The 110,821-nt window shown below is 61.6% G+C and carries 110 protein-coding genes and 1 pseudogene (2 of these 111 cut by a window edge); 64 read left to right on the top strand and 47 right to left on the bottom strand.

The features are described 5' to 3' along the window. The 5 genes from AB8A27_RS00810 to lgt form a co-directional block, all read right to left on the bottom strand. Positions 1 to 299: the 5' portion of a ribose-phosphate pyrophosphokinase gene (locus AB8A27_RS00810; RefSeq protein ID WP_441240259.1), read on the bottom strand. It extends 655 nt beyond the left edge of the window; only the first 299 of its 954 coding nucleotides appear in the window; its start codon is at positions 297 to 299; its stop codon lies off the left edge, out of view. 166 nt (positions 300 to 465) lie between these two features. Continuing rightward, positions 466 to 1,074 (bottom strand): hypothetical protein, encoded by a 609-nt coding sequence (locus AB8A27_RS00805; protein ID WP_441240258.1) that lies wholly within the window; start codon positions 1,072 to 1,074, stop codon positions 466 to 468. A 197-nt stretch (positions 1,075 to 1,271) separates the two neighbouring features. Then, positions 1,272 to 2,039: a peptidoglycan editing factor PgeF gene (gene pgeF / locus AB8A27_RS00800; protein WP_441240257.1), complete on the bottom strand. Its 768-nt coding sequence runs from the start codon at positions 2,037 to 2,039 to the stop codon at positions 1,272 to 1,274. After that, positions 2,036 to 3,160, bottom strand: a complete 1,125-nt coding sequence (locus AB8A27_RS00795) for a class I SAM-dependent methyltransferase (RefSeq protein ID WP_441240256.1) — start codon at positions 3,158 to 3,160, stop codon at positions 2,036 to 2,038. Before AB8A27_RS00795 ends, pgeF begins: the two co-directional genes overlap by 4 nt. 1 nt (position 3,161) lies before the next feature. Continuing rightward, positions 3,162 to 4,013 carry a prolipoprotein diacylglyceryl transferase gene (lgt, locus tag AB8A27_RS00790; RefSeq protein ID WP_441240255.1) on the bottom strand — a complete coding sequence of 284 codons (852 nt, stop codon included), beginning with the start codon at positions 4,011 to 4,013 and terminating at the stop codon, positions 3,162 to 3,164. Between the two features lie 186 nt (positions 4,014 to 4,199). Here lgt and AB8A27_RS00785 point away from each other — a divergent pair, with 186 nt between their 5' ends. The 4 genes from AB8A27_RS00785 to ychF all read left to right on the top strand — a co-directional run bounded on the left by AB8A27_RS00785 (position 4,200) and on the right by ychF (position 7,135). Continuing rightward, positions 4,200 to 4,451, top strand: a complete 252-nt coding sequence (locus tag AB8A27_RS00785; protein ID WP_089261793.1) for an accessory factor UbiK family protein — start codon at positions 4,200 to 4,202, stop codon at positions 4,449 to 4,451. A gap of 239 nt (positions 4,452 to 4,690) precedes the next feature. Beyond that, entirely contained in the window at positions 4,691 to 5,383 is a 693-nt protein-coding gene (locus AB8A27_RS00780) for a 50S ribosomal protein L25/general stress protein Ctc (protein ID WP_092139004.1), read from the top strand. A gap of 21 nt (positions 5,384 to 5,404) precedes the next feature. Further along, positions 5,405 to 6,028: an aminoacyl-tRNA hydrolase gene (gene pth, locus AB8A27_RS00775; protein WP_115033951.1), complete on the top strand. Its 624-nt coding sequence runs from the start codon at positions 5,405 to 5,407 to the stop codon at positions 6,026 to 6,028. Between the two features lie 9 nt (positions 6,029 to 6,037). After that, positions 6,038 to 7,135, top strand: a complete 1,098-nt coding sequence (gene ychF / locus AB8A27_RS00770; RefSeq protein ID WP_441240254.1) for a redox-regulated ATPase YchF — start codon at positions 6,038 to 6,040, stop codon at positions 7,133 to 7,135. 48 nt (positions 7,136 to 7,183) lie between these two features. Here the strand turns inward: ychF and AB8A27_RS00765 are convergent, their stop codons facing one another. After that, a complete protein-coding gene (locus AB8A27_RS00765) occupies positions 7,184 to 7,495 on the bottom strand; it encodes a DUF4282 domain-containing protein (protein ID WP_092138998.1) in 312 nt (103 codons plus the stop codon). 178 nt (positions 7,496 to 7,673) lie between these two features. Here AB8A27_RS00765 and AB8A27_RS00760 point away from each other — a divergent pair, with 178 nt between their 5' ends. The 3 genes from AB8A27_RS00760 to AB8A27_RS00750 all read left to right on the top strand — a co-directional run bounded on the left by AB8A27_RS00760 (position 7,674) and on the right by AB8A27_RS00750 (position 8,893). Continuing rightward, positions 7,674 to 8,132, top strand: a complete 459-nt coding sequence (locus AB8A27_RS00760; RefSeq protein WP_441240253.1) for a MaoC family dehydratase — start codon at positions 7,674 to 7,676, stop codon at positions 8,130 to 8,132. A gap of 9 nt (positions 8,133 to 8,141) precedes the next feature. Further along, positions 8,142 to 8,624 carry a MaoC family dehydratase gene (locus AB8A27_RS00755; RefSeq protein WP_441240252.1) on the top strand — a complete coding sequence of 161 codons (483 nt, stop codon included), beginning with the start codon at positions 8,142 to 8,144 and terminating at the stop codon, positions 8,622 to 8,624. Positions 8,625 to 8,749: 125 nt separating this feature from the next. Then, complete coding sequence (locus tag AB8A27_RS00750; RefSeq protein ID WP_170849743.1) at positions 8,750 to 8,893, top strand: hypothetical protein; 144 nt, start codon at positions 8,750 to 8,752, stop codon at positions 8,891 to 8,893. Positions 8,894 to 9,248: 355 nt separating this feature from the next. On the opposite strand, the gene AB8A27_RS00745 is transcribed toward AB8A27_RS00750, so the two are convergent. The 4 genes from AB8A27_RS00745 to AB8A27_RS00730 form a co-directional block, all read right to left on the bottom strand. Then, positions 9,249 to 9,689, bottom strand: a complete 441-nt coding sequence (locus AB8A27_RS00745) for a hypothetical protein (protein WP_092138991.1) — start codon at positions 9,687 to 9,689, stop codon at positions 9,249 to 9,251. A gap of 170 nt (positions 9,690 to 9,859) precedes the next feature. Then, positions 9,860 to 10,756 (bottom strand): hypothetical protein, encoded by an 897-nt coding sequence (locus tag AB8A27_RS00740; protein ID WP_441240251.1) that lies wholly within the window; start codon positions 10,754 to 10,756, stop codon positions 9,860 to 9,862. Positions 10,757 to 10,877: 121 nt separating this feature from the next. Further along, a complete protein-coding gene (locus AB8A27_RS00735) occupies positions 10,878 to 11,309 on the bottom strand; it encodes a nuclear transport factor 2 family protein (RefSeq protein ID WP_371421185.1) in 432 nt (143 codons plus the stop codon). Positions 11,310 to 11,502: 193 nt separating this feature from the next. Further along, positions 11,503 to 11,778: a hypothetical protein gene (locus AB8A27_RS00730; RefSeq protein ID WP_441240250.1), complete on the bottom strand. Its 276-nt coding sequence runs from the start codon at positions 11,776 to 11,778 to the stop codon at positions 11,503 to 11,505. A 146-nt stretch (positions 11,779 to 11,924) separates the two neighbouring features. Here AB8A27_RS00730 and AB8A27_RS00725 point away from each other — a divergent pair, with 146 nt between their 5' ends. Then, a complete protein-coding gene (locus AB8A27_RS00725) occupies positions 11,925 to 12,104 on the top strand; it encodes a hypothetical protein (RefSeq protein WP_089261775.1) in 180 nt (59 codons plus the stop codon). Between the two features lie 88 nt (positions 12,105 to 12,192). Here AB8A27_RS00725 and AB8A27_RS00720 read toward each other — a convergent pair whose 3' ends face one another. Further along, a complete protein-coding gene (locus AB8A27_RS00720; RefSeq protein WP_441240249.1) occupies positions 12,193 to 13,512 on the bottom strand; it encodes a dicarboxylate/amino acid:cation symporter in 1,320 nt (439 codons plus the stop codon). 198 nt (positions 13,513 to 13,710) lie between these two features. Here AB8A27_RS00720 and AB8A27_RS00715 point away from each other — a divergent pair, with 198 nt between their 5' ends. Next, complete coding sequence (locus AB8A27_RS00715; protein ID WP_441240248.1) at positions 13,711 to 14,733, top strand: S1C family serine protease; 1,023 nt, start codon at positions 13,711 to 13,713, stop codon at positions 14,731 to 14,733. 7 nt (positions 14,734 to 14,740) lie between these two features. On the opposite strand, the gene AB8A27_RS00710 is transcribed toward AB8A27_RS00715, so the two are convergent. After that, the gene (locus AB8A27_RS00710; protein ID WP_441240247.1) at positions 14,741 to 15,445 is read right to left on the bottom strand and encodes a GrlR family regulatory protein; all 705 of its coding nucleotides are present in this window, start codon (positions 15,443 to 15,445) and stop codon (positions 14,741 to 14,743) included. A 212-nt stretch (positions 15,446 to 15,657) separates the two neighbouring features. On the opposite strand from AB8A27_RS00710, the gene AB8A27_RS00705 reads away from it, so the two are divergent. The 4 genes and pseudogenes from AB8A27_RS00705 (at position 15,658) to AB8A27_RS00690 (ending at position 18,470) form a co-directional block, all read left to right on the top strand. After that, complete coding sequence (locus AB8A27_RS00705) at positions 15,658 to 16,467, top strand: ABC transporter substrate-binding protein (protein ID WP_441240246.1); 810 nt, start codon at positions 15,658 to 15,660, stop codon at positions 16,465 to 16,467. A 528-nt stretch (positions 16,468 to 16,995) separates the two neighbouring features. Next, a pseudogene (locus AB8A27_RS00700) lies at positions 16,996 to 17,241 on the top strand (transposase); the annotation flags it as partial. A gap of 53 nt (positions 17,242 to 17,294) precedes the next feature. After that, on the top strand, positions 17,295 to 17,762 hold the full coding sequence (locus tag AB8A27_RS00695; RefSeq protein ID WP_441240245.1) for a hypothetical protein: 468 nt from the start codon (positions 17,295 to 17,297) through the stop codon (positions 17,760 to 17,762). A 102-nt stretch (positions 17,763 to 17,864) separates the two neighbouring features. Further along, positions 17,865 to 18,470: a hypothetical protein gene (locus AB8A27_RS00690; RefSeq protein WP_441240244.1), complete on the top strand. Its 606-nt coding sequence runs from the start codon at positions 17,865 to 17,867 to the stop codon at positions 18,468 to 18,470. Positions 18,471 to 18,730: 260 nt separating this feature from the next. On the opposite strand, the gene uvrB is transcribed toward AB8A27_RS00690, so the two are convergent. The 3 genes from uvrB to AB8A27_RS00675 all read right to left on the bottom strand — a co-directional run bounded on the left by uvrB (position 18,731) and on the right by AB8A27_RS00675 (position 23,246). Continuing rightward, positions 18,731 to 21,640: an excinuclease ABC subunit UvrB gene (gene uvrB, locus AB8A27_RS00685; RefSeq protein WP_441240243.1), complete on the bottom strand. Its 2,910-nt coding sequence runs from the start codon at positions 21,638 to 21,640 to the stop codon at positions 18,731 to 18,733. A gap of 40 nt (positions 21,641 to 21,680) precedes the next feature. Further along, the gene (locus AB8A27_RS00680) at positions 21,681 to 22,073 is read right to left on the bottom strand and encodes an EF-hand domain-containing protein (RefSeq protein ID WP_441240242.1); all 393 of its coding nucleotides are present in this window, start codon (positions 22,071 to 22,073) and stop codon (positions 21,681 to 21,683) included. Positions 22,074 to 22,181: 108 nt separating this feature from the next. Further along, a complete protein-coding gene (locus AB8A27_RS00675) occupies positions 22,182 to 23,246 on the bottom strand; it encodes a hypothetical protein (protein WP_441240241.1) in 1,065 nt (354 codons plus the stop codon). 339 nt (positions 23,247 to 23,585) lie between these two features. Here AB8A27_RS00675 and AB8A27_RS00670 point away from each other — a divergent pair, with 339 nt between their 5' ends. Then, a complete protein-coding gene (locus AB8A27_RS00670; protein ID WP_441240240.1) occupies positions 23,586 to 24,848 on the top strand; it encodes a hypothetical protein in 1,263 nt (420 codons plus the stop codon). A gap of 55 nt (positions 24,849 to 24,903) precedes the next feature. Here the strand turns inward: AB8A27_RS00670 and AB8A27_RS00665 are convergent, their stop codons facing one another. Continuing rightward, positions 24,904 to 25,668: an anti-sigma factor gene (locus AB8A27_RS00665; protein ID WP_441240239.1), complete on the bottom strand. Its 765-nt coding sequence runs from the start codon at positions 25,666 to 25,668 to the stop codon at positions 24,904 to 24,906. Beyond that, complete coding sequence (locus AB8A27_RS00660; protein ID WP_441240238.1) at positions 25,665 to 26,243, bottom strand: sigma-70 family RNA polymerase sigma factor; 579 nt, start codon at positions 26,241 to 26,243, stop codon at positions 25,665 to 25,667. The genes AB8A27_RS00665 and AB8A27_RS00660 overlap by 4 nt, the downstream gene beginning before the upstream one ends. 383 nt (positions 26,244 to 26,626) lie before the next feature. Here AB8A27_RS00660 and AB8A27_RS00655 point away from each other — a divergent pair, with 383 nt between their 5' ends. From AB8A27_RS00655 to AB8A27_RS00645, 3 genes are all read left to right on the top strand, one after another. Further along, the gene (locus tag AB8A27_RS00655) at positions 26,627 to 27,337 is read left to right on the top strand and encodes a glutathione S-transferase N-terminal domain-containing protein (protein WP_441244791.1); all 711 of its coding nucleotides are present in this window, start codon (positions 26,627 to 26,629) and stop codon (positions 27,335 to 27,337) included. A 22-nt stretch (positions 27,338 to 27,359) separates the two neighbouring features. Then, on the top strand, positions 27,360 to 28,055 hold the full coding sequence (locus AB8A27_RS00650) for a glutathione S-transferase family protein (protein ID WP_441240237.1): 696 nt from the start codon (positions 27,360 to 27,362) through the stop codon (positions 28,053 to 28,055). A 170-nt stretch (positions 28,056 to 28,225) separates the two neighbouring features. Then, on the top strand, positions 28,226 to 29,698 hold the full coding sequence (locus tag AB8A27_RS00645) for a sensor domain-containing diguanylate cyclase (protein ID WP_441240236.1): 1,473 nt from the start codon (positions 28,226 to 28,228) through the stop codon (positions 29,696 to 29,698). A 52-nt stretch (positions 29,699 to 29,750) separates the two neighbouring features. Here AB8A27_RS00645 and AB8A27_RS00640 read toward each other — a convergent pair whose 3' ends face one another. Continuing rightward, complete coding sequence (locus tag AB8A27_RS00640) at positions 29,751 to 29,957, bottom strand: cysteine-rich CWC family protein (protein ID WP_441240235.1); 207 nt, start codon at positions 29,955 to 29,957, stop codon at positions 29,751 to 29,753. A gap of 122 nt (positions 29,958 to 30,079) precedes the next feature. On the opposite strand from AB8A27_RS00640, the gene AB8A27_RS00635 reads away from it, so the two are divergent. Both AB8A27_RS00635 and AB8A27_RS00630 read left to right on the top strand, forming a co-directional pair. Next, a complete protein-coding gene (locus AB8A27_RS00635; RefSeq protein ID WP_441240234.1) occupies positions 30,080 to 31,588 on the top strand; it encodes a DUF1800 domain-containing protein in 1,509 nt (502 codons plus the stop codon). Next, positions 31,585 to 32,811: a DUF1501 domain-containing protein gene (locus AB8A27_RS00630; protein WP_441240233.1), complete on the top strand. Its 1,227-nt coding sequence runs from the start codon at positions 31,585 to 31,587 to the stop codon at positions 32,809 to 32,811. The genes AB8A27_RS00635 and AB8A27_RS00630 overlap by 4 nt, the downstream gene beginning before the upstream one ends. 131 nt (positions 32,812 to 32,942) lie before the next feature. Here the strand turns inward: AB8A27_RS00630 and AB8A27_RS00625 are convergent, their stop codons facing one another. The 3 genes from AB8A27_RS00625 to AB8A27_RS00615 form a co-directional block, all read right to left on the bottom strand. Then, positions 32,943 to 33,887 (bottom strand): aldo/keto reductase, encoded by a 945-nt coding sequence (locus tag AB8A27_RS00625; protein WP_441240232.1) that lies wholly within the window; start codon positions 33,885 to 33,887, stop codon positions 32,943 to 32,945. Positions 33,888 to 33,984: 97 nt separating this feature from the next. After that, positions 33,985 to 34,833 carry a lysophospholipid acyltransferase family protein gene (locus AB8A27_RS00620; protein ID WP_441240231.1) on the bottom strand — a complete coding sequence of 283 codons (849 nt, stop codon included), beginning with the start codon at positions 34,831 to 34,833 and terminating at the stop codon, positions 33,985 to 33,987. A 190-nt stretch (positions 34,834 to 35,023) separates the two neighbouring features. Then, a complete protein-coding gene (locus AB8A27_RS00615) occupies positions 35,024 to 35,620 on the bottom strand; it encodes a PAS-domain containing protein (RefSeq protein WP_441240230.1) in 597 nt (198 codons plus the stop codon). Between the two features lie 210 nt (positions 35,621 to 35,830). Between AB8A27_RS00615 and AB8A27_RS00610 the strand changes: the two genes are divergently transcribed. Further along, complete coding sequence (locus AB8A27_RS00610; protein ID WP_441240229.1) at positions 35,831 to 36,184, top strand: DMT family protein; 354 nt, start codon at positions 35,831 to 35,833, stop codon at positions 36,182 to 36,184. 14 nt (positions 36,185 to 36,198) lie between these two features. Here the strand turns inward: AB8A27_RS00610 and AB8A27_RS00605 are convergent, their stop codons facing one another. The 3 genes from AB8A27_RS00605 to AB8A27_RS00595 form a co-directional block, all read right to left on the bottom strand. Next, positions 36,199 to 37,362 carry a PQQ-dependent sugar dehydrogenase gene (locus AB8A27_RS00605; RefSeq protein ID WP_441240228.1) on the bottom strand — a complete coding sequence of 388 codons (1,164 nt, stop codon included), beginning with the start codon at positions 37,360 to 37,362 and terminating at the stop codon, positions 36,199 to 36,201. Positions 37,363 to 37,757: 395 nt separating this feature from the next. Then, positions 37,758 to 38,411 (bottom strand): glutathione S-transferase family protein, encoded by a 654-nt coding sequence (locus tag AB8A27_RS00600; protein WP_441240227.1) that lies wholly within the window; start codon positions 38,409 to 38,411, stop codon positions 37,758 to 37,760. A gap of 181 nt (positions 38,412 to 38,592) precedes the next feature. Continuing rightward, positions 38,593 to 39,843 carry a glycosyltransferase family 87 protein gene (locus AB8A27_RS00595; RefSeq protein ID WP_441240226.1) on the bottom strand — a complete coding sequence of 417 codons (1,251 nt, stop codon included), beginning with the start codon at positions 39,841 to 39,843 and terminating at the stop codon, positions 38,593 to 38,595. Between the two features lie 217 nt (positions 39,844 to 40,060). Between AB8A27_RS00595 and AB8A27_RS00590 the strand changes: the two genes are divergently transcribed. From AB8A27_RS00590 to AB8A27_RS00550, 9 genes are all read left to right on the top strand, one after another. Continuing rightward, positions 40,061 to 41,263 (top strand): pyridoxal phosphate-dependent aminotransferase, encoded by a 1,203-nt coding sequence (locus AB8A27_RS00590; protein WP_092141553.1) that lies wholly within the window; start codon positions 40,061 to 40,063, stop codon positions 41,261 to 41,263. A gap of 118 nt (positions 41,264 to 41,381) precedes the next feature. Then, positions 41,382 to 41,909, top strand: a complete 528-nt coding sequence (locus AB8A27_RS00585) for a DUF992 domain-containing protein (RefSeq protein ID WP_092138935.1) — start codon at positions 41,382 to 41,384, stop codon at positions 41,907 to 41,909. Between the two features lie 204 nt (positions 41,910 to 42,113). Next, the gene (locus AB8A27_RS00580; protein WP_175500268.1) at positions 42,114 to 42,590 is read left to right on the top strand and encodes a DUF992 domain-containing protein; all 477 of its coding nucleotides are present in this window, start codon (positions 42,114 to 42,116) and stop codon (positions 42,588 to 42,590) included. Between the two features lie 193 nt (positions 42,591 to 42,783). Further along, positions 42,784 to 44,847 carry an elongation factor G gene (locus tag AB8A27_RS00575; RefSeq protein ID WP_441240225.1) on the top strand — a complete coding sequence of 688 codons (2,064 nt, stop codon included), beginning with the start codon at positions 42,784 to 42,786 and terminating at the stop codon, positions 44,845 to 44,847. A gap of 11 nt (positions 44,848 to 44,858) precedes the next feature. Further along, on the top strand, positions 44,859 to 45,365 hold the full coding sequence (locus AB8A27_RS00570) for a hypothetical protein (protein WP_441240224.1): 507 nt from the start codon (positions 44,859 to 44,861) through the stop codon (positions 45,363 to 45,365). Positions 45,366 to 45,514: 149 nt separating this feature from the next. Next, positions 45,515 to 45,802, top strand: a complete 288-nt coding sequence (locus tag AB8A27_RS00565) for a helix-turn-helix domain-containing protein (protein ID WP_441240223.1) — start codon at positions 45,515 to 45,517, stop codon at positions 45,800 to 45,802. Between the two features lie 55 nt (positions 45,803 to 45,857). Further along, positions 45,858 to 47,603, top strand: a complete 1,746-nt coding sequence (locus tag AB8A27_RS00560) for a SulP family inorganic anion transporter (protein WP_441240222.1) — start codon at positions 45,858 to 45,860, stop codon at positions 47,601 to 47,603. Positions 47,604 to 47,771: 168 nt separating this feature from the next. Next, entirely contained in the window at positions 47,772 to 48,617 is an 846-nt protein-coding gene (locus AB8A27_RS00555) for a shikimate dehydrogenase (protein WP_441240221.1), read from the top strand. 72 nt (positions 48,618 to 48,689) lie between these two features. Further along, positions 48,690 to 49,319, top strand: a complete 630-nt coding sequence (locus tag AB8A27_RS00550; protein WP_441240220.1) for a hypothetical protein — start codon at positions 48,690 to 48,692, stop codon at positions 49,317 to 49,319. 169 nt (positions 49,320 to 49,488) lie between these two features. On the opposite strand, the gene AB8A27_RS00545 is transcribed toward AB8A27_RS00550, so the two are convergent. Next, positions 49,489 to 50,628, bottom strand: coding sequence for an alpha-hydroxy acid oxidase (locus AB8A27_RS00545; protein ID WP_441240219.1), 1,140 nt, complete (start codon positions 50,626 to 50,628; stop codon positions 49,489 to 49,491). 123 nt (positions 50,629 to 50,751) lie between these two features. On the opposite strand from AB8A27_RS00545, the gene AB8A27_RS00540 reads away from it, so the two are divergent. From AB8A27_RS00540 to AB8A27_RS00490, 11 genes are all read left to right on the top strand, one after another. Beyond that, entirely contained in the window at positions 50,752 to 50,961 is a 210-nt protein-coding gene (locus AB8A27_RS00540; RefSeq protein WP_441240218.1) for a hypothetical protein, read from the top strand. 244 nt (positions 50,962 to 51,205) lie between these two features. After that, complete coding sequence (glmM, locus tag AB8A27_RS00535) at positions 51,206 to 52,552, top strand: phosphoglucosamine mutase (RefSeq protein WP_092138918.1); 1,347 nt, start codon at positions 51,206 to 51,208, stop codon at positions 52,550 to 52,552. 464 nt (positions 52,553 to 53,016) lie between these two features. Next, positions 53,017 to 53,889: an outer membrane protein gene (locus tag AB8A27_RS00530; RefSeq protein WP_441240217.1), complete on the top strand. Its 873-nt coding sequence runs from the start codon at positions 53,017 to 53,019 to the stop codon at positions 53,887 to 53,889. 153 nt (positions 53,890 to 54,042) lie between these two features. Then, complete coding sequence (locus tag AB8A27_RS00525) at positions 54,043 to 54,885, top strand: outer membrane protein (RefSeq protein WP_441240216.1); 843 nt, start codon at positions 54,043 to 54,045, stop codon at positions 54,883 to 54,885. A 94-nt stretch (positions 54,886 to 54,979) separates the two neighbouring features. Beyond that, complete coding sequence (locus AB8A27_RS00520; RefSeq protein ID WP_441240215.1) at positions 54,980 to 55,561, top strand: glutathione S-transferase family protein; 582 nt, start codon at positions 54,980 to 54,982, stop codon at positions 55,559 to 55,561. Between the two features lie 56 nt (positions 55,562 to 55,617). After that, positions 55,618 to 56,031, top strand: a complete 414-nt coding sequence (locus tag AB8A27_RS00515) for a GNAT family N-acetyltransferase (RefSeq protein WP_441244790.1) — start codon at positions 55,618 to 55,620, stop codon at positions 56,029 to 56,031. A gap of 140 nt (positions 56,032 to 56,171) precedes the next feature. Beyond that, positions 56,172 to 57,344, top strand: coding sequence for a phosphoserine transaminase (locus AB8A27_RS00510; protein ID WP_441240214.1), 1,173 nt, complete (start codon positions 56,172 to 56,174; stop codon positions 57,342 to 57,344). Positions 57,345 to 57,604: 260 nt separating this feature from the next. Beyond that, complete coding sequence (gene serA / locus AB8A27_RS00505) at positions 57,605 to 59,194, top strand: phosphoglycerate dehydrogenase (RefSeq protein WP_441240213.1); 1,590 nt, start codon at positions 57,605 to 57,607, stop codon at positions 59,192 to 59,194. A 197-nt stretch (positions 59,195 to 59,391) separates the two neighbouring features. Next, positions 59,392 to 61,071, top strand: a complete 1,680-nt coding sequence (locus tag AB8A27_RS00500) for a methyl-accepting chemotaxis protein (RefSeq protein WP_441240212.1) — start codon at positions 59,392 to 59,394, stop codon at positions 61,069 to 61,071. A 301-nt stretch (positions 61,072 to 61,372) separates the two neighbouring features. After that, positions 61,373 to 63,061: a cache domain-containing protein gene (locus AB8A27_RS00495; RefSeq protein ID WP_441240211.1), complete on the top strand. Its 1,689-nt coding sequence runs from the start codon at positions 61,373 to 61,375 to the stop codon at positions 63,059 to 63,061. Between the two features lie 262 nt (positions 63,062 to 63,323). Further along, complete coding sequence (locus AB8A27_RS00490; RefSeq protein ID WP_441244789.1) at positions 63,324 to 64,955, top strand: methyl-accepting chemotaxis protein; 1,632 nt, start codon at positions 63,324 to 63,326, stop codon at positions 64,953 to 64,955. A gap of 101 nt (positions 64,956 to 65,056) precedes the next feature. On the opposite strand, the gene AB8A27_RS00485 is transcribed toward AB8A27_RS00490, so the two are convergent. The 3 genes from AB8A27_RS00485 to AB8A27_RS00475 all read right to left on the bottom strand — a co-directional run bounded on the left by AB8A27_RS00485 (position 65,057) and on the right by AB8A27_RS00475 (position 68,154). Continuing rightward, the gene (locus AB8A27_RS00485; protein WP_441240210.1) at positions 65,057 to 66,412 is read right to left on the bottom strand and encodes an esterase-like activity of phytase family protein; all 1,356 of its coding nucleotides are present in this window, start codon (positions 66,410 to 66,412) and stop codon (positions 65,057 to 65,059) included. 303 nt (positions 66,413 to 66,715) lie between these two features. Next, positions 66,716 to 67,006, bottom strand: coding sequence for a GIY-YIG nuclease family protein (locus AB8A27_RS00480; protein WP_441240209.1), 291 nt, complete (start codon positions 67,004 to 67,006; stop codon positions 66,716 to 66,718). Between the two features lie 161 nt (positions 67,007 to 67,167). Continuing rightward, positions 67,168 to 68,154 carry a Bug family tripartite tricarboxylate transporter substrate binding protein gene (locus tag AB8A27_RS00475; RefSeq protein ID WP_441240208.1) on the bottom strand — a complete coding sequence of 329 codons (987 nt, stop codon included), beginning with the start codon at positions 68,152 to 68,154 and terminating at the stop codon, positions 67,168 to 67,170. 406 nt (positions 68,155 to 68,560) lie between these two features. On the opposite strand from AB8A27_RS00475, the gene mbfA reads away from it, so the two are divergent. Both mbfA and AB8A27_RS00465 read left to right on the top strand, forming a co-directional pair. After that, the gene (gene mbfA / locus AB8A27_RS00470) at positions 68,561 to 69,532 is read left to right on the top strand and encodes an iron exporter MbfA (protein ID WP_115033921.1); all 972 of its coding nucleotides are present in this window, start codon (positions 68,561 to 68,563) and stop codon (positions 69,530 to 69,532) included. Positions 69,533 to 69,686: 154 nt separating this feature from the next. Continuing rightward, positions 69,687 to 69,980: an antibiotic biosynthesis monooxygenase gene (locus AB8A27_RS00465; protein ID WP_089263582.1), complete on the top strand. Its 294-nt coding sequence runs from the start codon at positions 69,687 to 69,689 to the stop codon at positions 69,978 to 69,980. A 62-nt stretch (positions 69,981 to 70,042) separates the two neighbouring features. Here the strand turns inward: AB8A27_RS00465 and AB8A27_RS00460 are convergent, their stop codons facing one another. Together AB8A27_RS00460 and AB8A27_RS00455 are read right to left on the bottom strand one after the other, a co-directional pair. Continuing rightward, a complete protein-coding gene (locus AB8A27_RS00460; protein ID WP_441240207.1) occupies positions 70,043 to 70,846 on the bottom strand; it encodes a sugar phosphate isomerase/epimerase family protein in 804 nt (267 codons plus the stop codon). Between the two features lie 48 nt (positions 70,847 to 70,894). Further along, a complete protein-coding gene (locus tag AB8A27_RS00455; RefSeq protein WP_441240206.1) occupies positions 70,895 to 71,809 on the bottom strand; it encodes a DMT family transporter in 915 nt (304 codons plus the stop codon). Positions 71,810 to 72,116: 307 nt separating this feature from the next. Between AB8A27_RS00455 and AB8A27_RS00450 the strand changes: the two genes are divergently transcribed. From AB8A27_RS00450 to AB8A27_RS00435, 4 genes are all read left to right on the top strand, one after another. Then, complete coding sequence (locus tag AB8A27_RS00450; protein WP_441240205.1) at positions 72,117 to 73,826, top strand: methyl-accepting chemotaxis protein; 1,710 nt, start codon at positions 72,117 to 72,119, stop codon at positions 73,824 to 73,826. A gap of 217 nt (positions 73,827 to 74,043) precedes the next feature. Next, the gene (locus AB8A27_RS00445) at positions 74,044 to 76,377 is read left to right on the top strand and encodes a TonB-dependent siderophore receptor (protein WP_441240204.1); all 2,334 of its coding nucleotides are present in this window, start codon (positions 74,044 to 74,046) and stop codon (positions 76,375 to 76,377) included. Positions 76,378 to 76,530: 153 nt separating this feature from the next. Then, the gene (locus AB8A27_RS00440) at positions 76,531 to 77,676 is read left to right on the top strand and encodes a PepSY-associated TM helix domain-containing protein (protein WP_441244788.1); all 1,146 of its coding nucleotides are present in this window, start codon (positions 76,531 to 76,533) and stop codon (positions 77,674 to 77,676) included. Beyond that, positions 77,673 to 77,861 carry a hypothetical protein gene (locus AB8A27_RS00435; protein ID WP_441240203.1) on the top strand — a complete coding sequence of 63 codons (189 nt, stop codon included), beginning with the start codon at positions 77,673 to 77,675 and terminating at the stop codon, positions 77,859 to 77,861. The genes AB8A27_RS00440 and AB8A27_RS00435 overlap by 4 nt, the downstream gene beginning before the upstream one ends. 162 nt (positions 77,862 to 78,023) lie before the next feature. On the opposite strand, the gene AB8A27_RS00430 is transcribed toward AB8A27_RS00435, so the two are convergent. From AB8A27_RS00430 to AB8A27_RS00420, 3 genes are all read right to left on the bottom strand, one after another. After that, positions 78,024 to 78,326: a DUF3551 domain-containing protein gene (locus AB8A27_RS00430; protein WP_441240202.1), complete on the bottom strand. Its 303-nt coding sequence runs from the start codon at positions 78,324 to 78,326 to the stop codon at positions 78,024 to 78,026. 123 nt (positions 78,327 to 78,449) lie between these two features. Next, the gene (ybaK, locus tag AB8A27_RS00425; RefSeq protein WP_441240201.1) at positions 78,450 to 78,923 is read right to left on the bottom strand and encodes a Cys-tRNA(Pro) deacylase; all 474 of its coding nucleotides are present in this window, start codon (positions 78,921 to 78,923) and stop codon (positions 78,450 to 78,452) included. Between the two features lie 42 nt (positions 78,924 to 78,965). Next, positions 78,966 to 79,490, bottom strand: a complete 525-nt coding sequence (locus AB8A27_RS00420; RefSeq protein WP_441240200.1) for a carboxymuconolactone decarboxylase family protein — start codon at positions 79,488 to 79,490, stop codon at positions 78,966 to 78,968. A 202-nt stretch (positions 79,491 to 79,692) separates the two neighbouring features. On the opposite strand from AB8A27_RS00420, the gene AB8A27_RS00415 reads away from it, so the two are divergent. Continuing rightward, positions 79,693 to 80,814 carry an HPP family protein gene (locus AB8A27_RS00415; protein WP_441240199.1) on the top strand — a complete coding sequence of 374 codons (1,122 nt, stop codon included), beginning with the start codon at positions 79,693 to 79,695 and terminating at the stop codon, positions 80,812 to 80,814. Positions 80,815 to 80,928: 114 nt separating this feature from the next. Further along, on the top strand, positions 80,929 to 82,485 hold the full coding sequence (locus AB8A27_RS00410) for a serine hydrolase domain-containing protein (RefSeq protein WP_441240198.1): 1,557 nt from the start codon (positions 80,929 to 80,931) through the stop codon (positions 82,483 to 82,485). A gap of 50 nt (positions 82,486 to 82,535) precedes the next feature. Here AB8A27_RS00410 and AB8A27_RS00405 read toward each other — a convergent pair whose 3' ends face one another. Beyond that, a complete protein-coding gene (locus AB8A27_RS00405; protein ID WP_441240197.1) occupies positions 82,536 to 83,783 on the bottom strand; it encodes a cupin domain-containing protein in 1,248 nt (415 codons plus the stop codon). Between the two features lie 108 nt (positions 83,784 to 83,891). Further along, positions 83,892 to 84,677, bottom strand: coding sequence for an alpha/beta fold hydrolase (locus AB8A27_RS00400; RefSeq protein WP_441240196.1), 786 nt, complete (start codon positions 84,675 to 84,677; stop codon positions 83,892 to 83,894). A 263-nt stretch (positions 84,678 to 84,940) separates the two neighbouring features. Here AB8A27_RS00400 and AB8A27_RS00395 point away from each other — a divergent pair, with 263 nt between their 5' ends. After that, positions 84,941 to 85,852 carry a PhzF family phenazine biosynthesis protein gene (locus tag AB8A27_RS00395; protein ID WP_441240195.1) on the top strand — a complete coding sequence of 304 codons (912 nt, stop codon included), beginning with the start codon at positions 84,941 to 84,943 and terminating at the stop codon, positions 85,850 to 85,852. A gap of 7 nt (positions 85,853 to 85,859) precedes the next feature. On the opposite strand, the gene AB8A27_RS00390 is transcribed toward AB8A27_RS00395, so the two are convergent. Then, positions 85,860 to 86,561, bottom strand: a complete 702-nt coding sequence (locus AB8A27_RS00390) for a class I SAM-dependent methyltransferase (RefSeq protein WP_441240194.1) — start codon at positions 86,559 to 86,561, stop codon at positions 85,860 to 85,862. 222 nt (positions 86,562 to 86,783) lie between these two features. On the opposite strand from AB8A27_RS00390, the gene AB8A27_RS00385 reads away from it, so the two are divergent. From AB8A27_RS00385 to AB8A27_RS00375, 3 genes are all read left to right on the top strand, one after another. Then, on the top strand, positions 86,784 to 86,993 hold the full coding sequence (locus AB8A27_RS00385) for a cold-shock protein (protein WP_092138872.1): 210 nt from the start codon (positions 86,784 to 86,786) through the stop codon (positions 86,991 to 86,993). Positions 86,994 to 87,157: 164 nt separating this feature from the next. Continuing rightward, complete coding sequence (locus tag AB8A27_RS00380) at positions 87,158 to 87,349, top strand: hypothetical protein (protein WP_441244787.1); 192 nt, start codon at positions 87,158 to 87,160, stop codon at positions 87,347 to 87,349. Between the two features lie 574 nt (positions 87,350 to 87,923). Continuing rightward, complete coding sequence (locus tag AB8A27_RS00375) at positions 87,924 to 90,485, top strand: autotransporter family protein (protein ID WP_441240193.1); 2,562 nt, start codon at positions 87,924 to 87,926, stop codon at positions 90,483 to 90,485. 44 nt (positions 90,486 to 90,529) lie between these two features. Here the strand turns inward: AB8A27_RS00375 and AB8A27_RS00370 are convergent, their stop codons facing one another. Both AB8A27_RS00370 and AB8A27_RS00365 read right to left on the bottom strand, forming a co-directional pair. Next, positions 90,530 to 92,434 (bottom strand): CHASE2 domain-containing protein, encoded by a 1,905-nt coding sequence (locus AB8A27_RS00370; protein ID WP_441240192.1) that lies wholly within the window; start codon positions 92,432 to 92,434, stop codon positions 90,530 to 90,532. 36 nt (positions 92,435 to 92,470) lie between these two features. Then, a complete protein-coding gene (locus tag AB8A27_RS00365) occupies positions 92,471 to 92,992 on the bottom strand; it encodes a FecR domain-containing protein (RefSeq protein WP_441240191.1) in 522 nt (173 codons plus the stop codon). Between the two features lie 475 nt (positions 92,993 to 93,467). On the opposite strand from AB8A27_RS00365, the gene AB8A27_RS00360 reads away from it, so the two are divergent. Beyond that, positions 93,468 to 94,760, top strand: a complete 1,293-nt coding sequence (locus AB8A27_RS00360) for an adenylosuccinate synthase (protein WP_441240190.1) — start codon at positions 93,468 to 93,470, stop codon at positions 94,758 to 94,760. 53 nt (positions 94,761 to 94,813) lie between these two features. Further along, a complete protein-coding gene (locus tag AB8A27_RS00355; RefSeq protein ID WP_441240189.1) occupies positions 94,814 to 96,412 on the top strand; it encodes a hypothetical protein in 1,599 nt (532 codons plus the stop codon). Positions 96,413 to 96,530: 118 nt separating this feature from the next. Here AB8A27_RS00355 and AB8A27_RS00350 read toward each other — a convergent pair whose 3' ends face one another. Continuing rightward, positions 96,531 to 98,393 (bottom strand): tannase/feruloyl esterase family alpha/beta hydrolase, encoded by a 1,863-nt coding sequence (locus AB8A27_RS00350; RefSeq protein WP_441240188.1) that lies wholly within the window; start codon positions 98,391 to 98,393, stop codon positions 96,531 to 96,533. A gap of 196 nt (positions 98,394 to 98,589) precedes the next feature. Here AB8A27_RS00350 and AB8A27_RS00345 point away from each other — a divergent pair, with 196 nt between their 5' ends. Continuing rightward, positions 98,590 to 99,594, top strand: a complete 1,005-nt coding sequence (locus AB8A27_RS00345; RefSeq protein ID WP_441240187.1) for a VOC family protein — start codon at positions 98,590 to 98,592, stop codon at positions 99,592 to 99,594. 163 nt (positions 99,595 to 99,757) lie between these two features. On the opposite strand, the gene AB8A27_RS00340 is transcribed toward AB8A27_RS00345, so the two are convergent. The 4 genes from AB8A27_RS00340 to AB8A27_RS00325 form a co-directional block, all read right to left on the bottom strand. Beyond that, positions 99,758 to 99,946, bottom strand: coding sequence for a hypothetical protein (locus tag AB8A27_RS00340; protein ID WP_092138853.1), 189 nt, complete (start codon positions 99,944 to 99,946; stop codon positions 99,758 to 99,760). Positions 99,947 to 100,068: 122 nt separating this feature from the next. Then, positions 100,069 to 100,287 (bottom strand): hypothetical protein, encoded by a 219-nt coding sequence (locus AB8A27_RS00335; RefSeq protein WP_092138851.1) that lies wholly within the window; start codon positions 100,285 to 100,287, stop codon positions 100,069 to 100,071. A 120-nt stretch (positions 100,288 to 100,407) separates the two neighbouring features. Then, a complete protein-coding gene (locus AB8A27_RS00330; protein WP_441240186.1) occupies positions 100,408 to 100,650 on the bottom strand; it encodes a hypothetical protein in 243 nt (80 codons plus the stop codon). A 31-nt stretch (positions 100,651 to 100,681) separates the two neighbouring features. After that, on the bottom strand, positions 100,682 to 101,119 hold the full coding sequence (locus tag AB8A27_RS00325) for a hypothetical protein (protein WP_115033904.1): 438 nt from the start codon (positions 101,117 to 101,119) through the stop codon (positions 100,682 to 100,684). Between the two features lie 146 nt (positions 101,120 to 101,265). Between AB8A27_RS00325 and AB8A27_RS00320 the strand changes: the two genes are divergently transcribed. Then, entirely contained in the window at positions 101,266 to 101,706 is a 441-nt protein-coding gene (locus tag AB8A27_RS00320) for an arsenate reductase/protein-tyrosine-phosphatase family protein (protein WP_441240185.1), read from the top strand. A gap of 23 nt (positions 101,707 to 101,729) precedes the next feature. Here AB8A27_RS00320 and AB8A27_RS00315 read toward each other — a convergent pair whose 3' ends face one another. After that, complete coding sequence (locus AB8A27_RS00315) at positions 101,730 to 101,963, bottom strand: hypothetical protein (RefSeq protein WP_441240184.1); 234 nt, start codon at positions 101,961 to 101,963, stop codon at positions 101,730 to 101,732. Positions 101,964 to 102,363: 400 nt separating this feature from the next. Here AB8A27_RS00315 and AB8A27_RS00310 point away from each other — a divergent pair, with 400 nt between their 5' ends. From AB8A27_RS00310 to AB8A27_RS00285, 6 genes are all read left to right on the top strand, one after another. Then, positions 102,364 to 103,308 (top strand): helix-turn-helix transcriptional regulator, encoded by a 945-nt coding sequence (locus AB8A27_RS00310; RefSeq protein ID WP_441244786.1) that lies wholly within the window; start codon positions 102,364 to 102,366, stop codon positions 103,306 to 103,308. A gap of 101 nt (positions 103,309 to 103,409) precedes the next feature. Next, positions 103,410 to 103,739, top strand: coding sequence for a hypothetical protein (locus AB8A27_RS00305; protein ID WP_441240183.1), 330 nt, complete (start codon positions 103,410 to 103,412; stop codon positions 103,737 to 103,739). A 122-nt stretch (positions 103,740 to 103,861) separates the two neighbouring features. After that, entirely contained in the window at positions 103,862 to 105,067 is a 1,206-nt protein-coding gene (locus AB8A27_RS00300) for an NAD(P)/FAD-dependent oxidoreductase (RefSeq protein ID WP_441240182.1), read from the top strand. 142 nt (positions 105,068 to 105,209) lie between these two features. Continuing rightward, positions 105,210 to 106,127 carry an MBL fold metallo-hydrolase gene (locus AB8A27_RS00295; protein ID WP_441244785.1) on the top strand — a complete coding sequence of 306 codons (918 nt, stop codon included), beginning with the start codon at positions 105,210 to 105,212 and terminating at the stop codon, positions 106,125 to 106,127. A gap of 219 nt (positions 106,128 to 106,346) precedes the next feature. Next, entirely contained in the window at positions 106,347 to 106,532 is a 186-nt protein-coding gene (locus AB8A27_RS00290) for a hypothetical protein (protein WP_441240181.1), read from the top strand. Between the two features lie 193 nt (positions 106,533 to 106,725). Beyond that, entirely contained in the window at positions 106,726 to 107,046 is a 321-nt protein-coding gene (locus tag AB8A27_RS00285) for a hypothetical protein (protein ID WP_441240180.1), read from the top strand. A gap of 402 nt (positions 107,047 to 107,448) precedes the next feature. Here AB8A27_RS00285 and AB8A27_RS00280 read toward each other — a convergent pair whose 3' ends face one another. From AB8A27_RS00280 to AB8A27_RS00270, 3 genes are all read right to left on the bottom strand, one after another. Next, a complete protein-coding gene (locus tag AB8A27_RS00280) occupies positions 107,449 to 107,631 on the bottom strand; it encodes a hypothetical protein (protein ID WP_441240179.1) in 183 nt (60 codons plus the stop codon). 129 nt (positions 107,632 to 107,760) lie between these two features. Then, positions 107,761 to 107,952 carry a hypothetical protein gene (locus AB8A27_RS00275; protein WP_441240178.1) on the bottom strand — a complete coding sequence of 64 codons (192 nt, stop codon included), beginning with the start codon at positions 107,950 to 107,952 and terminating at the stop codon, positions 107,761 to 107,763. 115 nt (positions 107,953 to 108,067) lie between these two features. Further along, positions 108,068 to 108,196, bottom strand: a complete 129-nt coding sequence (locus AB8A27_RS00270; RefSeq protein ID WP_441240177.1) for a hypothetical protein — start codon at positions 108,194 to 108,196, stop codon at positions 108,068 to 108,070. A gap of 255 nt (positions 108,197 to 108,451) precedes the next feature. Here AB8A27_RS00270 and AB8A27_RS00265 point away from each other — a divergent pair, with 255 nt between their 5' ends. Together AB8A27_RS00265 and AB8A27_RS00260 are read left to right on the top strand one after the other, a co-directional pair. Further along, positions 108,452 to 110,728, top strand: a complete 2,277-nt coding sequence (locus AB8A27_RS00265) for a glycosyltransferase family 4 protein (RefSeq protein WP_441240176.1) — start codon at positions 108,452 to 108,454, stop codon at positions 110,726 to 110,728. A gap of 68 nt (positions 110,729 to 110,796) precedes the next feature. Continuing rightward, on the top strand, positions 110,797 to 110,821 hold the start of the coding sequence (locus AB8A27_RS00260) for a glycoside hydrolase family 130 protein (protein ID WP_441240175.1). The gene runs 1,244 nt beyond the window's last position; 25 of the gene's 1,269 nt are visible here — the first part of the coding sequence; it begins with the start codon at positions 110,797 to 110,799; the stop codon falls past the right edge of the window.

Below are 110,821 nucleotides of genomic sequence, written 5' to 3'. Positions count from 1 at the left end.
CGAGCGTAGCCGAAATAGGGGATCACCGCGGTGATCCGGCGCGCGGAAGCGCGGCGCAGCGCATCGGTGATGATCAGCAATTCCATCAGATGGTCGTTGGTCGGGAACGACGTGGATTGAAGAATGAAGACGTCGGAGCCGCGGACGTTTTCCTGAATCTCGACGAAGATTTCCATGTCGGCGAAGCGCCGGACACTGGCCTTGGTCAGCGGGATATTCAGCGCGGTTGCGATTTCCTGTGCGAGGACAGGATTGGAATTACCGGCGACCAGTTTGATCGAACCGTTCTTGGCCGACATCGACGCGTCTCCCCGCGGCTTGGTGGATACAACGTTCAGCATATCGGATTACCCACAAGAACTCGTCTAGCTGAGCGAGGTGATATCAAGGACGGCCATCCGCTGGCAACCCGTGGGCCGCTGTTTTCCTGCGTAAAAACGGGCCTCTACTTAATGTGAACTGAAGTCAGCGCGTCTCGGCAAATGCGGTGGCTCGCACAGGCAATTCATCGGTGCTGGCGATGGCGGGTCCGTCGCCACGCGGCGCGGACGGCTGCTCGCCGGGCGTGGTGCCATTGATCATGCCATTGAGGCCGGTGAGCCCCGCCTGCGCGATCCGCCGCAAGACAAGGTCATCGGCAGTGGCCCAGGCATCGCGGCCGCCTTTGCCGGCCTGTTCCTCGCCCGACAGGCGTAAAGCGCGATTCTGGTCGCGGTCATAGACATCCCACACCCAGGCGATCGAGGTCTGGCCGCCGCGAACCTGGGCCGCGAGATAGCTGCGGACCCGGAAAGCCGCGCTGTCCTTGCGCGACACAACCGCAAGGTTGCGCAGGCGCGCTTCACTATCCAGCAGGTTGACCATGCGGTCGAATACCTGCGGCGGGGGCCCGTCGATGGACTCGAATGCGACCGTAGGGCCGGTGGGGGTGGAGAGGCTGGCCTGCGCATTCATGGCGCCGCCTGAATTGGGGACATTGGCGCAGCCGGCAAGCCCGAACGCTACGGTCAGCAACAGCGCAGCCTGGATCAGGCGCGGTCTGGCTCGATCGGTCGTAAGGGCAGAAAATCGCATAGGGCGTCCCGACTACCGTCCGTTGGCCGCAAGCGGCACCGGACAGGTCGAGCGATATCGTTAAAATGCGTTAAGGTCTAGGGCAGCGCGGCCACAGGTCTTTCCAGGGTGACCGAAATGGTCACCGCTCCCCGACAATTCACGTTCAGTTTGAGGCAGTTCGGCCGCGTTAAGGATAACGGCGCGTCAACGGCGGGTTACCGCTCGAGCACGATGGCGTGGATCTGGCGGCCATAATCCGGCTCCTTCCGATGCACCGACCGGCGATAGCTGAACAGGTTGTCGTCGGGATAGGTGTCGATGCCGGTGTCATCGATGAGGGCAATGCCGGCCTGCTCCAGCCGCATCCGGATGAATCCGCCGAGGTCGAACATGGCATGACCGGCGCGGGTCGAGGGAATGAAAAACCGGGCGAAGCCAGCGTCGGCCTGTGTGAAGCGCTCGACGAATTCTGCGCCGACCTCATAGCTTGGCTGGCGGATCAGCGGACCGATGGCGACCACAATGTCGGAACGATCCGCGCCGAGCTTTTCCATCTCCGCGATCGTGGCTTCGAGCACACCGGTGAAGGCGCCCTTCCAGCCGGCATGGGCGGCACCGATGACGCGGGCCTTGGGATCTGCAAACAGCACCGGTCCGCAATCGGCCGTCGTGACGCCGAGCGCCAGGCCCTCTACCTTCGTGACCATGGCATCGGCGCGCGGGCGCGATGCGCCGTCCCACGGCACGGTGGCGACGGCGACGTCAGGCGAATGGACCTGATAGGCGGTGAGGAAGTGCAGGGAATCGACGCCCATCTCTGCCGCCATACGCCGGCGGTTCTCCGCCACATGCGCGGGATCGTCGTTCGATCCGAGTCCGCCATTGAGGCCGGCATAGATGCCTTCGGAGACGCCGCCGTCGCGTGTGAAGAACGCGTGGCGCAGGCCCGGAATGGCTGACAACAGAGACGATGTGAAAGTCATGGTTTCGGGGCCTCGATGCCGGTGTCGTCGCTCAGCGCTACCAGCGTGTCGATATTGGGATCGGAGATGCCGACGACCTTGAACATCGAGCCCATGCCGCCGCGGCCGCTGTCAATCAGGCGTTTCAGCGCGCCGGAAACGGTTTCCGATACTTCCGGCGTGGCCTTGGCCATAAGGGTAAGCGCGCGTGTCTCGATGCCGAGGCGCTTGAGGAACTCGCCCTGCGTCACCGGTCCATGGACGCGTGCGCCGATATCCTCTGCCGCGCGGCTGAGCGCCTGGAAATCCACATGCGCGGTGATATCGGCCTGGCCGGGATTCTTCAGCGGATCGGCATAGCTGTGCTGCGCGATAGCCTGCAGGGTGTCGCCGGCATCGCTGCGCACATGGCCGTAATCGATGATCAGAGCCGCGCCGCCTTCGTCGCGGACGCGGCTGGCAATCTTCATCATCTCGGTATCGGGACGCCATTCGAACACGGCGCCGACCGGTGCTGCACGCACCAGTGGCGGCAGCAGCACGTCGAAGCGCGGCAACGGATCGATGGACGCGCTGAAGATCAGCTGTCCAGTGCTGTCGATATCCACCATGCGCTCGTGCCAGCCGTTTTCGCGTTTCACGGCCTGATGGATCGGCAGCACGTCGAAATATTCATTGGCGAGGATGATCGACGGCCCCGCGGGCACGGTCTCGATACTGTCGTGCCAGGTGATGTTACGGGCGCCGGACAGCGTCGCCTTCTGCTTCTCGCGCAGCACCGGATTGATTTCGATAAGATGCACGTTGAGCGCCTGATACAGCGGCGGCAGCACGCGCAGGGCACGGAGCGCGTCGGCCATCATGGTGCCGCGGCCGGGGCCAAGTTCGACCAGGTGCAGGAAGGGCGGTGCGCCGATCGCGCGCCAGACCGAGGCCGACCACAGGCCGAGCAGCTCGCCGAACATCTGGCTGACTTCGGGCGACGTGGTGAAGTCGCCCTCGCGGCCGAGCGGATCGCGGGAAATGTAGTAGCCGTGTTGCGGATGGGTCAGGCACAGCTGCATGTAGCGCCACACCGGCATCGGTCCGGTGGACTTGATCAGGCGCTTGATTTCATCCTGTAGCGGCGATTGGTCGGTCACATCAGGCCTTCTTGCCCGGACTCAATTCGAGCGATGCCTGCGGCTTTCGCCAGGCGCGCACCATCAAAACGAGTCCCACAAATATCATCGGCACGGAGAGCAGCATGCCCATGGTGAGCCCACCCCACAGAAATCCGAGTTGCGGGTCCGGCTCGCGGAAGAATTCGCCGATAATGCGCGCGACCGCATAAAAAAAGATGAAGGCGCCGAGGATCAGGCCAGGCCGCTTCAGCGCACCAGCCCGGATCATCAGGGCCAGAATGAGAAACAGCCCGATGCCTTCGAGGCCAGCTTCATAGAGCTGGCTGGGATGGCGTGGCAGCGGCCCGCCATTGGGGAACACCATCGCCCATGGCACGCTGGCGTCGGCGTGGCGGCCCCACAATTCGCTGTTGATGAAATTGGCGAGGCGTCCGAGCAGCAGCCCGATCGGGCCGACGGCGCAGGTGATGTCGCCGAGCGACAGGACTGACAATCCGCGCTTCCAGCAGAACAGAAACACGGCAAAGACGCAGCCCATGAAGCCGCCATGGAACGACATGCCGCCCTTCCAGAGTTCGAAAATCTCGGCGGGATGGGCAATGAAGAAATCCAGATTGTAGAACAGCACATAGCCGGTGCGGCCGCCGACAATGATGCCGATCGTCACCCACAGGATGAAGTCGTCGAAATCCAGTAGCGAGATCGGCGACGGGCCGCCCCACAGCTTCGTGCTTTTGATCAGTGCACGGGCATAGATCCAGCCCAGCACGATGCCGCCGATATAGGCCAGCGCGTACCAGCGAATGACAATCGGGCCAATCGCGATGGCGACCGGATCGAAAACGGGGAAGGCGATGGTCAGGAATGGCATGTGGTGGGCTTACGGCTCCCGATGCCGCCAGTAAAGCATTGGCTTGTGACGAATTAAGGGACTTCCGCAGTTGTGAACGCGAAACGCAGGCGATACTTGAACTGCGCGGCCGGGATCGCCATTGTCGATCCCGGGGATCGCCAATTGCGATCCAGCGTGTTTGTTCATCCGACCGGAGTTCTTGCCATGACCCAGACCAACAATCGGTTCTTCGACGAGATCGGCCGCCTGATGAACGATGCCGCCGGCGCGGCCCAGGGCGTCAAGCGCGAGGTCGACACGGTTGTGCGTAACCAGGCCGAGAAGATCCTGCGCGACCTCGATATCGTGAAGCGTGAGGAGTTCGAGGCGGTCAAGGACATGGCGCGGCTTGCCCGCGAGGAGAACGAGGCGCTGAAGGCCCGGATTGCGGCGCTGGAAGCCAAGCTGGGCGGATAAGCGGAGTTCCTGCGAGCGGCTAGGCGGCTGCCGGTTAACACCCGGCCTGCATATGACGGTGAAACGGCTCCTGGGCGGTCCGGCAGGCGCAGAAAAAGCCTGTCATTTCCTTGTCTTTTTGGCGTTTCGGCGGTAGAAGCCGCTCACGTCCGCAGCCCCCGCACCCCTGGAGGCTTGCTGCAACGTGAAAACGGGCCGCATTGCGGCCTTTAACTTTTTAGAAAACAAGGACTTACACGATGGCGACCGTCAAGGAATTGAAGGCGACCGCACGTCCGGTGAGCGGCAAGGGGGCCGCACGGGCAGAGCGTCGCGCCGGCCGGGTTCCGGCTGTGATCTATGGTGACAACAAGCCCCCAGTGGCGATTTCGCTGGATGACAAGGAACTCCGCCTGCGCATCCAGGCTGGCCGGTTCCTCACCACGATCTGTGACATCGAACTCGAAGGCAAGAAGCACCGCGTGATTCCGCGCGACTTCCACCTCGATCCGGTCAAGGACTTCCCGCTTCACGTCGATTTCCTGCGCCTCGGTGAAGGTGCGACCATCCGCGTCAGCGTTCCGCTGCACGTGAACGGTGGTGAATCCGCTCCGGGCGTGAAGCGTGGCGGCACGATCAACATCGTGACCCACACGATCGAACTCGAAGCCGAAGCCGACAGCATTCCTCAGTATCTGGAAGCCGACGTCAGCCAGCTCGATATCGGTTCGTCGCTGCACATCACCGACATCAAGCTGCCGAAGGGCGTGAAGACGCTGGCCCGCGATGCCGACCTGACCTTGGTCACCATCGTGCCGCCGTCGGGCTACGGTGAAGAAGCCGCGACCCCCGCAGCTGCTGCCGCGGCTGCTCCGGCTGCTGCTGGTGCCAAGGCTCCCGCTGCCGGCGCGAAGGCTCCGGCTGCCGCCGCCGCTCCGGCGAAGAAGAAGTAATTCGGCGCGGAGCTCCGCGTCATGCTTCTCTTTGTTGGACTCGGAAACCCTGGCGCCAAATACCAGGGCAACCGGCACAATATCGGGTTCATGGTTCTCGACGATATCGCGCGGCGTCACGGTTTTGGACCGTGGCGCCGTCGCTTTCAGGGCGAGACCTCGGAAGGCACGCTGGCTGGCGAGCGCGTCATCCTGCTGAAGCCGATGACCTTCATGAACGAGTCCGGCCGCTCCGTACAGGAAGCGTCCGCCTATTTGAAGATTTCACTCGGCGACATCGCCGCGTTTCACGACGAACTCGAACTGCCATTCGCGAAAGTGCGCGTGAAGGTCGGCGGCGGCATTGCCGGACATAACGGTTTGCGCTCGATCTCCGCGCATGTCGGCAACGACTATCGGCGCGTTCGTCTTGGTATCGGACATCCCGGTGCCAAGGAGCTGGTGCATAATCACGTGCTGAGCGATTTCGCCAAGGCCGAACGACCTCAGCTCGAAGCGTTCAACGATGCGGTGTCCGACCATGTCGGTCTGCTGGTCGGTGGTCAGGACTCGTCGTTCCAGAACAAGGTGCATCTGGCGATGCAGGCCAAAGGTTTCACGTCGAAAGACGACAACGGCTCCGCTGAGAAGCCGTCGAAGAATTAGGACAGGGTCATGGGATTCAAATGCGGGATCGTCGGACTGCCGAATGTCGGCAAATCGACGTTGTTCAATGCGCTCACGGAAACCGCTGCTGCGCAGGCTGCGAACTATCCGTTCTGCACCATCGAACCGAATGTCGGTGAAGTCGCTGTGCCAGACAAGCGGCTCGACAAGCTCTCCGAGATCGGCAAATCGCAGCAGATCATTCCGACGCGCCTGACCTTTGTGGACATCGCGGGCCTGGTGAAGGGCGCCTCGAAGGGCGAAGGTCTTGGAAACCAGTTCCTCGCCACTATTCGCGAAGTCGATGCTGTCGCCCATGTGGTGCGTTGCTTCGTCGATGACGACATCACCCATGTCGAAGGCAAGATCGATCCGCTCGCCGATATCGAGATCATCGAGACCGAGCTGATGCTCGCCGATCTGGATTCTTGCGAAAAGCGCATCGACAACCTGACCAAGAAGGCCAAGGGCAACGACAAGGATGCCAAGGAGCAGCTCGATCTGGTCCAGCGCGCCCTGGTGCTGTTGCGTGACGGCAAGCCGACGCGTGGCCTCGAGCGCAAGCCGGAAGAGGAGCGTGCGTTCCGCATGCTCGGCCTGTTGACGTCCAAGCCTGTTCTTTATGTCTGCAACGTCGAAGAAGGCGCGGCCAGCGAAGGCAACGAATATTCGAAGCGGGTTGCGGAGCATGCCGCGAAAGAAGGCGCCGTCGCGGTCGCGATCTCAGCCAAGATCGAATCCGAAATCGCTACGCTGTCTCGCGAAGAGCGCACCGAATTTCTCGAGACGCTCGGTCTTGAAGAAGCCGGTCTCGATAAGCTGATCCGTGCCGGCTATGCGCTGCTGCACCTCATCACTTATTTCACCGTCGGCCCCAAGGAAGCGCGCGCCTGGACCATCACGCAGGGCACCAAGGCACCGCAGGCCGCGGCCGTCATTCATACGGATTTCGAGAAGGGCTTCATCCGCGCGGAAACCATCGGCTATGACGACTATGTCAGGCTTGGCGGGGAAGCTGGCGCACGCGATGGCGGCAAGCTGCGGCTGGAAGGCAAGGAATATGTCGTCGCCGACGGTGACGTGCTGCATTTCCGCTTTAATACCTAAGTGTCTTGGCCCCGCTCCTCACATGATCGAGGAGCGGGGCTCAAGCGCTTAATACTGCTGGTGCTGACCCAGCGTCTGCCCCTGATCCCTTATCGCGCCGAGATGTTCGTTGATGCGAAACACGATCAGAACGAACTCAGCCGCAATGCGCGCGAAAATGATGCCGACGATCACGCTGGCGAGGCTCGACATCACGAGGATGAAGCCGCCGAACGGGCTTATGGCCATTGCGGCGAGACCGGAGAAGATCCCGGAGATGCCGAACAGAATGATCAGTGCGATCACCAGCCAGTAGAACGTCTTGATGATTGTGGGTGTGATGAAACGGTCCCACTGAAACAAATCCCGAAATTCGAACATCGGTGAAATCCCCCGCCCGGTAGATGTATGACAAATTCAATCGCATCGATAAACGGCTTCAAATATCCCGGCCCGACCACGTTGACGGGCAGGATCGCGGGAAAGCCATGCAAGCGACCGGGTTGAGATTGCTGCAAATAACGGCCACAATCAGGCTTCCTCGACGGCATCCCCCATTATGACCCTGACATTTGAAGATTTTAAGCCCGGCCATTTCGGCACATTTGGGCCGCGTCACATCACCCGCGACGAGATTGTTGCATATGCGCGGGAATATGACCCGCAGCCGATGCATCTTGATGAGGATGCGGCGAATGCCTCGATGCTGAAGGGACTTGCCGGTTCCGGCTGGCACATGTGTTCGTTGATGATGCGCATGATCTATGACGGGTTTCTGCACAAGAGCGCATCGATGGGATCGCCAGGGGTCGAGCAGATGCGATGGCTCGCGCCATTTCGCCCTGGCGACGATCTGACGCTGGATGTCCAAGTGGTCGAAGCGCGCGCATCACAAAGCCGACCGACTTTGGGCATTGTGAAATTCAAGTTCAGCATGCTCAACGCCAAGGGGCAGACGATTTCCGAGATGATCACGCCCATCATGATCGGGCGGCGTGAAGCCGCCGCCGGGAATTAGGGTCGCAGCATGCGCTATCTGGAAGACATCCAAATCGGTCATCGCCGCGAACTCGGTTCGTTCACGTTCACGGCCGAGTCGATCAAGACGTTTGCCGAACAATTCGATCCACAGCCATTCCATCTCGATGAAGAGGCCGGTCGCAAGTCACTGTTCGGCGGTCTCGCAGCGTCGGGCTGGCACGTCGCGTCGGTCTGCATGAAGTTGCTGGTGGCCGACGGCCAGCGCGCAAAGGCGGAAGCAGAGGCGCGTGGCGAAGAGCCTCCAGTCGGTGGCCCATCGCCCGGTTTTCGCGATCTGCGCTGGATCCAGCCTGTTCTTGCGGGCGACACCCTGACCTATAGCAGCGAGGTTGTGTCCGTGCGGGCGACGGCGACGCGTCCGGGCTGGGGCATCTTGCAGTCGAAGAACGTTGCCGTTAATCAGCGCGGCGAGGAGGTCTACAGCTTCCTCGGTTCGGTCTTCCTGCCGCAACGGGGCGACGCGGCTTAACCATTTCAAATTTTATCGAGGGAACCCTGGCTCTGTTAAGGGGTTCTGAACCTTGTGAGCGTGATCTGCGACACACGGGTATGACGACTGAGACGACACTTCGCAGGACGATTTTGGGGACGACAATGGCTGACCGCACCGGATTGAAATTTGTGGGCTTCATCTTTGCAAGCGTGACGCTTGCGGTGATGCTGGCCACTTGCATGGTGGTCAAGGGCTATGCCGATGGCGCCTATACGCTCGAGAGCAGCGCGGTCGTCAGCGAGTAATTTTTACGATTTGCTAACCAGACCCGCGCCGAACTGCGCGGGTTTTTTCGTGAGTGGGGTCGATGATGATGACCTCAGCGACTCCAGGCCCAGGCGAGCAGCGCCACAGCCACCAATAGCAATCCGACAAAACGCAAGATAATAGTCCCCATCCTGGGCGCGTTGCTGCGCGCCGGAATGGGATCGGTTTTGTTCGGCCGAATGGTCTCCACGGATTGATTCCCCCAAAAGCAGTTCACGGATGCTGCGTAGCCGTTGGTCGGGAACAAAACGAATAAAGTTCAATTGAACGGGGTCACGAAAAAGCCGCCGCCCTTTCGGGCGGCGGCTTGTGATTCGGGCGATCCAGTGCGGATCAGTCGTGACGCAGACCGTCAGCGGTACGCTTCCACTGAGCGACATTGTCGGCGATCAGGCGGGTCGACTTCATTGCGGCCTGGCTGAGCTGGGCGTAGCCAGAGATCTCGCGCTGAACGCGCTGGCCTTCGGCGTGGAGCAGGTCGCGGAGACTCTCCAGTTCGGAAACCAGTTTCTCGATCTCACCGAGCGAGGTGCCGGCGACACGCTGGATCAGCGAGTTGACGCTGTTGACGGTCGCTTCGGTGGTTGTTTCCAGCGGCGCATCGGTGCTGCTGCTGGTCTCGCTTGAATTGTTCACCATGCCAGGCACCGGACGACGGAGGTAAGCGATATCGTTGCGCACGAAGTCGCGGATGCCCGCTTCGACTTCAGACACAGCGGCGAGGTTGCTGTCGTCATCTTTGGCTTCTGTCTGTTCTGAACGAATGGCACTCATCAGCTCTTCCTTGTTTGCGTGAAGTGAACTTCACAGTGAGCGAGCGCGGTCCCCCGCATGACAAATTTACGTGTACATCTGCGCAGTGGATTTTGACGAGATCGCGGCGAATATGCGGCGGGGCGCCGATCTTTGCCGGCAATCATCTGGCAAAGTGTATTAAAACTTACTTACCAACTATGCTTGAAGCCGGCCGAGAACGTTTTGTTGGTCACGCCCTGAACAGTCTCGCTGATCGATCCGGAGACGTTGACGCCGCCAAACAGCTTCTGCTCGGCACCGAACTTGCGCAGCCATTTGTCGTCGGTGGTTGCGAGCGATTGTCCGGCGATGAAGCTGGTGCCGGTATCGGTGATGTTGAAGCGTGCGAGCTGGTCGGTCTCATAGCTGCGCGTCGGGCGACCGTTGTAGCCAATGGCCGGAATATTGCCTTGCTGAATCACGTTGTAGCCGCTCTGCAGCGTCAGTGAATACTGATCGCCGGCAATGGGTACCGATTTGCTGAGCGAAGTGCCGAGTTTGGTTTGATCTGCACCCGGATCGACGCGCGCTTCGATCGCCGTCTTGTCCCAGATCGAACCCACACCGGGAGCAGTCGCTGCCGCCCAGGCGGTGCCGCCTGATTGGGCCTGCGCCGTGCCGTCGCCGAATTGATTGCGATAGGCGTCAGCTGCGCTGCGCGGCGCGGTCTGCCGCGCCACATTGATGTCGGCGCCGACGCGGGTATCCCAGAATGGCGTGACCGACTGCTTGACCGAGAGTGCGGACGCGCCGTTGCTCTCATTGTTGGTCCAGCTCGACGACGGGCTGCCGACGATCAGTGACGAGCGCTTTTCGCGGAGTGATGCCTTCGCCGTCGGCGAATCGTCGGTATTCAAGAGGCTCCAGTCGGGTTCCGGGGTGTCAGCAGGAGGAGTGGCGGCCGTGTCGACCTGCTCTATTTCGCCGGGAGGCGGCGCAACGTCGACGAGACCGCGCCACGGATTCTGCGCGTGAGCCGGAAAGGCAAACGCGGTTCCACCGAATGCTGCGATGAGCGCCCAATATGCCGGTTTGATTGAAGCCATCGTGCCACTGCCCAGCAAGATCGCGGATCGATTGGCACATAATACCATCAGGCCCGGCGGAATTGTGGCGTCGCAACATTTCGCTGGGGATGAACGTGGCGATGGGCAATCGCCGCGCTGATCAGGCGATCTTCGGCAGATGGATGGGGCGGCCCAATGCCTGTTCGACGAGGTCGAACGTATCCACGACCACGCGCATACTGGTCAGGCGCCCGGCCTTGAACTGGGCGAATTGCGCCAGCCGCAGGCTGATGGGGCGGTTCGAATCCAGCGCGGTCAGCGAGAAGCGCATCATGGCGGAGCCAGACTCATCGCCGAGGATCATCGACTCCCGCTCGAAGCGATGCACCCGTACATTGTCGGCGATCTGCTTGCAGACATCGAGCACCGCGGCTTTGCCGTGGCGCGCACCGAGAAACGGAAACATATCGATCGGCCCGTAGACCGCCCACTCGATATTGTCGTCGATGATGTCAGCGAGGTGGTCGAGCTGGCGTTCGTTGATGGCGCGATGCAACGCGCGTGAGAAACGCCAGAGGCTATGCTCTGTCATTGGGATAATCCTGAAATGGCTGAAAACTCTTGCGCGCCGGGGCAACGTCGCCGGGGCGGTCCGCACAAATTGCTTGGTGCGTTGAGTAATATAATTTCGCTAAAATTCAACCGATTATTTTGCAATGCACAAATGTTCGTGGTGAGGATCTGCTCACCAAAACGTTAAGCTGCATTATGGCGCCGGCATAACCTTACCGGTAGGATTGATCGCGCTCTTGCAGGGACAGCCGCTCGACGGCGATATCGGTGTTACGGGCGGCCATGATGCCAAACAGCAGGGCCCCGCCGACGGCGCCGAGAAGTGCGCCAATGGGCATGAAGGTGAAAAACACCAGCATGGCGCTGTAGCCCTCGAAATTGCTGGTCTTGAACAATTCGACCCAGGCGACGCCGGCTCCGATCCCCACAGCCGCTCCACCGAGCAACCCCAGAACCAGACCCAGCAAGATCAGCAACGCGATTTTCATGCAGCGCCCCCACTCAACATTGTTTTATGCGTCAAACAACGGCGCCAGAAGGTTCAACGGCGGGCGGCGATTTCATGTGTCGGGGCTGGTTAAGGAACGCTGTTTGAGCAGCTGCGTTGCTCTCGACCTGCAAGGGGAGATTCCCGATGACCAAGCACATCCAGCCCGTTCCCGAGGATAACTGCAGCGACAAGGGACCCGGCAGCGCGCCAAAGGTCACGCTCGATAACACCAAGGGTCATCGCGACGACGAGAAGCACAATATTCGCGAGCAGGCCGCGCACGGCAATCTCACGCAGAACACCAGCAACCGCCGTTCGGGGTGATCGCAATGCGGCGGGCGGTGTCTATATCAAAGGAATGCCAGTAAACCCGGCCACGCTGATGCCGGATCGGGTGTCCTGAATAGAGCGATCAGGCGGCCGATTTTTCCGGCAGTTCTTCCAGCGGGCGGTGCTCCATCTCTTCGCCGAAATCGATGGGATGCAGCAGCGCCTCGTGGAGCTGATGGCGATCGAGTTCGCCTTCCCAGCGGCTGATGACGATGGTGGCGACGCCGTTGCCGATCAGATTGGTGAGCGCGCGGCATTCGCTCATGAACTTGTCGATGCCGACGATGATGGCCAGCGCGGTGATCGGAATATCGGGGATGATCGACAGCGTCGCGGCCAGCGTCACGAAGCCCGCACCTGTGACGCCCGATGCGCCTTTCGATGTCAGCATCGCGACGCCCAGCACCGCGGCCATCTGGCCGACGGTGAGATGCGTGTTGGTGGCCTGCGCCAGAAACAGCGTGGCGAGAGTCATATAGATATTGGTGCCGTCGAGATTGAAGCTGTAGCCGGTCGGGATGACGAGGCCGACCACCGGCTTCGATGCGCCCAGGGCTTCCATCTTGGTGATCATGCGCGGCAGCACGGTCTCGGACGACGAGGTGCCGAGCACGATCAGCAGTTCGTCCTTGATATAGCCGATGAAGCGCAGGATCGAGAAACCGAAGGCGCGCGCGATGCCGCCGAGGACCAGCAATACGAACAGCACCGACGCCAGATAGAAGGTGAAGATGAGATAGCCGAGATTGACGAGGGCGCCGAGGCCGAACGAACCGATGGTGAATGCCATCGCGCCAAAGGCGCCGATGGGCGCGAGCTGCACGATCATGCCGATGATGCGGAAGAACATCTTGCCGGCGAGATCAACGCCTTCGGCAATCTTTTCGCCGGGTTTCCCCATATGCGAAATAGCAAAGCCCGAAAGGATCGCGACCAGCAGCACCTGCAGCAGATCGCCTTTGGCCAGCGAGTCGAAATAGGAGGTCGGAATGATCGCCATCAGATGGGTGACAAAGCTTTCCTCCTTGGCGCGGGTGACATAGCTGGCGACGGATTTCGCGTCCAACGTGGAGGGATCGATGTTGAAGCCGGCGCCGGGCTGCAGGAAGTGGCCGACCAGCAGGCCGATCAGCAGCGCCAGGGTGGAGACCGTCTCGAAGTAGAGCAGCGTCTTGCCGCCGATGCGGCCGACCTTGCTCATGTCGCCGATCGAGGCGATGCCGTGAACGACAGTGCAGAAGATCGCCGGCGCGATCATCATCTTGATCAGCGCGATGAAGCCGTCACCGAGTGGCTTCAGGGCCTTGCCGGCATCCGGATAGAAGTAACCGACTGTCACGCCGATCGCGATCGCGATCAGCACCTGGATATAGAGAACGCGATACCAGGGTTGCTTGGCCATCGTGGTTTCTTCCCTTGAAAAGCGCTCATCACCATCGACAGCCGCGCTGGAAACATAGGGGTGGTTAGCTGTGGCGTAAAGTCACGGCTTGAACAGAGCTGCGGTTAAACCGCGGCGCAGCCCCGCCATGTCCATCGTGCATGCGGCACTTGCGGTGGCGCGCGCCGGGCCCATTTGAATCACAAAGGAACCACCGTCATGCTTGATATCACCGAACATCCCTTCGATGACGATTCCGCGACACCGGTCGCTGCTGCAGCGCCGAACGATGCGGCGCTGCTCGATGCCTATTCGAACGCCGTCATCGATGTCACCGAACGCGTCGGCCCGGCGGTCGTGCGCGTCGAGACCGGAGCGAAGGCGCCCAACGGGCGTGAGCGCGGCGGGCTCGGCTCGGGCATCGTCATCTCGCCCGACGGCCTCGTGCTGACCAACAGCCATGTCGTCGGTAATTCGAAGCATATCCGCCTGCGCGATACCGAAGGTGTCGTCACTGATGCGCGCGTGCTGGGCGCTGACCCCGATACCGATCTCGCTCTTTTGCGGGCCGATGGCGCGCGCGACCTGCGTTATGCCGGGCTCGGCAATTCCAAGAATCTGAAGCGCGGCCAGCTCGTCGTTGCCATCGGCAATCCGCTCGGCTTCGAATTCACCGTGACGGCCGGCGTAGTCTCGGCGCTCGGCCGTTCGATCCGCTCGGTGAGCGGGCGCTCCATCGAGGACGTGATCCAGACCGATGCCGCGCTCAATCCCGGCAATTCCGGCGGCCCTCTGGTATCGTCGGGTGGCGAGGTGATCGGCATCAACACCGCGATCATCCAGGGCGCGCAGGGCATCTGCTTTGCGGTCGCCAGTAACACCGCGCAATTCGTGCTGTCGGAGATCATCCGTCACGGCCATGTCCGCCGCGCCTTTATCGGCGTGTCCGGCCAGACTGCGCCGATCCCGCGGCGCCATGCTCTGCTCGCCGGTGTGGAGAACACCATGGGTGCGCTGCTCGACCAGATCGATCCCGATGGTCCCGCGGCGAAAGCTGGCCTGCTGCCCGGCGATGTCGTGATCGCGCTCGATCACGTGCCGGTGAATGGCGTCGATGATCTGATCCGGATTCTGGATCGTGATCGCATCGATCGCGCGATCGAGATCGATGTGCTGCGGATGGGACGGTTGCGGACGATCGATGTCCACCCCGTCGAACGCAGGATGCTGGCGCGCGCCTAACGACGCGTCAGGCTTTGTGCAGCAGCGACAGCGTAGCCTTCAGGCGCAGGCTTCGCTTGCCGGCGAGCGCGGTGGCTTCGAATGCCGCGCCGCTGTCGTTGCAGCTTCCGGAGAAGCCGATGCCGACTTCATAGCCTGCGAAGATCGACGTCTCGCCGGCCAGCGGCGTGTGCTCCTGATTGACGATCTCGCCCTTCCAGCGGCCGTCGGCCGAGCCATAGGCGCCGAGATAATAGAAGCGCGCGTCGCCGCCGAGGATGCGCCCGTCGAACAGCAACATCACGCCGGTCAGCCCGTCCTCGACGCCGTCCAGCGTCTGCAGGCGAATGGAATAGAGGCCGTTGACGATGCCGCCTGCGCCCACGGCGCCGGTGGCGGGGAAGTCTTCCTCGTCGAGCCGCGTCATTTTCGACTGGAAGGCTGGCCCTTGGCCTTGCGCATCACCGCCGGTGAACCTGTAGTTCTTGCCGTCGTACACGCCGCGGACGCGGATCGCGCCGTCGTCGTTGCCGTAGAGCGTGCGAAACTGCGATCCGACCTGATGGCGCTGGCCGTGGATCACCGCGTGGATGGCGTCGCCGATTTCCTCATAGGTGCCGACATGGGCAAAGGCGGTGTTGCCGCCCAGCATGCGGCCGTCCTTGCAATACATGACGCTGCGGCCGACCACGTCGCCCGCCTGGTATTCGCATTTGTAGAAACCGTTGAACACTTAAAGCCACCCGTTGCGCCAACGGACATGAGTGTAGACGGTCGCGCAGTGCGGGAGAAGGAGTTCCCCGGATCGCATAACAGCCATCCCGTCCGCTGGCCGAACGCGGGTTAGCATACCGGGCCGATCACGCTGTCGTTGGCGGGGCAGGTCGCCGATTGTCGCGCGGCGGCTTTGCGGGCATGGTCGCGCCGAAATCGGGGAGGCCGGCGATGCGATTATTGCGATGGATGGTGCTGTTCATGACGGCCGCGTTGCCCACTTTCGCCCAGTCCGCGCCGCCGCCCGAAGTGCTGCGCGATCTCGCGCCCACCGGAAAGCTCCGCGCCGCGATCAATTACGGCAACAGCGTCCTCGCGCAAAAGGGCCCGGACGGCGCGCCGCGCGGCGTCTCCGCGGATCTGGCCGCCGAGCTGGCGAAGCGCCTCGGCGTGCCTGTCGACTACGTGCCTTATGAAGCCGCTGGCAAGGTGTTCGAGGGCGCCAAGGCCGGCGCCTGGGATGTCGGCTTCATCGCCATCGAGCCGGTGCGCGCGCAGGAGATCATCTTCACCGCGCCCTATGTGATCATCGAGGGCACTTACATGGTCCCGGTCAATTCGCCGCTGAAGACTGTCGATGACGTCGACAAGGACGGCATCAAAATGTCGGTCGGCCTCGGTTCGGCCTACGACCTCTATCTCACCCGCACCATCAAACATGCCACCGTGCTGCGCGCCGATGCCGGCGGCGGCAGCGCGATGATCCGCAAGTTTCTCGACGAGAAGCTCGATGCCGCCGCCGGCGTGCGCCAGCAGCTCGATGCCTATGCCAAGGATCATCCGGAGATGCGCGTGATGTCCGGGCATTTCCAGGAGATCCAGCAGGCGATGGCCATGCCGCGCATTGCCGACAGACCGCGCACGGCTGGTGTCGCTTTTCTTGCCGCCTTCGTCGAGGAGATGAAGGCGTCGGGCTTCGTCGCCGACGCGCTGAAGCGCAGTGGCCAGGTCGCCGACGTCGCGCCGCCAGCGGGGAAGTAACGACGCGTGAGAAGCCCGCTATCGTTCGCTCGGATGTACATGTCAAACAGCCACGCGACATCGTTCTCGTGGGCGAAAGCCCCGAGGTGAGCTGTCGTTGTCCCCTCGAAAACTGAGGGGAATGGAGCGCCGCAAGGCGCACCTTGGGTAGTGTCGCCACATCCGGCTCGGCTGCGACGCCTCGCCTTCTGCAGCGCAACGCCTTGCGGCGCTCCATCACGGCGATTTCTGTTCCAGGGACCGTGCTTCCGGGTACTGGGCAGGACTAATAAGTCCTCCGTTCCGGACAGGCTTTCGCCTGCCTTCACCCGCACCCGTCCAGCCGTTTCCGGCGCAGCCCCGTAGTGGGCCAGGACGGTGACCCCGGACCTCCCGAGTCCGTGCTTGCGAGGCACGTCCGCAGGCGCCGTATCCTGCTCCACTCCGAAAGCGCCCTCGAGAAGCGCCCCTCATGAGCAGGACGGAGAGGGGTATATAGTCTTATAGGAATACTGTCAAGGCGGACGTTCGAACGAGGCCAGCATCGTCGGCCGCGAGTATGAGAATGCGGCTGGCTTCACCACGAACAACGTCGAAAACTTCTTCGGCGTGTTCAAGCGCGGTATGCGCGGCACGTACACGTTCTGCGGTGAACAATACGTGCAACGCTACTTGACCGAGTTCCAGTTCCGCTACAACAATCGCTCAGGCTTGGGCGTTAGCGATGGAGAACCGACGGCGAAGGCTCTCAAAGGTATCGAGGGCAAGCGCCTGACGTACCGGCCAGCTAACTAAACTTTCTCATAAGAAGCAGGCTGCAAAGCGCTTCAGGGCTTGGAGGAAGCGTTATGATAAGCGAAGCGATGGCGGGAGCTAGCGCGCTCAAGACTGCGTTCGACATGGCGAAGGCCTTGAAGGACATCAGTGACGCGACCATCAGGAATGCGGCTGTCATAGAGTTGCAAGAAAAGATCCTCTCCGCACAAGAGGCGCAATTTGCGCTGGTTAAGCGCGTAGACGAACTTGAAAAGCAGGTGACTTCCTTCGAAGGAAAGAGAAGCCAAATGCAGCGATACCAGCTTAAGGATTACGGAGCCGGTTCGTTCGCTTACGAACTGAAAGAATCGGACGCAAACGGCGAACCAATTCATCGCGCGTGTGCCGCTTGCTATCAACAGGGACATGTAAGCATCCTGCAATTTTCGCATAATTCAAACGGACAAGACTGGTACGACTGCAAGCAGTGCAAGAACAACCAGCACTTCGGCGCTCGCATTCCGTATCGAAGCCATTATTCCGGCGGCAGCGACTTCTGAGGACGCGGAGTCTGTTTCTTCTTAGGGGGCTTTTTCCTTACCTTCATATCCTCATGCGGCTCTGGCTTCATGCGCACGAGCGAACCCATCAGGCGCTTGGTCATGTCTAAATCGTCTTTAGAGCCCCCTATTTTGCAAAACGATCCTCTTTGGTTTCCTTCAAGAAATCGGTTCGACTTTAACCCCGCCGTCCCAGATCGCCAATTATGGGCTATCGGAATGGTGGCAGTTCAATGGGGGATGCTGGAAACCCTCATTGACATGGAAATTCGAAAATTCATCGAGGGCGACGACGAACTACTGTCTCAATACAAGAAGGTAAGAAATCTGAGAGATACGCTAGACCTCTTTCAGAGCCAGATTGAACTCAAATCGCCGGAGCCGTTGCGGTCAAATGCAGCGATCTTCGTCGGTCGCATTCGAAACGTCGCCTCCCAGCGCCATCAGGTCATGCACCGGCTCTGGGGTGGCGGGATGTCGGAGGATTCTTGGAACAACCCAGGCAACCTTTACCCCGAGACGGATGGAGCGCTCCTACGCCAAAGCGGCGATAAGCCAAAAAAGACAAAATCAGAGGATGGCCGAGCCAACATCCATTGGGCGCTAACATTCAACGGGATCAGGAAAATAGCGACCGACATAGCGACGCTAAACCGCGACATTTCTATGCTTTTTTCGCCGCCGCTTGAGCCGCCGCCCGCCGCATAGCGACGTAAATATCAGACACCATATCGAATTTGGAAAGAGTCGCGTCTGTCTTGCTCTGTTCCTTGTAGTCCGAGAACGCCATCACCCCAGCCATCAGCACCGCCTCCGTAGTCTCCTGACGGATCGTTGCTTCATCTATGGAATCCGCGCTGCCCTGTCGGGTTAAAAATTTCTAGTTGGCCTGCGTTCGCGGCTCGCCCCTCTGCCGTGAGGGGGAGGGGATATCGCTGTCCGCTTGTGTGGCTAGGAGAAGAGCGTAGCTACCGCTTCTTCCATCCACCCCGATGCCCCGGTGCGCCGCCTGAGCTTCTCGGCGCCGGCCCGAATTCCGGGCCGGACTCGCGTGAGTTGGTGGGCTGGAAAATCTTGCTCTCCACGCCCGGACCCATCTCGTCCAGCGTCGGCTTGCGCGCCTTGCTCGCGTATTTGCCGCGCGCCTTGCCTTGCGCGGCCTTGTCGAGACGCGCGGGCAGGTTGGCGGCATCGCCATATTTCTTCTCACCTTTGTAACCGCCGCCGCGTGCGGTGACGCCGCGCTGCTTGACGGTGGGGTCGTCGACTACGGCGAGTTCGGTGGCGCGGAGGCGCTTGACCTCGTCGCGGAGCCTTGCGGCTTCCTCGAAGTTCAGGTCGGCCGCGGCCTCGCGCATCCGCACTTCCAGATCGGCCAGCACGGTTTCGAAATTATGCCCGATGGTGATGGCGTCTTCGGCCATGCCGCCGCCGATATCCACCAGCACGCGGTCACCTTCATAGACCGAGTTGAGGATGTCGCCGATCGACTTCTTCACGCTTTCCGGCGTGATACCGTGCAGCGTGTTGTATTCCATCTGCTTCTCGCGGCGGCGATCGGTTTCGGCGATGGCGCGCTGCATCGAGCCGGTCATCTGGTCGGCATAGAGAATGACGCGGCCATCGACGTTACGCGCAGCGCGGCCGATGGTCTGGATCAGCGACGTCTCCGAACGCAAGAAGCCTTCCTTGTCGGCGTCGAGCACGGCAACCAGCGCGCATTCGGGAATGTCGAGGCCTTCGCGCAGCAGGTTGATGCCGACCAGCGCGTCGAAGGCACCGAGGCGGAGGTCGCGGATGATCTCGATACGCTCGATGGTGTCGATATCGCTGTGCATGTAGCGCACGCGGATGCCCTGCTCATGCAGGAACTCCGTGAGGTCTTCCGCCATGCGTTTGGTCAGCACGGTGATCAGCGAGCGGTAGCCCGCGGCCGCGGTGGCGCGGACTTCGCCGAGGAGATCGTCGACCTGGGTGCGGGCCGGGCGGATATTGATCGGCGGGTCGATCAGGCCGGTGGGGCGAATGACCTGCTCGACGAACACGCCGCCGGATTCCTGCAGCTCCCAGCCGGACGGCGTTGCCGACACCGCGATCGATTGCGGGCGCATCATGTCCCATTCCTCGAAGCGCAGCGGGCGGTTGTCCATGCAGGAGGGCAGGCGGAAGCCATATTCCGCCAGCGTCGCCTTGCGGCGGAAGTCGCCTTTGAACATGGCGCCGATCTGCGGCACCGAAACATGGCTTTCGTCGGCGAAGACCAGCGCATTGTCGGGGACATATTCGAACAAAGTCGGCGGCGGTTCGCCGGGGCGGCGTCCGGTGAGATAGCGCGAATAGTTCTCGATGCCGGCGCAGCTACCGGTGGCTTCCATCATTTCGAGATCGAAGGTGGTGCGTTGTTCGAGGCGCTGGGCCTCGAGCAACCGGCCCTGATTGTGCAGCTGGTCGAGACGCCACTTCAGCTCTTCCTTGATCGACTTCATCGCCTGGATCAGCGTCGGCCGCGGCGTCACGTAATGCGAGTTGGCGTAGATCTTGATGAATTCGAGTTCGTCCTGCTTGTGGCCGGTGAGCGGATCGAACTCCTCGATGCTCTCGACGGTGTCGCCGAACAGGTTCACGCGCCAGGCGCGGTCTTCATAGTGGGCCGGGAAGATGTCGATGACGTCACCGCGGACGCGGAAGGTGCCTCGGGTGAAATCGTGCTGGGTGCGCTTGTATTGCAAAGCGACGAGGTCGGCGATGAGCTGGCGCTGATCGATGCGCTCGTCCTTCTTCAGCGCGAAGGTCATCGCGGTATAGGTTTCCACCGAACCGATACCGTAGATGCACGACACCGAGGCGACGATGATGACGTCGTCGCGCTCTAGCAGTGCACGCGTCGCCGAATGGCGCATGCGGTCGATCTGCTCGTTGATGGACGAGTCTTTCTCGATATAGGTGTCGGTGCGCGGAACGTAGGCTTCCGGCTGGTAGTAGTCGTAATAACTGACGAAGTACTCGACCGCGTTGTCGGGGAAGAAGTTCTTGAACTCGCCATAGAGCTGCGCGGCGAGCGTCTTGTTCGGCGCCAGAATAATGGCCGGGCGCTGCGTCGCCTCGATCACCTTGGCCATGGTGTAGGTCTTGCCGGAGCCGGTGACGCCGAGCAGAACTTGAGTCCGGTCGTTGCGGTCGATGCCCTCCACCAGTTCCTTGATCGCGGTGGGCTGGTCGCCTTTCGGCTCATATTCGGATTTCAGCTCGAAGCGCACGCCGCCTTCGGACTTCTCCGGGCGCGGCGGACGGTGCGGCGTCCACACTTTCTGCTCGCGGAATTCCGGACGGCCGTCGCGGATCAGCGCGTCAAGCGCATCGGCCGTCGCAGCGACGCCGAGCGCTTCCATCTTGTTGCGCGGCGGCCGCGCCGTCAGCGCTTCGGCGTCTTCTTCCTCGGTGGTGAAGCCAAGCTGCTTGGCCAGTTCCGGATCTAGCGTCGGGATCGAGGCCGAGGTGTTGTAATTGGCCTGCGGCGCTTCCTCGAGACCCTTCTGCTCGCTCAGCCGCGGCGCATAGGGCGCGACAACCGGCTGTGGAAACGGCTGCAATGGCGTCGGGCGCATGCCCTCGTCGCCGTCAAACTTCTTCGGCGTCGACTTGCGGGCGCGATGCACCGCGGCCTCGCCGCCGGAGCGGCGCTCGAAGGAATTGGTCGGCGGTGGCTGCAACCCGGTGCCCGAGCCCATGCCGGCATCGCCGCGATTGATCGCGGGATTCAACAGCTCCGCCAGCGCAGGCCCGATCGGTTTGACCTCTGGACGGCCGGCGCTAGGCTTGGCGGCGGGTGTCTTGACTGATTTTGCGGGCTTTTTCGGAGAGTCGGGTTTCTTCGCCATGGGTCGAATATGGGGCGAGTCCGATGGCGATAAAAGGGCCCTACTTGAGCAGCTTCAACAGCTTCTTGCCCGCTGGCGTGGCGAATTCCCTGGCATCGATGGTGCCGTCATTATCGGGATTTGCCGCGCGGAACCGCGTTTCCACCACGGCGAGATATTCCGCCTTGTCGAGCGTGCCGTCATTGTCCGGATTGGCAGCAGCGAATTCGCTCTTGCTCATGCGGCCGCGTAGTTCCCGGGCGTCCAGCGTGCCGTCCTTGTCGCGGTCGAGCAGGTCGAACAATTTGCCGGCGGCGGCCTTGGCCTCGGCCATGTCGACGGTGCCATCCTTGTCGGGATCGAGCCTGACGAGGAAGCTGGCAGCGTTGGCTGGCAGCACGACGGCAAGTGACAGGGCCAGCGACAACAGAACGGTCCGACGCGACAACGCCATGGCAGCCTCCCTTGAATGCTATCCTTGATTGCAAGGATGCCTGAAGGGAATGGTCGGTTCAAGGGATGAGACTTGCCGTCGTGCTTTCTGCCTGCAGGGCCGGCCTCGTCAAACCTGTCCGGCGACCGGTTCCGCCCGCAGCCGCTTGAGCGCTTCGGGCAGGCGCGCATCGACCCAGGCGCCGATGGCGTGCTGGTGGCGATGGACATACAGCCCCAGCGCAATGATGCCGATGCCGATCAGCGACAGTGCGAACGGGAACAGCATCGAGTCCTTGAAGATCTTCTCGGCGAGGTCGCCGAGATAGATCGCAATGCCAATGGTGCCGAACACCGCGAATACCCGCCGTGACAGAGCGACGGAGATCAGCAGGAAGCCGATGTTCAGCAGGCAGTATAGCGCCTTGTCGAGATTGGTGCCGTTCGACGTGGCGCTGATGCCGCCCCAGAATGTGAGCACGCCGAACAGATAAAGCCAGAATGCGAAATCGCCGCTGCGCTGGCGCAGGTTGACGATCACCGCAGCAACCAGAATGCCGAGGCCGAACCAGATGGAAATCTTGCGCGACATTTCCCAGCTGCCGTAGCTGGTGCCGGTGATCCACGGCACGACGTCCATCGACAGGAACCACAGCGCGACCGCCATGATGAAGACGATGAAGGGAAAGCGATAGAAGTGCAGTGCCACGATCGCTGCGGCGATGGTGGCAAGCTCCATGAAGACGAAGCTGCCCTTGATCCAGATATAGAAATCGCGCATCGCCGCCGGCTTGCCGAACTCAGTCCATGCGCCGTAAGCATCCTGGATGCCGAACACGGCAAGCGGCGTCATCGCCACGGCAACCGCGATCAGCAGTCCGCCCGGCGTGCGCAGCTTCTTGACCGTCCAGAGATAGTGTCCGGCAGCGGTGAACAGGCCGGCATAGACCAGCGCAGTGGCGGTCAGCGCCGCTCCACCCATTTGCGAAAACGCCAGCGTCGAGAACAACCCCATCGCTGATATCACCACCAGCGCGCCGGCATACCAGAGCAAATGCACGACATCGAATTTGGGCCCGGCAGCCGGCTGTGCCGGCGCACGCGCAGCGAGGAAAGCCAGCAGGGCGTCGAGCTGCGTGGAAGGAAGCACGCCGGCTGTCACAGCCGCGCGCAGATCATCGGTCGAATATCGCATGCATTCTCTCCGCAACGCGCCATTCGACGCCGAATACTGGCCGTTTGTCGCTTCCGCAGGCCGAAGCGTTCAATGGCCAAAACCGATCGCCGCGAGACGACAACGCCCGCGCGGCATTGCACTTGAACAATACAGGCCCGGTCGGTGAGTCGTCTTCCTCGACGACGCGAGGGGCGCCGCCGCGCTGCTTTCGGCGCGCAAATGGACATTCAACCCAAGGGCGATTGATGTGGATAAATCAATCAAAAGAAATGACCTGATAAATATCAACTACTGGATGCATCGCGAATCTGGCGAGCTTTACCCCATTACAAATCGAAGATTTGCTTGGGGGCGATCATGTTTTCAAGATTCGCGACGCGCTTTACTGCGCGAATGATGGCGCTTGTTCTGGTGGCGTCAATGCTGACGGGGTGTGCGGAGATCAATCGAAGAGGGGGGATCGTCGCGCAGGGCGAAGATTATGTTCTCTTCGTTGCAAACACGAAAAGCCACAGGTTGTTTCGGTCATATTTGTTGGTTGGTGTGTTGCTGGCCGCCGCGCGGCAAGCCGGTCATAACGAAGCTGACAAGCTCGCTATCGAAGCAAATATGAGGGCTGCGGTGGAAACGGCCTATGAAGCCTACCATTGCCTCTATCCCGATACGAGCACGAAAGTCGTGGTAACGGACAACACGGTTGCAGCGATCGGTACGCTTGAAGCCGCAAGATTTACACTGCCGGCGGTTTGCCAGTTTTTCGATGAGAAGATGGCGAGATTGGACTACGCGCTGTTCAGACTCGCGCTGACGACGCTCTTCAATGCCGAAAGCAACGCATCACTTTCCGAAATTCGTGACAAATTGATGGGGAAGATCCCGGTCGTTTCGGACTCAGTGAAAGCCGCCATTCACGCAACCAAGGCAGTCAATCAAGCAACTTCCCTGGTCGATGATCTTCTTAGTCTGAGCTTTTCCAGCGCTGGCCCGGTTCTCACCTTGCTGCCACTTTATCGAGACTCGCTTGAACTCAACATGTGGCTGATCATCGACAATCTTACGAAGCGGTGCCAGCTGACACCGGTGATCGTAACTCCCGGGCCTGATGGATATTATCCAGCCAGCTATGCCATGGCGCCCGGCGAAGTTTGCGGCACCCTGGCATATGCGCTGCAAATTATGAACAACGGGAATGGAGATCTTCGCCTATGGCGCGACTTCGTGTGGAACATGAACTACGCGACACTCGCCATTGAAGCATACACTCCACATTTCTTCCTTGTGACGAAGCTGATGTGGCGGTCGTGTCAAAACTTGCTGGGCGATACGACCGAGTATGTGGTCAATCCCACTTCAAAGAACAAATGTCAGACTGCGTTGAATCAAGCTTTGGCCAAAGCTGCGTTTGAGGCTGACCTTGTGCCGGGCGAGGGCGGACGGTTGTACAGCGCGTCGCTTGAACGCCGACAATATCTTGCCCGACTACGGTCCCCAAGAAATCCTTCGCTGTTGTCCGGTCGACCTTCAAATACGCCCGATGTGCGTAACACGGCAAAGCCTGCAGAAGGAGATTTGAGTCCAACTGGATCTATCGGGAAGCCGAAAGAGGTGGAATCTCGCTAGGCGTGAACAGACCGGTCGATCCATGGCGATATTGCCGTGGATCGGCTTTTGCAATTCACAGCGCCCGCGCCGCATTGCCCTTGAAGAGAGTCGGCCCGGTCGGTTGCCCGATCGGCGAGCCGCCTTCTGGCTCAAGCGTGATCTCGAACTGCTGATCCGGGACGGCTTCCGGCAGCTCTTCGAGATCGAGCTGCAGGGTGCGCGACTGGCTGGTGACGGCGATGGACTTCGGGCCGATGCTGCGATCCCACAGGGTCCAGACCTGCAGCGTGCGGCCGGCGGGGACGTCGATCGGGCGCAGCGGGATCAGTTCGACGCGGCCGTCGGAGAAGGTGTTGACGATGGCGCCGGCTTCCTTGGTGGCGTCATTGACCAGCACGGCGACATAGATCGGCTTGCGCTGAGCCAGCGCAATCAGCTCGCGGCGCAGCTGGCGCGACGTCGCGAGCGCGCCGATAAGCACCACCACAAGCATCAAGGCCGTGAACACCCCGCCGATGCCGGCGCCGCGCCAGAAGCTGATATTGTCCCACAGCGTTGCGCCGCGCAGCGCGGCGCGGGCGCCGGGCAGCGGGATCTCGGGTTTGATCCTGGTGGAGTCGGAGATGCGGTCCCACAGCCCAGCACTGGGGGCGAGCGCTTCGGCGGTGGCGTCGAGATCGGCCAATCGCTCACGCCAGACGCTGACGGCCCTGGCGAACTCGGCATCGTCGGTCATGCGCGCTTCGGCAGCGGCAAGCTCCGCGCCTTCCAGCAGGCCCATCACATAGTCGGCCGCAAGATCGTCGGTGGAATGCGTGTTGTCGTCGCGCATGCTCATCCCATGCACTCCTGCAGCGAGAACAGACTGCGGCGGACCCAGCTCTTCACGGTGCCGAGCGGTACCTTCAGCCGTCCGGCCATTTCGCCATGGCTCATGCCATGGACATAGGCCAATACCACGACATCGCGGCGCGGCCGGTCTATACCCTCTAGGCATTTGCGGAGCGCCGATGTCTCCGGCATCCGCGTCACGGTCGCCTCGCAGTCGATATCGAGCGCGCTGTCGTCGGACGCATCATAGCGATGCTCATTGCGGTGAATGCTGAGCGCGGGCTTACGTACCACCGCATGGAGCCAGCCGCGGGCTGAGCCGCGATGCGGATCGAACGAGGCGGCGGCGCACCAGATCCGCACGAAGGCGTCGTGCACGGCTTCCTCCGCGAGATCCTGCCGGAACAGGATGCGGCGGGCGATGCCGATCATCTTCGGGGCTTCGCTGCTATAGATCATCTGCAGGGCCGCATGATCGCCGGCTGCACAGCGCGCCAACGCCGCCGAGAGCTGCGCCTCGTGCGCGTGGTCGAGACCCGCCTCGTCGCGCTGGGTCTCGGTGATGGTGCCATTCCCAGTCATGTCCATGCCCTTGCATGGTCAGTCTACCTTGCCGCGCGGAAATTGGATGTACCCGGAGGAATTTATTTTCAGGGGCATGGCGCGCCAGGCGTGGTCGATCTTGCCACCGGCAAAGCGACCGAAGCTGCCAGGATCCCCGGCGCTACCGGAAAGACGACGGGTATCGCGATCACAGGCATGCAAGTCGCGCGCTGCTGATTTACGACTTCACATACCACCGCCAGCGAATACAGCGCTCCGCAGGAGCCCGGCATTCGTGTTTTGCAGGACGGTTCAACGTCCCGGCATGGCGATGCCATTGACTTCATATGGTCGATCTGGCGAACTCGATGCAATCGCATTCAGTTCGGATGCGCTTCATCCAGCATGCGCAGGAACGCCCGATGATCGACCTTTACTACTGGAGCACGCCGAACGGCCACAAGATCACGATCTTTCTTGAGGAGGCGGGGCTGCCCTACAAGATCATCCCGGTGAATATCGGCAAGGGCGACCAGTTCAAGGACGAGTTTCTGGCGATTGCGCCGAACAACCGCATTCCGGCGCTGGTCGATCATGCGCCCAAGAGCGGTAGCAAGCCGATCTCGGTGTTCGAGTCCGGCGCGATGCTGCTCTATCTCGCCGAGAAGACCGGGAAGTTCCTGTCGGGCGATTTCGCTGTGCGCTATGACGCGATCCAGTGGGTCTTCTGGCAGATGGGCGGTCTCGGGCCGATGGCTGGACAGAACCATCACTTCCGTAATTACGCCCAGGAAAAGATCACTTACGCCATCGATCGCTATGTGAACGAAACCAACCGTCTCTATGGTGTGCTCAACAAGCGCCTCGCAGATCGCAAATTCATCGCCGGTGACTATTCGATCGCCGATATGGCGAGCTATCCCTGGATCGTGCCCTACAAGAACCAGAGCCAGGACATCAACGATTTCCCGCATCTCAAGCGTTGGCTCGAAATCATTGCCGAGCGTCCCGCCGTCAAACGCGCCTATGAGATCGCCAAAGAGGTCAATCCCAATTTCGGCCAGCCGCCGATCCGCACCGAGGAGGAGCGCAAGCTGCTGTTCGGCCAGACGTCGGCCGTGGTAAAGAGTTAGCTCAGAATAACGAGAAGCAATCATGGCACTGCAGCTGTTCGAACTGGTCGGCACCGAAGAAGATCGTCCCTTCAGCCCGTATTGCTGGCGCATCCGGATGGCGCTGGCGCATAAGGGCCTCGAGGCAGCGACGATCCCGTGGCGCTTCACCGAGAAGGACGCGATCAACAAGCACAAATCGGACAAGGTGCCGGTGCTGCTCGATGGTGAGCGCGCGGTCAATGATTCCTGGGCGATCGCCAATTATCTCGAAGACACCTATCCGGATCGCCCGTCACTGTTCGGCGGCGAGGGTGGCCGCGCCATGGGGCGGATGCTGAACTGGTGGGGCGACACGGTCGTGGTCGCCGGCATGTTCCCGTTCATCGTCGCGGACATTCATGGTCATCTGCGTCCGGTCGATCAGGTCTATTTCCGCGAGAGTCGCGAAGCGCGGTTCAAGAAGTCGCTGGAAGAGGTCGCATCCAATCGCGACGCGGGCGTTGATACCTTCCGCAAGTCGCTTGATCCGATGCGCCTCACCCTGAAGACGCAGCCATTCCTTGGCGGCGCCGCGCCAAACTATGCTGACTACATCGTGTTCGGTCCGTTCCAATGGGCACGTGCCATCTCGCCGTTCAAACTGCTGGCGGAAGACGACGCGATCTATGCGTGGCGCGAAAAAATGCTTGATGCTTTTGACGGCATGGCGCGGAACTCGGCCGGCTATCCGGTCTGAGCTAATGGTGAGCTAACAGTGGTGGCGCGTTGAACGGGCAGTTGCTGGTATTTAAATCCCGCTTGAGCGGTTCCCACATGCCCGCTTCGAAATCCGGCAGATATTCTTGAGAACTCTCGCTATAAGGGAATACCTCAACGATTCACGCCGTCTTTCGCGCCAAGGTCTCCATGTCCGTTCCACCTACCAATCTCGCCGACGACGCCATGATGTTCGACCTTGCCCCGGTCTCGCTCTGGATCGAGGACTACAGTGATGTGAAGGCGCTGTTCGAGCAGTGGCAGGCGCAGGGTGTCGACGATATCGAGACATTCCTGCTCGCCAATCCCGAACGGGTTCGAGAGTGCTCGCAGCACATCCGCATTCTCAAGGTCAATCGCAAGACGCTGTCACTGTTCGGTGCGCGCGACCTGTCCCACCTGACGCTCAGTCTCGGCCTGGTGATGCGCGATGATACGTTCAAGAGCCACGTGTCGGAACTGGCGCAGCTCTGGAGCGGCCGGAATCATTTTTCCAGCCATACGGTCAACTACACGCTGAAGGGCGAGCGTCTCGACATCCAGCTGCACGGTATTGTTCTTCCCGGGCATGAAGAGCGCTGGGATCGCGTGATGATCGCCATCGAGGACGTGACCGAACGCGAAAGCGCGCGTCGTCGCCTAGCGGAGAGCGAGAATTATGCGTTCGGTCTGTTCGCGCATTCGCCGGTGTCGCTGTGGGTCGAGGATTTTAGCGGCGTCAAGCGCCTGGTGGACGACGTCCGCGCGCGGGGCATCGAGGATTTTCGCGTCTTCACGGACGTGCATGAGGAATTCGTTTTGCGCTGCATGAGCGAGATCCGCGTGCTCGATGTCAACAGCCGTACGCTGGAACTGTTCGGCGCGCCCGACAAGGACACGTTGCTCCGTCAATTGTCGGATGTGTTTCGCGACGAGATGGAGCCGCATTTTCGCGAGCAACTGATCGACCTGTGGGACGGCAAGCTGTTCCAGCAACGCGAGGTCGTCAACTACGCGCTCGACGGCACCAAGCTTCATCTGTTGCTGCAGTTTTCGGTCTTACCCGGACATGAGCGCGACTGGTCACAGGTGCAGGTCGCACTGACCGACATCACCGCGCGCAAGAAGGCGGAAGCCTATCTGGAATATCTCGGCACCCACGACGTGTTGACGCGCACGACGAACCGCTCGTTCTTCGTGGACGAACTGAACCGGCTCGAACGCAGGGGAGCGCATCCGGTCACCGTGATCGTGGCCGATCTCAACGGGTTGAAGACGGCCAATGACGACCTTGGCCATGCTACCGGAGACGCATTGCTGCGTCGTGCCGGCGAGGTATTTGGCGAGCTGGTCGAGAAGCCGGCCACTGTCTCGCGGATCGGCGGCGACGAATTCGCTGTCGTGTTGCCCGGGACCGATGCCATCGGAGGCGAAGCGGTGCTGGCGTCGTTAGCCGGGCTGATTGAAGTCAACAATCAGTACTATCCCGATCTGGCGCTGAGTCTCTCCACCGGGATTGCCACTGGCCGGACCGGCGAACGGCTCGAATCCGTGGTCAAGCGTGCCGATATGGAAATGCTGCAGGCCAAACGCAGCTACTATGCGCAACCCGATCGCGACCGGCGCAACGCGGGCATGGTGTAAGCGGTTGCTGTAGCCGATGCGCAATTGTGCGCTACGCGGTCAGGTATGTCCGTCAGGTCGTGGCAGGCGCCGCCACTGCCGCCTTGGTGCGCAGGCAGTCGCGACACAGGCAATCGCCGCCTGTGGTCGGTATCGGCAGTTTCGCCGTTTCCTCGGCGCACCAGCAATTGCCCGACAGGTCGCAGCCGAATTCGGTCCCGCAATCCGAGCAGGTGAGGCGGCGGCTGAGCGGCTTTAAGCTTTCTGTCGGATAATTCATGAAAGCAACCCAAATTTCAGCGCGATTTTCATGCCGGGTTCATCTGCTCCACCCGTATATCGGGTGTGGCGCCTGTGATGGCCAGATCCATCATAGGACGAAGGCAGAGTGAGGGAAACCCGATGGCCCGCGACCCGCAAGGCGCGCTGATTGCGCTGAACCGATTCGGCTTTGGCGCGCGGGGCGGCGCCTCCGGCGATATCGTCAATGCGGCCTCCGATCCCCGCGGTTTCGTGAAAGCCGAGCTCGCGCGCGCTAATGCGGCGCTGCTGGAATTGCCCGGCCTGCAATCGACGACGGAGCTGGGGCAGGCGATGTTCGCCTATCAGCTCGAGGTGAAGACAGCGCGCGAGGCGGCGCTGAAGACACCGGGGCTGGTGCCTGTCGAGGCGCCGCCGGCTGCCATGGACAAGAAGCCGGAAGCGCCGGCCAATATGAATAATGCCATGACCGGCAACACCACCATGACCGCACAGCCTGACGCGCCGAAGCCGCCGCCGGCCGTCGCGCTGCCGCCCAATGTGGTGCAGAAAACCTACCGCGCAGAAGCGCTGGCGCGGATCCAGCGCGCAACCATTGCCGAGGGCGGCTTCGTCGAGCGCCTCGTGGTGTTCTGGTCGAACCACTTCTGCATCTCGGCCAGCAAGGGCGATCCGGCGCGGATGTGGGCGGGTTCATTCGAGCGCGAGGCGATCCGTCCCTATGTGCTCGGCAAATTTGCCGACATGTTGAAGGCCGTCGAACAGCATCCGGCGATGTTGTTCTTTCTCGACAACCAGCAATCGATCGGCCCGAATTCGAAAGCCGGCGAGAGGGGCAAGCGCGGACTCAACGAGAACCTCGCGCGCGAGATCATGGAGCTGCATGCGCTCGGCGTTGGCGGCGGCTACACGCAGGCCGACGTGACATCGCTGGCGCGCATCATCACCGGCTGGACCTTTGCCGGCCGCGAGGGAAAGATCGGCACGCCCGGCAGTTTCGCTTTCAAAGCCAATGCCCATGAGCCCGGGCCGCAGCAATTGCTGGGCAAGACCTATGACGACACCGGGGTGACGCAGGGCGAAGCCGCGCTGGCCGATCTCGCACGCCATCCATCGACAGCGAAATTCATCGCCAGGAAATTCGCGCAGCATTTCGTGGCGGACGCGCCGCCGCCGGCATTGCTGGCGCGGCTGGAAGGCGTGTTCAAAAAGACCGACGGCGATCTGAAGGCGCTGGCACTCGCGCTGCTGGACTCCAATGAAGCCTGGCAGATGCCGATGGCCAAGCTGCGCACGCCCTATGAATACCTGATCTCCACCGGCCGATTGCTGGCGCGTATCCCGGAAGATCCCGGCCGTTACTTCGCGGGCCTGCAGACGCTTGGCCAGCCGCTATGGACGCCGCCGGGGCCGAACGGCTTTCCGGACGGCAATGCCGCATGGGCGGTGCCCGAAGGCATGAAGCTGCGGCTCGATCTCGCCGCACAGTTATCGACGCGGCTGCCCGACAGTATCGATCCGCGCGAGATGCTGGATGTGGTCGCCGGCGAGGCGGCGTCATCCGAAACACGACAGACGATCGCGCGTGCGGAGACGCGGCAACAGGCCTTGACGCTGTTGCTGATGTCGCCGGAATTCCAGAGGAGATGACGATGGACTGCTGTGAAAGCCGCATGCTCGGCCCCACGCGCCGCTCGCTCTTGCTATCAGGCGCAGCCTTTGCCGCCTGGGCCTATCTGCCGAAGTTTGCCCGCGCCGCCGACGCGCGCGATCCGCGCCTCATCGTCGTGATCCTGCGCGGTGCGCTGGATGGCCTCGCCACAGTCGCGCCGCTCGGCGATCCCGATTACGCGGGCCTGCACGGCTCGATCGCGCTGGCGAAGGACGGACCGAACGCAGCCATTGCGCTGGACTCGTTCTTCGGCATGCATCCGGCGATGCCGGAATTCGCGCGCATGTATCGCGACAAGAAAGCGGCCGTGGTCCATGCGGTTGCGACGTCCTATCGCGAGCGCTCGCATTTCGACGGACAGGACGTGCTGGAGAGCGGTTATGCCGGCCCCGGCCGCGTGCAGTCCGGCTGGCTCAACCGCGCCATTGAAACGCTGCCGCGCGGCGAACGCGTCTCGTCCGGTCTCGCGATCGGACCGACCACGCCGCTGGTGCTACGCGGCGCCGCGCCGACGGTGGGCTGGGCGCCGGTCAATCTGCCCAATGCGGCCGATGATACGGCGATGCGGCTGATCCAATTGTATCAGGATCGCGATCCCGCTTTGGCGACGGCGCTGTCGCAGGGCCTGAAGCTCGACAAGATTGCCGTGGGCGATGCGATGAAGCCGAAAGGCGGCGGCAATCCCAATGAGGCGATGCGCCAGGTCGCACGCGGCGCGGCGAAGCTGATGGCTGCTGATGACGGCCCGCGCATCGCGGCGCTGGCCTTCGATGGCTGGGACACCCATGCGCAGGAAGGCGGCCCGGTCGGGCGCCTCGCGCAATTGCTCGGTGGTCTCGATGGCGCGCTGGCGGAATTCGAAAGCGGGCTTGGCGCGCATTGGCGCGACACGATCGTTGTTGTCGCCACCGAGTTCGGCCGTACCGCCAAGATCAACGGCACCGCAGGCACCGATCACGGCACCGGCACGATTGCGTTGCTTGCTGGCGGCGCAGTGAAAGGCGGACGCGTGATTGCGGACTGGCCAGGCCTTGCGAATGGCAAACTCTATGAAGCCCGTGATCTCGCCCCGACCACGGATTTGCGCGCGATCTTCAAGGGCGTGCTGCACGATCACCTCGGCATCAGCGAGCGCGCACTGGCCGAGCAGGTGTTTCCTGATAGTGCGCTGGTGAAGCCGGCAAAGGGATTGGTGGGGTAGCTACAGAAGAACTCGTCATGCCCGGGTTTGTCCCGGGCATCCACGCCTTTGTTAAATCGACAGTGGTCAAGACGTGGATGGCCGGGACAAGCCCGGCCATGACAGAAATTGTAGCGACGTGCGTTGCTGGGCTACGTTGCCAGCGTAATCACGTCGATCTCCTTCATCTCCTCCGCCGTCAGCTTCCACTCGGCGGCTTTCACATTCTGCTCGATCTGCTCCACGCGCGTTGCGCCCGCGATGACGCTTGAGACCTGCGGCCGTGCCGCGAGCCAGGAGAAGGCGAGTTCGAGCAGCGTGTGGCCGCGAGCCTTCACGAAAGCATCGAGCTTCTCGACGATGGCCTGATTCCGCGGCGTGGCCGAGCGATCGCGCAAGGCAGGCGCCTTGGCGAAACGCGAGTCGGCTGGCGGCTCGGCGCCGGGCTTGTACTTGCCCGTGAGGAGGCCGTTGGCGAGCGGGAAGAACGGCAGCAGGCCGAGGTTGAAATGCTGTGCAGCTGGCAGCAGGTCCTTCTCGATGTCGCGGACGACGAGGCTGTATTCGTCCTGGCAGGACACGAAGGGCGCAACGCCCATCTGGCGCGCGGCCATCTCGGCTTCAGCGATGCGCCAGGCCGGGAAGTTGGAATTGCCGATATAGCGCACCTTGCCCTGGCGTACGAGGTCGTCGAGGGTGCGCAGTGTTTCCTCGATCGGCGTCAGCGCATCGTAATCGTGCTGCTGATACAGATCGATATAGTCGGTCTTCAGCCGCTTCAGGCTGGCCTCGACGGCGCTCATGATGTAGCGGCGCGAGGCGCCCTGCTTGCTGCCGTCATTGCTCATCGGCTTGCAGTATTTGGTGGCGAGCACGATGTCCTTGCGGCGATCGCCGAGCACTTCACCCAGCACCGTCTCGGAGCCGCCCATGCCGGCATAGATGTCGGCGGTGTCGAAAAGTGTGATGCCGAGATCGATCGCCTTGTGGATGACCTTGCGTGAGGTCTCCAGATCGGTGCGCTGGCCGAAATTGTTGCAGCCGAGACCGACGGCAGAGACGCGAAGGCCGGAGCGGCCGAGATTGCGGATTTCCATGATGAGTATGCCTTGTGAGGGAAGCGCGGACCGAGGTTATGGCGCGCGCCTCGTCGCGCAGCAAGACGCGCTGCATCATGGCAGTCGCGCGGGGTGTTCAGGCGATGGCGGAGGCGGGCGTTTGAGCTCCCGGCGCGGGCAGGGCGGCCGGGGTCTTCAGCGGCGGGCCGGCGCGCAGGGCTGCGGATGTCATGCGTCGCACGGCGTTTTCCGCATCGCGCGTGATGGTCTTGCGGTCGGTGGACATGTCATAGGCGACGGCTTCGCCCCAGCTCACGACGACGTCAATGGCGCCCGACGACAGGATGCCGATGAAATGCGGGATCAGGTCGATGTCGCCATACCACGCCACGTTCTCGCGAAAGGCGCGGCCGACCGGCAATCCGCCGAAGCCGACATAGGCGATCGACATCGGCTGCACGGTGATCTTGTCATGATGCGTGGACTCGCCGAGCGCGTGATGCACCGAGCCGATCAGCGCCGAGCGAAACGGCAGCACGCGCATGCCGTCGCTGGAGGTGCCCTCCGCGAACAGCACGACGGCATCGCCGGACAGCATGCGGTCGCCGATTTCCTGCGCCGTCGCGCCGGTCTTCTGCCGGCGTTCGCGCTCGACAAAAATCGTGCGCTGCAATTTGGCGAGCCAGCCGAACACGGGCCATTTGGCAACTTCGCTTTTGGCGACGAACACCACGGGCGCCCTGGCACCGATGACGATGATGTCGAGCCATGAGACGTGATTGGAGAGGATCAGCACCGGCGTGTCCGATGTCCGCTTGCCGACCTCGTGAATGCGCACACCGATCAACGCACAGAGCAGGCGATGAAACAGATGCGGAATGCTCTGCTGCCAGCGCAGGCCAAAGGCCAGTGCGATCAGCTGAAACGGCGCCAGCAGCAGCGTCAGCACGGTCAAGGAGAGCAGGACGGCGGCGAAACGGATCATGGAGTTGTTATACCGGGGCCGGCTTCCGCAGGCAAAAAGAAGCGGTCCCGGTCAGCGCGGCAACTGACGGAGACCGCTGGGGAAGCACCCGATTGGCGACGGGGGGAAGCAACCGGCTGCATGGGGGAGCCTAGCCGGGGCGAGTGACATCGCCATGACAACCCGGGATATCCACAGGTGGCGTTACGCCCTATTCGGCTGCGTCCAGCCGGTGTGGGCCGAACACGTCGCCCTCACGCAGCGCCAGATAATAGTCGCGCTCCGAGAGGTCGTCGGTGTGACGAATGAGGTCGGTCACCGGAGTGTAGCTCAGCATCCGCCCGCCATCGGGTAGCACAGCGCAACTCAGCCGTAGCACCCGGCCATTGGCGAAGCGCAACATCGTCGGCGTGGGATTGCCTGCGCGGATCATCTCGACGCGCTTGGCGATGAAGCTGTCGACCTCGTCGTCGGGGAGGGCGTAAGCGTGGGTATCGCGTGCATGATACATCAGCGCGATCAGCGGCGGCTTGCTGTCGGCCTTCTCGTCGGGGAGTTTGAAGTAGTCGCGGAAGGCGCGGTTGATGAATTCGGCGCGGGTGTCGGCATTGAGAAGAACGATACCGATATCGATCCGATCGAGCGCGGCGGAGAGACGCTGGGCAGTGGCGTGCTGCTCGTTCTCGCGGGCCCGGGCCGCGCGTCGCAGCCGAAAGAGGCGGATTGCCAAAGTGATACCGACGGCTGCGATCACGACGATCGCCGTTTCAATTCCCGGATCGAGAATCAGTCGCCAGTCGTGCTGCATCGGCCGTACCTGTGTCCGTACAGAGGTAAGAAACACAGGTTGGCCGCTGGTTGCAGAAAGGCCCACAGTTTCCTGCTGGTATAGCTAACGGTGCGTGAAGGGCCCCCGGCATCATTTTCCGTTTGTTCGTTTCAAATGCTATCGGTGCCACCGGAACCGGCGGCAGGCCCCGAATGTTAGCGCCGCGATTTGAAAAAGGATCCCGATCGAATGCCCTTCACCATTCCGCCCCTGCTGCTGCCGATTTTGATGCTGCTGGCCTCGAATATCTTCATGACCTTCGCCTGGTATGGCCATCTGAAATTCAAGGACCATTCGCTGCCTCTCGTCATCATGGTGAGCTGGGGCATTGCCTTCTTCGAATACTGGCTTGCGGTGCCCGCCAACCGCTGGGGCAGCGAGGTCTACAATGCCGCCCAGCTCAAGACGATGCAGGAAGTCATCACGCTGGTCGTGTTTGCGGCATTTTCGGTGCTGTATCTGAAGGAGCCGCTCGGCTGGAATCACGCGCTGGGTTTTGCCTTCATCGCGCTCGGGGCGTTCTTCATTTTCCACAAGTGGTGAGTTTGCGGGACCGCTTACTTCCCCGCCGGTGTAACGCGTAAAATCCGCCCAGCCGAACTATCCGTCAGCAGCCAGAGCGCACCGTCCGGTCCCTGCCGGACGTCGCGGATGCGTTCGTTGAGATTCTGCAGGATGCGCTCTTCGGAGGTGATCGTGTTTCCGTTGAGCTGCAGCCGCACCAGCATCTGGCCGGCCAGCGCGCCGCTAAACAGGCTGCCGCGCCAGCGCGGGAAGAGATCGCCGGTATAGAACGTCATGCCGGACGGGGCGATCGACGGCACCCAGTATTTCACGGGCTGCTCCATGCCGGGCTTCGACGTGGTTTCGTGGATCTTCGCGCCGGAATAGTCGACGCCATAGCCGATCACCGGCCAGCCGTAGTTCTTGCCCTTGCCGATGATGTTCACTTCATCGCCGCCGCGCGGGCCGTGCTCGGTCTCCCACAAGTCGCCGGTCGCCGGATTGATGGCGAGGCCCTGCTGGTTGCGATGACCGTAGCTCCAGATCTCCGGCCTGGCGCCGTCGCGGCCGACAAACGGATTGTCCTTCGGTACCGAGCCATCCGGCGCGATGCGGATCAGCTTGCCGAGATGATTATCGAGACTCTGTGCCTGATCGCGGCCGCTATAGTGTTCGCCGAGCGTGACAAACAGGTTGCCGTCAGGGGCCTGCACAATACGGCAGCCGTGGTGATTGCCCGATGACAACGGACCGTCCTGACGAAAGATCACCTTCATGTCGTCGAGTCGCGGCACAGGGCCCTCGACGAGCTTGCCGCGCGCGATCGCCGTGCGAGCGCCGCTGCCCGAACGTTCCGAGTAGCAGAAGTAGATCGTGGCGTTCTGCGCATAGTTCGTGTCGGTGATGACGTCGAGCAAGCCACCCTGACTGACGGCCATCACCTCGGGCACGCCTTTCACTGCAGGCGACAACTGTCCCTGCGGCGAGACGATACGGATGCGGCCGGGCCGCTCGGTGACGAGCATGCGGCCCTCGGGCAGAAACGCGAGGGCCCATGGATGAGCGAGACCGGAGGCGACGGTCTGCACTTCGAGCCTGCCGGCCGACGAGCCGAACGAGGTATTTTCGCCGCGCGTGGTCGTGGCGATCAGAAGGGTCGTGGTCACGACGATAGCCGCCGTCAACGTGACGGTGACCCAGATTACGGGCCTTTTCATCGGTATGGCTCCATCACGGAGTCGCAGATTGCAGAAGCGATGCGCGGCATCGCGGCCGGGTGTTTATGAATTGTGAGACCGTCAGAGCGGCATCGCACTCGCCACCGGGATCGACATCACGGTCAGGGCGAGGATAACGCAGAGCGATAGACACCCAACCGCGAGCGACGCCGCAACGGCGTGGGTCAACCGGGTGGATGCGATGGACGTGGGGCGCGCCTGAAATCCTGCACCCACGCGAAGCGACCGTATCATGGCCGTAAATCCTTCAAATCGCGGGCGAATCACCCGCGTGCTACAAATTCGCAGCTGCGGCAGGCGAGATTTGGGCGGGTTTGGCCGTAACTATGGCGGGAAAATGGCATTCACGGCGATTATGCCCGCTATTTCAGGGTTTAAGCGTCGGCGACTACGTCCAAAGTATCGTATTCCGACGAGGTCGGGTGCCAGTCCATGGAAATAAAGCCCGGCTGGGTTTCCACCAGACGCAGCCAGCGACGGATCGACGGGAAGTTGGACAGGTCGAAATCGCACTTCTCGGCGACGTGGGTGTAACCGTATAGCGCGATGTCGGCGATGGTCAGCTGGCCCGCGGCGAAGAAGTCATGGGTCTTGAGGTGATTCTCCATTACCTGCAGCGCGGCATAGCCACGCTCCATCCAGTCTTCCAGTGCGTGGGTCTGCAGGTCGCGGCCGCCGCGCACCAGGCACAGCCAGAAATAGGCGGCGCCGAGATTCGGCTCCAGGGCGTGCTGCTCGAAGAACATCCACTGCATGGCCTCGGCGCGGTCCATGCGCGATTCCGGCGCCAGAGACGTGCCGACAGCGACATACCAGAGAATGGCATTGGACTCGGCGAGATAGCGGCCTTCGGCGATCTCGAGCAACGGCACCTGGCCGCTGGGATTCTTAGCCAGAAATTCCGGGGTACGGCTCTCGCCGCGCAGGATGTCTACTTCGATGGCGCGATAGGGCGCGTCCAGGAACGCCAGCGCGAGGCGAACCTTGTAGCTATTGCCAGAGCGCTGCATCGAATAGAGTTTGTACATTCGCAGGTGTTCAATTCATGTCAGGTCAAGGCAACTGCGCGATTGGCCAACGCATATCGCGGTTAGACAATGATGCTGATGCGAGCCTGTCGCAAGGCCCGGACACTGGAAAAAGTCGAAAACGGCTGCGGCAGTCTGGATTGGGAAAAATGTATGTCCGGCTGCATTCCGCAATGGAAGATCACGCTGCCGCGATCTGGGTGTGAAGGTGCGGCGATGTACTGTTATCAGCAAGGATGCGCCGCAGCACGATGAGATAGAAAGCGATCATCACCAGGCAGCCGAGCGGCAGTTCAATGGTGCCTGCGATGCTGCGAGTCAGTAGCGGCATGATCCAGGTCAATGCCAGCAGGCTGATCTCATAATCGCGAAATCCTCTGCTGAAACCGGTTACGACCGTGAATGCAATGGCTGGACCGAGAAGCATCAGATCGTAGTCGAGCACGTGCGGCGAAGCGAGAAGGGTTGCGATCAACAGGATTGCGGCCTTGAGATTTGTGTCACGTGCGACGCGCCACGCCCAGACTGCGCTGGAAATCACGGCGATCGAGACGATGCCCTGGACGAGATACGCGGATGCGATACTTCCCCTCCACATCCGTATGGCCGCGAATGCGCTCTGCAGTTTCTCGAATCCGACCTGCCCCTGTTCGAGCAGGAGCTGACGCGATGTCTCGGTCACGGATGCGAAAGCGATCCAGCAGTCGATGCCGAACAAGGCGCTCGTGATACCCGTGAGGGCGATGATGGTGATGGTTGCTGCAGCGATGCATCGCCATTGGCCCGCCGCGAATAACGCCAGCGGAATGACGATGGCAAATTGCGGCTTGTAGGCCATCAGCGCAAACAGGACGCCTGCAAGATAAGGGCGCTGCGGAAGTGCGAGCAGGGCGCTGCCGAACAGGCCCGCGGTCAAAAAGCCGTTCTGACCATGACCGAGATTGATGAATGCCGCCGGGAACGCCATCGCTACCGGGAGCCATAGGCGATGGACCGCATCAGGCAGGGCGGCTCGTTTCAGGATCGCCGAGATCACGAGCAGGTAGAATACGAAGCTGCCACCCTGCCAGATGGCAAGCGCGAGCGGGTAAGGGAGCATTGCCAGCGGAGTTGCGACCAGCAGAAAAATCGGCGGATAGAACCAGGCGTAATAGGGGGTGTCGCTGCCGAAAAGTTGCTGCTGGCGCGCGTAGTGCGCCGCTGCCGTATAACTATCGAGGGCTTTACCCTCGAGGGCGAGCGCTCCCGCGGTATAGAAGCTCGAGAAATCGGTCCCGATCGGCTTGCCATTGCGGTCGATCGCGCCGTCCGAGATGGCAATCCAGCCAGCGAAGGCCAATGTGCCCAAAGCGAGCCCTATCAGGCTGTAAGCCCGCACGCGTTCGAGGGTCAGCCATGCGCCGCTCTCAATGTGCTGCCAGATCCGGGTCATCTTAACGGTGCATTTTGGCTCAAATCGTCGATTGCGGCCTGGGATGACGCTATCGTTCCCCGTTTAACGGTTGCTGAATTGCATCACTTCCAGATGTGTTTTTGCCCAACCTTCTTGCGATGCAAGATCACACGCACTAGGGTGCGCCGATCCCAGCAGGATCAGCCATTTTTGACGTCGCCGACCGCGGGTCCGCGACCTTTCCCAGGAGAAGATGATGTCGTTTTTGTCCGCTGCGCTCGACCGTGTGAAGCCGTCCGCGACGATCGCGGTCACGGATAAAGCACGTGCGCTGAAAGCAGCCGGCCGCAACGTCATCGGCCTTGGTTCGGGCGAGCCCGATTTCGACACCCCTGCGAACATCAAGCTGGCGGCGATTCACGCCATCGAGGCCGGCAAGACGAAGTACACCGCCGTGGACGGTATTCCCGAGCTGAAGGAAGCCATTATCGGCAAGTTTCAGCGCGAGAACGGCCTGACCTACAAGCCGAACCAGATCATCGTCGGCACCGGCGGCAAGCAGGTGCTCTACAACGCGCTGATGGCGACGCTGAACCCGGGTGACGAAGTCATCATCCCGGCGCCGTATTGGGTGAGCTATCCGGAAATGGTGGCGCTGGCTGGCGGCACGCCCGTGTCCGTGGTCTGTACCGCGGAATTCGGCTTCAAGCTGCAGGCGTCCGCGCTGGAAGCGGCGATCACGCCGAAGACCAAGTGGATCATCCTGTGCTCGCCGTCGAACCCGACGGGCGCCGCCTACAAGAAGTCGGAGCTCAAGGCGCTCACCGATGTCCTCGTGAAGCATCCTCACGTTTGGGTGATGACCGACGATATGTATGAGCACCTCGTCTATGACGACTTCGAGTTCACCACGCCGGCGCAGATTGAACCGTCCCTGTTCAATCGCACGCTGACCGTGAACGGCGTCTCCAAGGCTTACTGCATGACCGGCTGGCGCATCGGTTACGCCGGTGGTCCCGCCGAACTCATCAAGGCAATGTCGACGATCCAGTCGCAGTCGACCTCGAACCCGTCGTCGATCGCGCAGTGGGCAGCCGTGGAAGCGCTCAACGGTCCGCAGGACTTCATCCCGAAGCACAATGCTGTGTTCAAAGAGCGCCGCGATCTCGTGGTGGCGATGCTGAATCAGGCCACGGGCATCAACTGCCCGCGTCCGGAAGGCGCGTTCTACGTCTATCCGTCTTGCGCCGGCACCATCGGCAAGACTGCGCCTTCGGGCAAGGTTATCGCCAATGACGAGGACTTCGTCACAGAACTGTTAGAAACCGAAGGCGTCGCGGTGGTGCAGGGTTCGGCCTTTGGCCTTGGCCCGGCATTCCGCATCTCCTATGCGACGAAAACGTCGGATCTCGAAGATGCTTGCAAGCGCATCCAGCGCTTCTGCGGAAATCTTCGGTAACAAAAACTGCTCCGAAACTTTTGACGATTTCGGGGCTTATTTCAGGAAGCGCCTTGTTTTCGACACGGCGCTTCCTTCTTGTCCCCTCGCTATCAAATCCCCAAGGTGGAGTAACACTATGCGACTTTCCAAGATGTTCGGCCTGACGGCCGTGGCCTTTGCGGCGTCGGTTGCGACCGCAAATGCACAGCAGCCTGGCAGCGTTCAGGTTGGCGTGCTGGAGTGCCGTGGCGGCCAGAACGTCGGCTACGTGCTCGGTTCGAATGCGCATCTGAACTGCGTATTCCAGAGCGCCGGTGGCCGCGCCGAAGGTTACGTCGCGAACATCCGCCGTTTCGGCCTTGATCTCGGCTTCACCGAAAACACCACCGTGCAGTGGGCTGCTTTCGCTCCGACCACCCGCGTGCCGCGCGGCGCGCTGGCTGGCAGCTACGGCGGCGTCGGCACCAATGCATCGGTTGGCGTCGGCTTCGGCGGCAACTTCCTTGTCGGCGGTGCGGGCAACACCTACTCGCTGCAGCCGATCTCGGTGCAGGGCCAGACCGGCCTGAACGTCGCCAGCGGCATCGTCCAGCTCGAGCTGGAAGCGACCGGTCCGGTCAGCGGTCACCGCTACAAGAAGCGCCGTCATCGCAGCCATCGCTAAGCGATCGCTACGATCGCCGGCGATCGCTACGATCCAGCGATCACTGTGATCGCGTAAGCGATCGGCAAGGTTAACGAAAAGGCCCGCGCGAGCGGGCCTTTTTTGTTGCGCGCGTGACATGCGTGACGCTGTCATTGAGCGGTATCATTGGCTATGGATAGTGAATCGACATCCTCACTTCCGTTCATCACCCGGAGTTTCCCGATGATCCGTCTGCCTTCGCTTGTTCTCGGTATTGCTGCCACTGCTTTTCTCAGCGCATCGCAAGCGCAGTCACAGCAGGGCGTGCAGCTCGGCGTATTGAACTGCCGTGGCGGTGCCAGCGTGGGATTTGTCGTCGGCTCGGTGACCAATCTCGGTTGCGTGCTCACTGGCACCGGTCGTCCGGACCAGCCTTATGTTGCCACCATCCGCAAGGTGGGCATCGATCTCGGCATCACCGAGCAGACCGCGCTGTCCTGGGCCGTGTTTGCGCCGGTGAACTATACCGGCCCCGGCGATCTCTCCGGCAACTATGCTGGCGCACAGGGCAGTGCGTCGGTTGGAGTCGGTGTCGGGGCGAATGTCCTCGTCGGCGGTTCGCAAAACGCCTTCTCCCTGCAGCCACTAAGCCTGCAGGGTTCGGTCGGATTGAATGTCGCGGCCGGTTTGCAGAGCCTGGAACTGCGCCCGGGCCGCTGATCGCCACAACGGTCGCTTGAACGCGTCTAATCCGGCTTCGCCATATGCGGAGCCGGATTTTTCGTATCGTGATCCCACATTTGATTGCGCCTGCCGCATCGCAGCGACGTTTCCGTCTTGCCAAATGTCCGGACCGGGTCGAGCATCGATCGCCGACCCAATCATGGGCCGAGCTCCAGACAAGGAGGCGGCAATGGGACAAGACGTGAGAAGTCCCCGCGGTCCACAAGGCAATGCCACAAGGTGCATTGCGCTGGTGGGCCCTTTCCAGAGCGGAAAAACCACACTGCTTGAAGCGATCATGGCCCGCACCGGGGCGATCCCGCGGGCGGGCAGCGTCGATAACGGTACGAGTATCGGCGACGCCAATGCGGAAGCCAGAGCCCACAAAATGGGCGTCGGCCTCACCGCGGCGACCACCACTTTCATGGGCGACAGTTACACATTCATCGACTGTCCGGGCTCGGTGGAATTCGCGCATGACATGCGCGCGGCATTACCCGCCGTCGATGCAGCCATTGTGGTCTGCGAAGCCGATGCGCGAAAATTGCCGCAGCTGCAATTGATCCTGCGCGAACTCGAAGACCTCGGCATTCCCAGATTTCTGTTTCTCAACAAGATCGACCGCGCCCACAGGCGTGTGCGCGAGACGCTGGCCACATTGCAGCCGGCCTCGCGGGTGCCGCTGGTGCTGCGGCAGATCCCGATCTGGAACGGCGATCTGATCGCCGGCTTCGTCGATCTCGCACTCGAGCGCGCTTTCGTCTATCGCGAGCACAAGGCGTCCGAAGTCATCAAGCTCGAGGGCGGCGATCTCGATCGCGAGAGAGAGGCACGTTTCTCCATGCTGGAGAAGCTTGCGGATCACGACGACGCGCTGATGGAGCAGTTGCTTGACGACATCGCGCCGCCGGCCGATGCCGTATTCGACGATCTCGCACGCGAATTGCGCGAGGGACTGATCTGTCCGGTGCTGCTGGGCTCGGCGATGCGCGAGAATGGCGTGCTACGGCTGATGAAGGCGCTGCGCCACGAGGCACCCGGCGTGGCCGAGACGGCGAAGCGTCTCGGCGTGCCCGACAGCAAGGATGCGATCGGTTACGTGTTCAAGACCAGCCATCTGCAGCATGGCGGCAAGCTGTCTTACGCGCGCATGCTGAGTGGTCATCTCGATGATGGCGCAACATTGCTGTCCTCGTCCGGCGAAAGCGGACGTCTCTCCGGCATTCTTGCGACGAACGGCGGACATGACAGCAAACGCACATCGGCCGAAGCGGGCGAGACCGTGGCGCTCGGCAAGCTCGATCATGTCAGGACCGGCGATACGATCTCGACCGGCAAGACCGCGCCAGCGTCTTTGGTGAATGTCGTCGCTGCGTCTCCGGTGCTGGCCATGGCGCTGGCGTCCGCCGATCGCAAGGATGACGTCAAGCTCGGCCAGGCGCTGTTGCGGCTGACCGAGGAAGATCCGTCGCTTACGGTGGTCAATAATGCGCAGACCCATGACGTGGTGTTGTGGGGCCAGGGCGAGATGCATCTGCGCGTAGCGATGGAGCGCCTGCATGAACGCTTCGGCATCAATGTCAAATCGCATGCGCCGGTGATCGGTTATCAGGAGACCATCCGCAAACCCATCACTCAGCGCGGCAGGCACAAGAAGCAGTCCGGCGGTCACGGCCAGTTTGGCGACGTTGTGCTGGAGATAGGTCCGTTGCCGCGCGGTGAAGGCTTTACTTTCCAGGAAAAGGTGGTCGGCGGCGCGGTGCCGCGCAACTACATTCCCGCGGTGCAGGAAGGCGTCGTCGACGGGTTGCAGCGTGGTCCGCTTGGTTTCCCCGTTATCGACGTGACGGTAACGCTCACCGACGGTTCCTATCACAGCGTGGACTCATCCGATCAGGCGTTCCGGACCGCCGCCCGTATCGGCTTCACCGAGGCGCTGCCGCAATGCCAGCCGGTGCTGCTGGAGCCGATCCATACGGTGGAGATCGTCTGTCCCAGCGAGGCCACGGCCAAGGTCAACGCGATCCTGTCAGGACGGCGCGGCCAGATCCTCGGCTTCGATACCCGTGACAACTGGGCGGGCTGGGACACGGTGCGCGCGCTTTTGCCGGAAGCGGAGATCGGCGACCTGATCGTCGAACTACGTTCGGCAACCGCCGGTGCCGGCAGCTTCACCCGCAGCTTCGACCATATGGCCGAAGTCTCGGGCCGCACTGCAGAGCAGATCGTTGCAGCGCATCGGGTGGCGGCTTAGTACAGTGGCCCATGACGCTTGGACCGCGGGTTGTGATCATCGGCAATAGCGGCTCGGGCAAGAGTACGCTGGCGCGGCAGCTTGAAAGCCGCGTCGGCGGCGAACGCACCGATCTCGATCATATCCATTGGCTGGACAGGGTCGGTGTGAAGCGCGACGAGGAGGAAGCAAAGGAGCGGGTTGCCGCCCTTGCCGCCAAGCCAAACGGGATCATCGAAGGCGTCTATGGCTGGCTGGCCGAAGCCGCGTTTCCGCGCGCGACGACGTTGATCTGGCTCGATATGAGCCCGCAGGTCTGCCGCGAGGGGCTTGCCGCACGTGGCCCTTGGCGCGGCGCGACATCCGAGGAGCATGCCGACTTTCTCGGATGGGCGGAGGACTACTGGCAGCGAACCACGTCCACATCCCATGCCGGACATCAGGCATTGTTCGCGCAATTCCCGAACGCGAAGATCAGGTTCGGTGACCGAGCCGCCGTCGATGACTTTGTCGCGAACCTGGCCGGGATCGGTCCTTAGGTACACCTTTTCCGTTCCCAGCACATGCCTGCCTGTCCCGAACGCCCTTTGCCCATCTGGTACCGTTCTTGAACGGCTTTGGTGATGTTTTATACATCATTGAAGCCGTTTTATATTTGATATAAGACTCTCTAAACAGGAAGATTAGCTTGATCACATCGTTTCAGATGCGCGCAGCGCGGGCGCTGTTGGGGATCGATCAAAAGCGGCTGGCGGAACTGGCCGGCGTGTCGCTGCCGACGATTCAGCGCATGGAAGCGAGTGACGGCAACGTCAGAGGCGTGGTGGATTCGCTGATCAAGGTTGTCGATGCCTTGGATCGCTCAGGCGTCGATCTGATCGGCGAGAACGTTCGCAGCGATTCCGGCGGACGAGGAGTGAGGCTGAAGCAGCCCGGTCCACCGCCGAAACTTGATGAGCCAAAGCTGACGGATTGAGAACGGGCCGCGGCCTCGATCGAGACCCGCGGCGGGTGACAGGGGCGAGTCGGGAATGGACATGTCCAGAAATCGCGCGTGGAGGGCGCATCAGCCGACCTTCGCCGAATTGTTCACGCCGAAACTGATCACGGTGCTGCGCGAAGGCTACGGTATCGCCGATCTGCGTGCCGATATCTTGTCTGGTTTGACGGTGGCGATCGTAGCGCTTCCGTTGTCGATGGCGATTGCCATTGCCTCGGGGACGTCGCCGGATCGTGGCCTCATCACCGCTGTGATCGGCGGCTTCCTTGTGTCTGCGCTGGGTGGAAGCCGCTTCCAGATCGGCGGCCCGGCCGGCGCCTTCATCGTGCTGGTGGCTGCCACCGTGAGCCGCCATGGGATCGATGGGCTGATCCTCGCCACCATGATGTCGGGCGTTTTTCTGATGGCGGCCGGCTATCTCCGGCTCGGCACCTACATCAAGTTCATTCCCTATCCGGTCACGGTCGGTTTCACAGCCGGCATTGGCGTCATCATCTTCGCCAGCCAGATCAGGGATCTGTTGGGGTTGACGCTGGCTGGCAAGGAGCCGGGAGATCTCATTCCCAAGCTGCAGGCTATAGGTCCCGCACTGCCGACGATGAACGCCGCGGCCGTTGCCGTGACCATCGTCTCGCTCGTGATCATCGTCGGGCTCCGGGCGCTGCGGCCATCGTGGCCCGGCATTCTGATCGCGGTGGTCGTGAGCGCCGTCGCGGCAGCTTTGTTGGCGCTGCCCGTGGAAACCATTGGCACCCGCTTCGGAGGCATTCCGCAATCGTTTCCGCTGCCGACGCTGCCCGCGATGTCCTTCGCCAAATTGCAGGCGATCCTGCCCGATGCCATTGCCTTCGCGCTGCTCGGCGCCATTGAATCGCTTTTGTCGGCGGTTGTTGCCGATGGCATGACCGGGCGGCGGCACCGCTCGAATTGCGAGCTGGTGGCGCAAGGCGTCGCCAATATCGGTGCAGCCCTGTTTGGAGGAATCTGCGTGACCGGTACCATCGCGCGGACCGCGACCAATGTCCGGTCCGGCGCGCATGGGCCGATCTCGGGCATGCTGCATTCTGTGTTCCTGCTGGCGTTCATCCTGATCGCAGCGCCACTGGCGAGCTATATTCCGCTCGCGTCGCTGGCCGCCGTGCTGGCGGTGGTGGCGTGGAATATGGCGGAGAAGCATGAGTTCATCATGCTGCTGCGTTCGTCATGGGGCGATGCGCTGGTCCTGTTGGCGACGTTCCTGCTGACCATTTTTCGCGATCTCACCGAGGGCATCCTGGTCGGCTTCGCGCTTGGCGCCGTGCTGTTCATCAACCGCATGGCGGAGATTACGGGGATAGAGGCGGATGGGCCGCTGGTCGCTGCCGATCGTGCAGACGATGCCAATGGCGATCGCGCACCATACGATGCAAAACTGGCGAGCGATCCGGATGTGCTGGTCTATCGCATCACCGGGGCGTTCTTCTTCGGCGCTGCCTCGACCATTGGTTCGGTGCTCGACGGCTTCTCGGATCGCCACAAGGCTTTCGTGATCGATTTTGCCGCGGTGCCCTTCCTGGATTCCACTGCTGCGAATGCCATCAAGGGCATTGCCGAGAAGGCAAAACGACAGGGCGTCCGCGTCATTCTCACCGGCACCTCGCAGGGTGTGCGTCGGGCGCTGCTGACCCACGGTGCGCGACCGCCGCTGGTCAAATATCGCGCTGACGTTGCAGCAGCCGTCAGCGAGATCAAGACCCGACGGGCTGCAGCGGTCCAAGAGGCGGCGAGCTTGCACTGATGGCATCGCCTATGGCTGTTGCTGCTGGCGGAGGCGCTGTTGCTCGCAGCTGCGGTATTGATCGTCTGATGGTTGTCGGACTTGCTGTGCGCTGCAAAACCGTCTGATGATTAAGAGCCCCTGGATGATTTTTATGCTAGGCACGCTTCCGCTTGAAGCGAAGGATGGATGATGCCGAACGAGACCAAGCCCCGCGCCGCCTGTTTGATCGGTTGGCCTGCCGCGCATTCGCGCTCGCCGCTGATCCACCATCACTGGCTGCGCAGCATGGATATTCCGGGCGGTTACAGTATCGAGTCGATTCCACCGGAAGGCGTGGCCGAATTCGTGATGAACCTGTCCAAGCATGGTTACATCGGCGCCAATGTGACGATCCCGCACAAGGAACGCGTATTGAAACTCACCGCGCCGGATCGCCGCGCACGCGCGGTCGGAGCCGCCAACACGCTATGGTACGACCACGGCACGTTGCGCGCGACCAATACGGATATCGAGGGCTTCATCGACAATCTCGATCATTGCGCGCATGACTGGGACCATGCCGATGACGCGCTGGTTCTCGGCGCTGGCGGCTCGTCGCGTGCCGTGGTGTTCGGATTGCTCGAGCGCGGAATCAGGCATGTCTACGTCGCCAATCGCAGTCTCGATCGCGCCGAGGCGATGGCCGTGCAATTCGGTTCGCGGGTGGTACCGCTGGCGTGGGAGAATGTCACCAACCTGTTGCCGCGCGCATCCCTGCTGGTGAACACGACCTCGCTCGGCATGAACGGCCAGCCGCCATTGACCATCGATCTCGATCTGTTGCCTGACCATGCGGTCGTTGCCGATCTCGTTTATGTGCCGCTCGATACCCCGCTGCTCGCCGCAGCCCGCGCGAGGGGCCTCCGTACCGCGGATGGTCTCGGCATGCTGCTGTATCAGGCCGTGCGCGGCTTCGAATTGTGGTTCGGGCAGCGTCCGGAGGTGACACCGGAACTGCGTGCCATTGTCGAAGCCGATCTCACAGTGGCGTGAGGCGGGAATAGCTATTTGGCCCTGGGGTTTCCATCTGCGGCGTTGGGCGCTGTCGTCAAAGGAAATTCCTCCATGATTCAGATCGTATCGACTTCGGTTCGCTTGTTCGCGGGCTCACTTCTCGCTGGTTCGTTGCTGGTCTCCGCTGCATCGGCGCAGCAGCCGCAGCCCGTCCGCATTCGCGGGGCTATCGAAGCCGTCGATGGCGCGGTGCTGACGATCAAGACCCGCGATGGCGACGAACGCAAAGTGAAGATGACGGACAATGTCAGCGTGACCGGCATTGTCAGAACGACAATGGCTGAGGTGAAACCCGGCTCCTATATCGGCGTGACCGGCATGCCGCAGGCCGATGGGTCGCAGAAGGCCATCGCGATCCATATCTTTCCGGAAGCGATGCGCGGCACCGGCGAAGGCTCGCGCCCCTGGGATCTGCGCCCCAATAGCAGCATGACCAATGCCACCGTCGATCAGAAGGTCGAAGCCTCCGATGGCCAGACGGTGACGGTGAAGTACAAGGACGGGGAAAAGAAAGTAACCGTGACGCCTGACACGCCGATCGTGACATTCGTGCCGGGCAACAAGGATGAACTCAAGCCCGGCGCCAAGATCATCATCATGGGCGCAACCAAAAAGGATGACGGCACTTTCGAGACGGCGCGGGTCAATGTCGGGCTGGATGGCCTGACGCCGCCGATGTGAGATTGGTGTGCGGTAAGGCCCATCAATATGTCGTCCCCGCGAAGGCGGGGACCCATAACCACGGTCGGCGTAGTTGAAACCACAGAGCTACGCCGACAGTTCTCTTATCTTCTCTCCAGCGTGTATGGGTCCCCGCCTTCGCGGGGACGACACGCGGAGAATGCGTTTTTCATCCCACCAGCACGTGCTTGTCGATCTCGGCGATCGAATTCACGCCGCACAGGCCCATGGTGACGCTGAGTTCGTTGCGCAGGATGTTCAGCGCCTTGGTCACGCCAGGGCCGCCATAGGCACCGAGACCGTAGATATAGGCGCGGCCGATCATGCAGGACTTCGCGCCGAGGGCGAGCGCGCGCATCACGTCCTGCCCGGAGCGGATGCCGCTGTCGAACATCACCTCGATATCCGAGCCGACCGCATCGACGATCCCCGGCAATACCGAGATCGACGACGGCGCGCCGTCGAGCTGACGTCCGCCATGGTTGGAGACGACCATCGCCTGCGCGCCGACCTTCACCGCTTCGCGGGCATCCTCGACATCGTGAATGCCCTTGATCACGATCTTGCCGGGCCAGATGCTGCGGATCCAGTCGAGGTCCTTCCAGTTCAGCGACGCATCGAATTGCGATGCCGTCCACTCCGCCACGGAGCCGAGATCGTCGGTGTTCTTCACGAAGCCGGCGATGTTGCCGAAGTTGCGCCGCTTGGCTTTCAGCGTGCGCACCAGCCAGCCGGGCTTGCTCATGAAATCGATCAGGTTCTTCACATTCATGATCTGAGGCGGCACCGACAGGCCATTCTTGATGTCGGCATGGCGCTGACCGATCACCTGCAGGTCGACGGTCAGCACCAGCGCGCTGCACTTCGCCTTGATGGCGCGCTCGATCAGCTCCTTGATGAAGCCGCGATCCTTCATGACATAGAGCTGAAACCAGAACGGCTTCTCGACATTCTCGGCGAGGTCTTCGATCGAATTGATCGACATTGTCGAGAGTGTGTACGGGATTCCGAACGCCTGCGCCGCCCGGCAGGCGTGAATTTCGCCGTCGCCATATTGCAAGCCGGTTGAGCCGACCGGCGCGCAGATCAGCGGCATGGTGGCCTTTTCGCCGAGGATGGTTGTCGAGGTGTCGCGGTTGGCAATGTCGACCAGAATGCGCTGACGGAATTTCAGCTTCTGCAGATCCTCGCAATTCGCGCGGAAGGTGTCTTCGCTATAGGAGCCATGGTCGACGTAATCGAAGAACGCCTTTGGCACGTTGCGCTTGTGCTCAAGACGAAGATCTTCGATGCAGGTGATATGCTTCATGAGATGTCCCAGCCGTCCTTGTCTTTGCTTGTATTTGCTTGTTTCGGTGTCATCTAGCATGGTTAGGCGGTCCGCCATATCATCCTTGTCATCGGAATGTCGTCGAAATTGAAGGAGGGCAGAATGTCCGGCTCCAAAACAAATCCAACGACAAATCCAGCGACAAAACCGGCGGCTCATGGAGCCGGCAAGGCAGCCACGGATGAAGAAAAGCGACAGCTGGAAGTTGCGCTGGACGAAGGGCTGGAAGAGACTTTTCCGGGCTCCGATCCGGTCAGTGTGACCCAGCCTGCCCATTCAAAGGCGGACGCGCATATCAAGCGAAAGGGCTGAGCCGGCCGGTTCCATCAGCCGGCGCTCCATCGAAGGTATTACCTCGAAGGTGATAGACAAGTAATATCAATGGATTGCAGTTGATTTCCCGCTTCGGGCTTGGTAATGATTCATCATATTTTTTGAAGCGATTTTAGGGGCCGGAGCCTTATAAGTCCGTCACATGTATGGCGCCGCCAATGGTGAGTTGCCTGAGACGGGTTTTTGAGCTTTCGCGCAAGGCGCGAGGGCATTGGGGGTTACCATGAGCCGTAAATATTTCGGGACAGACGGCATTCGCGGCCGCGCCAATGGTTTGATCACGCCGGAGCTGGCGCTGAAGGTCGGTCAGGCGGCAGGTCTTGTGTTTCAGCGCGGCGAACACCGCCATCGTGTCGTGATTGGCAAGGACACCCGGTTGTCCGGTTACATGATCGAAAATGCGCTGGTGGCAGGCTTCACGTCGGTCGGCATGGACGTGCTGCTGGTCGGGCCGATGCCGACGCCCGCCGTGGCGATGCTGACCAAGTCGATGCGCGCCGATCTTGGTGTGATGATTTCCGCATCGCACAATCTGTTCGAGGACAACGGCATCAAGCTGTTCGGGCCGCTCGGCTTCAAGCTGTCGGACGATGTCGAGAAGCAGATCGAGGAATTGCTCGACGACAATCTCGACAAGAAACTGTCGCAGAGCGCCAGCCTCGGTCGCGCACGCCGCATCGACGGGGTGCATGATCGCTACATCGAATTCGCCAAACGCACGCTGCCGCGCAATCTCAGCCTTGATGGCCTGCGCGTCGTCATCGATTGCGCCCATGGCGCCGCCTACAAGGTCGCGCCGGAAGCGCTCTGGGAGCTCGGTGCGGACGTCATCTCCATCGGCGTCGAGCCGGACGGTTTCAACATCAACAAGGAATGCGGATCGACCGCGCCGGAAGCGCTGAGCCGCAAGGTGCGCGAGATGCGCGCCGATATCGGCATTGCGCTGGATGGCGACGCCGATCGGCTGATCATGGTCGACGAGCGTGGCCATCTGGTCGATGGCGACCAGTTGCTCGCGGTTATTGCGCAGAGCTGGAAGGAAGACGGGCGGCTGGCCAAGCCGGGCATCGTCTCCACCGTGATGTCAAATCTTGGTCTGGAGCGCTTCCTGAAGGGGCAGGGCATCGACCTCATCCGCACCGCGGTGGGCGATCGCTATGTGCTCGAGCAGATGCTGCAGCAGGGTTACAATGTCGGCGGCGAACCCTCCGGCCACATCATCATGTCGGATCATGCGACGACAGGCGACGGTTTCGTGGCCGCGCTGCAGGTGCTGGCCGTGGTGACCAAGCTCGGTCGGCCGGTGTCGGAAGTCTGCCACCTGTTCGATCCGCTGCCGCAGATCCTGAAGAATGTGCGTTATCGCAGCGGCAAGCCGCTCGATGATGCGGATGTGAGGTCCACCATCGCCGCCGGCGAACAGCGCCTCAACGGCCATGGTCGTCTCCTGATCCGCCCGTCGGGCACGGAGCCGGTCATCCGCGTGATGGGAGAGGGCGATGACCGCGTAATGGTCGAGGAAGTGGTGGATGCCATCGTTGACGCGCTGGGCCACGCAGCCGCGGCGTAAGTGCAACTCTCTCAGTTAGTCCGCAGATCTCTCAATTGTCGTCCCCGCGAAGGCGGGGACCCATAGCCGCTGTCGAAGCAATAGTGACGCGGTCGTTATAGCTCTGCCGTTTGAATTGTACTGACCGTGGTTATGGGTCCCCGCCTTCGCGGGGACGACATGCGGCGCGTGATGTGCTCGCGCAGTCCTGTTTCCAGTTTGTTATAGTTTGTTAACCGATCGGTCGCCCACGTTAACACCTGGCGCCGCCGCGATGCATTATAGCGCGTTTTGATAGCAAGACATTGTTAGTAACTGTGGCGACGCAGCGGCGTGATGGGACTTGCGTGCATTTTCGTCACCAAATATCAACCTTAAAAGTTAGGGTTAAGTGCCGCTTAAGGAGTTGGTGTCATCGTCCGATTGTGAGTTTCCGAGTGTGAGGCCTCCATTAGTTGCCTCTTTGGCCCAAAAGGACGAAGCCAATGCGTAGCGTTAAATTCATTCTGGCCGCCGGCGCGGCTTCCCTGATGTCGACCGCTGTTTTCGCTGCCGACATGCCTATTGCCCCGCCCCCGCAGATGTATGCTCCGCCCCCGGTCGAAGATTTCGGTGGCTGGTACCTGCGCGGCGATATCGGTTTCAGCAATCAGCGCGTCAAGAACATCGAGATGGGTGACGGTCGCAACGCCAGTCTCCTCTCGCTTCAGCAGACCACCGCCTTCGATACGGCTGGCATCTTCCAGCTCGGTGTCGGTTATCAGTTCAACAACTGGTTCCGCGGTGACATCACCGGCCAGTATCGCGGCAATTCGAACTTCAAGGGCACCGATCACGTGACGTTCCCGTCGAGCGGTCTCGTTGGTACCGGTGTGAATAACTACAACGCCACCAAGTCCGAATGGGTGGTGATGGCCAATGGTTACGTCGATCTCGGCACCTGGTGGTGCGTGACCCCGTTCGTCGGCGCCGGTGTCGGTATGGCGCGGGTCAATATCGGGAACTACACGGATAACGGTGCTATCAATGTTGGCTCCGCCGGCGGCGTGCCCTTCATCGGCGGCCCGTTCCCGAGCTATGCCAGCGCACCGGCAGCATCGAAGTGGAACTTCGCATGGGCCTTGCACACGGGTCTGGCCTACAAGGTCAATCCGGCAATGACCGTCGAACTCGGCTACAGCTACATGAATCTCGGCGATGGCCAGACTGGACCGGTCTCGACCTATGACGGCTTCACCCGCGGCGTGGCGATGCAGTTCAAGGACATCACCTCGCATGACCTGAAGCTCGGCGTGCGCTGGAATCTCGACAGCCCGCCGGCCTATGCGCCGCCGCCGCCGTTGATCCGCAAGGGCTAAGCGAGCGCTCATCGCCTCAACTATCTTAAGACATCTTAACGGCGCGGGAGCTTCCCGCGCCGTTTTGTTTTGCGCTGATGGTATGATTGCAACCAATGATTAAGGTTAACAGCGGATGATCGGGACAGTTCGGTGAGTTGAGGAATTGTCGTGATGCGTAGACTTCTGATCGCTGCAGCACTGCTGGGCGCCGTGCAAACCGCTCAAGCGGCCGACATGCCGGAACTCCCATTCTTGCGCGGCTCCCTCCAGGACGGGCCGATTGCTCCGCGGCCGATCTGGGAGGGCTTCTACATCGGCGGCCAGGCCGGATACGGCACTTCCGACGAGAAGTTCACGGGCTCGAATTCGAACATGACGGGGGCCCTGCTCGCCAATACTCTGGTCGAAAACGAGATGGGCGTGTCGCAATGGCCGCTAAGCTTCTCGAAACAGTCGTCACATGGCCACGGCTATGGTGCCTTTGCGGGTTACAATTCGCAGTGGGATGATGTCGTTATCGGCCTTGAAATGAGCTATCTGCACGGCAAGTTCGGCGGTTCATCGACGGGCACGATGTCCCGCATAAGCTCTCAGCCACTGTCGGATGGTGACTATCATTCCGTCACGTCGTCGGCGACGAGTTCGATCAACATCACTGATATAGGCACCTTCCGCGCACGCGCCGGCTACGTCTGGGGCGGCTTCATGCCCTATATGTTTGGCGGCCTTGCGCTCGGTCAGGCTGATACGGTCCGATCGGTCAGGATCGACGGGGACGTTACCGCGGGGCCGGCATCGACCACCCCGCCAAGTCTGCTCGGGCCAAGGCAGCCATTGTCCGCGACCAGCGGGCAATATAACCGCCTGATCTATGGATACACTGCAGGCCTCGGTGTTGACGTCAATCTCGTCGGCGGTCTGTTCCTGCGCGGTGAGTGGGAATACATCCGCTTCACATCCGCGGTTGATACCACCATCAACACCGTACGCGCAGGCGTCGGCTACCGGTTCTGATATTTGGCGAGGCCGCGTCCCGCGTGGCTTCGATCTTGTTGACATCATTCGATCCAGATGCTGCTTTTCCGCTTCAAGAGCGGGGGCAGCCATCATGAAAATCTACGGTGACCTGAATTCCGGCAATTGCCTGAAGGTGAAGTGGGTGAGCGATCACCTCAAGCTTCCCTATGCGTGGATCGATGTCGACACCAGCAAAGGCGAGAGCCGGACGCCGGAGTTTCTGGCGCTTAACGGCGCCGGACAGGTGCCGACCATCGTGCTCGGCGACGGCCGCCCGCTCGCGCAATCCAACGCCATCATCCGATATCTCGCGCGTGGCAGCGATCTGATCCCGACCGATGCCTATGATGCCGCCAAGATGGATGAATGGCTGTTCTGGGAGCAATACAGCCACGAGCCCTATATCGCGGTGTGCCGCTATCAGATCGTCTATCTCGGCAAGGCCATTTCGGATCTCGACCCCGAGAAGCTCAAGCGCGGCTATTTCGCGCTGGCGCGCATGGAGCATCATCTGACAACATCGCGCTTCCTTGTCGGAGATCGCGTTTCGCTGGCCGACGCGTCGTTGCTGGCCTATACGCGCGTTGCCCATGAGGGCGGCTTCCATCTCGATGGTTACGCATCGATCAGGCGCTGGATCGCTGACAGCGAGAAGGCATTGGGTATTTCGTGAAACCGCAGATCAAGCTACGGCCTGCGCGCCGCGAGGACGTCGTCGCGATCGTGGCGATGCTGGCCGATGATGCGCTCGGCCGTGGCCGTGAGCGCATCGAGGATCCGTTGCCGCAATCCTATTACGAGGCCTTCGACAAGGTCGCGCGTGATCCGAATATCCAGTTGATGGTTGCAGAAGGCGGCGACGGCAGCGTGGTCGGATGCCTGCAGCTCTGCATCCTGCCGGGCTTGAGCTCGCAGGGCGCTTCGCGTGCGCTCATCGAGGATGTTCGTGTGTCGACGACGCTGCGCAGCCAGGGCATCGGCGAACAACTGGTGCGATGGGCCATCGGCGAGGCGCAGGCGAGGGGATGCAAACTCGTCGAACTGCTGACCCATCAGACCCGGGTCGATGCCCAGCGATTCTACAAGCGGCTCGGCTTCGCTGACAGCCATGTGGGCATGACGCTGCGTTTCAACGGACAATGATCCTGCGTCAGGCAGCGTCATCCGGCCATCAATCACGCGTGATAGGCCGGAAGTCGCTTGACGCTCCGGATTGGTTCCCATATCCACGCCAGCGGGACACCTCCCCCCAACGGGAGGCTAGCTATCTGGAAGGATAGAATATGACTGCAGCGAAGCCCGCTTCGCGGCCCAACGTGCCGCATTTCTCCTCCGGCCCCTGCGCCAAGCGCCCCGGCTGGACCCCCGAAAAACTCACCGACGCCGCTCTTGGCCGTTCGCACCGCGCGAAGATCGGCAAGAACAAGCTCAAGCTCGCGATCGATCTGACGCGTGAAGTGCTTGAAGTGCCCGCAGATTACCGCATCGGTATCGTGCCGGCATCGGATACGGGCGCTGTCGAGATGGCGCTGTGGTCGCTGCTTGGGGCGCGTCCCGTCACCACCATCGCCTGGGAATCCTTCGGCGAAGGCTGGGTCTCGGACATCGTCAAGGAGCTGAAGCTCAAGGACGTCACCAAGCTGCACGCCGGTTATGGCGAGCTTCCCGATCTGTCGAAGGCCGATCCGAAGTCGGACATCGTCTTTACCTGGAACGGCACGACTTCCGGCGTGCGCGTACCGAATGCCGACTGGATCAAGGCCGACCGCGAAGGCCTGACCATCTGCGACGCGACCTCGGCCGCTTTCGCGCAGCCGCTCGACTGGGCGAAGCTCGATGTCGTCACCTTCTCCTGGCAGAAGGCGCTGGGCGGCGAAGCCGCGCATGGCATGCTCGTTCTGTCGCCGCGCGCCGTCGCGCGTCTGGAGAGCTACACGCCGCCGTGGCCGCTGCCGAAGATCTTCCGCATGACCAAGGGCGGCAAGCTCAACGAAGGCATCTTTGTCGGCGAGACCATCAACACGCCGTCGATGCTGTGCGTTGAGGACTATCTCGATGCGCTTGGCTGGGCCAAGTCCGTCGGTGGCCTCAAGGCGCTGATCGCGCGTGCCGATGCCAACACCAAGGTGCTTGCCGACTGGAAGGCAAAGACCCCGTGGGTGGATTTCCTCGCGGCCGATCCCGCGATCCGTTCCAACACGTCGGTGTGCATGAAGGTGATCGATCCTGCGATCACCGCGCTCTCGCCGGACGCACAGGCTGACTTCGCCAAGAAGCTGGTCGCGGCTGTCGAGAAGGAAAATGCCGGTTTCGACTTCGCGCATTATCGCGATGCGCCGGCTGGTCTGCGCATCTGGTGTGGTGCCACGGTTGAAGCCAGGGACGTCGAAATCCTCACGCAGTGGATCGACTGGGCCTTTGCCGAGACCAAGGCCTCGCTCGCCAAGGCGGCTTGACCTCATAATCTCTCCCCGTCCTTGACGGGGAGAGATCGCCGCGTCTTCGCGGCGGGTGAGGGGTATGGCACGTCGTCTCCTCACATCTGAATTCCAGGGGCCGAAGCGGCCCCTCATCATAGCCGCCGCTTTGTGGCGGCGTTCTTCGAGCTAAGACGGCGACCGGAGGTCGCCGATGCCTTCCCCCCGTAAGTACGGGGAGAAGGAGCCTGCTGCGTTTGTCGCGCCTATACCGGCTCAAATTTCGAGGATCACATCCCATGACCGCCCCCAAAGTTCTCATTTCCGATGCTCTCTCTCCCGCCGCCGTCCAGATCTTCAAAGATCGCGGCATCGACGTCGACTTCCAGCCGAACCTCGGCAAGGACAAGGACAAGCTCGCCGAGATCATCGGCAACTATGATGGCCTCGCCATCCGCTCGGCCACCAAGGCCACTGCAAAGATCCTCGAAAAGGCGTCGCGCCTGAAGGTGATCGGCCGCGCCGGCATCGGCGTCGACAATGTCGAAATCCCTGCGGCGACCGCCAAGGGCATCATCGTGATGAACACGCCGTTCGGCAATTCGATCACGACTGCCGAACACGCAATCACGCTGATGCTCTCGCTCGCGCGCGAGATCCCGCAGGCCGATGCCTCGACACAGGCCGGCAAGTGGGAGAAGAACCGCTTCATGGGCGTCGAGATCACCGGCAAGACGCTGGGTGTGATCGGTTGCGGCAATATCGGCGCCATCGCCGCCGACCGCGCGCTGGGCTTGCGCATGAAGGTCGTCGCCTTCGATCCGTTCCTGTCACCGGAACGTGCCAAGGACATCGGCGTCGAGAAGGTCGAGCTCGATGATCTGCTCAAGCGCGCCGATTTCATCACGCTGCACACGCCACTCACCGAGAAGACGAAGAACATCATCGACGCCGCGGCGATCGCCAAGATGAAGCCCGGCGTGCGCATCATCAATTGCGCCCGCGGCGGTCTGGTCGACGAGCAGGCGCTGGTCGATGCCTTGAACTCCAAACACGTCGCCGGCGCTGCCTTCGACGTGTTCGTCGAGGAGCCGGCCACCAAGAACGTGCTGTTCGGCCATCCCAACGTGATCTGCACGCCGCATCTCGGCGCATCGACCACCGAGGCGCAGGAGAATGTCGCGCTGCAGGTCGCCGAACAGATGTCGGATTATCTATTGTCGGGCGCGATCTCCAACGCGGTGAACTTCCCGTCGATCACCGCGGAAGAAGCGCCGAAGCTGAAACCGTTCATCGAACTCGCCGAGAAGCTCGGTTCGTTCGCGGGTCAGCTCACCGAGACCGGCATTGTCAAGGTGCAGATCACCTATGAAGGCGCGGTGGCCGAAATGAAGACCAAGGCCCTGACCTCTGCAGCACTGAGCGGATTGCTGCGGCCGATGCTCGGCGACGTCAACGTCGTCTCCGCGCCCGCCGTAGCCAAGGAGCGTGGCATGGTGGTCGATGAAGTCGTGCGCGCGGCGCAGAGCGATTACGAAAGCCTCATCACCGTCAATGTGATCACCGAACGACAGGAACGCTCGGTGTCCGGCACCGTCTATCATGACGGCAAGCCGCGGCTGGTTGATATCAAGGGTATCCGCGTCGATGCCGAATTCGGGAAGTCGATGATCTATGTCACCAACGAGGATAAGCCGGGCTTCATCGGAAAGTTCGCCTCGCTGCTCGGCGACGCCAAGGTCAACATCGCAACCTTCCATCTCGGCCGCAACGAGCAGGGCGGTGACGCCATCGCGCTGGTGGAGATCGACGGCGCTGTGCCGGCCGATGTGCTGAGCAAGGTGCAGGCGCTGCCGCAGGTGAAACAGGCCAAGGCGCTGACATTCTGAAACTCCCGCTCCTGAACTGACATTGCCAAAATCCCCGCCCGAAAGGCGGGGATTTTTCGTTATGTAGAAAATCTTAACGTTCAGCTCGGCGCGACAAGTTTACCCACCCGCAGGTGTAAGGATTTGGGAACACTACCCCGGTACGTTTACTCCGAGGAATCAGCGATCGAAAATCGCACGCTCGGGGGAATACAGCCGTGAAGCTCGCCAACATCCGTATTACGTACAAGCTCGTCGTTCTGGTGGCGGTCACCATGATCGGCCTCTGCGCCGCGGGCATCCTGGCCGCCTATATGGTCAAGAGCGAGATGCTCTCCGCGCGCACCGAGCAGCTGAAGTCGATCGTCGAAATCGGGACCAACGTAGCGGCCAGCATCCAGAAGGATGTCGCAGCAGGCAAGCTCACCAAGGAGGCCGCGACTGCCGAACTGGTACGCCGCATCGAGCCGATGACCTATGACAACGGCAACTATCTCTTCATCTATACGATGGACGGTGAGGTGGTTCATCTGCCGGGCTTCAAGGCGGGATCCAACCGGCTGGACGTCAAGGTCAGTGGCGTTGCCATTACGCGTGAATTTCGTGACGGCGTCGCGGCCAACGGCACCAAGATCCTGACCTACGAATTCCAGAAGCCGAACACGACGGTGCCGTCGCGCAAGATGGGATATGCGGCAGCTCTTCCGGGCTGGAACATGTTCATCGCCACCGGCGCCTATCTCGACGATCTCGATGAGCATCTGAAGCCGATCATCTGGGCGCTCGGCCTGGCGATGCTCGCTATCGCCGCCGTGGCAGGCGTGATCGCCTGGCTGATTGGACGCAGCATCACCAGGCCGCTCGGCATGCTGGGGTCGCGCATGGAATCGCTGGCCAATGGCGCGCTGGATGAGGATATCCCCGGCGTCGGCCGCGGCGATGAAGTCGGCGCAATGGCCAAGACGGTTCAGGTGTTCAAGGACAATGCGTTGCGTATCCGCTCGCTCGAACAGGTCGAGGCGGATGCGCAGGGCCGTATCGCGGCCGAGCGCCGCGCCGCCATGGAAGCCATGGCGACCGATTTCGAACGCAGCGTCACCGGTATCGTTCGCTCGGTTTCGACCGCGGCGGTCGGCATGCAGAGCACTGCGCAGTCGATGACGGCGACGGCAAGCGATGCAAGCTCGCGCGCCGCGACGGTGAGCGCGGCTTCGACGCGCTCCTCCGATAATGTCAGCACGGTTGCGTCGGCTGCGGAGGAATTGTCCGCATCCGTCAGCGAAGTTCTGCGTCAGGTGTCGGCCTCCAGCGAGATCGCGAGCAAGGCGGTGAGCGATGCTGAACGTACCAATGCGACCGTTCAGATCCTGTCGAGCGGCGCTGAGAAGATCGGCGAGGTCGTGCAGCTGATCCACAGCATTGCCTCGCAGACCAATCTGCTGGCGCTGAATGCGACCATCGAGGCCGCACGCGCCGGCGAGTCCGGTCGTGGTTTCGCGGTGGTGGCATCCGAAGTGAAGGCGCTGGCCAGCCAGACTGCCAAGGCCACCGAGGAAATCTCGGCGCAGGTTGCCGCCATGCAGGCATCGACCAGCGAGGCGGTGGCGTCGATCGGCGCCATCACGGGCACCATTGCCCAGATGAGCCAGATCACCAACACGATCTCTGTGGCGGTGGAGCAGCAGGGCACGGCGACACAGGAAATCGCGCGCAACATCCAGTCGGTGTCGGCGGGTGCGAACGAGATCAGCAATCATATCGGCGGCGTCAGCAGCGCAGCAGAAGCAACCGGTTCGGCGGCATCGCAGGTGCTGTCGAATGCGCGGGAGCTGGAGAGCCAGTCCGGCATGCTGCGTACCGCAGTCGACGACTTCCTCAGCAAGGTGAGGGCGGCCTAAGTCAAATCTTCCTCCCGGGTGCGGCTTGCCTGCGCCCGGGAGAGATGAAGCTGGCACATCGCTTTAGCGATCTACAATCGCAGCTGCATTCCCGGTGCGTCGTATGGCAGCACCGCCAATTTATTTTGGTTCGTGATAGGTCGGACCGGTGCAGGGCTACCTGCATCGCCAGTATTTGCCCGCTCAAGGTAACCTATAACCGCGGTTGCAGAAGCGGAACAGTACACCACTTCACGGACTGGCAACTACACCCTGCGATGGTGATGCGCTTATTTCAGCGCACCCTACAGGGATACTTCCCATGAATCGTTTGAAGATTTCGATCGGCCTTCGCCTCTACAGCATCATTGGCTTGAGCTTCCTCGGCCTTGCCGGGCTGGCCTGGATGCAGCTGAATACTCTCGGCGACTCCCTCAAGCAGCAGCGCCAGAGCGAGCTGACCCATCTCACGGAGCTGGCGCTCGGCATCGCGCAGGAAGAATACGCGACGATCCAGCGTAGCGGTGTGTCGGACGAGGCCGCGCGCAAGACCGCTGCGGCGCGCATCGGCAAACTGCGCTACGGCAATGGCGATTACTTCTGGATCAACGACCTGCAGCCGCGCATGGTGATGCATCCGATCAAGCCCGAGATGAACGGCAGCGATCTCTCCGGCAACAAGGATCCGAACGGCAAGCGGCTGTTTGTCGAATTCGTCGATACCGTGAAGAAGCAGAAGGCTGGCTTCGTCGACTATCTGTGGCCGAAACCCGGCAAGGACGCACCGCAGCCGAAGCTCTCTTATGTCGTCGGTTTCGAGCCCTGGGGTTGGGTCATCGGCACCGGCGTCTATATCGACGACTTGCAGATACAGCTCTGGGAAAGTGCGCGCAGCGTGATGATCGCGGCACTTGCGGTCATTGTCATTCTCGGTGCACTCGCCTGGATGATCGGTCGCAGTATCACTGTTCCGCTGCGCCGGCTCGGCGCGCGCATGCGTGGTCTCGCCGATGGTGCGCTGGACGAGGCCATTCCGGAGGTCGACCGTAGCGATGAGATCGGCGCCATGGCTGCAACGGTTCAGGTGTTCAAGGACAATGCGGTGCGTATCCGCGGCCTCGACAAGATCGAGGCGGAATCCCAGGCCCGCTCTGCGGCCGAACGTCGTGCGGCGATGGAAAGCCTCGCCGATGATTTCGAGCGCAGCGTCAACGGCATCGTGCGTTCGGTTTCGGCCGCTGCAACTGGCATGCAGAGCACCGCGCAGTCGATGACGGCGACGGCCAGCGACGCGAGTTCGCGCGCATCGACAGTCGGTGCGGCATCGGCACGCTCATCCGATAATGTCAGCACGGTTGCGGCCGCCGCTGAAGAACTGTCGGCATCGGTCAGCGAAGTGCTGCGTCAGGTGGCGGCGTCGAGCGACATCGCCAGCAAGGCAGTGGGCGATGCGGAGCGCACCAATGCGACGGTGCAGCAGCTCTCCAGCGGTGCGGAGAAGATTGGCGAGGTCGTGCAGCTGATCCACAACATCGCATCGCAGACCAATCTGCTTGCGCTCAACGCCACCATCGAAGCGGCACGCGCCGGTGAGTCCGGCCGCGGCTTTGCGGTCGTTGCATCGGAAGTAAAGGCACTGGCGAGCCAGACGGCGAAGGCGACCGAGGAAATCTCGGCGCAGGTTGCGGCGATGCAGGCCTCGACGCAGGAGGCTGTGAACTCGATCAACGCCATCACTGGTACGATTGCGCAGATGAGCCAGATCACCACGACGATCTCGTCGGCAGTCGAAGAGCAGGGTTCGGCCACGCAGGAGATCGCGCGCAACATCCAGTCGGTTGCCGCGGGCTCGAGCGAGGTCAGCGCTCATATCGGCGGTGTCAGCGCAGCGGCGGAAGCAACGGGGCAGGCGGCAGGCATGGTGCTGTTGAATGCGAAGGAGCTGGACGGCCAGTCGAGTATCCTGCGTGCGGCAGTGGACGATTTTCTCGCCAAGGTTCGAGCAGCGTAAAGTTGTAGAGTCGTTTTCCTTCCTCTTGTGCGGAAGGATTTTTGTTGTGCTCCAATCATGACGCAAGACTTGCCATGCAGGACAAGACTTGCCCCGCAGGATTTGAAGTTCTGCGGGGCATGGTTTGTAAGAACTAAAAAAGGTCTCTTTGGTACTCTTCTCCCCGATTGGTATCGGAGCACGCCAGACCTTTTTTGGAGACATCATTGTGAGAATAAATAATCTGACGATCACACCCAAGCTCGGTATTCTGGTGGGTGTCATGTTGCTTGGCCTGTGCGCATCTGGCGTTCTCGCGGGATATTTCGTTCAGCGCGAGATGATGACCTCGAGGATCGAGGAGCTTCGCCACTTCGTCGATGCCGCGCGCAGCGTGGCGATCGGACTACAAAAACAGGTCGATGCCGGTCAGCTCACCAAGGAAGCCGCGATGGCTGAATTCGGTCGCCGCGCAAATACGATGACCTACGACAACGGCGCGGGCTACCTGTTTGGCTCCATGATGGACGGCGTGACGGTGTTGTCGCCGGATGCGAAGCAGATTGGTCAGAACCGTCTCGATGTGGTGACCAATGGCAAGGCGATCGGTCGCGAGTGGCGCGACAGTGTTGCTGCCAAGGGCGAGCACACGATGTTCTATGACTACGTCAAACCCGGCCAGACGGAGCCGCTGCGCAAGGTTGCCTATGCCGCTGCGATCCCCGGATGGAACATGTATGTAGGCGCCGGGGCCTATCTGGAAGACCTCGACGCGAGGTTGAAGCCGATCATCTGGGCGCTCGGTTTGGCGATCCTTGCCATCGGTGTGGTCGCGGGCGGCATCGCCTGGGTCATCGGTCGCAGCATCAGCCGCCCGCTCGGCCAGCTCGGCGCGCGGATGCGCACGCTGGCCGATGGCGCGCTTGAGGATGACATTCCCGGGGCCGGGCGCGGCGATGAGATTGGCGCGATGGCATCGACCGTGCAGGTCTTCAAGGACAACGCGGTCCGGATTCGCGGGCTCGACAAGATCGAAGCCGAGTCGCAGGCGCGTGCGTCTGCCGAGCGGCGTTCGGCCATGGAGAGCATCGCCGATGACTTCGAACGCAGCGTCAACGGCATTGTCCGCTCCGTTTCGACGGCGGCGGCAGGGATGCAGACCACGGCGCAATCCATGACGGCAACCGCCAGCGATGCCAGTTCGCGTGCATCGACGGTCGGCGCTGCGTCGGAGCGATCTTCGGACAATGTCAGCACGGTTGCAGCTGCTGCGGAGGAATTGTCGGCCTCGGTAAGCGAAGTCTTGCGGCAGGTATCGCAATCGAGCGAAATTGCCAGCAAGGCGGTCGGCGATGCGGAACGCACCAATGCGACCGTTCAACTACTGTCCAGCGGCGCTGAGAAGATCGGCGAAGTGGTTCAGTTGATCCACAGCATCGCCTCCCAGACCAACCTGCTCGCGCTGAATGCGACCATCGAGGCGGCGCGCGCAGGTGAATCCGGCCGCGGCTTTGCGGTGGTCGCCTCCGAAGTGAAGGCGCTGGCAAGCCAGACCGCCAAGGCTACCGAGGAGATCTCCGCCCAGGTCGCAGCCATGCAGGCATCGACCAGCGAAGCCGTGCTCTCGATCAGCGCTATCACGGGCACCATCGCGCAGATGAGCGAGATCACCACCAGCATCTCCACGGCCGTCCAGGAGCAGGGCGAGGCCACGCGGGAAATCGCGCGCAACATTCAGTCGGTGGCGGCGGGCTCCAGCGAGATCAGCGAACATATCGGCGGCGTCAGCAGCGCAGCAGAAGCGACCGGGACGGCGGCCTCGCAGGTGTTGTCGAATGCCAGGGAGCTTGACACCCAGTCCGGCATGTTGCGGACGGCGGTGGACGAGTTCCTGACCAAGGTCCGTGCTGCGTAGCGGCTCTTCTTCCCCTCTCCCGCAAACGGGAGAGGGGACAGCAAAAAGCCCTCCCTTGCGGGAGGGCTTTCGTCGTTTCGGGCGGAGCCTGCTCGCGTTGCTTACTTCGCCTTCAGGAAGTCGGCGACTTCGAGCAGCACGAACTCGTTGTCGTCGGCCTTGTTCGGCTCGCGGCTCGACGAGAACGGCAGGTTGTTGTCGTTGCCGACGATGATGTGGGTGGCATCAACCTGGTCGACGTTCTCGATGGTGAAGAACGGGAAGGTCAGCACGCCGTCGTTGAGCGGCTTGCGGGCCAGCTTGTTCGGGTCCTGGATCTTCATCAGGTCGATGAAGCCGACCTTGCGCACCGGCTTGCCGACATTGGCGTCGTTCAGCTCGATCTTGTAGACGCGCTTGAACTTGGCGAGATCCGGGAAGCAGTCTTCACCGCGCTTGCCCTCGGCGCAGGCCTTGTCCTTGGTGCCTTCGCCGTTGTCGCGCTCGATGATCAGGCCGTTGTCGGCGGTGATCATGTTGAAGTCGCCGATGGCATTGCCGTTCTGTTCGAACACATACTGCCAGTAGCGACCGGTGAACTTCTCGTTGGCGACGTCGAATTCCAGGATGCGCGATGCTTCCTTGCCGTCGACCTTCTCCCAGTCCTTCTTCTCGGCATCCCAGATCGGGCCCTCGAGTAGGCCGTAGAGGAACTTGCCATCCTTGGAGGAGGCGAAGCCTTCATAGCCCTTGGAGCGGCGCAGGTTGACGGTGGTGTAGGTGGCGCCCGGTGCGCCTGGCGACTGCACCGACCAATGATCCGGCGAGCGCACCGGCTTGCCGTCGGCGACGGTGTCGAACACGGCCAGCACCTTGCCGGTCTTGTCGGCCTTGATGATGTAGGGGCCGAATTCCTCGCCGATCCAGAAATTGTCGCCGATGATCTGGAAGCCTTCAGTGTCGACATCGGCACCGGTCAGATAGCGCTTGGCGGTGTCTTCATGGACGATGCGGAACGGCACCTTCTTGTCGGGATCGTGCAGGAACACGGTGGCCTGCTTCTCGACCTTGCCGTTCTTCCAGTCGATCTTGTGGTGGTTGAGATAGATCATGTAGTCGGCCGAATTGTAGCGCGAGCCGGCGCCGTTGTCGGTCAGCACCCAGAACGAACCGTCGGGCATCACCTTGATGCCGGAGTGGCCCTGCAGCGGCTGGCCCTTCATCGGCAGCGAGATGCCGGTCGGGCGCTCATAGGATTTGCCCATCACCGTGCCGAGCGCGTCGACGCGCTTGCCGGTGGTGTATTTGCCCGAGGTCTTCAGGTCGTTCGGCGCATCCGCAGGCGCGTCGATGGTCGACGTCGCCGGCAGCACGGCATGGCCGGCGAGCTTGGCAGGGAATTCGCCTTCCGACTGCGCAAAGGCTGCGGTGGAAAGCATGACGAGGGAAGCGACGGAGCAGAGGAATGTGCTGCGCATGGTTGTCTCCTTTGTGGTGACCATGCGGCGTGTTCTGGGGCGCGGGCGTTACGCTGCGCTGACAATTTCATGACAAGGAAATGACGAGAGGGGAAAACCCTGCGACATGCAGTCGCCGAGCCTGCGGGTTAGGCTATCGCTATCGTCATCCTGCTCAGGTCTCTCCCAGTCGTCCCCGCGCAGGCGGGGACCCATAACCACGGTCAGTGCTTCGACACTCTGCCGCGAGAGCTTCTTTTGACAGGACTGAGGCTATAGGTCCCCGCCTGCGCGGGGACGACCCGTTGAAAGGTCACGGCCAAGTTACAAGCCATTCGCCAGCAGCGGCGACAGGTCGCTCCATTCGGGATTGTCCGTCTCGATCAGCCGGATCTTCCAGTCACGATTCCACTTCTTGAGCTGCTTTTCACGCGTGATGGCATCGCTGGGTCGGTCGTAGCTCTCGACATAGACCAACCGGAAAATCTTGTACTCCCGAGCGAACTTCGAACCTTTTCCCGTCCGGTGCTCCATTATTCGCCGAGCCATATTATTAGTTACGCCGATATACAGCGTACCATGACGACCGCTGGCGAGAATGTAGACGTAGTACATGCACGCCAGCCCCTCCACGTCGTCCCCGCGAAGGCGGGGACCCATAACCACGGTCAGTGCGTCGACGCTGCATTGCTGGCGCCGAGCTTCTTTTGACAGGACGGAGGCTATGGGTCCCCGCCTTCGCGGGGACGACTCGTTGAGAGGGCGTTGCCAGCCGCCTACTGCTTCTCGATCCCCGCATCCGTGATCAGCTTCTCCCACACCTTGAGCTGATCTTTCAGGAAGGCGTCGAATTCTTCCGGCGTACCGGAAAAGGCTTCCATGCCGCGGTTGGCGAGGTCTTTCTGGATCTCGGGACGTTCGACGATCTTGCGGATTTCGGCGTTGAGCTTGACGACGATGTCCTTAGGCATGTTGGCCGGGCCGAGATAGCCCTGCCACGAGGTGATGTCGAAGCCCTTCACGCCGGCCTCGTCCATGGTCGGGAGCTCAGGCAGCAGCTTGGAGCGATATTTCGTGGTTACCGCGAGCGACTTCAGCGCCTTGGCATTGACATGCGGCAGGCCGGTCGGCACGTCGACGAACATCATGCTGACGCGGCCGGCGATGACATCGGTCAATGCCGGCGGCGAGCTCTTGTAGGGCACGTGCAGGAGATCGAGCCCGGCGAGGCGGGCAAAGGTCGCGCCCGACACGATCGCCGACGAACTGCCTGATGCGTAGGAGTACTTGCCCGGCTCCTTTTTGGCGAGCGCGACCAGCTCCTGGACCGAGTTGGCGGGAATGTCCGGATTGATCACCAGCATGAAGGGCAGGTCGCCGGTCCGCGCGATCGGGGTGAAATCCTTGATCGGATCATAGCTCATGGTCTTGAGCAGATAGGGATTGGCCGAATGCGTCGTGTTGGTCGTCACGAACAGCGTGTAACCGTCGGCGGGAGCGCGGGCGACGAAACTGGCGGCGATCGAGCCATTGGCGCCGGCCTTGTTGTCGATCACGGTGTTGGCGTTCAGCGCGGTGCCGAGCTCCTTGGCGATCAGGCGCGTCGTGGTGTCGGTGCCGCTGCCGGCGGCGAACGGGAGCACCAGCGTGATCGCCCGGTTCGGATAGTTCGCAGTTTGTGCGATGGCGTTCGGGGACGCTAACAGCAGCGCTCCGATAAACGATGCGCTCGCCACACCGCGAAGAACTGAAAGTCCGTGCATTCCGCTTTTCTCCCTGAATCGGCCTTGGTAGCCCGTATTTGTTGCGGGCAAACTAGCGGAGGTCGGTGACGCACGGAAGCGGAAAGGTATGTGCTTCAGGTGAGCATACTGTCGATGGTGCTCGCCATGCATGGACGTCTGCGGCACCAGGCCGACTTTATTGCATTCGTTAGCGACAGCACTCTCAGACGGCCGCTGATCTGCAGCATCTCCACGTCGGGCGCAGTGTGAATGCCGGGGGCGACCTCTGGAGCACGCATGGTCGTGTCATCACGGTCCTACTCGCCGCCGTTATTGCGTCCCGACCCGCGAGAGGTTCAGCGCCGCGCAGGCGCAAAGCTCTTTGACAAATGCAGAGCAGCTCCTGTATATATTAGAATAATTCTAAACTAAGCAAGGCTTTGATATGAAGGCGTTTTCGGAGCTCACCGAACGCGAGGTGCTGGCGGTTGCGATCTCCAGCGAGGAAGAGGACAGCCGGATCTATCTCAGCTTCGCCGAGGATCTGGCAGAGCGCTATCCCGATTCCGCGAAAGTCTTCAGCGAGATGGCCGAAGAGGAAAAGGGCCATCGGCATCTGCTGTTGCAGATGTATGAGGAGCGCTTCGGACCGAACCTTCCGCCGATCCGGCGCGAAGACGTCAAGGGCTTCATTCGCCGCCGGCCGATCTGGCTCACGCGTAACCTGTCGCTCGATACCATCCGCAAGGAGGCCGAGAGGATGGAGTTCGAGGCCGAGCGCTTTTACGCCAAGGCGGCCGAGCAGGCGACAGATGTCGGCGTTCGCAAGTTGCTGGGCGATCTGGCCGAGCTGGAAAAAGGACACGAACATCTCGCGGCCAAATTATCGGATGCCATCCTGACGTCCGACGTCCGCACGATGGAGGACAACACCCGCCACCGGATGTTCGTCCTGCAATATGTCCAGCCAGGTCTTGCGGGTTTGATGGACGGCTCCGTATCGACGCTGGCGCCGCTGTTTGCGGCCGCGTTTGCAACACATCAGAACTGGCAGACATTCCTTGTTGGCCTCGCCGCGTCGATCGGCGCCGGCATCAGCATGGGTTTCGCCGAAGCGCTGTCGGACGATGGCTCCATGACCGGACGCGGCTCGCCGTGGCTGCGCGGCGGCATCTGCGGGCTGATGACGACGCTGGGTGGTCTCGGTCATACTCTGCCTTATCTCGTGCCGGATAGCTGGCCGAATGCATTCTGGATCGCGACGGCTATCGCCAGTGTTGTCGTTTTCTTCGAACTCTGGGCCATCGCCTATATCAGGGCGCGCTATATGGATACGCCATTCCTGCAGGCCGTCTTTCAGGTGGTGCTTGGCGGCGTCATCGTTCTGGCGGTGGGGATATTGATCGGAGGCGCGTAGCGGGTGGGGAGGCGTCAGATGGCGTCGTTGCGCGGGATGGCGTAGGTTCTATGCGGCGGGAAACCCTGCTGCTCGTCCCGCCGATGATGAGTGTGTGCGATGCATGATCGCGGCAGGTGCGATCGCGGGCAGCTTACGGGTGAAGGAGCGTCCCATGTATGCTGCCATTCGTCAGAGCAAGGCAAAGACCGGCATGGCTGAGGAACTGACGCGCAGGATCAAGGAAGGTGCCATTCCGATCATCAGTGATGTCGAAGGTTTCATGGCCTATTATGTGGTCTATGCGTCCGACGATACGGTGACGGCGATCAGCATCTTCAACAATTTCGCGGGCGCGGAGGAGTCGAATCGACGCGGGCTCGCGTGGAGCGAACAGAATCTGGCGCCCTTGCTGATTGGACCAGCCACAGCGATAGCCGGGCCGGTTATCGTTCATACGTTGGCATAACGCGCGCGGGACAGGCGCTATGCCGGGCGGTGGCATGTGCGCGTAGATGACTCGCTGGATTCTCAATCTCCCAGCAGGCGCTTCGCGCCGGCGATTGCGCGGCGCGCGACTTCTTCGGGGCCGCGCTCCCGGGTCAGCGCATCCATCGGCACTTCGAGCGCGACCGGAATATGCTTCGGCAGGTGCGCGACGATGGCGCGGAGGTCGATGCCGCCGTCGCCGGGTGGCAGCCGTTCAGCGCGCGCGGTGTGCAGCAGTCCTTCCACCGTGCCAGGCTTCTCCGCCGGAGCATCGCAAAAATGGAAAAACGGCAGCAAGCGCGATGGCATGTCGTCGAGTTCGGCGAGGCTGCTGTCGGAGCGGTCGAAATGCAGCGTATCGACAAGGATACCCGCATTGGCGCGGCCTGCGGTCTCGACGATGGCGCGCGCCTTGTGCAGGTTCGACACATTGGTCCAGGGAAAGAACTCCATCACCGGCATGATGCCGTATCGCGCCGCAAGATCGGCGATGGCCGCCAGTCGGTCGGCGAGACGGGACAAGTCGGGTTCATAGGGCGCGACGATGACATGGCGGGCTCCGAGCTCCGCGCCGGCGACGAGCATCGGCTCAAGCGCCGCGACGTCGATCCCGGGCGTGATCTTGATAAGTTCAATATCGAGCACGTGCAGTCCGGTGTCGGCGAGACACGCCTTGGTTTGCCGCATCATCGCCTGGTCGTTCATCAGCGGGTAGCCGGGGCTTTCCGCGGTCACGGCGATCAGTCTCAGTCCGACACTCCGGTAGCCGCAGCGCGCGGCAACGTCGATCATCTCTGGCGGCGCCAGCGATAGCACGGTGAGGTGGGCGAGCGAGAAAACGGTCATGAGATGTTTCTACTCCCGTTGTCTGGCTGGCCGGACCGGATGTTCGGTCTATCGCCGTGATGCGATGAATACGCCCGACAGTACCAGCACGTAGCCGATGAGGTGAAACAGTTGCGGCTGCTCGCCGAGAAACGCGATGGCCAATACCGAGCCGAACACCGGCATGAGATGCAGAAACGGTGCAGCCCGGTTCGGGCCGATCAGCGCGATGCCGCGATTGAAGAACAGATAGGCCAGCGCCGACGGAAAGATCATGGCATAAGCGAGCGTCAGCAATGTCACGGTGTCGAAGATCAGCGGCGATCCCGAGTTGAGTTCCCAGATGCTGACCGGCAGGGTCAGGATCGCGCCGCCGGCGGTGGTGAAAGCAATCAGCGAGATCGGGTGGGTCACCGGCCGCCGCAGCATCAGCGCCGAATAGATACCGAACACCAGCAGCGCTGCGAACAGCATCGCGTCGCCCTTGTTAATCTGGATACTGGCCAGTGCGGTGAGATCGCCACGCAGGATGATGATCAGCACACCGGCCATGGAGACCACGATGCCGAGCAGTTGCGCCAGCGTCAGCCTTACGCCGAACAGGATCAGCGTCCACAGCGCGACGCAGAGCGGGCCCGACGACTGGATCAGCAGCGCGTTCAGGGCCTGCGTGTATTGCAGGCCCCAATAGGCCAGCACCGTATTGGCGGCGAAGCCGGTCAGCGCCAGCATGGTCATGAGGGAAAGCTGCGCGCGGAAGACCGGCCAGTCCGTTCGCAGATGCGTCCAGGCGAAGGGCAGCAACAGGAAAAAGGCCCCGATCCAGCGCACGCAGGCCAGCGTCACCGGCGGGACATGACCGGCAACATAGCGGCCGAGCACAATATTCCCGGCCCAGAACAGCGAGGTGAGACTGAGCAGGAGATAAGGCTGGTTGGCGAACCAGCCGACGATCGTTTGTCGCGGCGGAGCGGAAGGGGTCATCGGCTCGATGGTCAATGCAGCCTTCCATAGGCGGCAGTTCGCCGGGTGGCACAAGTCACGCTGGCGCTCGGGCTCCATGCGCGGCAGCGGAGCGAGCATCGGTACATATGTCGAATGGGCGCTCCGAATGGGCACCAATTAAGGTATCAAGATGCCGAAATACCTGAAAAATCAGACAATTATACCGTTTCGCCTGGCGAACATTAACTGCTTCCCAATGGCTTCCGGATAAAAGTGAATCCAAATGATGGAACTTGTTTTGCTTTGAGTGCACAACCGAGGGGTTGGTGCGCGACAGGAGATTGCAATGTCGTTGTCCGACTCCCAACCCAAATCCGGCCGCCGCCGGGGTCTCGGTCTTGGCCCGCGCATCATGTTGATGACGGTCTCCGGCATTCTCATCCTCGGCGTCTGCATCACGTTGGTTGCCAAATATGTGCTCGAACAGGGTGCCGCCAAATCCGCGACGGAGCGGGTCGAAACCAACATGCGCGTTGCCTGGAACGTGCTGCGCGAGAGCGGCGACAAATACAGTCTCGCGGATGGCAAGCTGCTTGCGGACGGCAAGCCGCTGAACGGCAATTTCGCTGCGGTCGACAAGATCAAGGCGCTGGTCGGCGGCACCGCCACGATCTTCATGAACGATACTCGCATCTCGACCAATGTGATGAAGCCGGATGGCACGCGTGCCATCGGCACGCAGCTCGCGAAGGGGCCGGCCTATGACGCGGTCTTCAACGGCAAGACCGCATTCCGTGGTGAAGTGGCCATCCTCGGCGAGCCCTATATGACTGTCTACGATCCGATCTTCGACGCCAGCCGCAACGTGATCGGCATTCTCTATGTGGGCATCAAGAAGGTCGACTTCCTCGAGACGGCCAATGACACGTTGTGGACCATCGTCTATGCGACCGTTGCGGTCATGCTGCTGGCGATCGTGCTCAGCTATTTCGTTGCGCGCGGCACCATCGTACGTCCGCTGAAGGCGAGCATCGCCACGATGAACAAGCTCGCCAAAGGAGACCTCACCGTCGACGTTCCGGCCAGCAAGCGCGCCGACGAAATCGGGGAGATCATGACGGCACTGAGTATATTCAAGGAGAACGGCCTCGAAGTCGAACGCATGAAGGTCGCGCAGATCGCCACGGAAAGCCGCAGCGCCGAACAGCGCAAGGCAGAGATGATGAAGCTCGCCGCCGATTTCGAAGGCGCCGTCGGCCAGATCGTCGAGACCGTGTCATCCGCCTCGAAGGAACTGGAAGGTTCGGCCACGACATTGACGGCAACATCGGATCGCTCGCAGGCTTTGGCGATCGCTGTGTCTGCGGCATCCGAAGAAGCTGCGACCAACGTGCAGTCGGTTGCATCCGCCACCGAGGAAATGTCGTCGTCGGTGCACGAGATCAGCCGTCAGGTGCAGGGTGCCGCGCGCATCGCCAGCGAGGCCGTTACGCAGGCTGACAACACCAACAACCGCGTCAGCGAACTGGCGATGGCCGCAGCACGCATCGGCGATGTGGTCGAGCTCATCAACAACATCGCGGGCCAGACCAATCTGCTGGCGCTCAATGCAACGATCGAGGCCGCACGGGCCGGAGAAGCCGGGCGTGGCTTTGCGGTAGTTGCCGCGGAAGTGAAGGCGCTGGCCGAGCAGACCGCGAAAGCCACCGGTGAAATCAGCCAGCAGGTCAGCGGCATCCAGAAGGCGACCGAGGATTCGGTCTCGGCCATCAGGGAAATCTCGACCACCATCGGCCAGATGTCGGAGATCGCCTCCGCCATCGCATCGGCCGTTGAAGAGCAGGGCGCCACCACGCAGGAGATTTCGCGCAACGTGCAACAGGCCGCAGCGGGCACGATGCAGGTGAGTTCCAACATCACCGACGTGCAGCGCGGTGTCGAGGAAGCAGGTTCCGCATCAACGCAGGTCCTGTCCGCAGCGCAGTCACTGTCGAGCGAAAGCACGCGACTGAAGCATGAGGTCGGGAACTTTCTGCGCTCGGTGCGTGCCGCGTAACTATCCACCGCCACAGAATCGCAGAGCGAAGGCGTCCCAAATGTTTCCGGACAGAAATAATCGTCGCGCCTTGGCTGTATCTCGCTGAGAAAAGTACCCGCTGAATTTAGAACCGTTAAATTCTGCGACAGTGTTGTCACACTGCCGCAGAATGCTTGTTGTTTGGAACGCTTCTATTGGCGGTGACGCTGCCGTCCCTTTAACCCCGACCCATCACATGAGGGCATCCGCCATCGACTATGTCGATGCGGATGAGATTTCGGGGATCACCTTGAGCAACACCATTCGTCTGTCGCGTTTCGCACTTTTGTCGTCGGTCTGCGCGCTCAGCGTCATCACGCTTGATTATTCGCTGGCGCAGTCCAGTTCTACGCAGAGCGGGGCGCAACCTTTGCCGCCGGTGGTCGTCAATCAACCCAACCAACAGCGTCGCCGTGCGACGGCCGCTCCGAGCCGGACGCCGCGCGCCCGCACCGCCGTTGCGCCGCGCCCGGTAGCGCAGCCCCCGCGCAGCAACGTATTCGTGGAGAGCCCGCGCGGTCCGATCCAGGGCTATGTCGCCAATCGCAGCTCGACCGGCACCAAGACCAACACGCCGATCAACGAAACACCGCAGTCGATTTCGGTGGTTGGCGCGGAGCAGATCCGCGACCAGCGCCCCCGGAGCTTCGACGACGTCCTGCGTTATGTGCCGGGTGTTGCGGCGGGTACCTTCGGCTCCGACTTCCGCAACGACTGGTTCCTGATCCGCGGCTTCAAGTCCGATGACAACAGCGTGTTCCTCGACGGTCTCCAGCTGTTCTACACCTCCTATGCAAGCTGGAAGCTGCAGCCCTTCAACATGGAGCGCGTCGAAATCCTTCGCGGTCCATCGTCGATTCTCTATGGCGGTTCCAGCCCCAGCGGCCTCGTCAATGTCGTCAGCAAGTCGCCGCAGGCCGAACCGATCCGCTACATCGAGACCGGTGTCGATAACTTCGGCAATGCCTATTTCGGCTTCGACATCAACACGCCGATCAAGCTGGCGCCGGGCAATGGCGAGCTTTACACCCGCTTCGTCGGCCAGGTGCAGAACGGTGGAACGCAGACCGACTTCACGCCGAACAACAATTACTTCATCGCGCCATCGGTGACCTGGAAGCCGGATGTCGACACCACGCTGACCATTCTCGGTTCGGCGTCCTATAACGAGACCCGCGCAGCGCAGTTCCTGCCCTATGTCGGCACGGTGACCAACGCGCCGTTCGGCCGCATTCCGACCAGCTTTTTCGGTGGCGAGCCGAATTTCGACAAGTTCAAGCGCGAGCAGGAAATGCTCGGCTATCAGTTCGAGCGCAAGCTGTCGGATAGCGTGACCTTCCGCCAGAACGCGCGCTTTGCCCACGTCGATGTCAATTATACCGGTATCACCGGCAATGGTTACGCGAACCAGACGACCGGCGACTTCGCACGCTATGCTTTCGGTACCCGCGGCATCGCCGATCAGGCGCAGATGGACAGCCAGGTCGAGTACCGGTTCAATACCGGCATCCTCAGCCACACCACGCTGTTCGGTCTCGACCTGAAATACTACTCGATCAGCGATACCCAGGCCTTCGCCTTCGGTACGCCGTCGATCAACGTGCTAAATCCGGTCTATACCGGTGCTCCGCCGCTGACCGCCGCGCCTTATCGCGATACGCAACTGACGCAGCAGCAGCTCGGCGTCTATCTCCAGGATCAGATCAAGCTTGATCGCTTCACCCTGGTTCTGTCGGGTCGTAACGACTGGGTCGATGTGAACGACGTCAGCCGGATCACCGGGACGGCGCCGCTCGGCCGCAGCGACAGCAAGTTCAGCGGGCGCGCCGGCCTGATCTACAACTTCGACAGTGGCGTCGCGCCTTACGTGTCGTATGCCACCAGCTACAATCCGATCATCGGCACCAATTCGTCCGGTCAGTTGCTGCTGCCCGAAACCGGCGAACAGGCCGAGATCGGCGTCAAGTATCAGCCCGCCGGCTTCGACGGTCACTTCGGCTTCGCCTATTTCGACCTGAAGCGGAAGAACGTGCTGACGACCGATCCGAACAGCATCCCGCCGAATCTGCAGATGCAGAACGCCGAGGTGACGTCGCGCGGCCTCGAACTCGAAGCTGTCGCTAATTTGGCTCCGGGCCTCAAGGTCGTCGGCTCGTTCACCACCTACAACCTGTTCAACAGTTCGAATGCCGATCCGACTTTGATCGGCAAGGTGCCGACCAACACGCCGCGCCAGCTTGCGTCGGGCTGGGCCGACTACACATTCCAGGACGGCATCCTGCGCGGCTTCGGCTTCGGCGGCGGCGTGCGTTACGTCGGCGGCTCTTTCGCCGATACTGCAAATACGCTCGCCGTGCCGTCGCGGACCCTCGGCGATCTCGCTGTGCACTACGATTGGCAGAACTGGCGCTTTGCGGTGAACGCCAACAACGTCACTGACGAAATCTACGTCGCCAACTGCTCGACCGCGAATGCCTGCTTCTATGGCGACCGGCGCCGCATCACGGGCAGCATCGGCTACAAGTGGTAACGGTACGGGTGAGCGGGCCGGCTCGACAATAGGTCGCCGCCCGTACCGCTCGCCGCACGATCGCCACGTCAAAATGATCTGCCAATATCGTCTCCGGCTTGCCGGGGACGATATTGGTTATTTCGGCCTGGCGAATGAAGAAGGACTGATCCCCTGAAAGCGCGTACGGCTCGCATCTGGTCGCTTGTCCATAAGTGGACCAGCTTGATTTCGACAACGTTTCTGCTGCTGCTGTGCCTCACCGGCCTGCCGTTGATCTTCCATCACGAGATCGACGAGGCGCTCGGCTATGCGCCCAAGATGGATGTGCATGCGCCCGGTGCGGCGAAGCTCAGCCTGGATGCCATCGGCCGCGCGGCGATCGCGGATCATCCCGGCAGCGTGCTGCTCTATATGGCCTGGGACAAGGACGAGCCCGGCATGGTCTCGACCTTCACCAACACATCGGTGACCTCCGATCCACAGACCACGGTGGTGAAGGCATTCGATGCCTATACGGCGAAGCCGGTGGGTCTGCTCGGCACCGGCCCCATGCTGGTGATGCTGCGGTTGCATACCGACATGTATCTTGGTCTTCCCGGCAAGTGGTTCATGGGCGTCATGGGCTTCCTCTTCATGATCGCCATCGTCTCCGGCGTGGTGCTGTATTGGCCATTCACCCGGCGGCTGAATTTCGCAGCGATCCGCAAACAGAAATCGCGCAGGGTGTTGTGGCTCGACTGGCACAATCTGCTCGGCGTGGTCACCATCATCTGGGCGCTGGTGGTCGGCGGCACCGGTGTCATCAACGCCTATGCCGAGGTCATGCTCGGCATCTGGCAGCGCAACGAATTGGCTGCCATGGCCGTGCCCTATGCCGGCAAGCCGACACCGACGCAGCTCGCGTCGCTGGACAAGGTCCTTGGCAATGCCATGAAGGTCGCGCCGGGCATGGACCCGGCCTTCATCGCATTCCCCGGCACGCCGTTCACCTCGACCCACCACTTCGCCGTCTTTCTGCGCGGAGATACCCCGCTGACCTCACGGCTGGTGAAACCCGTGCTGCTCGATGGCGAGACCGGTGAGGTTTCCGACACCCGCGAACTGCCGACCTATCTGAAAGCGGTACTGGTCTCGCAGCCGCTGCATTTCGGCGACTATGGCGGGATGCCGCTGAAGATCATCTGGGCGCTGCTCACGGTCTTCACCATCATCGTGCTGGGCAGCGGGCTGTATCTGTGGGCGGTCAAGCGCAGCAAGGTCAGGCGCGGGGCGCGGTTGTCCGCCGGCGCTCAGGCAGCGATCGGGTCATCGTCATGAGCGAGGTGCCGCAGCATAGGGCGAACTGGTGGCGCGTGTTCGGCGCGCCGATCGTCATCGGCGTTCTATCGCTGGCAGGCTTGCTGTCGGCGCTGCTCGTCGGCGATCCCGGCCGCTATTTTGCGTGGTTCGGCGTCGGGCTGCCGATTGCGATCGTGGCATGGGCGTGGTGGCGGAAGCCGTAGGATGGGTAGAGCGTCTTCGCGAAACCCATCATGACAAAGTTTGAGGTGATGGGTTTCGCTTCGCTCTACCCATCCTACGGCTACGCGCTGGTACTGGCCACCGCGACGCTCGCCAGCACCAGCGCATAGCTGATCACCTGATACGGATGGAGGCGCGGTGCGTTACCAGCGCCGATCCCAATTATTATTCCAGCCGTTGTTCCATCCATTGTCCCAACTGTCCGGCTGACCGCGCATAGCGCGGCTCTGGCCGCGGCGCTGGTCGCCATAGGCCAGCATCGGGTTCTGCATGCAGTCGCCGCGCTGGCCGCTCACAGTGGCCATGCACTGGTTATAGGAGGTGAATGTGCAGCTCGGATTGAAGCCGGTGGCCGAGGTGCGCGAGCACCATGGATATTCGCGGGCCATGGAGGGCGTGGCGCCCATCACGACCAGAAGTGCAGCTGCTGCCAGGATTGAGCGCATGACGGTTCTCCCTTTGCGAAAACTACGATGCCGATAATGCACAACTTACATCGCCGTTCCCGCCTGCGACAGCGCGTCATGATCACGCCGGCATGCCCGAGCTTCAAACAGCAGTGATGCGCGTCAGTCCGTCAGTGTGGCGGCCATCGCATCCAGCGCCGCGCGCGCGGCCTCCGGCGCAATTTCGATCTGCAGCCCGCGCTGGCCGCCATTGAGATAGACCGTATTTTCCGACAATGCCGCCTGCTCCATGGCGATCGGCACGCGCTTCTTCTGTCCGAACGGGCTGATGCCGCCGACGTGATAGCCGGTCATGCGTTCGGCATCGGCCGGGCGCATCATCTTCGCGCTCTTGCCGCGAAAGGCCGCGGCCAGCTTCTTCATGCTGACCTCCTTGTCGGAAGGCACGACAACGCAGACCGGCTTGCCATCCACCTCGGCCATCAATGTTTTCAGCATGCGCTGCGGTGCAATGCCGAGCGCCTCCGCTGCCTGCAGGCCGATGCTCTCGGCGTCGGGATCGTAATCGTAGGTATGCAGGGTGAACGCGGCGCCGAGCTTGCTCAGCGTCTGCGTGGCGCGGGTGGTTTTTGACATGTGAGACTCAAGGGAATTGGAACGCGCGAGAGAATGGTGAACTCAGACGACCTCGGATACGGGCTGCATGTCGATAGCAAAGGTCTCGAGGAATTTCGAGGTCATGATGTAGAAGCCGACCGAGAGCTGCAATTCCACCAGCGCGCCGGGTGTCAGATGCGCAGCGATGGCCTTGAACGTCGCGTCGGTCGGGCGATGCAGTGCAACGGTCTCGTCGGTGAAGGCAAGCGCCGCGCGTTGCACATCGGTGAAGCAGCTCGCTGTCTGCCAGTCATCGAGCGCGGCGTTCTGTTCGTTTGACACGCCGACATAACCGCCGATGCGCTTGTGCGCAGCGACTTCATAAGGCGCCTCGCAGAGAATGCCGGTGCGGGTGATCGCCAGTTCGCGGATGACGGGATCGAGCTCGCCTTTGTTGCGGATGGCGCCGCCGAGCCGGCAATATTGTTCGAGGTAGCTCGGCGAATGCGCCATCATGCGGAAGATGTTGGCATTGCGGTTCTTGCCGAGGATCTCGCGGGTGCGTTCGCTGGCTGCGGCGGGATCGCTGTAGTCGATGCGGGCCATGGGTCCTCCCTTGAGATCGCCGTCGCGCCTCCTGATGGGGCGCGTTCGGACGAATGGCCGTGCCGTTGTAGCCGAGCAGGGATAGCTCTGCCAGATCGCGATCGTCAGGCCGCGTGGCGTATTCAACATTGCAGGCGCCTGCACATAGTGTTCAAAGGGGGCGTTCGCCATTCTGGCAGAGCCGCGCGTTGGTCCCGTTTCAATGACAAAAAGAAAAGACCCAAAGGACGTTTCGAGCGACGTTTCTCCTCGCAAGACAGGTATTCGACTATTCGTTCCCATCCTGGCGGGGGCGCGGCTCGGCGAGCGCATGATCGCTTGCCTGGGCGCACTGCTGGGCATCGTGCTCACGGGATTGATCTGCCGAGCTGTGTTGGGCAACAGCTCCAGCCTGCCGTTGATCGTGGCGCCGCTGGGCGCTTCCGCTGTCCTGCTCTTCGCGGTTCCCACCAGTCCACTGGCCCAGCCCTGGGCGATCATCGGTGGCAATACTATCTCGGCTCTGATCGGCGTTGCTGTCGCGCATATCGTACCCGATCAGATTCTGGCGATCGGCTTCGGCGTATCGCTCGCCATCGCGGCAATGTCCTTTGCCCGCTGCCTGCATCCGCCCGGCGGCGCGACGGCGCTGACGGCCATCATCGGCGGGCCCATCGTGACCGCGTCGGGCTATCTGTTTCCATTCGTGCCCGTCGGTCTGAACTCGGTGCTTCTGGTCGGGCTGGGCTATCTGTTCCACAAGATCTCGCGGCGGACCTATCCTCACAGGGCGCCGGTGCCACCGGCAAATCCGCATCAGACATCGGATATCAGCCCGGAGTTGCGGGTTGGCTTTCGCGCCGAGGATATCGACAAGGCGCTGGAAGCGCTGAGTGAAAGCTTCGATATCAGCCCCGATGATCTCGAGACACTGCTGCGGCAGGTCGAACTGCAGGCCATGTTGCGCTCGCACGGCACGATCCTGTGTGGGGACATCATGTCGCGTGATGTCGTCACGGTTGGATTGCGGGATAGTGCCGAACTGGCCCGCTCGCGGCTGCTGTTGCACAATGTCCGCACGCTCCCCGTCCTGGGCATGCAGGGACAGCTCGTCGGAACGGTCGGCCTCCGCGAGCTGATGAAAGAATCGGGCGATGTCGGGAAATCCATGTCGCCCGCAGCGACGGCGACGATGCAGACGCCCGCGGTGACTTTGCTGCCGACGCTGACCGATGGACGAACGCACGCCGTCATCATCGTCGATCAGGATCGCATGATTCAGGGCCTGATCACCCAGACCGATTTGCTCAGCGCGGTCGCGAAGCTTGTTCCTGTTGCCGTATAGGCGATCGCGCATCTGCAAGTCCGCGGACGACGGAATGAAACCGCAATTCGGTTGAACAATCTGTAGCTGTGGATATGGTTCTCGCGCAGCGTTGAAACTCGCAGCGAGGCCGTTATGCGATATTCACGAATTCCCATTCTGAAGCATGTGCTTGGCCTAGCCATGTTTGTGGCCTTGCTCGGCAGCGCGGTTGCCAGCGAAGCTCCAGCCCCGGTGTGGCCGACCCACGGCTGGCAGACATCCACGCCGGAAGAGCAGGGCATGGATCCGGCAGCGCTCGCGACATTGTTGGAGCTCGGAAGCCGCAACGATTTCGACAGTCTGCTGATCGTACGTCATGGCAAGATTGTTCTTGACGCCTATTATGCGCCGTACGCGGCGGACCTGCCGCATGTGGTGAACTCGGTCACCAAGGTGGTGGTGGGTACGCTGACATCGATGGCATTGCAGGACGGTCTCCTGAAAAGCACGGATCAGCGGATGCTGGCATTTTTCAGCGATCGTAGTGCTGCGAATCTCGATGACAACAAGAGGGCGATCACGCTGCAGAGTTTGCTGGACATGACGTCCGGACTGGCGCGGGACGGACGGGCTGGTGTCAATGGTTCACTGGAGTCGACGGTCGGCATGGAGCGGAGCCGGGACTGGATCCAGTACATTCTCGATCGTCCGATGGCTGCTTCGCCGGGAGAGGGCTTCAACTACGATAGCGGAAATGCGCATTTGCTGTCGGCGATCCTGACCAAAGTGACCGGGACGAGCACAGAGGATTACGCGAAAGCGAAGCTGTTCGATCCGTTGGGCATCACCGCGTGGAAATGGCGCCGCGATCCACAGGGCATTGCGACCGGTGGATATGGTCTGGCGCTGCATCCGCGCGATATGGCGAAATTCGGCTATCTGTATCTGCACAACGGGATGTGGGAGGGCAAGACGCTGGTGTCGCCCGCCTGGATCGACAGAGTGAGCCACGCCACGGTGGACATGAAGCTCTCTTTTGCTCCGGAGTTTCGCTACTCGAATTTCTTCTGGGCGCGACCCGACCGCAATGTCTATTGGGCGAGCGGGCTGCACTGCCAGTTGGTGATGGTTTATCCAGCGCTGGATCTCGTTGCCGTGACGACCGGCCGAGACAGTTGCCCAGTGACCGATATCGTGGACTCCATCCCAAAGGCTGTCAGATCCGAGACAGCGATACAGCCGGACCCCGCAGGCGCTGCGCGACTCGCAAGCGTTCTTCGCGCCATTTCAACCGAGGCGCAGGCGGAAGTTAAGGACGCGCCTCCGATCGCCTCTGCGGTATCAGGCAAGACCTACGCCTTTTCGTCCAATCCCCTCGGTGTGAAGTCGCTGTCGCTGACATTCGTAGGGCCTAATCCGCACTATGATTTCGAAATCTATAGTCGCGATCCCACGAGAGGGGCTGAGAAAATCAGTGGTCCTCTCGGGCTCGACGGGCGCTACCGCAGGGGAACCCCAACGGGTTTCGGGATTATTGCCGTGAAGGGGAAGTGGCTCGACGAACATGCGTTCGAGGTCGAGCGCAGGACTCTCGGAGAAGATGGCCGTACGCGCAAATGGACGCTGTCATTCGATGGCGACAAGGTCCATTTACGCGGCAAGAACTATGAAGGCGTCGACGTTGCGATCGACGGACAGTCCGGTGGTTGATCGCCGAAAGGCACGGGAAGTCCTGAGACCTCCCGTGCGGTCCTGCCGCGTCAGGCCGGCATGATGCCTGGCGCCCGGCGGGGCCATTTGGCGATGACCTCCGGTGCCACGTTGAGATGTTGCGCGACGAGCGCCGGCGGCGTGTGCGTCAGCCAGTCGGAGAGCGACACTTCCTCGTAATGCGCCGTGCGGAACACTTCGATGAATTGCAGGTCGGTGTCGCCGGTGTTCTCGATATAGTGGCCGAAGTTGCGTTTGACGTAGCCGACATCGCCCGGTGTGAAGTCGATGGTGGTGGCGTTCGGGCCGGAATTGAACAATGTCATCCGCGCGCGGCCCGCGAGATAATACTGCCACTCGTCGGCATTCGGATGCCAGTGCATCTCGCGCATGCCGCCGGGCTTCACCGTGACCAGCGCCACCGCGATCGTCGCCGAAGCGGTGAAGTTGCTGGTGTCGGCAATCCGGATCTCGCCGTTGCGTGTCGATTTGACCGGCTTGGACGATCCCAGCGAATAGGTGAACGGATAGAGCGCGACATCCGCATCGCGATAGGACGAGGCCTGATCGGCCGCGAGCGTGCCGGGCACCGTGCCCTGGAAGATCCAGAGATTCTGTAGCGGGATTTTCGCGAAGCTTTCGACCGGCACGCCGAAATTCTTGGCGAGAATTTCCGGTGGTGTGTGCGCGATCCAGTCCGACAGCAGCAGCGTATTGAACTCGTTGGCCTGGCCGTCATCGAAGCAGATCACGAATTCGCAGCCATCGGGGCCGAGGCCCTGCAGCGAGTGCGGCGCGCCGGACGGGAAGTACCAGAGGTCGCCCGCGTTGACATCGGCCACATAAGGCCGGCCCTGATTGTCGAGCACCGTCACCCGGCACGAGCCGTAGGTCATGATCGCCCATTCGCCGGCCTGGTGCCAATGCATCTCGCGGATGCCGCCGGCGGTGAGCCGCATATTGACGCCGGAGATTGTGGTCGAGATCGCAAAATCCGCCTGCGTCACCTGCCGTGCCCAGCCGCCGTTCTGGATCCGCCGCGGTGCATTGTTGAACGTGGCCCAGGGCAGCGCCATGCCGCCAACATCCGTGGCCGGCGGCAATTGCGAGGATGGGAACTGGCCGGCGATGATTGGGTTTTGTGGGCCGGGATCGCTCAGATTGTTCGGCCCCCTGGCGTTGACCGCGCCCTGCGGCGGCAGATCCGGATTGCCGAATGTCGCGGCCTGTGCGGATGCTGCGGCGGTCATCACGATGCCCGATGCTGTTGCTGCCATGAGATCTCTCCGTGAGAACATGGGACGTCCTCCTGTTGCGACGCGGTTCTGCGTCATGGTTTTGAATCGATGGAAGCGATGCGCGCCGGGTAACACCCGACGCGCGCAGTCAAGGGGGAAGAGGCAGCTCTACTTCTTGACGCCTGCGGCGGCGAGGATCAGGTCGGCCACTTCCTTGGGATGCGAGACCAGCGAGAGATGGCCGGCATTGAGCTCGATCGTCGTCGCATTCATGCGCTTGGCCAGGAAGCGTTCGAGATCGGGATTGATGGTCTTGTCCTCTTTCGAGACAGCATAGAATGATGGCTTGTCGTGCCAGGCCGCTGCTTTGGTGCGTCCCGCAAAGATCGACGCGGCGGTCGAGCCCTGTACGGCATAGAGCACTTCGGCCTGTTTGCGCGGAACGCCATTGGCGAAGTATTTCAGGAAAGCGTCTTCGGAGAGCAGCGTGTAACCGTCATTGGTCTGGATGCCGGCGCGGACTTCGCCCGTCGGGAATTTGCCGGACAGCGCGACAAAATCCTCATTGGCGTCTGGCGCGCGGGCGGCGACATAGACCAGCGCCGAGACCTTCGGGTCGGTACCGACGTCGCTGATCACGGTGCCGCCCCAGGAATGCGCGACAAGGACTGTCGGACCGTCCTGCAGGGCCAGAGCGCGGCGCGTCGCAGCATTGGAGTCGTCCAGCGAGCTCAGTGGATTTTGCACGGCCGTCACATGCAGGCCTGCCTTCTGCAACAGCGGAATGACGCCGGCCCAGCTCGATCCGTCGGCCCAGGCGCCATGCACGAGCACCACGTTCTTGGCTTTCACGGGCGCTGCGGTTGCAGCCTGCGCCATCGGTGCCGTCAGCAGGCACATGGTCGCCATCAGCATCGCACGAAGCGTCGTCTTGGAGAGGGAGTTCATCAGCATGATATCACCATTCGGTTGCCCGGCGATTGTTTCAGCCGGAGGACAAGGGAAGCATGGATGTTGCACTTGACGGGCTCGCGCCGGTCAGCTCGAACGGGAGCGGATCGGCATGACATTATCCGATTTACGGGATGGCGAGGCTGCGGTGAATCGGACGGTGGTGTGCAGCAGGCATACCTAGGTTTATGGCTACGAATACGCGGGGTTGGCGCCGACTGTTACGTCGGCGATACCGGCGGTAACGGAATGGTGAGGGCTACAGGATGATCGACTATGTCACCGTGGATGTGTTCACGGACCAGCGTTTCGGCGGCAACCCACTCGCGGTTTTTCCCGATGCCCGCGGCATCGACGAGGGACTGCTGCAGAAGATCGCCACCGAGTTCAACTATTCGGAAACGACCTTCGTGTTTCCCCCGGATGATCCCGCGCATACTGCACGCGTTCGCATCTTCACGCCGACGACTGAAATCCCTTTTGCCGGTCATCCTAATGTCGGTACAGCCTACGTGCTTGGCCGCCAGAGCACGGCCTTCGGCAGGCCTGTCGGCGATCACATGGTGTTCGAGGAGAAGGCGGGCCTTGTCCATCTCGATCTGCTGCGGGATGGCGACGCGATTGTCAGCGCCGGCTTCGTCGCGCCGCAGCCACTCGCGATGCAGGGTGAGATTGATCGCACCTTGATGGCCGCCTGCATCTCACTCGCGCCCGAGGCCATCGTCACATCAACGCACGGGCCGCGCATGGTGTCCGTCGGTCTGCCTTTCGCGGTGGCTGAGCTGGCCAATCTCGATGCGCTGGCATCCGCGCGGCCGAACACAACGGCCTTCGCGCAGGCCGAGCAGAAACATCACTCTCCCGACGATCGGTTCTCGGCCTTCATCTATGTCCGTGCCGGCGATGGTTTCGATCACCTGCGCGCGCGGATGTTCGCACCGCTCGACAACGTTCCGGAGGATCCTGCCACCGGCAGCGCCTCCGCGGCGCTCGCGGCCTATCTCGTCACGCTCGATCCGCGCCGTGACGCGGTCTGCAACATCACCATCGAGCAGGGCGTCGAGATGGGGCGCCGCAGCCTCATCGAGGTCGAGGTGCAGAAGCGCGACGGGCATGTCGACAGCGTTCGCATTTCTGGCCGCTGTGTGCCGGTGATGCAGGGACGTATCGACCTGTAAGCTGAATTCACGTCCCGTCCGGCAGGTCGCTCACGCGCCACAACGCGAGCGACTTGTCGGCATAGTCACCACCGGCTTCCGTACAGCCTTCGTTGATCACGATCTCAGGCGCGGGAAACAGGAACGGCGCGTATTGCAGATTCAGCACGCGCCAGTCGCCGTCATCGATGTCGCGATTGGCTGATGCCTCGGGGAATGTCGTGGTCAGCAGCCAGCAGGCTCCGGAGCGTTTCAGATTGGCAATGGCGCGCTTGATGTTGGTGAATGATAGATGCACCAGACAGTCGCGGCATAGCACCAGATCGACAGCGGGCAAGGGATCGCTGACGAGATCGAGCTGGCGAAACGCGATCTGGCCCGGACGCCCGTAGCGCGCATCATTCGCTGCGATGATCGTGGGCACGATGTCGGCACCGAGATAGGTGATGCCTCTGAGATCCATCTGAGCCATCCAGGTGAAGTCACCGCAGGGCAGATCGAGGAGTGTTGTGATCTCGAGGCGCTTGAGAAGCTGTGACAACTCTCGTCGCAGCGATGATGTCGCGTTCAGCTCTGAGCCGAGACCGGATTGGGAGGTTTCTGCGCCCCACAGATTGGTGCGATGGATCAGCGCGAAGCGTTCCGCGAGGTCGAGGCCGTCGAATTCACGCTGTCGTTCGGCGAAGCGGAGTTCGGCCAGAACCGGCAATCGTGGCTTTGGTGTGTTCACGCGCGGGCTCCTTTCACTGCGTTAGAGACGTGTGAAATCAGCTGGTGATCATTGGCCTTGCTAATTAGATGAGTATCACTTATATTACGGTTATTCGAATATATGCTCTGCCTTGTTGACCGCGCCGGTATCGGCTCCATTCCCCAAGACATCGTTGAAATCGGATCGGGCTCACGCGATGTCGCGTAGGGTTCGCGCATTCGCGCATCTTGGAGAATAGTTATGACAGTCGGTACAGTTAAGTGGTTCAACGCGACCAAGGGTTTCGGTTTCATTCAGCCTGATGACGGCGGCCAGGATGTGTTCGTTCACATCAGTGCAGTCGAACGGGCCGGATTGGGTTCGCTCAATGAAGGCCAGAAGGTTTCTTTCGAAGCCAAGGCTGACAAGATGCGCGGCAAGACCAGCGCGGAAGATCTGCGCGCCATCTGAGATTGAAGATCGGCCGATTACCACGGATGTACTGGGATCTGCTGATCGACATATCGCGCTCAAGCGCATGATATTTGGAAGTGATGAAGCCCGTCGGTGATGTTCACCGGCGGGCTTCGTTGTTGTTACCATATGTCGGCGTCCGATCAGGAGATGAGGCCATGATGAGTGAACGTCTGGATACGCTCAAGGCTGCTCGCGCGCGCATGGTTGAAGACCGCGATGCGCATGCGAAAGTTCTCGCTGCACCGTTCAATCGCGACAATGCGGAACGGGCGCGCATGAAGTTTATGGAGTTGCAGAACGTGATCGACGCCATCGATCGCGCCATCGCGAGCGAGCAGGCTGTTTCGTAGCGCTGCCGTCTCCCCACTCAGTGCACGTAATTGCGGAATCGTCTCGGCGACAATCCACGATCAAAGGTGTGCTGGGCTTGAGCTATCAATCCAGAGTGGCTGATAAAATTTCGCTTTGATACTTAGGCCGGACTCACGCAGGACCTCGCATAAGGTGTATCGCGTGCCAACAGGCGACATCGCCGGCTTTGCGCGCCGATCGTCGAACAAAGGCGGATGACTGGATCTGATCCCCGCAAGACTTTGTTAAGCGTCTTTCGTTGCGCAAACGGCACACGCCGCGTGTTTGTTCGGGATGAAGACGTTTCGATTGTTGTCTGATTGTTTCAGCTCATTTAGCTTCGCAGGTGTTCTTCGCAGACTGCACGGCAACTAACATCCGCATCCTCGAACGGTGTGGACGCAATCGAAACTGGAATAGCGCATGCGCGAATGCATCGGGGCTGTGACGGTCAGGCGACAGCCAGATGACGTGCGCCACAAGACTCCGGATCGGCCTCGGCGATCCGCGCCTGACAGCCACGGAACGCGATTGCTTCGCTCGCTCTTGGCAAGTGCGTCGGCGATGGTGCTGATGGCTCTGTCCGTCGGTTCGGTCGCCGCCCAAAGTTGGACCGGAACGACAAGCAACGACTGGACGGCCGGAGCCAACTGGTCGGGTGGTGTGGTCCCGATCGCCGGCGGTGTCACTATCGACACGACGTCGCCAAACCCGACTGTGCTCGGCGTCACTGGTCCCGCGGCCGGAACGACCGGAAACATCTCCGTCGGCGTGAACACTGGTTCAACCGGCAGCCTCACCATTCAGAACGGGAGCACGCTGACGAGCAGCGGCGCGAGCCTTGTGATTGGAGTCGCGGGCGGAAGCAACGGCACCGTGACGGTCACGGGAGCCGGATCGCAGTGGATTACATCCGGCAGCCAGATCAACCTCGGCGCCAGCGGCAATGGTACCCTTAACATTCAGAACGGCGCTGCAGTAGTGGCCCAATCAGGGGTCTCTTTGGGGACCTTCGCCGGCGGCACAGGCACGCTCAACATCAATGGAGGCAGCAGGCTCGAGACTAATAACCTCGCGCGCGTCGCTGTTGGAACCGGCCAGGTCAATTTCGATAATGCCATTCTGCGAGCCAGGATAAACAACAACTTCTTCATCAGCGGATTTTCGCCAGGCAACCTCAATATTGCCGCGGGCGGCCTGACCATTGACACCCAGGCTTTCACTGTGGGCGCGGGCTCCGGGTTTTCCGGTGTCGGTGGATTGACCAAGATCGGCGCCGGCACATTAAATCTCCGGGTATCCAGCGATTATACGGGGCCGACGATGATCCAGGTCGGCACTCTTGCGCTTGCCAGTACTGGCTCGATTAGCGCATCGAGCCGGGTGGTCGTAGATGCAACCTTCAATGTCTCGGGTATTACTGCGGCGGGCACGAGCATTCAGAGCCTCGCCGGCAGCGGCGCCGTCACGCTCGGCGCAAAGAATCTGGCCATCACCGATGCGAAGAGCGATGTGTTCGCCGGCGTGATCTCCGGCACCGGCGCACTGACGGTCAGCGGCGGCATGCAGACCCTGGCCGGCGTCAACACCTACACCGGTGGAACCACGGTGAGCGGCGGCACGCTCAGCGTCAACGGCAGCGTGTGTGGCGCCATGAACGTGCTGGCCGGCGGCACGTTGCAAGGCACCGGGACGGTCTGCGATACATCGAACGCGGGTATCGTGGCACCCGGTAACTCCATCGGAACGCTCACCGTCGCGGGCAACTACACCGGCAATGGCGGCACGTTGCAGATCGAGACGGCGCTGGGTGGCGATTCCTCGCCGACGGATCGGCTTGTCGTCACGGGCAACACCGCAGGCAGCACCAATGTGCGGGTGATCAATGTCGGCGGCACTGGTGCTCAAACCGTCGAAGGCATCAAGATCGTCGATGTCGGCGGCGCGTCGAACGGCGCGTTTTCGTTGCTCGGTGATTATGTCATTCAGGGCCAGCAGGCAGTGGTCGCCGGCGCCTATGCCTATACGCTGCGCAAGAACGGCGTCAGCAATCCCGCCGACGGCGACTGGTATCTGCGTTCAAGCCTGATCGATCCGCCGACCGCAGCACCGGGCGCCACGCCGGTGCCGGCCGCGCCGCTGTATCAACCGGGCGTTCCGCTCTACGAGAACTATGCGCAGGTGCTGCTCGGCATGAACGATCTGCCGACTCTGCAGCAGCGTGTCGGCAATCGCTATTGGGGCGGCAGCGATGCCATGGCGCGCGCCGGCGTCGCGCCGGTGCCGGGTGAGACGTCTTCGGCGCCGACGGCATTCTGGGGCCGCATCGAAGGCGGGCATTCCGATCTGCAGCCCTCCAACGCCACCGGTTCGACCACCAAGGCCGATCAGTTGAAAATTCAAGCGGGCCTGGATGGCCTCGCGCTGGAGAATGAGCGCGGTCGGCTGATCGTTGGTCTCACGGCGCAATATGGCCTGACGACCGCCAATGTCGCGTCGACCTTCGGCAATGGTCGTATTCGCGTCGAGGGAGCCGGCGTCGGAGGCACGCTGACCTGGTATGGTGACAACGGCGTCTATGTCGACGGTCAGGCGCAGTCGATGTTCTATCGCAGCGATCTGTCGTCCGCGCTGGTCGGTAGCCTGACCCACGGCAATGAAGGGGTCGGCTATGCGTTCAGCGCCGAAGCCGGCAAGCGGTTCTTCGTCGGCAACGGCTGGTCACTGACGCCGCAGGCGCAGCTGTCCTATTCGAGGGCAGAGTTCGATAATTTCACCGATCGGTTCGGTGCGCCGGTGTCGTTGCGCAATGGTGACAGCCTGCTCGGCCGCGCCGGACTCGCGCTCAATCATCAGAAGACCTGGAACGACGGCACGGGCATCATGCGATCCGACGTCTACGGCATCGGCAATCTGCGCTACGAGTTCCTCAACGGCACCAATGTCGATGTTGCCGGCACCAGCTTCGCCAATGCGCAAGACCGGCTGTGGGGCAGCATCGGCGGCGGTGGCGCCTATAGCTGGGCCAACGGGCGCTACGCTATCTTCGGTGAGCTCTCCTACAATGCCAGCCTCAACGGCAGCTCGAACAGCCGCAATTACAAGGGCACCGGCGGTTTCCGCGTTGTGTGGTGAATGATGCGATCGGCTCGGCGGTGTGACGGGTCATCTGGACCGCGTCACGCGCCGCCGTTGACGATGTAGCGATCGATCGCCTGCATGGGCTCGCTATTGCACCAGAACCACGCACTCACGCCAGTGCTGCGGCCGCGGATCTGAACTTCTGTCGGGCCGGACAGGGTGCCGGTGGTCAGCATCGGGCAGTCGTCACCGGCGCGGCGCAGCAGGTCATCGCTGACGGCCACTTCAGCGCCGTGACCAGCCGCGACCTCCATGAGCCGGCTGGCGACATTGACGGTGTCGCCGGTCGCGGTGATGTGCTGGTAGCTCGCGCCGCCGAGGCGCGATGCAACGATATCGCCGAAATGCGCGCCGATCTTGAATCCGATCTGGCTGGCGATCTCGGGCGGAAGACCGGCTATCCATGTGCCGGTGCGCGTCGTGAGGTCGATACAGCAGCGAGCGGCACGGGCTGGATCATCATCGGCCACGACAGGCAGTCCGAACAGGATCATCGCGCCGTCGCCCATGAAGCTTGTCACTACACCGCCATGGGCGAGGGTCCCCTGATCGATCAGCGCATGGAAGGACTTCAGCAGGTCGCGCACCACGTCTGCACCGAGCGTCTCGCTGAGCCGCGTAAAGTGAGAGAGATCGATGAAGACGACGGCGGCATGCTGATGCACCGGCTGCAACAGGTAGTCCGGATTCTTGATCAGCCATTCGCGCAGGCCCGGCGCCTGGAACTGGCGCAATAGATCGCTGCGGGCGGCGAAATGCTGCACGCTGCGCCGGCTGCTCCAGATCTGCAGCGCGCCGAATGCCATCGCCGGCGGCATGGCCGCCGCCAGCGGCAATGCAGCACTCATCCAGATGCCGTGGCCATAGGCGATGGTGTTGATCACGGCCCACAGCGCGACGACGGCGACGATCGTAATGAGGCCGACGGCATTGCGTCGCCAGGCGAGCAGGGCGATGCAAAGGATCGCCAGGACGATTGCGAAGCCGGCATCGAACATCCGGATGGATGTATTGCGCAGCAACGTGTCCTTGGCGAGCAGATGCGTGATCGCGGTCGACACGACCTCGACGCCGGGCATCACCGGATCGAACGGCGTGGAGAAGAAGTCGCCGCCGCCGCTGACGGTGACACCGATGGCGACGACGCGATCCTCGACATCGGCGCGGCGGAGTTTGCCCGCCAGAACCTCCGATGCGCTGATCGTCCGGATCGTGCCGTGCGGCCCATAGAAAGACATCGGCAGCAAATGGCCGACATCGGTCGGAACATGGCTGCCGGCGAGGGAGAAATTAGACTCGCCAATCTGGGTGTCGTCGCGCGAGGCGGCGGATGCGACACGCAGCGGCATCGACACCATCACACGATCAGCCGAGCGCATCAGCATCGGCATCGAGCGCGGCACGCCGCTGCTATCGGTGTTGAGATTGACCACGCCGACGGTGGCCTGATCGGCGAAGACTTTCAGCGGCAGCAGAAATCCCGCCGCCACCGGCAGGTCCGCGAGCGGCCCGGCCTCCTTGGTGGCTACGGTCTGTTTGGACTCACTGAACAGCGCCGCCGCGGCGATGACGGTGTTGGTCTTGCCGAGCGCCTGTGCCAGTGCGGCGTCGGTGTCCGCCGCGCCGGCATCGACCAGCAGCAGATCGAGTGCGAGCACTTTCGGTTTGTAGCGCGCGATCTCCTCGACGATCTTCGTTAGCGTAGCACGGGGCAGCGGATAGCTGCCTTGTTCGCGCGCGACCTGATCGTCGATGGCGATGATGGTGACGAGATCGGGCGGTTTCTTCACGCCGCGGATCTGGATGCGCAGGTCGGTCAGCGTCGCTTCGAGACGATCGAGAAAGCCGACATCGCCGCGGTTGTGACCAAAGGCCAGCGCTGCCGCCCACACCCCCGCCAGGATCATGGCGAGCGGTGTCTGCAATATGCTGGCCTTCATCATCGTCGTGTATCCGGGCCTCTTAACGTCCAAGCCTCTTTAACGACCAAGCCTTGCCATCAATGCGGCGACACGCGGCGCGGGCCAGCGCTTGATCTCGAGCGGTGTCGCCGATGCATCGACATCGACGCCTTCACCGGGGCTGAGAGTCACGCTGCCGCGGCCGGTCACACGCCTGACGCCGACGCGACCGGTCTCGACGAAGACGGAAGTCTTGCTGCCCTCGGCGTCCACCGCCCAGCTGGTGCCACGCACCGCGGCAATCGCTTGCGGTGTCATCACCTCGAAGGTTTTGCCGGCTTTCTGTTTGGCGGCGTCGATGAAAACCGCCTTGCTTTGCAGGTCGACGCCGTCGATACGGCCGTTGCGGTCGCGATCGAGCAGTGTGAAGCGCGCGCCGTTTTCAGCAATGATCGTCACGCCACTGCAGCGCAGGGTTTGCGGGCCGCCGGTTGGCTGGCTCGATGTGCAGCCGGGGCCGGCCTGCTGCGCCGATACAGCACTGCCATACAGGCACGCCGCAGCAATCATGGCCGCCGCCAGCCTGATTGAATGGGTCATGATGGTCACTCCTGAACGCCCCATAGGTAAGGCGGGCGGCGCGGGATTCCGTTCAACGTCTGCGGGCGAGCGGTGTAATTAACGCTCGGAGGTACCCATATAGGGCGACGCAGCGGCACAACGAGGGCAGATTTCCATTGATAGGCCTCATCTCACGACCATGTGAGATTGAGAGGCATTCTCAGCAATCGGGCCGCGAGCGCTGCCGCAATCTCGCCACATCGCCCCGGATTTTCAGGGGATATCAAAGGTTTGCATGGGGCCGACGAGGCCATTTTTGGGGCGTTCGTGCTTGTTTTCCCCCCGCGCTTCCTTTATTCCCGTTTTGCATCGCAGACAGCGTCCTGGAAGGCTTGGGCAACCAAGATCATTGGCCGCGTTTAGGCAGATGCCTGGGCGTGATCCGGCAAACGGCAGACCGTTTTCCGCGCTGATCACGCTTCGACGCGTGTATTTTTCAGAGGACTAGCGCCAAATGGCCAATGTTGTCGTCGTCGGCGCCCAGTGGGGCGACGAGGGTAAGGGCAAGATCGTTGACTGGTTGTCGGACCAGGCGGATGTCGTCGCCCGCTATCAGGGCGGCCATAATGCCGGTCATACGCTGGTCATCAACGGCCAGACCTACAAGCTGGCGTTGCTGCCGTCGGGCGTCGTGCGCCAGTCGAAGCTCTCGGTGATCGGCAATGGCGTGGTGTTCGACCCGCAGGCCTTCGTCGATGAAGTCGCCAAGCTGAAGGGCCAGGGCGTCGATGTCGGCCCGCACAATCTGCGCGTCGCCGAAAACGTCACGCTGATTCTGCCGCTGCATCGCGAGCTCGATGCGCTCCGCGAGAATGCCAACAAGGCCACCGCCATCGGCACCACCCAGCGCGGCATCGGCCCGGCCTATGAAGACAAGGTCGGTCGTCGTGCGATCCGCCTGATGGATCTCGCCGATCTCGCCACGCTGCCGCACAAGGTCGATCGCCTGCTGACGCATCACAATGCGCTGCGCCGCGGTCTCGGCCTCGCCGAATTCAACACGGCCGATATCGTCAAGGAGCTCGCCGCCTTCGCGCCGGTGCTGCTGCCTTACGCCGAAGCCGTCTGGCGGCTGCTCGACGGCAAGCGCCGCGAAGGCAAGCGCATCCTGTTCGAAGGTGCGCAGGGCGCGCTGCTCGATGTCGATCACGGCACCTATCCCTATGTTACCTCGTCCAACACCGTGGCGGCGCAGGCAGCGACCGGTACCGGCATGGGCCCGGGCGCGGTCGGCTATGTGCTCGGCATCTGCAAGGCCTACACCACGCGTGTCGGCCAGGGGCCGTTCCCGACCGAACTGCTCAACGAGATCGGCGAAGAGATCGGCCGTCGCGGCAAGGAATTCGGCGTCAACACCGGGCGCAAGCGTCGCTGCGGCTGGTTCGATGCGGTGCTGGTGCGACAGACTGTCCGCACCTGCGGCATCAACGGCCTGGCGCTGACCAAGCTCGATATTCTCGACGGCTTCGACACCATCGAGGTCTGCGTCGGCTACAAGCTCGACGGCAAGGAGATCGACTATCTGCCGGCCGGCGAGGGTGCCCAGTCCCGGATCGAGCCGATCTACGAGACCATCGAAGGTTGGAAAGAGCCGACGGCCAATGCCCGCTCCTGGGCCGATCTGCCGGCACAGGCGATCAAATACGTGCGCCGGATCGAGGAATTGGTTGGCTGCCCGATTGCATTGCTTTCCACGAGCCCGGAACGCGAGGATACTATCCTGGTGCAAAACCCGTTCGAGGCTTAACGGACTGTTACCGGATAGCCTCCAAATTGATGCACCCGCAACATTGAGTCGAGATGGCTGATTACTACCCGTTGATCGCCCGTGCCATCGCCGGACTGGACCCCAGTGCTCCCGGTGAGCAGCGGCGCGCGCTCTATGAGCGCGCCCGCACGGCTCTGATTGCCCAGTTGCGCAGTGTCGAGCCGCCGCTCAGCGAGTCGGAAATCACTAGGGAGCGGCTGTCGCTCGAAGAGGCCGTCCGCAAGGTCGAGTCCGAGGCGGCCCAGCGCGCCCGCGATGCTTCGCGTCCGCCGTCGGATGGCAAGCCGCGCGCCGGCGATGCGTTCCGCAATGCCGGGCCGCGTGCCGGTGCCACGCCGGCCGAGCCGTCGCCGCGCGGCCGTCAGCCGATCACGCCGACACCGCCGTCTCCGCGCGCCCCGGAAGAGCCGCGTCCGCCGCGCACCTTGCGCGTCGATCCGCCGCCGATTCCAAAGCAGCAGGCACCCAATGCCGGTGCACAGGATCCGAACGGTCCGCCAGCCCGCGAACGGTCAGGCACGCCGCGCCGCTCCGATAACAATACGCCGCCGCCGGCCCGCAATGATCGCGGCGACCAGGGCGATGCCGCGATGCGCGGTTTCCGCGACGTCACCGCCGATGTCGATGATCTCGGCCGCGCCGCCGCCCAAGCCAACCGGGCCGCGCGAAAAACCTACGCCAACGTGCCGTCGCCGACGCCGGAATTCGATCGTCTCGAACCCAGCATGGAAGCGCGCAGCGAGGCGTTCGGCTACGACGAGACGGCTTACGACGAGCAGACCGGCGACGAGTCGCAGGTGCCGCCGTCGCGCATCAAGGATTCCAAGGGCAAGAAGGCGAAGCCGCCCAAGCCTCCGAAGCCGAGGCGCGTCAGCGGCGGTTTCCCGTTCAAGACCGCGCTTCTGATCGGCATCGTGATGATCCTGATTGGCGCCGTGATTCTGGGCTGGCCGACGATCAACAAGATGGTGCGCGGTTTCGCCGGTGGTTCGGCGCCCGTCGTCACCGACAACAAGGATGCGCCGCTGGCGCCGCGGCCGAAAATCGCCGATCGCGTCGGTCAGCCGTCGTCATCGGATCAGATTGCGCCGGTCGCGCAGCGCGTCGTTCTGTATGACGAGGATCCGGCCGAGCCGAAGGGCCGGCAATATGTCGGTACGGTGGTCTGGCGCACCGAGCAGATCAAGGGCACCGGCGGCAAGCCGGCCGACATCGCCGTGCGCGCCGACATCGAGATTCCCGAACGCAAGTTCAAGATGACCATGTCGTTCCGCCGCAACACCGATACGTCGCTGCCCGCCAGCCACACGGCCGAACTCACTTTCGTCCTGCCGCCCGATTTCGCCGGCGGCGGCATCGCCAATGTTCCGGGCGTGCTGATGAAGTCGAACGAGCAGGCGCGCGGTACGCCGCTGGCTGGTCTCGCGGTCAAGGTCACCGACGGCTTCTTCCTCGTCGGTCTCAGCAATGTCGAGAGTGATCGCACACGCAACCTGCAGCTCCTGAAGGAGCGGTCATGGTTCGATATCCCGCTGGTTTATACCAACCAGCGCCGCGCCATCATCGCCATCGAGAAGGGCTCGCCCGGCGAGCGTGCCTTCAACGAGGCCTTCGCGGCCTGGGGCGAGTAAGCGCCAGCCTCTCGGCCGTCATTGCGAGGAGCGAAGCGACGTGGCAATCCAGAGCCGCAAGCGAAGACTGGATTGCTTCGTCGCAAGTGCTCCTCGCAATGACGGCAACGAGTGACAGCTACTTGCAGCCAAAGCTTCCCGCGTCCGTCACCGCTCCACCATTCCACACCGTGCGTAGCGGATAGACGCAAGCCGGATAGCTCAACTTGCTGTCGCGTGACGTCAGTGCGATCTCGCCAGGCGCGACTCCCTTCTCGACCCAGTCCGTCAGCGCCGTGAAGAACTGATCCTGCTCGCGCGTCGGCGTCTGGTTGGCATTGCCGGGAAGCTTCGGCAGCGGCACGGAATCGTTCTGGCCGCCGACCGTATAGGCGCGGCCCTGCGAACTGTGGGCCGAGCCGGGCAGCAGATACATCCGCATGAACTTCTGCACCTCGGCGTGGCCGCCCATCTGTGCGACGACGCGCTCGTGATAGTTGACGTTGCCGGCGGGCGGGATCGCGTCGTCGACGAGGCCGCTATAGACGATGACCTTGCGGCCGAGATCGCGCAACTTGCCGAGATCCGCCTTGTCGGTGCCGAGATTGCTGAACAGGGTGGGTTGCAGGGCGACAGACTTGCTCACCGTATCGGCGAGTGATGCGTAACTGAGCTCCTGCCATTTGTTGCGCTCGGTGGTCGCGCGCGTCGTGAACGGAATGTTCGACGGGTTGGTGGCACTGGCATCGGCAGCGTAGCGAACATCCTGCAAGGCGAGAGCCGCGCTATCGGCGGACGCGCCGGTGATCTGCCCGGTGATCGCCGTGGTCCTGGTGAAGGCCCACCACACCTGCTTCGTGCCGAGCGCCTTGCCGCTGCGGCTGTCGGTGCTTTGCGCAGCGTCGTAGCTGCCATCGGGCGTCGCGCCGAACCAGATCCGGTCGAGCGCCATCGCTTCCTTGAGGCTCATGCAGGTTGCCCCATCGGTATTGCTGCCGGTGACGCCCTGGCCGGCTTCGCCGCTGCAGAGGGCCGCGGCATCGCGCGCGGGATCGTAATCGCAGGCGAACGGATCGAGCAGGAAGCCGATCCCGGCCTTGTCGCAGGCCGCAAGCGCGCGCTTGTTGGCGGCGTCGATCTTGGCGGCGAAGGCGGTGGCTTTGGGCTTGTCGAGTGCGGTGAAGCCAAGCTCGGTCTTCATCACGATCTGCGGATACAGCCCGGCCGTGCCGAATTGCGGGATGTTCAGCGCCGGCTGGGCGATCATGTAGCCGTCATAGAGCTCGGGATAGTCCTGGGCGATCTTCATGCCCTGCCGGCCGCCCTGCGAATGGCCATCGTAATAAGTGTAAGCCGGGGCCTTGCCGTAATAGAGCGTGGCAAGTGCTTTCGTTTTCACGGCCTGCTCGACCATGGCGCGGATCGAGAAGTCGCGAAACCCTTCGGTATTGACCTTGCCGTCGGAGAGAAAGGTGAAGGAGCCATCCTGATACCAGGGCTGTCCCGCGTCGGTGGTGCCCGACGCATAACCCATATTGGCGTTCACAAGAGCCGGTACCTTGCTGCCGATCTTGTCGGCGGTGCGATGGCCGCCGCCGACCCATCCGCCGCCGCCGTAATTGCGGATGCGCGTATTCCAGTTCGCCGGAGCGGGCAGCCAGACCTCGATGCCGATGCCCTCGGACCAGGAGCGCGCAGCCTTGTCCTTTTCCGCCGTGAAGCCTGGACCGACCAGAAGCTTCACCAGGCACATGTCCGCCGCCATGGTGATCGGGCGAGGCGAATCCTGCGCGACCAGTTCCTCGCCCTTTTTGATCGCCCGCACAGCCACCACGGTGGTGGCCTCATCGGGATGAAATGCGGCCTTGATACCGTCATCACAGGCAAGCTGTTGTGCGGAAGCGGGGACCGTGGTGCCGCACAGTGCAGCCAACAAGGCCATCGCCGTCACGACGGCACGCGCGCGGTTGTCATCACGGATGATGTGGGGGGCAGTCGACATGGCGTTTCCCGTTTGTCCTGTTTTTTGTTGGGGTGAGTTCTCCTCACTTCGTCTCTGCGATCAACTACCAAAACGAGGCTTGAGCGTAACATTATGTTAAAAAAGCCCGCGTGGACTGGACCTACAGCGATGTGATTTGACCCTGTAGGGTCGCCTGCTATCCACAATGATCCGCTCTTCTGCCATGGACCTCCGCATGACCACGCGCCGACAGGTGATGAAGCTCGCTGCCTTTGCTGCCAGCCAGGCCGCGCTGATGGGCGCGGTGCGTGCCGAGGGCGGCGTCGCTCCCGGCGCGGCCTCGTCGTCACCGCTAGCGGTTGCACCGCTGGCGGTCGCACCGCTGCCCTTCGCGCAGCAGACGCCGATGCGGATCGGTGCGGCCGCGCTTCGTGTCCGCGACCTCGGCAAGATGCGCAGCTACTACACGGATCTGCTGAAGCTCGGCACCATCAGCGAGAGCAAGACCGAGGTCGTGCTCGGCGTCGATGGCGTGGCGCTGTTGCATCTGATCCATCGGCCCGATGCGCCGCTGGAAGCGCAGACCACGGCCGGGCTGTTTCACACCGCGTTCCTGATGCCGAGCCGCGCCGATTTCGCACGCTGGCTGATCCATGCCGCGCTGGCGCGCACGCCGTTCGACGGTTTTGCCGATCATCACGTCAGCGAAGCGTCCTATCTCACCGATCCCGAGGGTAACGGCATCGAGGTCTATTCGGATCGGCCGCCGTCAGCGTGGAAATGGACCGGCGACACGGTCACCATGGGGACCGACCAGCTCGACATCGACAATATCGTGGCGCAGACGGATACGACCCGCGATCAGTATCACGCCGCGCCGAAGGCGCTGCGGATCGGCCACATGCATCTGCGCGTTGGCGACGTCGCGCGCGGCCGCAATTTTTATGAGGGGTTGATCGGGATGGAGCCGACGCGGCTCGGCCGGCCGGGTGTCGCCTTCCTGTCGTCAGGCCGCTATCACCATCACATCGGCATCAACACCTGGCAGAGCGCCGGTAGCGGTCCGCGCAATGCGCAGGAGACCGGGCTCGCCTGGTTCTCGCTCCGTATTGCCGATGATGCCGTAATGGCCGACCGCAAGCGCCGCCTTGCGGCAGCGGGCCTGTCAGGCGAGTCGATCGCGGATGGGGTTGCGATCGCCGATCCCTGGGGCACTCAGGTACGGCTCGTGAAGGCGTAAGGTCTAGTCGTCCCCGCGAAGGCGGGGACCCACAACCACGGTCAGTATGGTTGAAACGGCAGAGCTATATCGACTGCTCTAAACTATTTCTCAGGCGTGTATGGGTCCCCGCCCCGCGTGCGCCTTCGGCGCACTAGGCGGGGACGACGGCGTGAATCGCGCCCTACGCCTCAGCCAATTCGAAATACCGCGGCGCGTCGCGCCAGCCCTGCGCTGCGGCATGGAGCGCCTTGGCGCGATAATCCAGCTCGAGATCGCAGAGCATGCCGCGCATCTCCAGATCGCTTTCCTCGCGGGCGAGGCGGTTGCAATCGTCCGCACGGTCTCTGAAATAATTTTCTGCCATAATCATCAGTGTGGTTTTCCATCGGCTTCGATGGAACTTCGCTGCCCGGTTTGGCGAAGACGTGGCGGCATGCCATCAAATACGTGGCAGGTTCCGTTCTTCGCGTTGCGAACGATTGCGCAGCAATGTTACGGCGCGCCGTTCGCGCCTGCGGTCACGGCATGCGACACGAGCGCATGGGCATCGGTGATACCGCCGGCCGCATGGCGCACGATGGTCTCCGCCATCATCGCCTTCGTCGCCGGCGTGCGATGCTGCACGGCGATCTGCTGCACGGCGATATCCAGTACCTGGCGCAGCGTGGCCACATAACTTGCGTCGAACTTCGGTGTCGGGTCGGTCGTCATGATACACTCCGTCGTTTCGAGCTGCGCGGACCGTGCTGGCGCATTGGGGCGTATCTTGGCCCGTCCGATGAAACGTCGATGACGGCTAATGACATTGTTTTGAAGCGTGGTCTTGAACCTTCATGCGGTGTTGCGCGACATCGCGCCGAGCGCATTGCGCTGCACACGAGCGCGCAAGAAGAGATCGATACAATCTTTAGCAAATGTGAAGCCGCGATGACGTCGCGTGCACATTTGCGCGATCGATAACCCCTGCGATTTCGCTGAATAGGCAGCTTGATAAAGCGCTATTCCCGAATGCGCTTTATCGCGCGCCGGCGCGTCGGTTCGCGGATATGTGTTTGCGCGGGCGCCTTGCAGCAAGGCGTCCGTGCTCCGCTTGAGGGTTCGCCGCTTATTTCAGAGAGATGGCGAGGCCCGAGAGATCGGCATTGACCATCAATCCGGTCTGGCGACCGCTCAATTCCAGCAGCGCGCCTTTCTCGTTGGTGAGCACGATGGCGCTAACGCCGCGGCCGACGGCAGCACCTGCGCCGCCTGCGCCATAGACGCCGGCCACATCGCCGGGGCTGTTGATGCGGCTGACGCGGCCGGACAGATAGGTCTGCGATGCGCCGAAGACGAGGCCCGCGCTCAATCCGCCGATCGACAGCGGATAGGTCCGCCCGCGAAAGGTCAGCGTGCCCGAACCGCCCGATGCGCCGATGAACCAGCCGCCCTTCAGCACATTGATGCGGATCGTGCCGCTATCGGCGAAAGCTGCAGAGGAAACGCTTGCGCCGATCAAAGCGAGAGCGGCGACGAGGGTGGTGCGGAAAAGCGAGCGCGACATGAAGGGGTCCTCTGAAGAATGATTCGTTGGGCGCAAGGACGGCACAATCCAGCAAAATGGCCACGGGGTCCATGGGCCTTCGGCGCCACGTGGGCGGCGAGGGTGCTGCAATTGACAAATGCAGGCCCGACAAAACACACTCGGCCATGGCCAGGACCGTCCTCTTCCTCTGCACCGGCAACTACTATCGCAGCCGCTATGCCGAAGAACTCTTCAATCACCTCGCGCCCCGCGCCGGTCTGGACTGGGAGGCGACGTCGCACGCCCTGGCCATCGAGCGGGGCAAGGACAATGTCGGCCCGATGGCATGGCAGACCATCGACGCGCTGACGATCGATGGCATCTCGCCCCTCGGCGCATCGCGCATGCCGGCGGTCTGCACGCATGATGCGCTTGCAGCATCCGATATGGTGGTAGCCGTGAAAGAGGCTGAGCACCGCACCTTGCTGGCGGAGCGTTTTCCGGGCTGGGAAGATCGCGTGACCTATTGGCATGTGCATGACATCGACGTGGCGCCTCCCGATGTCGCGCTGGGTGAGCTGAAAGTGCTCACAGAGGCCCTGGTGCAACGACTTGCCAAAGTGTGAGTGGGCAGCCGTGTCGGCGCTGCTCAATTGATGCTGTGAAAGAACCACTTCACCAGCAACACGCCGCTGCCGATCGTTGCCACGACGATCCCGTAGCCAGTCAGAACATCGCCCGGCGTACCGCCGAACGGCCATAGCGCAGCAATGGCGATGCCGACGGTAAATGTCAGTACGACGTAAAACAGAATGCCTCGCTCTTCCGGCCTCGATGCCAGCGCCTGCATGATGAATTCCAGAACGGGGCTTGGCTCGGACATCGACATGGCTCCTCGTCCGATGAGACGCGGGACCAGTATGGCGGGTTCAATGATGGCCTGTGCCCGTTCGGGTCCAGAAACAGCAGCAGATCGAACGGCTTCGGCCCAGCAGCGACGCGCTCGGCGCTTCACGTGAACGTGCGCCGTTCGGCGTCCAGGCAATCATTTTCGAATGAAAACTGCACGTCCGCGCAGCGATTGCACAAGAAGCCAAGGAAAACTCAACGGCAATTCAAGATGCCTGCAAGGCTTTCCCGCCCGCAGGCGCGCATTCTGGCCGTGCTTTCAGGAGCAAGGCCACGGATGGCCCGAACAAGCGGGGGAAAACTATGAGGATTTTCGTCTTAGGCGAGACCGGTCTCATCGGACGCACACGAACGCCGGATGCGGGTGCATGTCCATGACCAAGCCCCACGATCGTTTGAATGACCCGGCAGCGACATCTGAAGCGCCCCAGGAAACTCCATCCCATGCCGACCGGCGTTCTGCCGATGCGGAGATGGCCCGCGTGCTCGGGACCACACCGTTTCACATGGCTTTGGATTCCTCCGGTGCCGGAATCGCCCACTGGAAACACGAGCCCTTGCACGACGTCGTTGAGCCCATGACCCATCACGTCATCATGGCGTACAACGGTTCGATGCAGCGCATGGAGCGGCGCTCAGGAAGATCGGTTGCGATTGGAACGTTTCGTCCCGGGGTTGTGATCATCATTCCAGAAGGGTCGAGCTCCCGATGGGATATTCCGAAACCTGTTGATGTCGTTCAGCTCTATCTTCCGCACACAATACTCGAGCGCGTTGCCAACGAAGCCGACATGGCAGCTCCTGGTGACCTTCTGGAGCGAACGGCGCATCCCGACCCCATCACATCGCGGCTGCTCATAAGTGCGGCGGATGTTCTGGAGGGCAACGCGGCCCTGGACGCCCTGTTCAGGCAACAAGTGACGGATCTTCTGGCCACGCGCCTGCTGGCTGCGCATACCGGCGCGCCAGCCGCGTTCCAGCAGACCGTAGGCGGCCTGGCGCCGAAGACGCTGCTACGTGCCATCGAACGTTTGCGCTCCGACAGCGATACGGACGTCTCTCTCTCCGCTTTGGCCTCGGATGCCGGCCTGTCGCGCTTTCACTTCTGCCGCGCTTTCAAGGAAAGCACCGGGCTTTCACCACATGCCTGGCTGCGCCAACACCGGCTCGAGCAGGCCATGAACATGCTGCGCGACACCGACGCATCGGTCGTGTCGGTGGCAGCGGCGCTTGGCTATGCGTCGCAGACAGCCTTCGCAGCTGCGTTCAGGAAGCTGACCGGCGAAAGCCCAAGCGATTGGCGACGACGGACGCGTTAGCAGCAATCTCTCGACAGGTACGTCAATCGCTCTGGGGCAGTTGCAGATCCGATCAGCTAGATCATCACCGTGCCCACGCCAATAACGGACGGAGACAGACAATGGCCTGGAAGACCTTCGTCGACCCACTTGCAATGATACCGCGACGGAGAGTCGTCACGAGCTCTCTGATATATGGACTTTCACTGACCATTCGACTGACGACATCGACGGGCGAAGAGGCCGAGAAGCCAGCGCAGACCGCGCAAGACAGCACCCCTTCGTTGTCCATCATCGTGAGCGACGACATCCAGGCTTTGAACGACCGGCTGCTGACCTCCGCTCAGCCGATCATCTTTCACCGTGACCGGCCGCTGGTTCCGCGAATCTGCCGCGCCGAATGTGAACGTCCCATGCAACTGGCGTCGATGCTGGACTGTTCCCCTCCATAGGGGCTCACCTCGTCGTTTCCCTTCTTCGCGTCATCGTTGATCGCAACAAATTTGCCGCAGGTGAGAAGCGGCGGCGCTGACGCGCGTACTGCCGAGCAACTTAAACCCAAGGAGAAAATCACATGCGAATAGTCATCATAGGGGCCGGCTTCGCCGGCATGTACGCCGCACTCTCCGCAGCCCGCCTGCGCGACATCAAGGGCGTGTCGCCCGAAGAGCTTGAGATCGCGCTGGTCGCACCCGAGCCGACACTGGTCGTTCGTCCGCGGCTCTATGAGCCGAAGCCCGAAACCCTGACGGCGCCTTTGCTGGATGTCCTCAAGGCTATCGATGTCGTCTATATCAAAGGCAGCGCCGAGACGATCGACACCGCATCCCGTATCGTGCAGGTCGCGACCGCCAACAATAAGCGACAGTCGCTCGCCTATGATCGGCTGGTCGTCGCGACCGGCAGCCGGCTGTTCCGTCCGAATATTCCCGGTCTCGCGGAGCATGGCTTCAGCGTCGACAATCTCGACGATGCGATCGCGCTCGACAAGCATCTGCATGGCCTGGCCAAACGGCCGGCGTCGAACGGACGCGATACGGTCGTTGTGGCCGGCGGCGGCTTCACGGGAATCGAAGCGGCGACCGAGATGCCGGCGCGGCTTCGCGCGATCCTCGGCAAGGACGCCAGGCCGCGCGTTATCATCGTCGAGCGAAACAGTGCGATCGCTCCCGACATGGGCGAGGGTCCGCGTCCCATCATCGAGGAAGCGCTGCGCAAACTCGGTGTGGAGACGAGGCTCGGTGCGGGCGTTGCCTCGCTGGATAATTCCGGCATCACGCTCTCCGACGGCGAACGCATCGACGCCGAGACCGTGATCTGGGCGGCGGGCATTCGCGCCGCGCCGCTGACCACGCAGATCCCTGCCGAGCGCGACAATTTCGGCCGGCTGCTGGTCGATCGCGATTTGCGCGTCCCCTCGGTACCCGGCGTCTTTGCCACGGGCGATGCCGCCAGAGCGGCCAGCGACGATGTCGGCAACTATGCGCTGATGTCGTGCCAGCATGCGACGCGCATGGGCGCCTTTGCCGGCAACAATGCCGCCGCCGAACTCCTGCGCATGTCGACCAGGCCATATCACCAGAAGGCCTATGTCACCTGTCTCGACCTCGGCGAAGCCGGCGCACTGTTCACGCGCGGCTGGGATCGCAAGGTCGAGATGGTTGGCGACGTCGCCAAGAAGACCAAGCAGGAAATCAACACCGTCTGGATTTATCCGCCCAAGGCCGAGCGTGCCGCCGCTCTCGCCTCGGCCGATCCCGAGCGTGTGACCGATCTCTAACCGCCTCACCCAGGAAGAACCGCGCTCCAGACCGGAGCGCGGCAAGATCTCGCAACCCACCAACCAGGAGGACTTACAGATGACACAGACGATTCAAGCCACTCGGCAAAACACCCCGCAAAATAACCAGAAGGAGAAACACATGAACCTTGCTACGACATCGGCCCCCGTCAGGTCGGGGCGCAACGAACTGGTCCCCTCGCGCTATGCAGTGAAGATCGGTGACATCGACGTGCTGGTGGTTAGCGATGGCGTGCTGCCGCTCCCAACCTCCATGTTGGGACATAACGCAGACCCCGCCGTCCGGGCCGCTTGGATGCGCGACATGTTCCTGCCGCCGGACGCTTTCGACTGGCCGCTGAACGTGGTCGTCGTGCAGAGTGGCGAGCAGACTATTCTTGTCGACGCCGGGCTGGGACTGGACCCGGACCTGCATTTGCCGCGGGCCGGACAGTTGATCCAGCGATTGGCAGCTGCCGAGATCGATCTTGCATGCGTCACGGATATCGTGCTGACGCATTTGCATATGGACCATATCGGCGGACTTCTCGTCGAAGGGGTGAAGGACCAGTTGCGTTCGGATCTGCGGATCCACGTCGCTGCCGCCGAGGTCGAATTCTGGAAAGCGCCTGATTTCTCTCACACCCAAATGCCACCGGGATTCCCGGACGCGCTGCGGGCGACCGCCAAGCGGTTCATGGCCGAATATGGAAAGCATTTTCGGACATTCACCGACGAGCACGAACTGGCGCCGGGAGTCATCGTGCGTCGGACCGGCGGCCACACGCCCGGACACAGTGTGGTCCGCCTGGCATCCGGCGGCGACGCGCTGACCTTCGCCGGCGACGCCGTGTTCACGGTCGGGTTTGACCAACCCGATTGGCACAACGGTTTCGAGCACGATCCCGAAGAAGCTGCGCGCGTGCGGACCCGTCTGTTGCGGGAGCTGGCGGCCAGCGGCGAATTACTGGTCGCGACCCATCTGCCGTTCCCGTCCGCCGGCCACGTGGCGATCGATGGCGACGCGTTCCGCTGGGTTCCGATCTCCTGGGACTACTGATCGCTTGTGAGGTATATCGTGAAGTAACGCCAACGGGCCTGCAGACGCGTCGCGTGCTGCAGGCCGCCTTTTCTCGATGATCATCATTTCCCTTTGTCGCTTGGCAGGTCGGTTTTTCCGGGAACGAGATGGGCTGTTCCACCGTTTTCAAAGATACCGGGCCGGCTCGGTTCCAGCGGGACCGGCTTTCCCTGGCTGGGAAAAATCGGGAGACAGCAAATGATGTCCGAGATGCAAATCCACACCATCGCCCGCCAGATGCTGGATCGGCACGGCGGCGAGGCCATCGCTCATGCCGCTCAGAATGCACAGACATGCGAGCAAAAAGGTCAGGTGGAAGAAGCCAACGAGTGGCGCCACGTGAAGGATGCCATGAAGATGATGCAGGGCCCGCATCAGAGCTAAAGGTTGCGATGCCGCCTTATCGGGACGGCGTCAGCTTTTAGTTCAGTGCTGCCGCGGCAAGCACGGTAGCGCATCCTTGATGTGTTCGCGGCAACGCTCCGCCAGCCGATAGTAGTCGGCACGTATGACCACATCGTCCGTCGCACGCGCAAGCGCAGTCAATCGCTGAAAGTCTTGCAGCGATGTCTCGCAAATGATGATTTTCATGGTTACCTCGTCACCGGCGCGACTGCGGGGTGACATGGAGCAATTCGCCACCACCAAGTTCGGAGCCCTGTCGGACCCGAGCGGTTTTGTGAAGATCGAATGGAAGATCGACCAGGCATCGGAAAAACTGTCTCTAAGCTGGATCGAGACTGGCGGCCCGCTCGTCAACCCGCCCAGTCGCCGCAGCTTTGGCACACGCATGATGGAATCGTTGGGACAGCAACTCAGTGGTACCGTGCGCCTGGCATATCCGCGCTCGGGATTTACTTACACTCTGGATATACCCGTCGGTTCGCTGAACAAATAACCGCTTGGACGCCTCGCCATATGGCGAGAACGGTCAAGCCCTTTCACGCAAACACCTTCAAAGTGGACGGTTCGCTTTGCTCCGAAGGCCTGCAAGCGAACCTTGTGACGTGTGTACGGACGTTGAGAATCAATCGGCCTGAAGATTGTAAAGCTTACGAAGCCTTTGTTGCGTTCCCTCAATTGCCCGCACGGTATGCAATTCTGCTGTAAGCCGTAGTTGAACATCGCTTGCCCGTTTAATCGATAGAATTGACCAGTTTGTTTCAAAACGGGGGTCGGCGATTTCATCGACGAGAACGGACGTCACGTCTTCGCACCCGTAACAACTACGGATCTGTAGAAGTGCCGCGCGTTCGAGGTCGTGTCGGGAAAGGAGTGTTTTCAAGACGTGTCCTGATCATCATGCGATTTCAAGATCGACCTCGCCGTTGAGAGCGCCACGCTGCTCAACCTGATTGCGCGCCATTTGCTCGATCAGCGGTCTATTGGTGTGAAAGTACCGCTTCGCCAGCTCTTTGGTCTGGAAATTGGTGGTGAGCGAGCATGAGATGCGTCGTGTTCCGTAACGGATGTCGAACGCCACTCGCAGATGATCACCATCGATCGGAGTCGGTTTAGAGATTGCTATCACCCATGGTCCATCTCTGCTCAGAAGCGTCCGAGCGATTCAAATCTGTTTCGGAAACGCAGCGCTGCAAGCGTCTTGATCAGATCAACTCTTCATCGCCCAGGCCGGGCGATCTCCCTGCCAGGCTGGTAGAGCGTCCCACTCGGCGGCTCTCATGCGACGTTCCTCGCCACCGACATTGATGAACACGAAGGGCGCGTCCTCCCGGCCGGTTTTAGATCCTGCAAAAATAGCTGGAACGCCATAGGCATCTCGAATCGCAGCTTTGTTGGACATCGATCTCCCTTGATCCTCAAGATTTTCATCTCGCGATTTTTCGATTACTGAACGTCGTCGGGAAAATGCGAAGTCGCTGCACGGAAAGCAGCGAGTATCTCGCAATACGCTCCTGCTACTTCTTCTTGGCAGCACCAAGCGTCGGCATTACCTTCGGGCCACCGCCCTTCATACTTTCAGCAGCAGCGATCGTCTTTACCGCAACCTTCTTGGGCTTCTTGGCTTCGCGATTTCCTTTGGCCATTTTGTGCTCCGTGTGTGAACAAGAGCAGTAGCACGTTGCAGCCTGACGAAGGGTTTTATTATATCAGCCTGCTCGCAAAGATAATGATGGCTATTCCCGGATAAAGGGCGCACGCTTGATCAAGTGCATTACCGGCCGTGCTTGGCCGTGCCTTAATTCAATGATCCGAACGGAATAGCGTTAAGTGACGCGGCCTATGCTGCGTCGCGCATTTCGTCGTTTCGGCATCTGTCCATCACATGACGAGGCTGCAGATTGACGGTGTTCAACCGTATCGCATTTATTGGAAACTCGCTTCCACGCCGATGTGGAATCGCAACTTTCACCACCGACTTGCAGAGCGCAGTCGCAGCTTCGCGGGCGGATTCCAAAACGGTCATTGTGGCGATGACTGATCACGGTCACGTCTATGATTATCCGACGAGCGTCGGAATTCAGATCAATGATGGTTTGATCAACGATTACATCCGCGCCGCTGAGTTCCTCAATGCGGGCCGCTTCGACGTCATTTCACTGCAGCATGAATTCGGCATCTTCGGCGGAGAAGCGGGAGGCGATATCATCCCGCTGCTCTCGCTGCTCAAGACGCCGATCGTGACAACCCTCCATACGGTTCTTGCAGAACCAAGCACGGTTCAAAGGGACGTCTTCACCAGGATCATCGAGCTGTCCTCGAAGGTTGTGGTCATGGCGGAGAAGGGCAGGGAGCTGCTGCGGACCGTCTATCAGATCGCCGAAGAGAAGATTGAGGTTATTCCCCACGGAATACCCGACTTCGCATTCGTCGAGCCCGACAACGCCAAGAATAAACTGGGCTTCGCCGACAAGTCCGTCATTCTGACGTTCGGACTGCTGTCGCCCAACAAAGGCATCGAATTCATGATCGATGCGATGCCTTCCATCCTGAACGCCTGCCCCAATGCGGTCTATGTCGTGCTTGGCGCCACCCATCCGAATCTGGTGCGGGATGAGGGGGAGGCCTACCGCGAGAGCCTCATTGCAAGGGCGCGCGACATCGGCGTTGCCGATCACGTTAAATTCCTCGACCGCTTTGTCGACCAGGACACGCTGCTCGACTTCATCTCCATGTGCGATGTCTACGTCACGCCATATCTGAATGAAGTCCAGATGACGTCAGGCACTTTGGCCTACAGTTTCGGGTTGGGAAAGGCTGTGGTCTCGACGCCCTATTGGCATGCACGTGAGCTTCTCGCAGACGGTCGGGGCATCATCGTCCCGTTTTCAGACGCGGACGCGATCGGCTTCGAGATCGAGAAGATTTTGACGAATGCGCCCCTGCGCCAGGCGATGCGCAAGCGGGCCTATGCCAGCAGCCGCTCGATGACGTGGGAGCGGACCGCCGAACGATATATTTCGGTCTTCGAGAATGCTGGTCGCCGTCACAGGCTCAGGACCATCGCAAAGTCGGACACGACCACGCTGCTGCGTGACAGTCGTGCGCCGCCGGAAATGCAGATTGGTCATTTTCTGTCGATGTGCGACGACACCGGGCTGTTCCAGCATGCGGTCCATTCCGTGCCTGACCGCTCGCACGGCTACTGCATCGACGATAATGCGCGCGCCTTGCTGCTGGCATGCGCGCTGAACACGCCCGGCGAGTTGCGCCTGCCGGAGGTGCTGACATCGCGTTTCGCTGCGTTCGTCCAACATGCCTGGAACCCGCAGACGCATCGATTTCGAAACTTCATGGCCTTCGATCGCGGCTGGCTCGAAGACAGCGGATCCGAGGACAGCCACGGCCGTACGCTCTGGGCCCTTGGCGTCTGCGTCCTTTCAGACGCCAACAGGTCCCGGCGCGCCTGGGCCGCATTATTATTCTCTGAAGCGCTGCCGGTAATCGAAGAATTTCTTTCCCCGCGCGCCTGGGCATTCACGCTGCTGGGACTGGATGCGTATTGCGCGGCCGTTGCCGACGATGACCGCGCCGAGACAATCCGGGCGTTGCTCGCTGACAAGCTTCTTGCCCTTTTCCAGAAGGCCGGGACGGCCGATTGGGTGTGGTTCGAGGAAGGCCTTTCCTATGACAATGCAAGGCTCTCCCAGGCCCTCATCATCACCGGGACAGCATTGCGGAGACAGGATTACCTGGACGCCGGGCTGAGAAGCCTGCGCTGGCTGCTGGCACAGCAGACCTCTGCCAGCGGGCAATTCAGGCCAGTCGGAACCGAAGGATTTCACGACGTCCGACGGCAACCCCGCAATTTCGACCAGCAGCCGGTCGAAGCCGCCGCGACGATCGCGGCTTCCCTCGCGGCATGGCGTGCCGACCAGGATGCCGATTGGAAGGCAGAAGCCGCCAAAGCATTCGCCTGGTTTCTGGGAAGCAACGATCTGTCGATTCCACTCGTCGACCTGGAAACTGGAAGCTGCCGTGATGGGCTGCATCCCGACCGCGCCAATGAAAATCGGGGCGGCGAATCCGTCGTTTCGTATCTGCTGGGCCTTTCCGAAATTCGGCATATGGCCCGTATCGCCGAGGACCAGTCGAAGTCCGCGCCGCGCGTGGCCTGATGCCATCCCTTTACCTTTCACTGATCGAGATTCCCTTGTCCCCCAAATCGCCCTTACTTGATCGCCAGATGCTGTACCTCCGGCCGGACGCAT

This window comes from Tardiphaga sp. 768_D3_N2_1, from assembly GCF_052076105.1.
GTDB lineage: Bacteria > Pseudomonadota > Alphaproteobacteria > Rhizobiales > Xanthobacteraceae > Tardiphaga.
This window is presented reverse-complemented; position numbering and strand designations above follow the sequence as displayed.

Excerpts from the sequence above, each read along its gene's own strand:
- AB8A27_RS00555 (WP_441240221.1), top strand. The coding sequence starts at position 47,772 with ATGATGCCGAACGAGACCAAGCCCCGCGCCGCCTGTTTGATCGGTTGG.
- AB8A27_RS00590 (WP_092141553.1), top strand. The coding sequence starts at position 40,061 with ATGTCGTTTTTGTCCGCTGCGCTCGACCGTGTGAAGCCGTCCGCGACG.
- AB8A27_RS00325 (WP_115033904.1), bottom strand. The coding sequence starts at position 101,119 with ATGTCGCGCTCGCTTTTCCGCACCACCCTCGTCGCCGCTCTCGCTTTG.
- glmM (WP_092138918.1), top strand. The coding sequence starts at position 51,206 with ATGAGCCGTAAATATTTCGGGACAGACGGCATTCGCGGCCGCGCCAAT.
- AB8A27_RS00305 (WP_441240183.1), top strand. The coding sequence starts at position 103,410 with ATGGCCTGGAAGACCTTCGTCGACCCACTTGCAATGATACCGCGACGG.
- AB8A27_RS00785 (WP_089261793.1), top strand. The coding sequence starts at position 4,200 with ATGACCCAGACCAACAATCGGTTCTTCGACGAGATCGGCCGCCTGATG.
- AB8A27_RS00410 (WP_441240198.1), top strand. The coding sequence starts at position 80,929 with ATGCGATATTCACGAATTCCCATTCTGAAGCATGTGCTTGGCCTAGCC.
- AB8A27_RS00640 (WP_441240235.1), bottom strand. The coding sequence starts at position 29,957 with ATGAATTATCCGACAGAAAGCTTAAAGCCGCTCAGCCGCCGCCTCACC.
- AB8A27_RS00480 (WP_441240209.1), bottom strand. The coding sequence starts at position 67,006 with ATGTACTACGTCTACATTCTCGCCAGCGGTCGTCATGGTACGCTGTAT.
- AB8A27_RS00290 (WP_441240181.1), top strand. The coding sequence starts at position 106,347 with ATGATGTCCGAGATGCAAATCCACACCATCGCCCGCCAGATGCTGGAT.
- AB8A27_RS00530 (WP_441240217.1), top strand. The coding sequence starts at position 53,017 with ATGCGTAGCGTTAAATTCATTCTGGCCGCCGGCGCGGCTTCCCTGATG.
- AB8A27_RS00575 (WP_441240225.1), top strand. The coding sequence starts at position 42,784 with ATGGGACAAGACGTGAGAAGTCCCCGCGGTCCACAAGGCAATGCCACA.
- AB8A27_RS00630 (WP_441240233.1), top strand. The coding sequence starts at position 31,585 with ATGACGATGGACTGCTGTGAAAGCCGCATGCTCGGCCCCACGCGCCGC.
- AB8A27_RS00680 (WP_441240242.1), bottom strand. The coding sequence starts at position 22,073 with ATGGCGTTGTCGCGTCGGACCGTTCTGTTGTCGCTGGCCCTGTCACTT.
- AB8A27_RS00805 (WP_441240258.1), bottom strand. The coding sequence starts at position 1,074 with ATGCGATTTTCTGCCCTTACGACCGATCGAGCCAGACCGCGCCTGATC.
- AB8A27_RS00650 (WP_441240237.1), top strand. The coding sequence starts at position 27,360 with ATGGCACTGCAGCTGTTCGAACTGGTCGGCACCGAAGAAGATCGTCCC.
- AB8A27_RS00460 (WP_441240207.1), bottom strand. The coding sequence starts at position 70,846 with ATGACCGTTTTCTCGCTCGCCCACCTCACCGTGCTATCGCTGGCGCCG.
- AB8A27_RS00670 (WP_441240240.1), top strand. The coding sequence starts at position 23,586 with ATGTTTTCAAGATTCGCGACGCGCTTTACTGCGCGAATGATGGCGCTT.
- AB8A27_RS00415 (WP_441240199.1), top strand. The coding sequence starts at position 79,693 with ATGACAAAAAGAAAAGACCCAAAGGACGTTTCGAGCGACGTTTCTCCT.
- AB8A27_RS00445 (WP_441240204.1), top strand. The coding sequence starts at position 74,044 with ATGAGGGCATCCGCCATCGACTATGTCGATGCGGATGAGATTTCGGGG.
- AB8A27_RS00585 (WP_092138935.1), top strand. The coding sequence starts at position 41,382 with ATGCGACTTTCCAAGATGTTCGGCCTGACGGCCGTGGCCTTTGCGGCG.
- AB8A27_RS00270 (WP_441240177.1), bottom strand. The coding sequence starts at position 108,196 with ATGGCCAAAGGAAATCGCGAAGCCAAGAAGCCCAAGAAGGTTGCGGTA.
- AB8A27_RS00740 (WP_441240251.1), bottom strand. The coding sequence starts at position 10,756 with ATGGCTTCAATCAAACCGGCATATTGGGCGCTCATCGCAGCATTCGGT.
- AB8A27_RS00660 (WP_441240238.1), bottom strand. The coding sequence starts at position 26,243 with ATGACTGGGAATGGCACCATCACCGAGACCCAGCGCGACGAGGCGGGT.
- AB8A27_RS00780 (WP_092139004.1), top strand. The coding sequence starts at position 4,691 with ATGGCGACCGTCAAGGAATTGAAGGCGACCGCACGTCCGGTGAGCGGC.
- AB8A27_RS00545 (WP_441240219.1), bottom strand. The coding sequence starts at position 50,628 with ATGAAGCATATCACCTGCATCGAAGATCTTCGTCTTGAGCACAAGCGC.
- AB8A27_RS00580 (WP_175500268.1), top strand. The coding sequence starts at position 42,114 with ATGATCCGTCTGCCTTCGCTTGTTCTCGGTATTGCTGCCACTGCTTTT.
- AB8A27_RS00465 (WP_089263582.1), top strand. The coding sequence starts at position 69,687 with ATGTATGCTGCCATTCGTCAGAGCAAGGCAAAGACCGGCATGGCTGAG.
- AB8A27_RS00760 (WP_441240253.1), top strand. The coding sequence starts at position 7,674 with ATGACCCTGACATTTGAAGATTTTAAGCCCGGCCATTTCGGCACATTT.
- AB8A27_RS00400 (WP_441240196.1), bottom strand. The coding sequence starts at position 84,677 with ATGCTGATGAACTCCCTCTCCAAGACGACGCTTCGTGCGATGCTGATG.
- AB8A27_RS00430 (WP_441240202.1), bottom strand. The coding sequence starts at position 78,326 with ATGCGCTCAATCCTGGCAGCAGCTGCACTTCTGGTCGTGATGGGCGCC.
- AB8A27_RS00690 (WP_441240244.1), top strand. The coding sequence starts at position 17,865 with ATGTCTAAATCGTCTTTAGAGCCCCCTATTTTGCAAAACGATCCTCTT.
- AB8A27_RS00695 (WP_441240245.1), top strand. The coding sequence starts at position 17,295 with ATGATAAGCGAAGCGATGGCGGGAGCTAGCGCGCTCAAGACTGCGTTC.
- AB8A27_RS00615 (WP_441240230.1), bottom strand. The coding sequence starts at position 35,620 with ATGCAGCACGACTGGCGACTGATTCTCGATCCGGGAATTGAAACGGCG.
- AB8A27_RS00495 (WP_441240211.1), top strand. The coding sequence starts at position 61,373 with ATGAATCGTTTGAAGATTTCGATCGGCCTTCGCCTCTACAGCATCATT.
- pgeF (WP_441240257.1), bottom strand. The coding sequence starts at position 2,039 with ATGACTTTCACATCGTCTCTGTTGTCAGCCATTCCGGGCCTGCGCCAC.
- AB8A27_RS00595 (WP_441240226.1), bottom strand. The coding sequence starts at position 39,843 with ATGACCCGGATCTGGCAGCACATTGAGAGCGGCGCATGGCTGACCCTC.
- AB8A27_RS00750 (WP_170849743.1), top strand. The coding sequence starts at position 8,750 with ATGGCTGACCGCACCGGATTGAAATTTGTGGGCTTCATCTTTGCAAGC.
- AB8A27_RS00755 (WP_441240252.1), top strand. The coding sequence starts at position 8,142 with ATGCGCTATCTGGAAGACATCCAAATCGGTCATCGCCGCGAACTCGGT.
- ybaK (WP_441240201.1), bottom strand. The coding sequence starts at position 78,923 with ATGTCAAAAACCACCCGCGCCACGCAGACGCTGAGCAAGCTCGGCGCC.
- AB8A27_RS00300 (WP_441240182.1), top strand. The coding sequence starts at position 103,862 with ATGCGAATAGTCATCATAGGGGCCGGCTTCGCCGGCATGTACGCCGCA.
- AB8A27_RS00490 (WP_441244789.1), top strand. The coding sequence starts at position 63,324 with ATGTTGCTTGGCCTGTGCGCATCTGGCGTTCTCGCGGGATATTTCGTT.
- AB8A27_RS00735 (WP_371421185.1), bottom strand. The coding sequence starts at position 11,309 with ATGACAGAGCATAGCCTCTGGCGTTTCTCACGCGCGTTGCATCGCGCC.
- AB8A27_RS00645 (WP_441240236.1), top strand. The coding sequence starts at position 28,226 with ATGTCCGTTCCACCTACCAATCTCGCCGACGACGCCATGATGTTCGAC.
- AB8A27_RS00375 (WP_441240193.1), top strand. The coding sequence starts at position 87,924 with ATGGCTCTGTCCGTCGGTTCGGTCGCCGCCCAAAGTTGGACCGGAACG.
- AB8A27_RS00570 (WP_441240224.1), top strand. The coding sequence starts at position 44,859 with ATGACGCTTGGACCGCGGGTTGTGATCATCGGCAATAGCGGCTCGGGC.
- AB8A27_RS00350 (WP_441240188.1), bottom strand. The coding sequence starts at position 98,393 with ATGTCGACTGCCCCCCACATCATCCGTGATGACAACCGCGCGCGTGCC.
- AB8A27_RS00320 (WP_441240185.1), top strand. The coding sequence starts at position 101,266 with ATGGCCAGGACCGTCCTCTTCCTCTGCACCGGCAACTACTATCGCAGC.
- AB8A27_RS00655 (WP_441244791.1), top strand. The coding sequence starts at position 26,627 with ATGATCGACCTTTACTACTGGAGCACGCCGAACGGCCACAAGATCACG.
- AB8A27_RS00730 (WP_441240250.1), bottom strand. The coding sequence starts at position 11,778 with ATGAAAATCGCGTTGCTGATCTTGCTGGGTCTGGTTCTGGGGTTGCTC.
- AB8A27_RS00355 (WP_441240189.1), top strand. The coding sequence starts at position 94,814 with ATGGCTGATTACTACCCGTTGATCGCCCGTGCCATCGCCGGACTGGAC.
- AB8A27_RS00510 (WP_441240214.1), top strand. The coding sequence starts at position 56,172 with ATGACTGCAGCGAAGCCCGCTTCGCGGCCCAACGTGCCGCATTTCTCC.
- AB8A27_RS00625 (WP_441240232.1), bottom strand. The coding sequence starts at position 33,887 with ATGGAAATCCGCAATCTCGGCCGCTCCGGCCTTCGCGTCTCTGCCGTC.
- mbfA (WP_115033921.1), top strand. The coding sequence starts at position 68,561 with ATGAAGGCGTTTTCGGAGCTCACCGAACGCGAGGTGCTGGCGGTTGCG.
- AB8A27_RS00525 (WP_441240216.1), top strand. The coding sequence starts at position 54,043 with ATGCGTAGACTTCTGATCGCTGCAGCACTGCTGGGCGCCGTGCAAACC.
- AB8A27_RS00345 (WP_441240187.1), top strand. The coding sequence starts at position 98,590 with ATGACCACGCGCCGACAGGTGATGAAGCTCGCTGCCTTTGCTGCCAGC.
- AB8A27_RS00365 (WP_441240191.1), bottom strand. The coding sequence starts at position 92,992 with ATGACCCATTCAATCAGGCTGGCGGCGGCCATGATTGCTGCGGCGTGC.
- AB8A27_RS00335 (WP_092138851.1), bottom strand. The coding sequence starts at position 100,287 with ATGACGACCGACCCGACACCGAAGTTCGACGCAAGTTATGTGGCCACG.
- pth (WP_115033951.1), top strand. The coding sequence starts at position 5,405 with ATGCTTCTCTTTGTTGGACTCGGAAACCCTGGCGCCAAATACCAGGGC.
- AB8A27_RS00370 (WP_441240192.1), bottom strand. The coding sequence starts at position 92,434 with ATGATGAAGGCCAGCATATTGCAGACACCGCTCGCCATGATCCTGGCG.
- AB8A27_RS00385 (WP_092138872.1), top strand. The coding sequence starts at position 86,784 with ATGACAGTCGGTACAGTTAAGTGGTTCAACGCGACCAAGGGTTTCGGT.
- AB8A27_RS00515 (WP_441244790.1), top strand. The coding sequence starts at position 55,618 with ATGCTGGCCGATGATGCGCTCGGCCGTGGCCGTGAGCGCATCGAGGAT.
- AB8A27_RS00285 (WP_441240180.1), top strand. The coding sequence starts at position 106,726 with ATGATGATTTTCATGGTTACCTCGTCACCGGCGCGACTGCGGGGTGAC.
- serA (WP_441240213.1), top strand. The coding sequence starts at position 57,605 with ATGACCGCCCCCAAAGTTCTCATTTCCGATGCTCTCTCTCCCGCCGCC.
- AB8A27_RS00420 (WP_441240200.1), bottom strand. The coding sequence starts at position 79,490 with ATGGCCCGCATCGACTACAGCGATCCCGCCGCAGCCAGCGAACGCACC.
- AB8A27_RS00450 (WP_441240205.1), top strand. The coding sequence starts at position 72,117 with ATGTCGTTGTCCGACTCCCAACCCAAATCCGGCCGCCGCCGGGGTCTC.
- AB8A27_RS00600 (WP_441240227.1), bottom strand. The coding sequence starts at position 38,411 with ATGTACAAACTCTATTCGATGCAGCGCTCTGGCAATAGCTACAAGGTT.
- AB8A27_RS00435 (WP_441240203.1), top strand. The coding sequence starts at position 77,673 with ATGAGCGAGGTGCCGCAGCATAGGGCGAACTGGTGGCGCGTGTTCGGC.
- AB8A27_RS00275 (WP_441240178.1), bottom strand. The coding sequence starts at position 107,952 with ATGTCCAACAAAGCTGCGATTCGAGATGCCTATGGCGTTCCAGCTATT.
- AB8A27_RS00675 (WP_441240241.1), bottom strand. The coding sequence starts at position 23,246 with ATGCGATATTCGACCGATGATCTGCGCGCGGCTGTGACAGCCGGCGTG.
- AB8A27_RS00485 (WP_441240210.1), bottom strand. The coding sequence starts at position 66,412 with ATGCGCAGCACATTCCTCTGCTCCGTCGCTTCCCTCGTCATGCTTTCC.
- AB8A27_RS00455 (WP_441240206.1), bottom strand. The coding sequence starts at position 71,809 with ATGACCCCTTCCGCTCCGCCGCGACAAACGATCGTCGGCTGGTTCGCC.
- AB8A27_RS00340 (WP_092138853.1), bottom strand. The coding sequence starts at position 99,946 with ATGATTATGGCAGAAAATTATTTCAGAGACCGTGCGGACGATTGCAAC.
- AB8A27_RS00610 (WP_441240229.1), top strand. The coding sequence starts at position 35,831 with ATGCCCTTCACCATTCCGCCCCTGCTGCTGCCGATTTTGATGCTGCTG.
- AB8A27_RS00705 (WP_441240246.1), top strand. The coding sequence starts at position 15,658 with ATGCGATTATTGCGATGGATGGTGCTGTTCATGACGGCCGCGTTGCCC.
- AB8A27_RS00295 (WP_441244785.1), top strand. The coding sequence starts at position 105,210 with ATGAACCTTGCTACGACATCGGCCCCCGTCAGGTCGGGGCGCAACGAA.
- AB8A27_RS00315 (WP_441240184.1), bottom strand. The coding sequence starts at position 101,963 with ATGTCCGAGCCAAGCCCCGTTCTGGAATTCATCATGCAGGCGCTGGCA.
- AB8A27_RS00380 (WP_441244787.1), top strand. The coding sequence starts at position 87,158 with ATGAGTGAACGTCTGGATACGCTCAAGGCTGCTCGCGCGCGCATGGTT.
- AB8A27_RS00745 (WP_092138991.1), bottom strand. The coding sequence starts at position 9,689 with ATGAGTGCCATTCGTTCAGAACAGACAGAAGCCAAAGATGACGACAGC.
- AB8A27_RS00405 (WP_441240197.1), bottom strand. The coding sequence starts at position 83,783 with ATGTTCTCACGGAGAGATCTCATGGCAGCAACAGCATCGGGCATCGTG.
- AB8A27_RS00475 (WP_441240208.1), bottom strand. The coding sequence starts at position 68,154 with ATGCACGGACTTTCAGTTCTTCGCGGTGTGGCGAGCGCATCGTTTATC.
- AB8A27_RS00360 (WP_441240190.1), top strand. The coding sequence starts at position 93,468 with ATGGCCAATGTTGTCGTCGTCGGCGCCCAGTGGGGCGACGAGGGTAAG.
- AB8A27_RS00520 (WP_441240215.1), top strand. The coding sequence starts at position 54,980 with ATGAAAATCTACGGTGACCTGAATTCCGGCAATTGCCTGAAGGTGAAG.
- AB8A27_RS00635 (WP_441240234.1), top strand. The coding sequence starts at position 30,080 with ATGGCCCGCGACCCGCAAGGCGCGCTGATTGCGCTGAACCGATTCGGC.
- AB8A27_RS00550 (WP_441240220.1), top strand. The coding sequence starts at position 48,690 with ATGATTCAGATCGTATCGACTTCGGTTCGCTTGTTCGCGGGCTCACTT.
- lgt (WP_441240255.1), bottom strand. The coding sequence starts at position 4,013 with ATGCCATTCCTGACCATCGCCTTCCCCGTTTTCGATCCGGTCGCCATC.
- AB8A27_RS00605 (WP_441240228.1), bottom strand. The coding sequence starts at position 37,362 with ATGAAAAGGCCCGTAATCTGGGTCACCGTCACGTTGACGGCGGCTATC.
- AB8A27_RS00665 (WP_441240239.1), bottom strand. The coding sequence starts at position 25,668 with ATGAGCATGCGCGACGACAACACGCATTCCACCGACGATCTTGCGGCC.
- AB8A27_RS00725 (WP_089261775.1), top strand. The coding sequence starts at position 11,925 with ATGACCAAGCACATCCAGCCCGTTCCCGAGGATAACTGCAGCGACAAG.
- uvrB (WP_441240243.1), bottom strand. The coding sequence starts at position 21,640 with ATGGCGAAGAAACCCGACTCTCCGAAAAAGCCCGCAAAATCAGTCAAG.
- AB8A27_RS00560 (WP_441240222.1), top strand. The coding sequence starts at position 45,858 with ATGGACATGTCCAGAAATCGCGCGTGGAGGGCGCATCAGCCGACCTTC.
- AB8A27_RS00720 (WP_441240249.1), bottom strand. The coding sequence starts at position 13,512 with ATGGCCAAGCAACCCTGGTATCGCGTTCTCTATATCCAGGTGCTGATC.
- AB8A27_RS00395 (WP_441240195.1), top strand. The coding sequence starts at position 84,941 with ATGATCGACTATGTCACCGTGGATGTGTTCACGGACCAGCGTTTCGGC.
- AB8A27_RS00765 (WP_092138998.1), bottom strand. The coding sequence starts at position 7,495 with ATGTTCGAATTTCGGGATTTGTTTCAGTGGGACCGTTTCATCACACCC.
- AB8A27_RS00620 (WP_441240231.1), bottom strand. The coding sequence starts at position 34,833 with ATGATCCGTTTCGCCGCCGTCCTGCTCTCCTTGACCGTGCTGACGCTG.
- ychF (WP_441240254.1), top strand. The coding sequence starts at position 6,038 with ATGGGATTCAAATGCGGGATCGTCGGACTGCCGAATGTCGGCAAATCG.
- AB8A27_RS00715 (WP_441240248.1), top strand. The coding sequence starts at position 13,711 with ATGCTTGATATCACCGAACATCCCTTCGATGACGATTCCGCGACACCG.
- AB8A27_RS00310 (WP_441244786.1), top strand. The coding sequence starts at position 102,364 with ATGACCAAGCCCCACGATCGTTTGAATGACCCGGCAGCGACATCTGAA.
- AB8A27_RS00540 (WP_441240218.1), top strand. The coding sequence starts at position 50,752 with ATGTCCGGCTCCAAAACAAATCCAACGACAAATCCAGCGACAAAACCG.